The sequence below is a fragment of the Bacteroides sp. 90-K9/2 genome (assembly GCF_047310725.1).
GTDB classification, from domain to species: domain Bacteria; phylum Bacteroidota; class Bacteroidia; order Bacteroidales; family Bacteroidaceae; genus Bacteroides; species Bacteroides vicugnae.
On the sequence record NZ_JBCGVL010000001.1, the window covers coordinates 1 to 115343 of the forward strand.

General features: G+C 41.2%; 75 protein-coding genes and 1 tRNA gene (1 of these 76 running past the window's edge). 13 read left to right on the top strand and 63 right to left on the bottom strand.

Translation table 11 applies throughout. The features are described 5' to 3' along the window. From AAHJ11_RS00005 to tsaD, 9 genes are all read right to left on the bottom strand, one after another. A partial coding sequence (locus tag AAHJ11_RS00005; RefSeq protein WP_413578840.1) for an HU family DNA-binding protein occupies nucleotides 1–386 on the bottom strand: 386 nt, incomplete at its 3' end. 12 nt (nucleotides 387–398) lie between these two features. Next, nucleotides 399–671 carry an HU family DNA-binding protein gene (locus AAHJ11_RS00010; protein WP_004306073.1) on the bottom strand — a complete coding sequence of 91 codons (273 nt, stop codon included), beginning with the start codon at nucleotides 669–671 and terminating at the stop codon, nucleotides 399–401. Beyond that, nucleotides 664–1974, bottom strand: a complete 1311-nt coding sequence (gene rimO / locus AAHJ11_RS00015) for a 30S ribosomal protein S12 methylthiotransferase RimO (protein ID WP_148366695.1) — start codon at nucleotides 1972–1974, stop codon at nucleotides 664–666. Before rimO ends, AAHJ11_RS00010 begins: the two co-directional genes overlap by 8 nt. Then, nucleotides 1971–2930, bottom strand: coding sequence for a signal recognition particle-docking protein FtsY (gene ftsY / locus AAHJ11_RS00020; protein ID WP_148366696.1), 960 nt, complete (start codon nucleotides 2928–2930; stop codon nucleotides 1971–1973). Before ftsY ends, rimO begins: the two co-directional genes overlap by 4 nt. A gap of 138 nt (nucleotides 2931–3068) precedes the next feature. After that, nucleotides 3069–3227, bottom strand: coding sequence for a DUF4295 domain-containing protein (locus AAHJ11_RS00025; RefSeq protein WP_004295982.1), 159 nt, complete (start codon nucleotides 3225–3227; stop codon nucleotides 3069–3071). Between the two features lie 16 nt (nucleotides 3228–3243). Beyond that, nucleotides 3244–3432 (bottom strand): 50S ribosomal protein L33, encoded by a 189-nt coding sequence (gene rpmG / locus AAHJ11_RS00030; protein WP_002560155.1) that lies wholly within the window; start codon nucleotides 3430–3432, stop codon nucleotides 3244–3246. Nucleotides 3433–3453: 21 nt separating this feature from the next. Next, a complete protein-coding gene (gene rpmB / locus AAHJ11_RS00035; protein WP_004295983.1) occupies nucleotides 3454–3714 on the bottom strand; it encodes a 50S ribosomal protein L28 in 261 nt (86 codons plus the stop codon). 123 nt (nucleotides 3715–3837) lie between these two features. Next, nucleotides 3838–5070, bottom strand: a complete 1233-nt coding sequence (locus AAHJ11_RS00040) for a competence/damage-inducible protein A (RefSeq protein WP_320974836.1) — start codon at nucleotides 5068–5070, stop codon at nucleotides 3838–3840. Nucleotides 5071–5115: 45 nt separating this feature from the next. After that, nucleotides 5116–6135, bottom strand: coding sequence for a tRNA (adenosine(37)-N6)-threonylcarbamoyltransferase complex transferase subunit TsaD (tsaD, locus tag AAHJ11_RS00045; RefSeq protein ID WP_148366698.1), 1020 nt, complete (start codon nucleotides 6133–6135; stop codon nucleotides 5116–5118). A gap of 200 nt (nucleotides 6136–6335) precedes the next feature. Between tsaD and AAHJ11_RS00050 the strand changes: the two genes are divergently transcribed. Continuing rightward, on the top strand, nucleotides 6336–10790 hold the full coding sequence (locus AAHJ11_RS00050; RefSeq protein ID WP_413578843.1) for a translocation/assembly module TamB domain-containing protein: 4455 nt from the start codon (nucleotides 6336–6338) through the stop codon (nucleotides 10788–10790). A gap of 87 nt (nucleotides 10791–10877) precedes the next feature. Here AAHJ11_RS00050 and AAHJ11_RS00055 read toward each other — a convergent pair whose 3' ends face one another. Together AAHJ11_RS00055 and AAHJ11_RS00060 are read right to left on the bottom strand one after the other, a co-directional pair. Then, nucleotides 10878–11735, bottom strand: coding sequence for a PepSY-like domain-containing protein (locus AAHJ11_RS00055; RefSeq protein ID WP_413578845.1), 858 nt, complete (start codon nucleotides 11733–11735; stop codon nucleotides 10878–10880). A gap of 21 nt (nucleotides 11736–11756) precedes the next feature. Next, nucleotides 11757–12194, bottom strand: a complete 438-nt coding sequence (locus tag AAHJ11_RS00060) for a PepSY-like domain-containing protein (protein WP_148366701.1) — start codon at nucleotides 12192–12194, stop codon at nucleotides 11757–11759. 317 nt (nucleotides 12195–12511) lie between these two features. On the opposite strand from AAHJ11_RS00060, the gene AAHJ11_RS00065 reads away from it, so the two are divergent. From AAHJ11_RS00065 to AAHJ11_RS00075, 3 genes are read left to right on the top strand one after another with little or no spacing between them, the layout of a single operon-like run. Further along, the gene (locus AAHJ11_RS00065) at nucleotides 12512–13663 is read left to right on the top strand and encodes an NEW3 domain-containing protein (RefSeq protein WP_367743155.1); all 1152 of its coding nucleotides are present in this window, start codon (nucleotides 12512–12514) and stop codon (nucleotides 13661–13663) included. 3 nt (nucleotides 13664–13666) lie between these two features. After that, entirely contained in the window at nucleotides 13667–14410 is a 744-nt protein-coding gene (locus tag AAHJ11_RS00070; RefSeq protein WP_195650127.1) for an ABC transporter ATP-binding protein, read from the top strand. Next, nucleotides 14403–15359, top strand: a complete 957-nt coding sequence (locus AAHJ11_RS00075; RefSeq protein WP_004295992.1) for an ABC transporter permease — start codon at nucleotides 14403–14405, stop codon at nucleotides 15357–15359. Before AAHJ11_RS00070 ends, AAHJ11_RS00075 begins: the two co-directional genes overlap by 8 nt. Before the next feature lie 130 nt (nucleotides 15360–15489). Here AAHJ11_RS00075 and AAHJ11_RS00080 read toward each other — a convergent pair whose 3' ends face one another. The 5 genes from AAHJ11_RS00080 to AAHJ11_RS00100 form a co-directional block, all read right to left on the bottom strand. Then, nucleotides 15490–16761: a sensor histidine kinase gene (locus tag AAHJ11_RS00080; protein ID WP_148366704.1), complete on the bottom strand. Its 1272-nt coding sequence runs from the start codon at nucleotides 16759–16761 to the stop codon at nucleotides 15490–15492. 21 nt (nucleotides 16762–16782) lie between these two features. Next, nucleotides 16783–17460, bottom strand: coding sequence for a response regulator transcription factor (locus tag AAHJ11_RS00085; RefSeq protein ID WP_148366705.1), 678 nt, complete (start codon nucleotides 17458–17460; stop codon nucleotides 16783–16785). Between the two features lie 140 nt (nucleotides 17461–17600). Further along, complete coding sequence (gene proS, locus AAHJ11_RS00090; RefSeq protein ID WP_004306082.1) at nucleotides 17601–19094, bottom strand: proline--tRNA ligase; 1494 nt, start codon at nucleotides 19092–19094, stop codon at nucleotides 17601–17603. A 170-nt stretch (nucleotides 19095–19264) separates the two neighbouring features. After that, nucleotides 19265–19693: a DUF2867 domain-containing protein gene (locus AAHJ11_RS00095; RefSeq protein WP_148366706.1), complete on the bottom strand. Its 429-nt coding sequence runs from the start codon at nucleotides 19691–19693 to the stop codon at nucleotides 19265–19267. A gap of 140 nt (nucleotides 19694–19833) precedes the next feature. After that, a tRNA-Gly gene (locus tag AAHJ11_RS00100) sits at nucleotides 19834–19906 on the bottom strand. A 778-nt stretch (nucleotides 19907–20684) separates the two neighbouring features. Here AAHJ11_RS00100 and AAHJ11_RS00105 point away from each other — a divergent pair. The 5 genes from AAHJ11_RS00105 (at nucleotide 20685) to AAHJ11_RS00125 (ending at nucleotide 29687) form a co-directional block, all read left to right on the top strand. Beyond that, nucleotides 20685–22097 (top strand): TolC family protein, encoded by a 1413-nt coding sequence (locus AAHJ11_RS00105; protein ID WP_148366707.1) that lies wholly within the window; start codon nucleotides 20685–20687, stop codon nucleotides 22095–22097. A gap of 6 nt (nucleotides 22098–22103) precedes the next feature. Continuing rightward, nucleotides 22104–23090: an HlyD family secretion protein gene (locus AAHJ11_RS00110; protein ID WP_148366708.1), complete on the top strand. Its 987-nt coding sequence runs from the start codon at nucleotides 22104–22106 to the stop codon at nucleotides 23088–23090. Nucleotides 23091–23112: 22 nt separating this feature from the next. Further along, nucleotides 23113–24297, top strand: coding sequence for an ABC transporter permease (locus AAHJ11_RS00115; RefSeq protein WP_148366709.1), 1185 nt, complete (start codon nucleotides 23113–23115; stop codon nucleotides 24295–24297). Further along, nucleotides 24281–25465 carry an ABC transporter permease gene (locus AAHJ11_RS00120; RefSeq protein WP_148366710.1) on the top strand — a complete coding sequence of 395 codons (1185 nt, stop codon included), beginning with the start codon at nucleotides 24281–24283 and terminating at the stop codon, nucleotides 25463–25465. Before AAHJ11_RS00115 ends, AAHJ11_RS00120 begins: the two co-directional genes overlap by 17 nt. Nucleotides 25466–25694: 229 nt before the next feature. Then, nucleotides 25695–29687 carry a two-component regulator propeller domain-containing protein gene (locus tag AAHJ11_RS00125; protein WP_148366711.1) on the top strand — a complete coding sequence of 1331 codons (3993 nt, stop codon included), beginning with the start codon at nucleotides 25695–25697 and terminating at the stop codon, nucleotides 29685–29687. A gap of 131 nt (nucleotides 29688–29818) precedes the next feature. Here AAHJ11_RS00125 and AAHJ11_RS00130 read toward each other — a convergent pair whose 3' ends face one another. The 14 genes from AAHJ11_RS00130 to AAHJ11_RS00195 form a co-directional block, all read right to left on the bottom strand. After that, complete coding sequence (locus AAHJ11_RS00130; RefSeq protein WP_195650122.1) at nucleotides 29819–30331, bottom strand: ECF transporter S component; 513 nt, start codon at nucleotides 30329–30331, stop codon at nucleotides 29819–29821. Between the two features lie 13 nt (nucleotides 30332–30344). Next, complete coding sequence (locus AAHJ11_RS00135) at nucleotides 30345–32234, bottom strand: TonB-dependent receptor (protein WP_320974839.1); 1890 nt, start codon at nucleotides 32232–32234, stop codon at nucleotides 30345–30347. A 30-nt stretch (nucleotides 32235–32264) separates the two neighbouring features. Next, nucleotides 32265–32684: a DUF1893 domain-containing protein gene (locus tag AAHJ11_RS00140; protein ID WP_148366713.1), complete on the bottom strand. Its 420-nt coding sequence runs from the start codon at nucleotides 32682–32684 to the stop codon at nucleotides 32265–32267. Between the two features lie 8 nt (nucleotides 32685–32692). After that, nucleotides 32693–34096 (bottom strand): aldo/keto reductase, encoded by a 1404-nt coding sequence (locus tag AAHJ11_RS00145; RefSeq protein WP_195650121.1) that lies wholly within the window; start codon nucleotides 34094–34096, stop codon nucleotides 32693–32695. Nucleotides 34097–34115: 19 nt separating this feature from the next. After that, nucleotides 34116–35624 (bottom strand): 4Fe-4S binding protein, encoded by a 1509-nt coding sequence (locus tag AAHJ11_RS00150; protein ID WP_320974840.1) that lies wholly within the window; start codon nucleotides 35622–35624, stop codon nucleotides 34116–34118. Between the two features lie 259 nt (nucleotides 35625–35883). Beyond that, nucleotides 35884–36309 (bottom strand): hypothetical protein, encoded by a 426-nt coding sequence (locus AAHJ11_RS00155; protein ID WP_099147469.1) that lies wholly within the window; start codon nucleotides 36307–36309, stop codon nucleotides 35884–35886. Beyond that, nucleotides 36309–37043, bottom strand: coding sequence for a hypothetical protein (locus tag AAHJ11_RS00160; protein WP_148366715.1), 735 nt, complete (start codon nucleotides 37041–37043; stop codon nucleotides 36309–36311). The genes AAHJ11_RS00155 and AAHJ11_RS00160 overlap by 1 nt, the downstream gene beginning before the upstream one ends. A 120-nt stretch (nucleotides 37044–37163) precedes the next feature. After that, nucleotides 37164–38264, bottom strand: coding sequence for an MBL fold metallo-hydrolase (locus tag AAHJ11_RS00165; protein WP_320974841.1), 1101 nt, complete (start codon nucleotides 38262–38264; stop codon nucleotides 37164–37166). A gap of 147 nt (nucleotides 38265–38411) precedes the next feature. Next, the gene (locus AAHJ11_RS00170; protein WP_320974842.1) at nucleotides 38412–41033 is read right to left on the bottom strand and encodes a carboxypeptidase-like regulatory domain-containing protein; all 2622 of its coding nucleotides are present in this window, start codon (nucleotides 41031–41033) and stop codon (nucleotides 38412–38414) included. Nucleotides 41034–41156: 123 nt separating this feature from the next. Continuing rightward, nucleotides 41157–42131, bottom strand: coding sequence for a FecR family protein (locus tag AAHJ11_RS00175; protein ID WP_413578851.1), 975 nt, complete (start codon nucleotides 42129–42131; stop codon nucleotides 41157–41159). Between the two features lie 97 nt (nucleotides 42132–42228). Beyond that, nucleotides 42229–42780 (bottom strand): RNA polymerase sigma-70 factor, encoded by a 552-nt coding sequence (locus tag AAHJ11_RS00180; RefSeq protein WP_074559032.1) that lies wholly within the window; start codon nucleotides 42778–42780, stop codon nucleotides 42229–42231. 100 nt (nucleotides 42781–42880) lie between these two features. Further along, a complete protein-coding gene (locus AAHJ11_RS00185; RefSeq protein ID WP_074559031.1) occupies nucleotides 42881–43126 on the bottom strand; it encodes a DUF3098 domain-containing protein in 246 nt (81 codons plus the stop codon). 11 nt (nucleotides 43127–43137) lie between these two features. Next, nucleotides 43138–46275, bottom strand: a complete 3138-nt coding sequence (locus AAHJ11_RS00190) for a DUF2723 domain-containing protein (protein ID WP_413578852.1) — start codon at nucleotides 46273–46275, stop codon at nucleotides 43138–43140. 519 nt (nucleotides 46276–46794) lie between these two features. Further along, the gene (locus AAHJ11_RS00195; protein ID WP_234132134.1) at nucleotides 46795–47898 is read right to left on the bottom strand and encodes a tetratricopeptide repeat protein; all 1104 of its coding nucleotides are present in this window, start codon (nucleotides 47896–47898) and stop codon (nucleotides 46795–46797) included. A gap of 255 nt (nucleotides 47899–48153) precedes the next feature. Here AAHJ11_RS00195 and AAHJ11_RS00200 point away from each other — a divergent pair, with 255 nt between their 5' ends. After that, nucleotides 48154–48774, top strand: a complete 621-nt coding sequence (locus AAHJ11_RS00200; RefSeq protein ID WP_195650115.1) for an HAD family hydrolase — start codon at nucleotides 48154–48156, stop codon at nucleotides 48772–48774. 62 nt (nucleotides 48775–48836) lie between these two features. Continuing rightward, nucleotides 48837–49646 (top strand): SDR family oxidoreductase, encoded by an 810-nt coding sequence (locus AAHJ11_RS00205; RefSeq protein ID WP_413578853.1) that lies wholly within the window; start codon nucleotides 48837–48839, stop codon nucleotides 49644–49646. Between the two features lie 83 nt (nucleotides 49647–49729). Here the strand turns inward: AAHJ11_RS00205 and AAHJ11_RS00210 are convergent, their stop codons facing one another. The 3 genes from AAHJ11_RS00210 to AAHJ11_RS00220 are packed head-to-tail and all read right to left on the bottom strand — an operon-like array spanning nucleotide 49730 to nucleotide 51724. Next, complete coding sequence (locus AAHJ11_RS00210) at nucleotides 49730–50458, bottom strand: DUF6064 family protein (protein WP_148366723.1); 729 nt, start codon at nucleotides 50456–50458, stop codon at nucleotides 49730–49732. An 11-nt stretch (nucleotides 50459–50469) separates the two neighbouring features. Further along, nucleotides 50470–50955: a threonine/serine exporter family protein gene (locus tag AAHJ11_RS00215; RefSeq protein ID WP_004318282.1), complete on the bottom strand. Its 486-nt coding sequence runs from the start codon at nucleotides 50953–50955 to the stop codon at nucleotides 50470–50472. 1 nt (nucleotide 50956) lies between these two features. Beyond that, nucleotides 50957–51724: a threonine/serine exporter family protein gene (locus AAHJ11_RS00220; protein ID WP_217723518.1), complete on the bottom strand. Its 768-nt coding sequence runs from the start codon at nucleotides 51722–51724 to the stop codon at nucleotides 50957–50959. A gap of 77 nt (nucleotides 51725–51801) precedes the next feature. Between AAHJ11_RS00220 and AAHJ11_RS00225 the strand changes: the two genes are divergently transcribed. Further along, a complete protein-coding gene (locus AAHJ11_RS00225) occupies nucleotides 51802–53058 on the top strand; it encodes an MFS transporter (protein WP_122137857.1) in 1257 nt (418 codons plus the stop codon). A 106-nt stretch (nucleotides 53059–53164) separates the two neighbouring features. Here the strand turns inward: AAHJ11_RS00225 and AAHJ11_RS00230 are convergent, their stop codons facing one another. The 17 genes from AAHJ11_RS00230 to AAHJ11_RS00310 form a co-directional block, all read right to left on the bottom strand. Continuing rightward, nucleotides 53165–53416, bottom strand: a complete 252-nt coding sequence (locus tag AAHJ11_RS00230; RefSeq protein ID WP_148366726.1) for a hypothetical protein — start codon at nucleotides 53414–53416, stop codon at nucleotides 53165–53167. A gap of 82 nt (nucleotides 53417–53498) precedes the next feature. Then, nucleotides 53499–54050 carry an RNA polymerase sigma factor gene (locus AAHJ11_RS00235; protein WP_195650111.1) on the bottom strand — a complete coding sequence of 184 codons (552 nt, stop codon included), beginning with the start codon at nucleotides 54048–54050 and terminating at the stop codon, nucleotides 53499–53501. A 176-nt stretch (nucleotides 54051–54226) separates the two neighbouring features. Continuing rightward, complete coding sequence (locus tag AAHJ11_RS00240) at nucleotides 54227–57343, bottom strand: DUF6298 domain-containing protein (protein ID WP_413579262.1); 3117 nt, start codon at nucleotides 57341–57343, stop codon at nucleotides 54227–54229. 30 nt (nucleotides 57344–57373) lie between these two features. After that, entirely contained in the window at nucleotides 57374–59056 is a 1683-nt protein-coding gene (locus tag AAHJ11_RS00245; protein ID WP_413578854.1) for a polysaccharide lyase, read from the bottom strand. Nucleotides 59057–59113: 57 nt separating this feature from the next. Next, nucleotides 59114–63544, bottom strand: coding sequence for a two-component regulator propeller domain-containing protein (locus tag AAHJ11_RS00250; protein ID WP_413578856.1), 4431 nt, complete (start codon nucleotides 63542–63544; stop codon nucleotides 59114–59116). Between the two features lie 169 nt (nucleotides 63545–63713). Further along, complete coding sequence (locus AAHJ11_RS00255) at nucleotides 63714–66368, bottom strand: glycoside hydrolase family 2 protein (RefSeq protein WP_217723525.1); 2655 nt, start codon at nucleotides 66366–66368, stop codon at nucleotides 63714–63716. Between the two features lie 180 nt (nucleotides 66369–66548). Continuing rightward, nucleotides 66549–68909, bottom strand: a complete 2361-nt coding sequence (locus AAHJ11_RS00260) for a DUF5703 domain-containing protein (protein WP_413578857.1) — start codon at nucleotides 68907–68909, stop codon at nucleotides 66549–66551. Nucleotides 68910–68931: 22 nt separating this feature from the next. After that, nucleotides 68932–70368: a sialate O-acetylesterase gene (locus AAHJ11_RS00265; protein WP_217723527.1), complete on the bottom strand. Its 1437-nt coding sequence runs from the start codon at nucleotides 70366–70368 to the stop codon at nucleotides 68932–68934. A gap of 124 nt (nucleotides 70369–70492) precedes the next feature. Beyond that, nucleotides 70493–73804 (bottom strand): glycosyl hydrolase, encoded by a 3312-nt coding sequence (locus AAHJ11_RS00270; protein WP_413578859.1) that lies wholly within the window; start codon nucleotides 73802–73804, stop codon nucleotides 70493–70495. A 528-nt stretch (nucleotides 73805–74332) separates the two neighbouring features. Further along, a complete protein-coding gene (locus AAHJ11_RS00275; protein ID WP_413578860.1) occupies nucleotides 74333–75856 on the bottom strand; it encodes a TlpA family protein disulfide reductase in 1524 nt (507 codons plus the stop codon). Nucleotides 75857–75961: 105 nt separating this feature from the next. Further along, nucleotides 75962–78613, bottom strand: a complete 2652-nt coding sequence (mgtA, locus tag AAHJ11_RS00280; protein ID WP_413578861.1) for a magnesium-translocating P-type ATPase — start codon at nucleotides 78611–78613, stop codon at nucleotides 75962–75964. Between the two features lie 120 nt (nucleotides 78614–78733). Further along, complete coding sequence (locus AAHJ11_RS00285; protein ID WP_413578862.1) at nucleotides 78734–80101, bottom strand: ATP-binding protein; 1368 nt, start codon at nucleotides 80099–80101, stop codon at nucleotides 78734–78736. After that, nucleotides 80098–80784, bottom strand: a complete 687-nt coding sequence (locus AAHJ11_RS00290; RefSeq protein WP_148366739.1) for a response regulator transcription factor — start codon at nucleotides 80782–80784, stop codon at nucleotides 80098–80100. Before AAHJ11_RS00290 ends, AAHJ11_RS00285 begins: the two co-directional genes overlap by 4 nt. A gap of 94 nt (nucleotides 80785–80878) precedes the next feature. Continuing rightward, entirely contained in the window at nucleotides 80879–83728 is a 2850-nt protein-coding gene (locus tag AAHJ11_RS00295; RefSeq protein ID WP_148366740.1) for a glycoside hydrolase family 2 protein, read from the bottom strand. Between the two features lie 36 nt (nucleotides 83729–83764). Further along, nucleotides 83765–87043 carry a glycoside hydrolase family 2 TIM barrel-domain containing protein gene (locus AAHJ11_RS00300; protein ID WP_413578864.1) on the bottom strand — a complete coding sequence of 1093 codons (3279 nt, stop codon included), beginning with the start codon at nucleotides 87041–87043 and terminating at the stop codon, nucleotides 83765–83767. A gap of 10 nt (nucleotides 87044–87053) precedes the next feature. Continuing rightward, complete coding sequence (locus tag AAHJ11_RS00305; protein WP_148366742.1) at nucleotides 87054–91253, bottom strand: malectin domain-containing carbohydrate-binding protein; 4200 nt, start codon at nucleotides 91251–91253, stop codon at nucleotides 87054–87056. Between the two features lie 174 nt (nucleotides 91254–91427). Next, on the bottom strand, nucleotides 91428–94127 hold the full coding sequence (locus AAHJ11_RS00310; RefSeq protein WP_320978948.1) for a hypothetical protein: 2700 nt from the start codon (nucleotides 94125–94127) through the stop codon (nucleotides 91428–91430). 220 nt (nucleotides 94128–94347) lie between these two features. Between AAHJ11_RS00310 and AAHJ11_RS00315 the strand changes: the two genes are divergently transcribed. Then, nucleotides 94348–96780 (top strand): ATP-binding protein, encoded by a 2433-nt coding sequence (locus tag AAHJ11_RS00315; protein WP_320978949.1) that lies wholly within the window; start codon nucleotides 94348–94350, stop codon nucleotides 96778–96780. 400 nt (nucleotides 96781–97180) lie between these two features. Here AAHJ11_RS00315 and AAHJ11_RS00320 read toward each other — a convergent pair whose 3' ends face one another. The 13 genes from AAHJ11_RS00320 to AAHJ11_RS00380 form a co-directional block, all read right to left on the bottom strand. Then, entirely contained in the window at nucleotides 97181–98416 is a 1236-nt protein-coding gene (locus AAHJ11_RS00320) for an MFS transporter (protein WP_195650325.1), read from the bottom strand. 36 nt (nucleotides 98417–98452) lie between these two features. Next, complete coding sequence (locus AAHJ11_RS00325; RefSeq protein WP_007760210.1) at nucleotides 98453–98899, bottom strand: YhcH/YjgK/YiaL family protein; 447 nt, start codon at nucleotides 98897–98899, stop codon at nucleotides 98453–98455. Continuing rightward, nucleotides 98896–100098 carry an AGE family epimerase/isomerase gene (locus AAHJ11_RS00330; RefSeq protein ID WP_320978950.1) on the bottom strand — a complete coding sequence of 401 codons (1203 nt, stop codon included), beginning with the start codon at nucleotides 100096–100098 and terminating at the stop codon, nucleotides 98896–98898. Before AAHJ11_RS00330 ends, AAHJ11_RS00325 begins: the two co-directional genes overlap by 4 nt. A gap of 12 nt (nucleotides 100099–100110) precedes the next feature. Further along, nucleotides 100111–101028, bottom strand: a complete 918-nt coding sequence (locus tag AAHJ11_RS00335) for a dihydrodipicolinate synthase family protein (RefSeq protein ID WP_320978951.1) — start codon at nucleotides 101026–101028, stop codon at nucleotides 100111–100113. Between the two features lie 42 nt (nucleotides 101029–101070). Beyond that, nucleotides 101071–102609, bottom strand: coding sequence for a hypothetical protein (locus AAHJ11_RS00340; protein WP_258980607.1), 1539 nt, complete (start codon nucleotides 102607–102609; stop codon nucleotides 101071–101073). 22 nt (nucleotides 102610–102631) lie between these two features. Beyond that, nucleotides 102632–104194 (bottom strand): PQQ-binding-like beta-propeller repeat protein, encoded by a 1563-nt coding sequence (locus tag AAHJ11_RS00345; protein WP_320978952.1) that lies wholly within the window; start codon nucleotides 104192–104194, stop codon nucleotides 102632–102634. 12 nt (nucleotides 104195–104206) lie between these two features. Beyond that, nucleotides 104207–105919, bottom strand: coding sequence for a hypothetical protein (locus AAHJ11_RS00350; RefSeq protein ID WP_320978953.1), 1713 nt, complete (start codon nucleotides 105917–105919; stop codon nucleotides 104207–104209). A gap of 13 nt (nucleotides 105920–105932) precedes the next feature. Then, nucleotides 105933–107615: a hypothetical protein gene (locus AAHJ11_RS00355; RefSeq protein ID WP_320978954.1), complete on the bottom strand. Its 1683-nt coding sequence runs from the start codon at nucleotides 107613–107615 to the stop codon at nucleotides 105933–105935. 16 nt (nucleotides 107616–107631) lie between these two features. After that, entirely contained in the window at nucleotides 107632–109380 is a 1749-nt protein-coding gene (locus tag AAHJ11_RS00360; protein WP_320979206.1) for a RagB/SusD family nutrient uptake outer membrane protein, read from the bottom strand. A gap of 20 nt (nucleotides 109381–109400) precedes the next feature. Then, nucleotides 109401–112649: a TonB-dependent receptor gene (locus AAHJ11_RS00365; RefSeq protein WP_320978956.1), complete on the bottom strand. Its 3249-nt coding sequence runs from the start codon at nucleotides 112647–112649 to the stop codon at nucleotides 109401–109403. 356 nt (nucleotides 112650–113005) lie between these two features. Then, the gene (locus AAHJ11_RS00370) at nucleotides 113006–113761 is read right to left on the bottom strand and encodes a creatininase family protein (RefSeq protein ID WP_258980597.1); all 756 of its coding nucleotides are present in this window, start codon (nucleotides 113759–113761) and stop codon (nucleotides 113006–113008) included. 26 nt (nucleotides 113762–113787) lie between these two features. After that, entirely contained in the window at nucleotides 113788–114780 is a 993-nt protein-coding gene (locus AAHJ11_RS00375) for a FecR family protein (RefSeq protein WP_320978957.1), read from the bottom strand. Nucleotides 114781–114785: 5 nt separating this feature from the next. After that, nucleotides 114786–115343 carry the 3' portion of an RNA polymerase sigma factor gene (locus tag AAHJ11_RS00380; RefSeq protein ID WP_195650314.1) on the bottom strand. It continues 63 nt past the right edge of the window, so only the last 558 of its 621 coding nucleotides appear in the window; its start codon lies beyond the right edge, outside the window; its stop codon occupies nucleotides 114786–114788.

Below are 115343 nucleotides of genomic sequence, written 5' to 3' on the forward strand. Positions count from 1 at the left end.
GATGCTTCCTCTCCTGTTTCTTCTTCCTCAGTCTCTTCTATCGGAGTATCTTCCAGAATTGTATTTTCATTCAACACAACAGTCTCAAAGTGTGCAAAAGGTTTATTTATCGTATCCCTTAGATTTGCATCCGGAGAAAATGAGACTTTTGTATGTCCTTTTATCTGGAAACGCTCTCCTGTGTTGACATTGACACTTTCCCGGCTATCTACATCAATAAGTTTGAAAGTTCCCAATCCTTTGATTTTTACAGTCTTTTCGTTTTCCAAGGCTTGCTCTATCAAGAGAAAAAACTCTTTAACAAACGCTTCGGCGTCTTTCTTGGTCATGCTATGTTTGGCTGCCAATAAGTCAGTAAGGTCTTGAATTGTTAGTCTTTCATTCATAACGGGAAATATTTATTTAAACTTATCTTTCAATGTATTGCTAGGTCTATACGATAATACCAATTTAGGTGGAACCAGCATGCGTTGTTTGCTTGCCGGGTTGATTGAGATCCGTTCCGCTTTCTTTTTCACTTCAAAAGAACCGAATCCTTGAATTGCAATCACATTACCTTCTTCCAATTCTTGTGTCATACTGGACAACAAAGAATTCATCAATTCGGAAGTATCTTTGATTGTATATCCCAATCTTTCCGCTAGTTCGGATGTAAATTCCTTATTATTCATAGTCATTTATAATCTTTGCATATAAATCAAAATCGTCCGCATTCACCACTTCTACCTGATAAAACTGTCCGATCTTAAGCTCTCTCTCTGAACGATCAATCAATACTTCCGGATCTACTTCCGGTGAATCAAACTCTGTCCGTCCGATATAATAATCTCCTTCCAGACGATCGATTATAACTTTCATCTGTTTACCGATCTTTTCTGCACTTAACTCTGCCGAAATACCTTGTTGGATATCCATCAATTCATCAAGTCGGGCTTGTTTAACCTCTTGTGGGATAGAATCTTCGTATGTTTCTGCAGCATAAGTCCCTTCTTCTTCGGAATATGCGAAAGCTCCCATCCGATCAAAACGTACTTTACGTACAAATTCTTTGAGATCTTCGAAGTCCTCCTCTGTTTCTCCGGGATGTCCTACCATCAAAGTCGTCCTCAGGTGAATGCCCGGCACTTCTTTACGGAATTGTTCGATCAATTGGTAAGTATCCTCTTTGCTCACTTGTCGGCGCATTAACCTCAACATATTGTCACTGATGTGCTGAAGGGCAATGTCCATGTATTTGCATACATTGTCACGTTCGCGCATAACCCGGAATAAATCTGTTGGAAAATGTGCTGGATAGGCATAATGCAAGCGAATCCATTCCACCCCGGGTATATCAGAAATACGTTCAATCAATTCCGGAAGCATTTGTTTCTTATACCGGTCGATGCCATAATAAGTCAATTCCTGTGCGATCACTTGAAATTCTTTCACGCCTTGCGATACCAAGTATCGTACTTCGTCCAGAATTTCTTCCATTGGTTTGGAAATATGATGTCCTGTAATAATGGGGATAGCACAATAAGAACATTTACGGTCACATCCTTCTGAAATTTTCAGGTAAGCATAATGCTGGGGAGTTGTCAATGTCCGTTCAATATATAATTCATCGTGATAGACCTTTCCCAAGTCCTGTAAAAGCTCCTTCCAATTAAACTTCCCATAAAATTTATCTACCTGTGGTATCTCAACAGCTAGTTCCTTGAGATAGCGTTCGGAAAGACAACCCATCACGAAAAGTTTCTTTAAATCCCCTTCTTCCTTTCTTTCAGCGAACTCCAGAATCATATTTATGGATTCTTCTTTGGCATCACCAATGAACCCGCATGTATTGATTACCGCAATTTCCCCTTGCGGATTTTCAGTGTCATGAGTTACGCTGTATCCGACTTCCTCCAATTGACGCATCAGCTGCTCGGAGTCAACCAGATTTTTAGAACATCCTAAAGTAATAATATCTATCGTCTTTCTTTTCATGCATTTTCTCCAAACAAGGAATCAACGAATTCATTTTTACGGAATACCTGCAGGTCTTCCATGCCTTCGCCTAGTCCGATATACTTAACAGGAATCTTGAATTGATCGGAAATACCAATCACAACACCACCTTTGGCGGTTCCGTCAAGCTTAGTGATGGCCATAGCGGTAACTTCCGTCGCCAAAGTAAATTGTTTGGCTTGCTCAAATGCATTTTGTCCGGTGGAACCGTCCAATACCAATAAAACTTCATCCGGTGCATCAGGCACCACCTTTTTCATTACATTCTTAATTTTGGTCAGCTCGTTCATTAAGCCTACCTTATTATGCAGACGACCTGCTGTATCAATAATAACCACGTCTGCGTTATTGGCAACGGCCGAACTAAGAGTGTCATAAGCCACAGATGCGGGATCCGCTCCCATTTTCTGTTTGACTACGGGAACTCCTACCCGTTCTCCCCAAATCATTAGCTGTTCCACAGCTGCAGCGCGGAAAGTGTCGGCGGCTCCCAGATAAACGGATTTACCTGCTTTCTTGAATTGATAAGCTAGTTTGCCAATAGTCGTAGTTTTACCTACCCCATTTACTCCCACAACCATAATGACATAAGGCTTTCTTGCGATGGGTATGTCGAAATCAGCTACATCATCCGAATTATTTTCAGTAAGCAGAGCTGCTATTTCGTCACGTAATATAAGATTCAGTTCCTGAGTATTTACATACTTATCTGCAGCAGCACGTTTTTCGATGCGCTTGATAATATTTAAAGTTGTTTCTACACCGACGTCAGATGTAATCAGCACTTCTTCCAGATTATCTAATACTTCATCGTCTACTTTTGACTTGCCAGCCACAGCACGAGCTATTTTACTGAATACGCTCTCTTTGGTTTTAGATAATCCTTTATCTAAAGTTTCCTTCTTCTCCTTTGAAAAAAAACTAAAAAATCCCATATTTACACTTGTTTGTATAATACATTTGCTACAAAGATATAACAAAGGATTGGAAAAGTAAAAAAAGAAGCAATAAAAAATCCCCTCATTGTTTGCCAATGAGAGGATTTTGCAGTTATAGCGTATATGCTATTTCGATTATTTTTTGAAAAAGTCTTGTACTTTTTCGTTCGGAACCATTTGTTCATCAAAAACGTATGCTCCAGTTTTTGGAGATTTTACCATTTTGATAACCTTGGTATAAGCACGACCTTCTTTAGAACCTTCGTGCAAACTTGCTACTGTTTTCTTTGCCATGGGTTATACGACTTTATTATTTAATTTCCTTGTGTACTGTTACTCTCTTCAGAATCGGGTTGTATTTTTTCAACTCAAGTCTTTCTGTAGTATTCTTTCTGTTCTTAGTTGTGATATAACGAGATGTTCCCGGCATTCCACTGTCTTTGTGTTCTGTACATTCCAGAATCACTTGCACTCTGTTACCTTTTGCTTTCTTTGCCATTGTAAGTTTTCTCCTCTACGTTTAGCCGATTACTTTAATGCTTTTCCAATCACAATAACCTTTAGCCACTGCTTCAGTCAGCGCAGCATCCAGTCCTTTTTTGTTGATAATACGCAACCCGTTAGCACAAATGCTAAGGCTGATCCAACAATCTTGTTCTACATAATAGAACTTTTTGTTAAACAAGTTCAAATCAAAGGTTCTTTTAGTTCTTCTCTTTGAGTGTGAAACATTGTTGCCAATCATGGCTTTCTTTCCGGTAATTTGACAAATCTTCGACATTTCTATCTTATTTTTATAGTTTTATATCTATACTTCTTTCAAACAGGACGCAAAGTAAGCACTTTTATCCGTATAAAACAAGAATTTCCTAAAATAATTCACTTCCAGGCACCTATTTTTCTTTTATTTGAGTAAATCACGGAGCATTAATAGTGCATTATTGCCTGCTCTTTCGATATTCATGCTTCTTCCGCGGTTCGTTTCCTGTTTGTAAGTACAAATTTCGTTTTTATAACCAGCGGCTATCCAAACAGTTCCCACCGGCTTCTCGGGAGTACCACCTCCGGGGCCTGCTATCCCTGAGGTAGCAATGGCGCAATCGGTTTTTAGTGCTTTCATCGCACCTTTTACCATTTCAATCACAGTTTCTTCACTGACAGCCCCATGTTGCTCCAATGTTTCGGAGGAAACGTGTAAAAGTCTCATTTTTACTTCATTGGAATAGGCTACTACACTTCCGTTAAAATATTCAGAACTACCGGCAATGGAAGTCAAACGTGCGGCAATACTGCCTCCGGTACAACTTTCTGCGGTGGAAACGGTCAATTTCTTCTTTTTTAAAAGTTCACCGACTATAACTTCCAAAGGCGTATCTTCTTCACTGAAAATGTCTTCACCAAGTATTTCCTCTAATTTTACTTTTTCACGTTCAAGAAGAACTTTTACTTCCTCCCTGTTTTGTCCGCGTCCTGTCAGTCTAAGACGAATAATACCCAGCTTAGGCAAGTATGCCAATTTGATACATTCCGGCAGAGTGCTCTCCCACGGTTCCAGTTTTTCTGCCAATACGGATTCCGGATAGTTTTGTACGAGAAATGTTTGGTGCATAATCACATCCGTTTGAAACCTCTCGTGCAGCTTAGGCAATACACTTTCTGTCATTACGGCAGTCATCTCTTGCGGAACGCCCGGCATGGAAACAAGTATTTTTCCATCTCTTTCGAACCAGCTGACAGAGGCACTTCCTACAGGATTATTTATCACCGTACAATCTTTCGGAACCATTGCCTGGCTTTTGTTGAGTGCATTCATAGGTATTTTCCCTGCCAGTACCCGTTTTACGTTTTCGAATACTTCTTCGTTGAAAACCAGTTCCGTATGAAAGTATTTACATAAAGTTTGTTTGGTGATATCGTCTTTGGTAGGTCCGAGTCCTCCGGTTACTAAAACAATATTCACCCTTTCCATCGCATTATCAATCGCTTCCATGATTTCCTTTTCCCGGTCACGGATTGAAACAATACGAAGAACCTCAATGCCTATTTTATTTAATTCCTGCCCCATCCAGGCTGAATTAGTGTCGACAACCTGTCCTATCAACAGTTCATCGCCAATGGTTATTATTTCGGCAAACATACTTCTTAGTTTTTATCCTATTATATATAAATAAGGTATACCCAATTATAACGTCACACGAGAATAAGCCGGAAGATCAATAGAACAAAAGTCCTTATCCAGATATTTGAAATATCCGGTAATGGCGATCATGGCTGCATTATCAGTTGTATAACTGAATTTAGGGATAAAAATATTCCAGCCATATTTCTCGGCATGTTCCCGGAAAGCATTACGCAATCCATTATTTGCAGAAACTCCTCCGGCTACAGCTATTTCATTAATCTTATATTCTTTGGAGGCTTTTCGTAATTTATCCATCAGAATATCCACTACAGTAGCCTCCAATGATGCTGCAAGGTCTACTTTGTGATGTTCTATGAAATCGGGATCTTCCTTTAACCAGTCGCGTAATGAATATAAAAAGGAAGTTTTCAATCCGCTGAAACTGTAATCCAGACCAGGAATATGCGGTTTGCTGAATGTAAAAGCTTTCGGATTTCCCTGACGAGCCAGTTTGTCAATGATCGGTCCGCCGGGATAACCAAGTCCCATCACTTTAGAGCATTTATCAATAGCTTCACCTGCGGCATCGTCAATAGTCTGTCCGAGAATCTCCATATCATTATAGGCTTTGACCAGTATAATTTGTGAATTTCCTCCGGATACTAGTAAACAGAGAAATGGGAAAACAGGTTGTCTCTCCTCTTCTCCTTCTGCTTTAATAAAATGAGCTAAGACATGTCCTGTCAGATGATTAACGTCAATCATTGGAATATTTAAAGAACGAGCGAATCCTTTTGCAAAGGAGACCCCAACAAGCAAAGACCCCATCAATCCCGGTCCGCGAGTGAAAGCTACTGCGCTCAACTCTTCTTTGGTGACGCCGGCACGTTTTAATGCTTCATGTACTACCGGTACGATGTTTTGTTGGTGTGCCCGTGAAGCCAACTCGGGTACTACTCCGCCGTATGCTTCATGTACGGCTTGACTTGATACCACATTTGACAGCAAATAACCATCCTTGATTACGGCTGCCGACGTATCGTCACAGGAGGATTCAATTCCTAAAATTATTGCACTCATAAGTATTTAAACTATTAAACGGTGCAAAAGTAATCATAAAACTATGATTCGTAACGAACTATTTTATATTTTTGTTCGCAAAATAAAAGTAATCGCATATCAGAACGCTGAAAAAGACTGTACGCTGGGTAGTAGGTATTGTACTGGGAGTATATATCGGGACTATTGTTTTGCTGAATATACCAAACATTCAGCAAGCAATGAGTGTATTTGTAGCTGAAGAACTTTCCGAAGTTTTAAATACAAAGGTAGTGATTGGTAGAATTAATATCGGTCTATTGAACCGTATTATTATTGATGATGTATTGCTTGACGATCAGAGTGGTCAGGAAATGCTTAAAGTCACACGTTTGTCCGCCAAATTCGATATTATGCCCTTTTTTAAAGGAAAGATATCCATTAGCAGTGTTCAGCTTTTCGGATTTAATATCAATCTCCTGAAAGAGACTCCGGATTCACCTCCTAATTTTAAGTTTGTTTTGGATGCTTTTGCTTCTAAAGATACGGTGAAGAAAGAAAACTCCCTTGATTTACGTATTAATTCCATCCTGATTCGTCGTGGAAGGATGTCTTATCATGTGTTGTCGGAAGAAGCAACACCGGGAAAATTTAATGCTAAGCATATTCAGCTTCAAAATATCATCGCTAATATATCGTTGAAGGCATTAAGTAAGGACTCTTTGAATTTAGGGATCAAGCGATTGAGCCTTGATGAAAAAGCATCCGGCTTCTCTTTGAAGAAAATGAGTTTGAAACTGGTTGCCAATAACAAGCAGACAAACATTGATAATTTTACAATAGAATTGCCCGAAACCTTCCTCAAACTCGATACCATTCATTTGGAGTATGATAGTTTGAAAGCTTTTGACCGTTTTACAGAACAAGTACATTTCTCTTTCCGTACTTTGCCGTCGCAAGTTACTTTAAAAGATATTTCTCCTTTTGTTCCTATCCTTTCGCATTTCAAGGAACCGGTGACATTGGATATGGAGGTGAAGGGGACTGTGGATCAGTTGACTTGTTCGCATCTGGAGATTACAGCCGATGGCCGTCAGTTTCGTCTGCGAGGAGATGTATCGCTTCAGGACTTATCGCGTCCACAAGATGCGTATGTATATGGAACTCTTTCCGAACTTTCGGCCAATGCTCGCGGAGTCGGTTTTTTAGTGCGTAATTTAAGCCATAATTATAATGGAGTTCCTCCTCTTCTCGAACGTTTGGGAAACGTGAGTTTTCAGGGAGAAATTTCGGGATACTTCACAGACTTAGTTACTTATGGGCAATTACAAACGAGTCTTGGAAATGTAAAGACCGACTTGAAATTGAGCTCTGATAAGACAAAAGGATTGTTTGCGTATTCCGGAGCTGTCAAAACAGAGGATTTTCAACTAGGTAAATTATTGGATAATGAGGAGTTGGGAGAAATTACTTTCAATCTGGATGTACATGGCCGGCATATTGCTGACCACTTGCCTGCCGTAGAATTGAAAGGACTGATTGCTTCGATAGATTATAGCAGATATAGATATGAAAATATCACACTGGACGGAGAATACAAACAAGGCGGATTTAATGGAAAGATAGCGTTGGATGATCCTAATGGCTCTATTTATTTGAATGGAGACGTAAATGTTGCATCCAAAGTTCCTACTTTCAATTTTCTTGCAGTAGTCAATAAAGTACGTCCACATGATTTGAATCTTACCACCAAATATCCCGATGCAGAGTTCAGTTTAAAACTGAAAGCCAATTTTACAGGTGGATCAGTGGATGAGATGATTGGAGAAATCAATGTGGATAGCTTGGAATTTACAGCTCCGGATAAAGCATATTTCATGCAGAATTTGAATATCCGGGCAACCAAACAAAATGGAGAAAATCAGCTTAGATTGACTTCTGAATTCCTGAAAGCAAGCATAGAGGGAAAATTCCAATATCACACATTACCTGCCAGTATTCTGAATATTATGCGGAAATATGTGCCGTCTTTGATATTACCTCCCAAGAAGCCGATTGAAACCCATAATAACTTTTTGTTTGATATACATATATATAATACGGACATTTTATCTACGATATTTGATATACCGTTAACGGTGTATACTCATTCTACGTTGAAGGGGTATTTTAATGATGCTTTACAACGCTTGCGTGTAGAGGGATATTTCCCCCGTCTGCAATATAAGAACAACTTTATTGAGTCAGGCATGATTCTGTGCGAGAATCCGGCAGATCATATCCGCGCACGGGTTCGTCTGACTAATTTGAAAAAGAAAGGAGCGGTCAATCTATCTCTGGATGCACAAGCTAAAGATGACGATGTCAGTACGACTTTGGATTGGGGAAATAATGCTGCAGCAACATATAGCGGGAAATTAGCAGCTGTTGCCAAATTTCTACGTACAAGCGGAGAAAAGTCCTTATTGAAAGCGATGGTGGATGTGAAACCTACTGATGTTATTTTAAATGATACTCTTTGGAAGATACATCCTTCGCAGGTGGTAGTCGATTCCGGACGAGTGGATGTGAACAACTTCTACTTTAGTCATCAGGATAGATATGTACGTATTAACGGCCGGCTTTCCGAGAATCCTAAAGATACTGTAAAGGTTGATCTAAAGGATATAAATATGGGATATGTATTTGATATTGCAAGTATATCCGACGATGTCAATTTTGAGGGTGATGCAACAGGAACGGCTTATGCAAGCGGAGTGCTTAAAAAGCCTATCATGAATACTCGTTTATTTATAAAGAATTTCTCACTCAACAACGGTCGTTTGGGTGAACTGGATATATATGGTGAGTGGGATAATGAAAACAGAGGTATCCGTTTGGATGCATCCATTCAGGATATATCCCCTTCTCCATCGCGTGTCACGGGTATTATTTATCCATTAAAACCCGAGAGCGGACTTGATTTAAATATTGAAGCAAATGAATTGAATTTGAAATTCCTCGAACATTATATGAAGTCTATTGCCAATGATATTAAAGGGCGGGGAACAGGAAAAGTACATTTCTATGGAAAATTTAAAGGATTGAACCTGGATGGTGCTGTAATGACAGACGCATCCATGAATTTTGATATTTTAAACACGCATTTTGCAGTAAAAGACACCATCCATCTGGCTCCTACCGGATTGACATTCAATAATATACATATTTCTGATATGGAAGGACATTCGGGAAGAATGAATGGATATTTGCATTTCCAGCATTTTAAGAACCTAAACTATCGTTTTGAGATACAGGCAAATAATATGCTTGTGATGAACACAAAAGAATCGACAGATATGCCTTTTTATGGTACGGTGTATGGTACCGGAAATGTATTGCTCTCTGGAAATGCCATACAGGGGCTCGACGTAAATGTGGCCATGACTACAAATCGAAATACTACCTTTACCTATATTAATGGTAGTGTAGCATCGGCTACTAGCAATCAGTTTATCAAATTTGTAGATAAAACACCTCGTCGTACTATCCAGGATTCTGTTCAAGTAATCTCATATCACGAACAAATACAGCAAAAACGTCAGGAGGAGGAAGAACAGAAAACAGATATCCGTTTGAATATTCTGGTGGATGCAACTCCCGATGCCACCATGCGAATCATCATGGACCCTATTGCCGGAGATTATATCAGCGGAAAAGGTACGGGAAATATCCGGACGGAATTTTATAATAAGGGTGATGTGAAGATGTTCGGTAATTACCGGATCAATCAAGGAGTATATAAATTTAGTTTGCAGGAAGTGATCCGTAAAGACTTTATTATCAAGGATGGAAGTACAATAACATTCAATGGTGCACCTTTGGATGCTAACATGGATATACAAGCTTCATATACAGTGAACTCTGCTTCTTTGAATGATTTGATACCGGATGCTTCGGCTATTATACAACAACCCAATGTGCGTGTAAATTGTATCATGAATCTAAGTGGTATGCTGGTACGGCCGACTATCAAACTGGGTATTGAGCTTCCGAATGAAAGAGATGAAATACAAACATTGGTGCGTAATTATATCAGTACGGAAGAGCAGATGAATATGCAGATTCTTTATTTGTTGGGTATTGGCAAGTTCTATACGGAAGATGCCCGTAATAACAATCAGAATTCGAATGTGATGTCATCGGTGCTCTCATCGACTCTTTCCGGCCAGTTGAATAATGCACTTTCACAGATCTTTGAAACGAATAACTGGAATATCGGTACGAATTTGAGTACGGGTGATAAGGGTTGGACAGATATGGAAGTAGAAGGTATTTTGTCGGGACAATTATTGAATAACCGTTTATTGATAAACGGAAACTTCGGTTATCGGGATAATCCGATGGCTAATACTAACTTTGTAGGAGACTTTGAAGCAGAATGGCTGATTACCCGTTCGGGAGATATCCGTTTGAAGGCTTATAATGAGACAAATGACCGTTATTACACAAAAACAAATTTGACTACACAAGGTGTAGGTATCATGTATAAGAAGGACTTCAATAAATGGAGTGATTTATATTTCTGGAATAAATGGCGGTTACGCAATAAGCGGAAACGGGAAGAAGCTGAAAAGGTGAAACCACAACAAACGGACAGCATCACTGATAAAACTGCTAAATCGGCAGTGAAAAGAAAACGTGCACAGGAACAGTAAAAAACAATAAACGATGACATATCCACCAGGAATAATGTCATCGTTTGTTGTTTGTGAGAATTAGGTTTCAGAATTATACACTTTGACCTATGAAAGGACAGTACCGTTCTCGCCTATGTTTACTACTTTATCTACATTCCCCTTCTCAAGTTCAATTCGATAATATATGCTACCATCTGCTTTTTCAACATACTCCGCTTCGTCAAAACGATATTCTCCATATTGATTATTAAGAGTACTTTTTACCGCTTCAGGCAATTCATTCTGACGTACTTCCCATGAAGTAGAATACCAATTTCCAGTCTGGTTGAACAATACATCTTTTGAGATTCCATTATGAATGATATCTACCTCTGTATATCCGAAATCCCAATCATTTCTATCATCTTCTACGTCTATTTCCAAGATTCTTGCATTCGGATACTTTTCATTGATGAAGTTTTTCATAGCTTCAGTCAATTGTACAGGAAGATGTTCGGTGTTATCATCATCAGTGTCTACAATACTTTTAATCAGAGTTCCATCGGCAGAATAATACAAATCTACCTCCTGATTCTGCTTTTCGACTTCAATCACGAAAACAGTTTCAACGCCTGTCCGTTCCAGTTTGTCTATATCATCCCGTTTCCATGAGGCATATTCGCTGCTCTCAAAAGACGTTTTTACGGCTTGTGGTAATGCATTATAAGGAATGTCCGTTTCTGTCATTTGCCATTTTCCATCCTGGGTGAACCATGCAGATGCTTCATATCCGTCATAGAAATCGGCTACATAATATCCGGACTTAGTTTCCCACTTCACATTTGCAGCATTAGGGAATTTGGATGAGAATGCACTTTGAAGTTCGGCAGGAACAGTTATTGAACCATCGTCATCGTTGTCACAACTTTGCAGACTCCATGTGACGCTTAGTGCCAGTAAAAGTGTATAAATCTTTAGTTTCATCTTTGTTCAATTTAAACAGGTTTAGAAATCAATATCAATCAAATTAAATTTCAGGTCAAACTTCAGTTCCGTACGGTTGGATAGTTTTACTTCATAATCTTTCTTATCTCTCTCAATTTTCAGAATTTTAGCATCAGGGTAATTGGTCGTTACATATTTCTGAATAGCTGCCGGAATAATTGCTGTAGGTACAGAACTATATTTGCAGTTTACTTCTTCCCAGTTACCTTTGTTATCAAACTCCACTTTATCACCATTCGTGAAAATCACTTCATAACTTTTATAGAAGAAATCACTTTCCATTTTGGCTAATGCTATTTTGCTATCGGCAAAATGCTGTTTAATGAACTGCTGTGCCGGTTGTGGCATTTGAGTTACCTGGATTGGTTTGTCGTCATCTGCACGAGCTACTGTTTGCAAAGTGAAAAGACATACTAATAAGAATACTAACTTTTTCATAATCGTTGTTTTTTAAATATTGGTTTTTACTATTATTAATTTTATAATGCAAAGATGAGAGGAGAATCTGAAAAGATTTGGGAATTTTGAGAATTTCCCCCAAAAAAAATCGAAAAAATATAGTGACGCTATCCGATTAATATAGTGTCACTATATATAAAGGATACCGTCACCATCCTATAGGGATAGTGTCACTATAATTTCTTTCTGAAATTAGATTCTTTATGATTCTTTTAAAACTACTAATATACACATCATTTATTTTTGCACACACAGATTTGACAATATTCATATTAAACAACCATAAGAACTTTTTTATGACTATGAGAACAAATTATTTTTTATTATTAGCTATTCTATTGGGGATGTTCCCTATGAGTTACACGCACGCCAATGATTCAATACCTAAGAGCGTGATTCTGTACACACCTTACACAAAAATCTCCGTATCTCCCGGAGCGTCAATTGACTACAGTATTGATCTTATCAACAACACAGACCAGTTGACGAATGCGAATCTTTCTGTCAGCGGATTGTCCGCCAGTTGGAAACACGAAATGAAATCCGGTGGCTGGAGCCTTAGCCAACTATCAGTACTTCCCAAAGAGAAAAAGACTTTCAATTTAAAAGTCGAAGTCCCATTAAAGGTGAATAAAGGTAATTATCACTTTGTGGTATATGCCGGAAACGCCAAACTTCCGTTGGATGTGGTGGTTGCTCAAAAAGGAACATACCAGACTGAATTTACTACCGACCAACCCAACATGCAGGGAAATTCCAAATCAACCTTCACTTTCAGCGCCACTTTAAAGAATCAGACTGCCGACCAGCAGCTATATGCTTTGATGGCTAATGCACCCAGAGGTTGGAATGTAGTTTTTAAACCTAACTATAAGCAAGCCACTTCTGCACAAGTGGAAGCCAACAGCACTCAAAATGTAAGTATAGATATTACTCCTCCTGCCAATGTAGAAGCCGGCAGTTACAAAATTCCGGTACGTGCCGCTACAGGTACCACTTCTGCCGAATTGGAACTGGAAGTGGTTGTTACCGGCTCTTATCAAATGGAACTGACTACTCCCCGTGGGCTATTGAGTACAGATGTCACAGCAGGTGATATAAAGAAAATAGAACTGGAAGTCAGAAACACAGGCTCTTCATTATTGAAAGATATTCAGCTATCTGCCAATAAACCTGCTGACTGGGAAGTAACTTTCGAACCTTCAAAAATCGATGCACTAAAAGCTGGAGAGACATCAACGGTTATGGCTACTTTGAAAGCTTCTAAAAAAGCATTGCCAGGCGACTATGTGACTACCATCATGGCAAAAACTCCTGAAGTAAATGCCGATGCGCAGTTCAGAGTTGCAGTAAAAACTCCGATGATATGGGGATGGGTAGGCGTTCTTATCATTATTGCCACCATCGGCGTGGTTTACTACCTGTTCCGTAAATATGGAAGGAGGTAAATTATGGGCGAACAAGTGATCGTACTTACCGATTTGACCAAACAATACGGTAATTTCACTGCTGTAGATCATATTCGCCTGAATATCCGGAAAGGAGAAATCTTCGGATTGCTGGGACCGAATGGTGCTGGAAAATCAACTACTATCTTAATGATGTTGGGATTGACAGAGCCTACTTCGGGAACAGTTGAAATTTGTGGAATCAATTCTACTACACACCCCATTGAAGTAAAAAGGAAAATTGGGTATTTGCCAGAAGATGTAGGATTCTATGATGATATGACTGGACCGGAGAATTTGATCTATACAGCGCGATTAAATGGTATTGCTGATAAAGAGGCAAAAACTAAGGCTATGGAACTGATGAAGCGGGTAGGTCTTGAAGATCAGTTAGCCAAAAAGACCGGGAAATATTCTCGTGGTATGAGACAGCGGTTGGGATTGGCTGATGTACTTATTAAAAATCCGGAGATTATAATTCTCGATGAGCCGACTTCAGGGATTGACCCTGCAGGTGTTCAGGAATTTATCGAACTGATTCGCTGGTTGAGTAAAGAAGAAGGACTGACTGTGCTTTTCTCTTCCCATCATCTGGATCAGGTACAGAAAGTGTGCGACCGGGTAGGTTTGTTCAGTAATGGCCAATTACTTGCTTTGATCGATATGGCAGAATTGAAAGATAAGAAGCAGGAATTATCTGATATTTATAACCATTATTTTGAGGAAGGAGGAGAAAGGCATGAATAAAGTCAATCATCCTTTTTGGGTTATCGTCAACAAGGAAATTTCCGATCATGTCAAAAGTTGGCGTTTTATTATATTAATAGGTATTATAGCACTTACCTGTATGGGGTCGCTATATACGGCACTCACCAATATTAGTGAAGCCATCAAACCTAATGATCCGGACGGTTCGTTTCTTTTCTTGAAGTTGTTTACGGTTTCAGATGGGACTCTCCCCTCTTTTGTGCTGTTTATTAACTTCTTAGGGCCTCTATTGGGAATCGCTTTGGGATTTGATGCAGTCAATTCCGAACAAAATAAAGGAACATTGAGCCGTATGCTGTCCCAGCCTATTCATCGCGATTGCATTATCAATGCGAAGTTTGTGGCTGCTCTGATTGTGATAGGTATCATGTTGTTTGTATTGGGCTTTCTGGTGATGGGATGTGGACTGATTGCTATTGGCATTCCTCCCACGGCAGAAGAGTTTTGGAGAATTGTTTTCTTCATCATTACCAGTATCTTTTATGTAGCATTCTGGTTGAATCTGGCTATTCTGTTTTCACTCCGTTTCCGTCAGGCAGCGACTTCCGCATTAGCATCTGTGGCTGTTTGGTTGTTTTTTAGCGTATTCTATACCATGATTGTTAATTTGGTGGCTAAAGGGTTGAGTCCGTCACAGATGGCATCACCTTATCAGATTATCAGTTATCAGAAGTTTATTCTAGGGTTGATGCGTTTGGCGCCAAGTGAACTGTTTAATGAAGCTACCACCACATTACTGATGCCTTCTGTCAGAAGTTTGGGACCATTGACTATGGAACAGGTACAGGGAGCTATCCCTAGTCCGCTCCCATTGGGACAAAGTCTTTTAGTTGTATGGCCGCAGCTGACCGGATTGATTGCGGCAACGGTTATTTGCTTCGCTATTTCTTATATCATGTTTATGAGGAGAGAAATACGCTCCAGATAACTGATTCATCATAAAAAGACAAAGGACACGGAGAAACAGGTGAATGGATATACCTGACAAATTGGTTTATGATAACCGACAGGTCGTTCACTTTAAATCCGTGTCCTTTGTGTTTTCCGGGTGAATCTTATCATTGGGAAATCTCGAAGCAATGTTCATTCTGCTCGAAGTAATAATTTATATTCAGATGTTGCAAACGACAGATGGAATCGGCTATAGCTAATCCCAGCCCTGTAGATCCTTCCTTTTTGCTACCCTGATAGAAACGTTCGAAGATATGTTCCTTGTCCAGCGGATGCTCCACCCCCGAATTTCGGAAAGTAATACCGTTCTTAGTAACGGTGATTCGGATATGTCCCCCGTCAATATTATGTACAAATGCATTTTTCAGGAGGTTAGTGAGTAAAGCAACAGCCAGAGATTCGTTCATTGTCACCTTGAAAACACCTTGTTCATCTATCGTGACTTCTATGTTGCGATAATCATAAACTTCTTCGTAATCTTGCAGATATTGTTTGAGAAGTACATTGAATTCCAATTCTTTGGTATCGGTAAACTGGCCATTATCAATTTTGGAAAGCAATAATAGAGACTTGTTTAATTTAGTGATGTATTCTAAAGTCTGATGCGTTTTCATCAGTTCTTCCAGTTGTTTTTCTGATAGCGAATCATCTTCCATCAACATTTCCAATCGGTTACGGCAAATAGCAAGTGGAGTTTGTATCTCGTGTGAAGCATTTCCGATAAACTGTTTTTGTTGTTCGAACATTTGCTCCGTACGTTCTACATAACGGATGGCAGCCTCATTTAATTTCCGGAATTCCGTGATTTGAGTATTGTTACTCAAAGGTTTATTCCTTTTCCCTGTTTGATAACCGTCCAGCCAGTGCAGAAGTACATAGAGCGGTCGCATATTCCGGTAAAATACCCATACGGAAATAATAATAATGCAGAATAATAAAGCTACATATAGAAATATAATCCACACCTGGATAGCATCTCTCAAATCATCTTTTTCAATACTGGGGGTCGATACTGTCAGTTCGTGGTATCGTCCTTCATCGTCTTTAAAGATAGTAGTAAGAATACGTGCCGGCTCGGTTTCTCCTTTCTCTTCAATATATACCATAGAGTCTTTATACTGAATATCGTCCTGACTTTCCGCATATTCTTTGCTCACTTCCATCATATAATATTGATTGTTGGAACCGTTAGTTTTAGACGGTAGCTCCTCTCCTGCCAATGCCCGGATAATGATGGTTTCCGAATAATCTTCCAAAGCGTCATCCACTTCATCGTTGACTTCATCGATCATCGTAACGTAAAAAAAGATAGCCCAGACCGTCAGTATAAGGGTCAGAGCAAGTGTAATACGAAGAATGATGTAATATATTAATTTCATGGACAATAATCTCTTTCTTTTTTATTCTACCACCATTTTATATCCAAATCCATAGACCGCTTTAATTTCAATCGTTGCACCCGAATCTTTGAGCTTTTTGCGAAGATTCTTGATCTGTGCATATATGAAATCAAAATTATCAACCTGATCGATATGATCTCCCCATACAGATTCGGCTAAGGTATTTTTATTGATTAATCTTCCGGGGCGGTTGATGAAATATAATAGGATATCATACTCTTTTCTATTTAGTTCCACTTCCAGATCATTCACAAAGACACGATACTTATCCGGTTCTATCCGTACATTGCCTTGGCGGATATCAATCTCTCCATCATGCTGATGACGGCGGATCACGCTTTTAATACGTGCATTTAATTCAACCAGATGAAAGGGTTTCGGCAAATAATCATCTGCTCCGAGTTCTAATCCCAAGACTTTGTCTTCCAGGGAGTCTTTGGCGGAAATAATAATCACATTTTCCCGTTTATGGAGTGCTTTCAATCGTTCGAGAAGATCAAGTCCGCTTCCGTCCGGCAGCATGATGTCCAATAAGATACAATCATAGTTGTAATCTTCAATTTTGCGTAGAGCAGAATTGAAGTCACCGGCTGTTTCTACCACGTAACGTTCTTTTTCAAGTGAACATTGAATCAGTTCTCTCAAAGAGGGTTCGTCTTCTACAATCAATATCTTCATAATTTTGTTCTCCTTTCTTTTTTTACATACTGCAAAGAAAAGGGATATTTCTGAAATAAAACTGAAATGGAAGGAAAAAAGAAAAGGATGAAAACGATTCAATCGCTTTCATCCTTTTTATAATGATATACAATTTCTATTTAATAAGAACGTGCAAATATGACGCGGCAAGCAGATGGTTTACCTGTAACCATACATTTACCCGGTTCTTTGTCGCCCGGAACAAATGAATCGAACGGAATACAACGAATAGTTGCTTTGGTTTCTTCCTTAATCTTTTCTTCTGTTTCAGTGGTTCCGTCCCAATGAGCCAGAATAAATCCGCCTTCTTCGATTTTTTCTTTAAATTCGTCGTAGGTATCTACTGTTGTTATCTTGGAATTACGGTAATCCAATGCTTTTTTGTAGATATTAGCCTGCATTTCTTCAAGCAGGTTCTGAACGTATGTTTCAATGCCTTCACAGGTAACTGTTTCTTTTTCCAGTGTATCACGGCGCATCACTTCCATCGTGTTGTTTTCAAGATCGCGACCACCCATAACCAAACGAACAGGTACACCCTTCAATTCATAATCAGCGAATTTGAAGCCCGGGCGTTTGTTATCCGCATTATCATATTTCACAGAGATACCCAGTGCTTTCAACTTAGCTACAATGCCTTCTACTTTAGCATCGATTTGTTTCAGTTGTTCGTCATTCTTATAGATAGGAACGATTACTACCTGAATCGGAGCCAAATGTGGAGGTAATACCAATCCGTTGTCATCCGAGTGAGTCATAATCAATGCACCCATCAAACGAGTAGAAACACCCCATGAAGTAGCCCAAACATACTCCATCTTGTTTTCCTTGTTAACGAACTGAACATCGAATGCCTTTGCAAAGTTTTGTCCCAGGAAGTGGGAAGTACCACTTTGCAATGCTTTTCCGTCCTGCATCATGGCTTCTATTGTGTAAGTGTCAAGTGCACCTGCGAAACGTTCATTGGCTGATTTCACTCCCTTTACAACAGGAACAGCCATATATTTTTCTGCAAATTCACCATATACATTCAACATTCTGATTGCTTCTTCCTCTGCTTCTTCACGGGTAGCATGAGCGGTATGTCCCTCTTGCCACAGGAATTCGGCAGTACGCAGGAAAAGACGGGTACGCATTTCCCAACGGAAAACGTTCGCCCATTGGTTGCAGAGAATAGGTAGGTCACGGTATGACTGAATCCAGTTCTTATAAGTATTCCAGATGATTGTTTCTGATGTTGGACGGATAATTAATTCCTCTTCCAATTTAGCTGCAGGATCTACTACAACTCCTGAACCGTCTTCTGCATTCTTCAAGCGATAATGTGTTACTACGGCACACTCTTTCGCAAACCCTTCTACGTGTTCTGCTTCGCGGCTTAAGAATGATTTCGGGATTAATAGCGGGAAGTATGCATTTACGTGTCCTGTTTCCTTGAACATGTCGTCCAATTGACGTTGCATTTTCTCCCAGATAGCGTATCCGTAAGGCTTGATCACCATACATCCGCGCACAGCAGACTGTTCTGCCAAATCAGCTTTTACCACCAAATCGTTATACCACTGTGAGTAGTTTTCACTACGTTTGGTAAGGTCTTTCAGTTCTTTTGCCATTATATTTTTCTATTTAAAGTTTTCTTAAGTGTTAAAACAGGGTGCAAAAATACGAAAAATGCATGAACTGCCCTATTCTTCATGCATTAATTTTCTAAAGTCATGTGCTTCCATATTACATATCTCATTTTTCATATTCGTTATATGGTTGCATCCCCGACTATGTTTGTTCAGCATAGTGCCTTTTTGAGAACTAAAGGCACTATAACCCGATGAAAAGGTTTTATACAAAAGAAATAAGCTTTTCCTACCCAATTATGGTATTTTACTAATGTGGTAACCTCAATCATTTGTTTTCCTGTTTCCAATGGTGTAATGAGAATATCGACATAAAACAATAAATGTTTATCGTCTTTTCTCATAATTGCTTCTTGCTTGTCTTCCTCTATAATAAGTTCTTCACTTTCAATAGCTTTAGTTTCTATACCGAAAGGTTTGACTAAACAGGCCCTTATTGCATACAACATTCGGAGCCAAGCGGGGTTATGAGCAAAGACTTTTAAAATAATATCTTTAGGAGACAGATGGTTTTCTGTAACTTCTATGGAAAAACTGTCACTGTAATCTACGGGGAGATATTTCTCTATTTTCTTAGCCATATTGGTTATTCAATTAGGGTTATTTTACAATATGTTCAGTTTAGGTTTACTCCGATAATAGGTAAAACCATGGAAAAAGGAGGCTTGAAAAATAAAAAAATCAGGCAGTTTATTTAAGATAACCACCTGATTTTCAAAAGAGCGGTAAACGAGGCTCGAACTCGCGACCCCCAGCTTGGGAAGCTAGTGCTCTACCAACTGAGCTATTACCGCATGCTTACTGCATTTCTCGACTCAAAAGCCTTATGAAATGGTGATGCAAAGGTAAACATAATTTTTATATCTCAAATAAAATCGCAGAAATTTTAATGCAAGAAAAAAGTGAAATCAAAGTCTCTTCAACTCTTTTGTGTTGATGAAAAAACAACCGGATATGAAAAAACGCATATTAGTGACCCGCATAATTAAAAATATACAGACTGACGATAGTCCCTATAGGAAAAACTCCAGGATTTCTGGTTAATAAGATTCAGACACAAACTAATTTAGTGGATAATCTATCAATAGGTTCTAACTAGAGAACAAATATTGAATATGTGAGACTAAAGTTGCTTATATTGTTTCAAATAGATAGTTTTAGTCTCTAGTAAAATAAATAAGATTTAGAAACCAACGGGTGCTTTATGAGCTGTTTGGGAGCTTGCTTTTAAAGGGAGAACACGCTTCTTACCGACCAACGACTGGTTCCATTTAAAGGAACGGAGCTTTTCATTTAAAGAAACGACTCCAATATGCATTTATATTTTGTATATTCAAGTAGTTTATATCCATTAATAACACGTATATTGTATATACTTGCATTATTTTATGCATCATTTTTTTCTATCTGATCGAAATGACACAAGCGTGATTCAAAGAGAAGATGAAAAATAGAACATCTTATAAAAAAGCGTTGAAAACTCCTTTTGTTGTATCGCTATATTCTTTCTAATGAACAAACCTCTCTTTTCATCTGTTAGAATATCTCAAATTCAGATATAACCTAACCAGTATGAAAAAAAATAAGCGACTTTTTATACTATTGACTTTGTATTTTTCCATCGGTCAGATAGATGCACAGACACCATTGAGTTTCGAAGAATCACTGCATCTGTTGAATCAAGGAAATCAGAGTCTGAAAATAGCAGATAAGAGTATTGAGATTGCAAAGGCAGAACGTGATAAGCTGAATGCTTTCTGGTATCCCAGTCTTCAGTCTACAGGTGCGTTTGTACACATGTCGGAGAAGATCGAAGTCAAACAGCCTTTGTCGCAGTTTACCGATCCGGCTAAGGACTTTGTACATTCCATTATTCCGGATGACCAGATTATTTCATCTATATTGGATCAAATTGGGGCAAATACCCTTATATTTCCTTTGACTCCAAGAAATCTGACAACTGTCGATTTATCAGCCGAGTGGGTACTTTTTTCCGGCGGTAAGCGTTTTCGTGCCACCAACATCGGAAGAACGATGGTCGACTTGGCACGGGAAAGTCGGGCACAGGTATCGGCCAATCAGCAAAGTTTATTGGTTGAAAGTTATTATGGGCTTCGATTGGCACAACAAATTGTGACTGTCCGTGAAGAAACTTACAACGGATTGAAGAAACATTATGAAAATGCCTTGAAATTAGAGGCGGCAGGAATGATTGACAAGGCAGGCAGGCTTTTTGCCCAGGTAAATATGGATGAAGCCAAACGTGCCTTGGAAGCTGCGCGAAAAGAAGAAACAGTAGTGCAAAGTGCCTTAAAAGTCTTGCTGAATAAAAAGGATACAGATGCCAACATCACTCCTACCTCTCCCCTTTTTATGAATGATTCATTGCCACCTAAAATGCTATTCGATCTTTCTGTAAACAGCGGGAACTATACACTCAACCAATTACAGTTGCAGCAGCATATTGCCAAACAAGAAGTGCGGATTGCTCAGAGCGGCTATTTGCCGAATATAGCCCTTTTCGGAAAGCAGACCTTGTATTCGCATGGTATTCAGAGTAATTTATTACCGCGTACCATGGTAGGTATTGGTTTTACATGGAACCTCTTTGACGGGCTGGATCGTGAAAAAAGAGTGCGGCAATCGAAATTAACGGAACAAACTCTGGCTTTAGGACAGATGAAAGCCCGTGATGATCTGGCTGTTGGGGTAGATAAACTTTACACGCAGTTGGAAAAGGCACAGGATAATGTAAAAGCTTTAAATGCAACGATTGCTTTAAGTGAAGAATTGGTACGCATCCGAAAGAAATCATTTACAGAAGGAATGGCAACTTCTACCGAAGTTATTGATGCTGAAACCATGCTTGCCAGTGTAAAAGTGGCTCGTCTGGCAGCATATTATGAATATGATGTGGCACTTATGAATCTACTCTCGCTTTGTGGCACACCGGAACAATTTGCAAACTATCAACCTAAACCGTAACAAACAATGAAACCAACTAGTAGAACCCTATCATGGGCTTTTGTCATCATTCTTCTGGCTGTCGGTATTTTCACCGGCCTGGGAGTTATAATCATGCATAAACAGCCGCTGGTCTTGCAAGGACAAGCTGAAGCAACAGAAATCCGTATCAGTGGGAAACTTCCCGGCCGTATCGACACTTTCTTCGTTCAGGAGGGAGACTGGGTACATCAGGGAGATACTCTTGTTGTCATTAATAGCCCTGAAGTACATGCCAAGTATCAACAAGTGAATGCCTTGGAACAGGTAGCAGTGCAACAGAACAAGAAAATAGATGCCGGAACCCGTCGTCAGATTGTAGCTACTGCACTTCAATTATGGAACAAAACGAAGAGCGATCTTACTCTCGCCCAGACAACCTACAACCGTATTCTTACTTTATATAAGGACAGTGTCGTTACTTCTCAAAGAAAAGATGAAGTAGAAGCTATGTATAAAGCGGCTGTAGCAGCCGAACGCGCTGCCTATGAACAGTATCAGATGGCTGTAGATGGTGCACAAAAGGAAGATAAAGCGTCTGCTGCCAGCATGGTCGATGCTGCCCGAAGCACAGTGGATGAAGTCTCGGCTCTGCTGGTAGACGCCCGGTTGACCGCTCCGGAAAACGGACAGATAGCAACGATCTTCCCTAAACGTGGAGAGTTGGTTGCACCGGGAACTCCCATTATGAATTTGGTGGTGATGGATGATATACATGTTGTTCTTAACGTGCGGGAAGATCTGATGCCGCAATTTAAAATGGACGGAACATTCGTTGCGGACGTGCCTGCTATCGGTAAAGAAAATATTGAATTTAAAATCTATTATATTAGTCCGTTAGGCAGTTTTGCTACCTGGAAATCAACCAAGCAAACCGGAAGCTATGACTTACGTACCTTTGAGATTCATGCCCGTCCAACCCAAAAGGTGGATGACTTGCGTCCCGGTATGTCCGTGTTATTGACTTTAGATTAATAGACATCAAATAAACCAGAGAATGGATGAATCACAAACATATTCCCCTTTTCGTTCCGTACTGCTCAGAGAGTGGCGGCGAATGACTTCGCGGCGCCTTTATTTTGGTGTTTGCATTGTCTTGCCATTGTTCACCCTTTTCTTTATGGCTACGATCTTTGGCAACGGACAGATGGAAAACATTCCTATCGGTATTGTTGATCAGGACAATACTGCTACTTCCCGGACGATAGTCAGGAACATTTCTGCCGTACCAACTTTTAAAGTGACAAAGCATTTTGTAAATGAAGCAGCTGCCCGTGAATCTGTGCAAAAAAAAGAGATTTATGGATATCTTTCCATACCTCCCCAATTTGAACAGAATGCGATTACCGGAAAGAATGCAACACTCTCCTACTATTATCATTATGCATTAATGTCGGTAGGTGGTGAGTTGATGGCGGCATTCGAAACTTCCTTAGCTCCGGTGGCTCTTTCTCCTGTGGTGATGCAAGCGATGGCACTCGGAGTAGAGCAGGATCAGATTACCACCTTTTTATTACCCGTACAGGCTAATAATCATCCGATATATAATCCTAGTCTGGATTATTCGGTATATTTAAGTCAGCCCTTTTTCTTTGTTCTGTTTCAGGTTTTGATTCTGTTGATTACCGTGTATGCGGTTGGCATTGAAATCAAGTTCCGCACAGCAGACGATTGGCTGGCGACTGCCAAAGGCAACATAGTGACAGCTGTTTTAGGTAAATTATTACCTTATACCATTATATATATACTGATAGGATGGCTGGCTAATTACGTCATGTTCGGCATTTTGCATATTCCTTTTCAGGGGAGTTGGTGGCTAATGAATATCATGACTGTGCTTTTCATCATTGCAACACAGGCTTTAGGACTGTTTTTATTCTCGCTGTTTCCGGCAATATCGTTGGTTATAAGCGTAGTTTCTATGGTAGGTTCTCTGGGGGCTACTTTGTCCGGAGTGACCTTTCCGGTTCCCAATATGTATCCGTTGGTGAGGGATGCTTCCCATTTGTTCCCTGTCCGTCATTTTACGGAAATGATGCAAACCATGCTCTATGGAGGCGGTGGGTTTATCCATCTTTGGCCGTCGGCTGTGATACTCTGTATCTTCCCGTTGCTGGCCCTGTCGCTGCTTCCTCATTTAAAACGAGCTATAGAAAGTCATAAGTATGAAAACATTAAGTAAGTTACAACAGTTGTCATTCATCATTCGTCGTGAATTTCTAGCTATCAGTACCAGTTATGCGGTTTTGCTGGTGTTGATGGGAGGAATCTTCGTTTACGGGTTGCTCTACAATTATATGTATGCACCGAATATTGTAACCGATGTACCTGTTGCCGTAGTCGACAATTCGCACAGTGAATTGAGCCGTAATTTTATCCGTTGGCTGGATGCTACTCCCCAGGCAGAGATCTCCAGTCAGGCTATGGATTATCACGAAGCAAAAGAATGGATGAAAGAAGGCAAAGTACAGGGAATACTCTATCTGCCTCATGACTTTGAAGAGCGGGTGTTCCGGGGAGATGAAGCCGTATTTTCCCTTTATGCAACTACTGATGCCTTCCTGTATTTCGAAGCTTTGCAGGGTGCTTCTTCACGTGTCATGCTGGCTATTAATGATAAATACCGGCCAGATGAAGCGGTGTTTCTTCCGCCACAAGGATTGCTTGCCGTAGCTATGGCGAAACCGATCAATGTGGAAGGCACTGCACTCTATAATTATACCGAAGGATATGGTTCCTATCTTATTCCGGCAGTCATGATGATTATAATTTTCCAGACCTTGCTGATGGTTATTGGTATGGTGACCGGAGAAGAATACAGTAGTAAAGGAATCCGCGCATATACTCCTTTTGGGTATGGCTGGGGAGTTGCCATTCGTATAGTAGCAGGAAAAACGTCTGTGTACTGTGCTCTTTATGCCATCTTTGCCTTTTTTCTATTAGGCTTGCTCCCTCATTTTTTCAGCATACCTAATATTGGAAACGGATTATACATTGTGTTATTATTGATTCCATATTTGATGGCAACTTCTTTCCTGGGATTGGCTGCTTCCAGGTATTTTACGGATTCTGAAGCTCCCCTACTTATGATCGCCTTCTTCTCCGTAGGATTAATCTTTCTTTCCGGGGTTTCCTATCCAATGGAACTAATGCCCTGGTATTGGAAGGTGGCCCATTTCATTTTTCCAGCTGCACCAGGTACGCTTGCTTTTGTGAAACTGAATTCTATGGGAGCCAGTATGGCTGATATCAAACTGGAATATATAACTCTCTGGATACAGGCACTTATTTATTTTACAATAAGTATATGGGTCTATAAGAAGAAACTGGAATCACATTTGATTGGTTAAATTAACAAAAACAAAACATGCGCTAATTATAACATATAGCAAAAGAACACTTTCAGATAAATCAACTTCGCAAGGTGAATAATCAACTTTGGAAATAAAAATGTTTCTAAATAGATGTTTTCTAGTAGAATCTCTCTTATTTCTTTGTATTTGTCATTGCTTTTGTCTAGTTTCGTTAACTGTTATGTTTATATGATCGTTAGAAGTAGTTTAAAAAACAATTGTTTATATGAAATACATTGTATATATTCTTCTCTTTTTTCCTGTTTGGGTTACAGCACAGACATACAAATATATAGGAATAGAAGATGGCTTGAGCAATCGCCGGATATTCAATATTCAGAAAGATGCTCAGGGTTATATGTGGTTCCTTACAAATGAAGGGATGGACCGATACAACGGTAAAGATATAAAACACTATAAATTAAATAAGGAAGGTAATACTTTAGATGCTCCCATACGTCTGGGATGGTTGTATACAGAACCGCATATAGGTATCTGGGTGATTGGCAAGCAAGGGAGAATCTTTCAATATGACGCTAATAAAGATGATTTCCGAATGGTATATAGATTACCGGATACTTCTGAAACAATTAGCTGTGGTTATTTGGACCGGAATAATAATATTTGGTTATGTCGCAAGGATACTATATTGCTTTATAATATCAAAGATGCTCGCATATTCCAATTTTCCAATATATTCCATACTAGTATTACGGCAATAGAACAAGTAGATGAACATCATTTCTTTATAGCAACGGAAACAGGTGTACGGTATGTTAAATTGGAGAATGATATTTTAGAGATTATACCTGTTGAAACATTAGACTATTTCCATGCTCAGGTGAGTGAACTGTATTTTCACCAGCAATTAAAAAGACTGTTTATCGGTTCATTTGAAAGAGGAGTTTTTGTATATGATACGAATACGCAGGAAATTATACGGCCGGACGCTGACCTCAGTGACGTAAATATTGCTTGTATCAGTCCTTTGAATGAAATGGAACTGTTGATTGCAACCGAAGGGATGGGAGTATATAAAGTTGATGTGAACACTTGTAAACTGGAACATTACATTGTAGCCAACTATCAGAGTTATAATGAAATGAACGGAAATAACATTAATGATGTCTTTGTAGATGAAGAAAAGCGAATATGGCTCGCCAATTATCCCACCGGAATCACAATAATGGATAATCGCTATGAAAATTATCATTGGATGAAGCATTCCATAGGGAATGATCAGTCGCTAGTCAATGATCAGGTACATGCAGTCATTGAAGATGAGGATGGCGATTTATGGTTCGGAACCAGCAATGGCATTAGTCTTTATCATTCAAAAACAGGTAAATGGCATTCGTTCCTAAGTTCTTTTGACCAACAGATCAAAGATAAAAACCATATCTTTATTACTTTATGTGAAGTATCTCCCGGTATCATATGGGCAGGGGGATTCACTTCCGGCATTTATAAAATAAACAAGAATACATTGTCGGTTGAATACTTCTCTCCTTACCTGCTTTCCCACGTCAATATGCGCCCGGATAAGTATATTCGTGATATAGTTAAGGATTCGAGAGGATATATCTGGTCGGGAGGGTACTATAATCTAAAATGTTTTAATCTGGCAACCAACAGTGTCCGTTTATATCCGGGGTTGAATTCTATCACATCTATTGTTGAAAAAGACAAAGACAATATGTGGATCGGAACCGTTGGAGGATTGTATTTATTAAATCGAAATACCGGTGAATATCAGTTTATTGAAATGGAAATAGGAGCTGCTTATATCAATACGCTTTATCAGGCGGATGATGGATTGCTATATATCGGAACAAATGGTGTAGGAGTATTTGTGTACAATCATCAAAATAAAACATTCGAGCACTATTTTTCTGATAATTCCGCATTGGTTTCAAACAGGATATTTACAATACTGCCGGAAATGAACGGGCGTATAATGATGAGTACAGAGAATGGAATCACCAGTTTTCATACTAAAGAGAAGATATTTAATAATTGGACCAGAGGAGAAGGATTATTACCTGCCTATTTTAATGCATCTGCAGGAACAGTGCGTCAGAATAAAGGCTTTGTATTTGGAAGTACAGATGGAGTTATTGAACTTCCGGAGAATGTGACGTTTCCCAAATATGAATTCACGAGATTGATATTCAGTGACTTTTATCTTTCTTATCAACCTATTTACCCAGGTGACAAAGGTGCTCCCTTACAGAAAAATATTGATGAAACAGATGTACTGGAACTCGGATATGATGAGAATACTTTTTCGTTCGAGGTTTCTACAATCAATTATGATTCTCCCGAGAATGCATTATATTCTTGGAAGCTGGAAGGATTTTATGAGAAATGGACACTACCGGGAGCTAATAATTTGATTCGTTTCACCAATTTACCTCCGGGCAAATACACCCTTCATGTGCGTGCTGTATCCAAAGAAGAACATGATATTGTTTTTCAGGAACGTAGTATGAAAATTATCATCACACGACCTTTCTGGTCGAGTTGGTGGGCTATTTTATGTTATATCTTGTTTGTAATCGGAGGGTTTTATTTCATTCTACGTGTGATAAATCTAAGAAAACAAAAGAAGGTATCGGATGAAAAAACGCAATTCTTCATTAATACAGCTCATGATATACGTACTCCATTAACTTTGATAAAAGCACCTTTGGAGGAATTGCTGGAAGAAGAGAATCTTACCGACAACGGGATAACCCGTACGAACATTGCATTGAGGAATGTGGAAGTTCTTCTACGACTGGTCAGCAATCTGATTAATTTTGAACGAACGGATGTATATTCCTCTAAAATGAGTGTTTCCGAGTATGAGCTGAATACTTATATGAATGAAATATATGATACATTCTCTTCTTATGCAGCCATTAAGCGCATTGAGTATACATACGAGAGTACTTTCAGCTATATGAATGTATCGTTTGATAAGGAGAAGATGGATTCTATTTTGAAGAATATAATATCGAACTCGCTAAAATATACTCCGGAAAGTGGAAAGGTCAGTATTTCCGTATCTGATACGAATGATTCATGGAAAGTGATCATCAAGGATACAGGTATAGGTATTCCTACCAGTGAACAAAGTAAGTTGTTCAAGCTACATTTTCGCGCCAGCAATGCCATTAACTCCAAAGTGACAGGTAGTGGCATAGGATTAATGCTGGTAGGAAAACTGGTCAGCCTTCATGGTGGTAAGATTAGTGTGGAGAGTGTTGAACATCAAGGAACGACAATCAAAATTGTCTTTCCGAAAAGCAATAAAAACTTTCAAAATACCGGGGAGGAAACACACGCTAAGTTTGAAGCGTTGGCTCCTGTACTCCCCACTCCGAATGTACCTGCAAAGACAACTGTCGTTGTGGATAATCCTAATTCACGACGAATTCTGGTTGTAGAAGACAATGATGAGTTACGCTCTTATCTGGTCAGTTCATTATCTTCCATCTATAATGTGCAAGCTTGCGCCAATGGAAAGGAAGCATTGATTATTATAAAAGAATTTTGGCCGGAACTGGTACTTTCTGATATTATGATGCCGGAGATGAGAGGAGATGAATTGTGTGTCGCTATTAAAAGCGATATTGAGACTTCACATATTCCTGTATTGTTGCTCACAGCTTTAGGAGATGAAAACAATGTTCTTGACGGTCTGTCCATTGGTGCGGACGAATACCTCATCAAACCTTTCAGTGTGAAAATTTTGCGGGCGAATATTGCCAACTTACTGGCAAACCGGGAACTGTTGCGTATGAGATATGCCAATCTGGATATAGAAATGAAATCAATGGTTCCTTCAGCAAACGGTACTAACAGTCTTGATTGGAAGTTTATATCAAATGTAAAGAAAATCGTGGACGAGAATATAAATAACCCTGAATTTACTGTTGATGTGCTCTGTGAATCAAGTGGGATGAGCCGTACCAGTTTTTATTGTAAGTTGAAAGCTTTGACGGGACAGTCTCCGACAGAATTTATCCGGATGATGCGTTTGAAACGTGCTACCGAATTACTGAAAGAGGGTGTATATGCTATTAATGAGATTTCAGACATGGTTGGATTCTCTGAAACTAAGTATTTCCGGGAAGTATTCAAAAAACACTATAAGATGAGTCCGAGCAAATATGCTAAAGAAGGGGGTAATTCCACTACTGCTGATCCGGAAGATGACGATGAAGAAGATTGATAAATAAAAAGCAAATAGATACGTTGTATTTAAAAAAGTTCTCCTCTGTTATAGACACACATAACAGAGGAGAACTTTCTTTTTCAAAGCTTATAACTCTTTTCTGGGAAAAGCGGTTATTGATAAGGAAGTTATTTGCGAATCAAATATCTAATGAATAAATAACCTCCGAATACTTGCAGGCACATTCCGGGTATTGCAATACGGAAATCCTGAATGGCATTGTAGAAATTACCTATATACATCCACTCTCCCAATGTTCCTACAACTTGATAAGTAAGTACCACGCCAACCAATACCGGAATAGAAATACGTCCGAAGCGTTGTGCGGCCCAGCCGGCAGCAATGGCAAGTAACACGGACTTTAATAAAATAGCAGGTAGTACCGCCGGTATCGGCATGCCAAAAAGTAAGGAATTGATAATGGGGGAAAGAACAGCAGTCAGTAGACCGACTTTCCACCCGTACTTATAAGCTCCGATCAGTGTGAAGAAATAGATAGGCAGCCAGGTTATTCCTCCTTGCGGTATGAGATGAAAAAATTGGGGAAAAAGGATGTTTCCAACGATGAATAACGAGGCTGTCAGATAAGTTCTCACATTGCCGTAATTCAGCGAATAGAGTTTTACAGTAGTTGATTCCATATCATTTTATTATTTAAAAGTTCAAATTAATACCACCCATAAACGTAGCTTTGGGCATGGGATAACCTGCATTTATTTCATAACGCTGTGCCAGCAGGTTTTCTCCCTTTATGAATAGGTTAGCGAAACGGCAGATACGATAATTTCCACGAAAATTCCATAAAACAAAATGGTCTTGTTGCTCGTTACCCTTTACAACAGAAGTATAAAGTCCTTTCACATATTGTACTCCTGTCGATACACTCCAACGCCCGGAAGTATAATCCACCCCTGCATACAATTTATGTTCGGGGGCAGCAAGAACGGGATTCTCCATGTGCAACCAGCTATAATTGGCGTTCACATTCCAGTGTGAATTGATATGGTAGCCCATATTCGTTTCAATTCCCCAGTTCTCTATCTCTCCGGAATTGATATTCAATGGAGGCACGAGTCCGTTTGACATAATCAGATTGTCGCCATTAATATAGTAAAGGCTGACTCCGTAGGACAATGCCCCTTCCAGCAGACGTTGTGAGTAGGAAAGTTCATAGTTGATTAGTTTTTCCGGTTTCAATTCCGGGTTGGCAGGAGGAAACATATACATCTCACGAATGGTCGGATTACGGTATCCTTTGCTGACCATTGCTTTAAGTTCTGCATTCTTGGGTAAATGAAAAGCCAGTCCGCCTTGTGGAATCCATTCTGTACCTACGTGTGAATGGTGGTCTACACGAATACCTGCGTCCAGTGAGAACCAATTGCTGATATCCTGACGGAAATCAATGTATCCGGCAAACTCATCCATTTGCTTGTTTACTCCCGGAGTATGTTCACCCGTAGCCAGTACTTTGTTCCATGATTCACCTCCGAAGTGCTGATAATCAAATCCTACGGTTAAACGATTACCGGTAAAGAAAGTAGTACTCTGATACCATGAAACACCCAGCATTTTGTCTTTAGAATTGAAATGTGATTTTTGCGGTTCTTTTCCTATCTGATAGCCATCGTTGATTTTATGCCGTCCCCAGTTATAGAAAAAGCTCAAACCTCCTGAAGTCTTTTCATAACGATTTTCCAAAGCAAATGATGTCATTCCACGGGTGATACGGGAATCGTTGTCGATCAATGGTACTTGGATAGTTCCCGGATTGGAAGCATTAAAATGAGTCACGTTTACATCTCCCCATACTTTCCAAAAAGAGTTGAGCTCATAGCCTAGCTTTGCATATCCACCATATTGCTCAAATCCCATATCGGGACGATGTCCATCTGTACGATTATATGATCCGGTTACGACGCTGCTGAAACGTCCCTTCTTGACACGGTTGGAAAATTCAGTCTGCAACGTGTTATATGAACCGTACCCAACTTGCACATTTGTTTTCACACCTTCTTCCTGTTGCCGACGGGTAACAATATTAATCACACCACCCATGGCATTCGAACCATAAAGTACAGATGCGGGACCTCGCAAAACTTCCACTTTCTCTGCCATCATAGATTGATAAGCGTCTGCTATCGGATGTCCCATCAAGCCCATATACTGTGGATGACCATCAATCAACACCAATAATCCCGCTGTCGGACTACCACCGATACCACGCAAGCTCATGCCACCTGCAGCTCCGGTAGATACGCCATATCCCATGATACCACGACTGGTAGTAAATAATCCCGGTACCTGCTCCGTCAATAACGGCAACAGCGAAGACTCATATCTTTTCTCAATCTGTTGCCTGCCGACTACGGAAATCGTCATTGGAAGATGTCGTACATCTGTTTCATTACGTGTTCCGGTAACTACAACTTCATCAATCATATAATTTCTTCCGGCTTGTATGCTATCCTTTTTAGTCTGTGCCATTCCCGAGATGGAAAGCAAGCTACCGAACAGGAATAAACAAGCTGTATTTCTTCTCATACTTTATTGCGTGTTTCAAGTTTCTTCTTTTTACTTTTTATTTCTGATCTTTTCCAGGAAATCGCGGATCAGTGGTAATATTTCTTCTGCTGATTCCGCTTCGCTACACATTGTTTCTACAGGACATCCTCCTGTATGGTTACGGTTCCAGATAAAAGGTACTTTCTCTGTAAAATCAACTTTTATATCTGATTTCTGAAGTAACTCCAAAGCTTTGGTACTGATAATATCGGTATATAACTCTTTGATACCTCCCAGAATCATCAGGGCGGCAGCTCCCTTTCCGACTACCTTATCAGCAATCGAAGCTCCTTTAAGAAACTCCGGTTCCAGGGTCAGTAAATCATAGATATCGGCCACGCCACGTTGAGTGAAAGTGCGGATTTCTCCTTTGTTGGCAATAGTACAGGAATATCCTCCTGTATGTAGTAAATTGATTAATTCTTCCATCTTTTCTTTTATAAAGTACCCTGTTTCAATTGTTCTACGAACTGATCTATCCGATGCAGCTCTTTCGGAATATCAATGTTCTGCGGACAGTGTGCCACACACTGGTTACAACCGATGCAATGGCTTGCCTGACGAAGTTTGGGCACGCTACGGTCATATCCGACTAGAAAAGCACGCCGGGCTTTTGCATAATTCTCATCCTGCCCGTTCCTGGGGACATTCCCTTCATTGACACAACGGTTGTAATGTAACAACACAGCAGGTATATCCAATCCATACGGACATGGCATACAATATTTGCAGTCGTTGCAAGGGATGGTAGGATATTTCAGCATTAATTGTGCCGTTTCCTCAAGAAACTCTTTTTCTTCATCTGTCAACGGTTCCAAAGGAGAATAAGTGCGGAGATTATCTTGCAGATGCTCCATATAAGTCATGCCACTTAATACAGTCAGAATGTCCGGGAATGAACCGGCAAAACGGAAAGCCCAGGAAGCGACACTGTTTTCCGGACGGCGTTGTTTGAGCCGTGCCACCAGATTGTCGTTCAATTTAGACAAACGACCTCCTAAAAGCGGTTCCATGATGATAGATGGAATTCCTCGTTTATGCAATTCTCCATACAGATATTCAGCATCCGTATTCCGGGTATTGGTTTCTTTTGCATGTTTCCAGTCTACATAGTTCAACTGTATCTGCACAAAATCCCATTTGAATTCATCGTGCCGTGAAAGCAGGTAGTCATATACTTCGATATCCCCATGATAGGAGAATCCCAGATTGCGGATACGGCCTGCCTCCCGCTCCTTCACCAGAAAGTCAAGCATTCCGTTATCCAGGTAGCGTCCTTTAAGGGCTTCCATTCCTCCCATTCCGATGCCATGAAGCAGCATATAATCAATGTAATCTACCTGCAGGTCCGCAAATGATTTGTGGTACATCTTGAGCGATGCTTCACGAGACCATGTATCGGGAGAGAAATTGGATAACTTGGTGGCGATATAATATTTGTCACGGGGATGACGGCTCAATGCAATACCCGTTGCCTTTTCGGAAAAGCCCTGTACGTATGCCGGAGATGTATCGAAATAGTTTACTCCGTGAGCGATTGCATAATCAATCAGTCCATTCACGGCATCCTGGTCGATGACTTCACCATTACCGTTGGGAGCAGGTTTGAGAGGCCAACGCATACAACCATATCCCAAGAGTGAAACACGGTCACCGGTAGTCGGAGACGTGCGGTAAGTCATTTTATCGGTAGGCACCTCTCCTTCTCCTGTTGCGCTGCTTGAAGAGGAAGTACCTTTTGAAGAGCATCCGTATAATAGCCCTGTCGACGTGGCTGCACTAATACCTACAATCTTAATGAAATCTCTTCTATTTATATCTTTCTTATTTTTATCTTCCATACTCTTATACTGATTTAGATCAAATAATTCTATGCATCTGATGTCCGGTCACATAAATAGCGCTGAAAGGACGGGACGGACAAAGGTTCTCACACGCCCCACAACCGATACATTTTTCTACATTTACTACCGGAATCTTTGGGGAATCTGTTTTTTCAGGATCGGAAGCTACCATCTGTATGGCACCTGTCGGACAATGGCGGGCACAGTTGCCACATTCCATTCCATCTGTCAAAGGTACACAGTTCTCTTTAATCCATACGGCATGTCCGATCTGAATAGCTGATTTCTCGGCAAGACTGGTGAGATGAATAGCGCCGGCGGGACAAACTTCCGAACATTTAGTACATTCGGGACGGCAATACCCACGTTCGTATGACATTTCCGGTTGCATCAATGTCAATAGGTTGCCTGACGGACGCAATACCTGATTGGGACAAACAGAGACACATAATTGGCAGGCTGTGCAATGTTGAGTGAAATTGCGTGTGCTTAATGCACCGGGAGGATAGATAGGATTTTCTCTTTGGGGAATCTTTTTATCTTCGATAGTAGCCAATCCTCCGTCTACTTTCTTCTCTTGTGCTTTCAGGACAGAAGTTGTTGCAAAAATGGCCGATGCTGAAAGGAAGCTACGACGGGCGTTGTCTACCTGTTCAGTAGTGACAGACTTTGCTTTCGAATCTTCGCTCGTAGCTGTTTCGTTCTTAGGTTTCCGTCTTGTGTATGTAATGGCTCCATGCTTACACTTTCCGATACAATCCATACAAGTCACACAACGGCTATAATCTATTTCATGGGCTTTCGGATTAATACACGATGCTTTGCAATTGCGGGCACACAAACCGCAACTATTGCATTTGGAAGTATCAATTACCGATTTGAATATCGCATATTTGGATATAAACCCTAATACAGTACCTACGGGGCAGATCGTATTACAATAGGTTCGTCCGTTGCGCCACGCCAGAATGAAAAGAACAACAAGGGTGGCAATGGCAATCAACATCGTCGAAAGACTCTTCATCCATACATCTACCTCATAAAAAGCATAACTATCCATTCGTTCGGCGAAATACGCCAACAGGTTGTTTCCCCATTGCCAGACTGGTGCAAAAAGACTGGAAGCTATCCGGCCATAAGCACTATATGGTGCCAGCAAGATAGCCAAAGAGTTCAATCCTGCAACCATCATGATAATGAATACTCCTAAAACGCCATACCGCAACCATTTCATTGCTGGTGAATAACGGAACCGGTTTTTCTTTTGTTTGCCGGACACCCACGAAACAATGTCCTGAAACACTCCCAACGGACAAATAACAGAGCAGTAGATACGTCCGAACAGGAATGTAAGTACAACTAAAAACAATACGACACCTATGTTCAAGGCTAATAAAGCCGGCAGAAATTGAATTTTCGCCAACCATCCGAACCATGTGTGCAATGTACCCGTGAAGTCGAGGAACAGAAGGGTAATAAGCGTAAAGCACACAATGGCAGTTGTAAGTCTGATAGTACGTAGCATAAATTTATTAATTTTCAAATTATAGTAGTTATATCTCAATATCCGAAACGTTCCGTCCTAATATACGATATTCCATCAGAATTGATTTTTGTACTTTTTATCGCTGCAAATTTAATCAGATAGATTCGGTTATCAAGTATATATATTACCGAATGTTATACCAAAATTACAGATTCGTGATATTTGATTATAACGCTGCCTGTCAATACAGCGAATTGATATTGGCAGGCAGCGTTATAATGATTATCTTATTGTAGAACTATTTTAAAGGAGTAAGTTCCAAATATTCTCTCGACATATGTATCTGACCATATTCTCCCCATCGGTCATAAACGGCAAACTTTTTTGTAGTAAGTTCTTCTATATCCCAATAGTGGTCATCGCCGAAGTATATCGTTTTGGAACTCGGATCATAGAAACTCCATCGTCCGGTGATACTGTTTTCATTCACTTTCCCATCAGTGTCAATACTTATAAACTTTCTTATATACGTGCCGTTTTTCTCCAATTTATATACGGTATAGTGTGTATTGCCTTCATCATCGACTATTTTCTCACTCGCCCATGTATTATCACATATCAAGGATATGGTATCTTCTTCTCCATTAGAATAATATCCCGTTTTCTCAACGCAACTGGATGCAAGAATCAGAGTTACAAAAACGATAAAAATAGATTTCTTCATTAGTGTAGGAAATTAAGGTTCGCGATATGAGCATCTCCATTTGTGTTTATCACTTCAAAATTCCAGTCTACATCATTTCCTTGATTGGCAGACCACTCAAAACTGGGATTGATATGAAAACCTACACCACAAAATAATACACTGGCTAATTCTTTATTACCATTATATCCCACTCTACAAGTGACAAGAAATGCCCACGCGGCATTTTTATAAGATTGGGGATATAATTCTATTACTGTTTCTATGTAATCGCTCGAATTGATATAAAACTGTTCCTTATAATCCGTTATGTTGCATGTTGCTATTAAAGAACGGCTCATACGGTCATCGGATAGTTTTCTCTTCAAGTGGACAGGTGAGTTACCTTTTGTCTGACTGATATAAATTTCACTTTCAGTAATCATAACAATGTAATCTACTCCATGAGAAGATGACAATTGACCGGACAGACTGTTTATCTGACTAATGCTCTGCTTGAAACTGTTAAGATTAACAGGATTTACAGCGTTAAATTCTTCCGCATCTGTATTCGTTAAATAAGAAAGTGCAGTACTTTTTTTGTTTGGGTTGACATAATACTCATGAGTAGTCTTGTTAATATCCACAAAATCATTTAAAACTGCAATATCCTGTTGATAATTCCGGCTGGCTGGTACTGGAAGGGTCAGATTGTTTTGGCAACTCTGTAGGAACAAGGTTATTAACACTACTAATAAAGAATAGATTTGTTTCATAATAAAAGGATTTAGTAAATTTATGTTGAGAAATATTTCTTCACAAAGTTATCATTTTCCTCTGGAAACAAACCGTTTACAGTGTGAATAATACGTAATGAGTTTAGATTTAACTTCCTTTCATTGCAAGATCACTATTTCACCAATTACAGGCATCCATACATCCAAAGAATCTTTATTCTTCATCTCTTCTGCATTTTTGAGAGGTTCATCCCAACGATGTTTGGCCAACGCATATTTGGAATGATGTACGGTCAGGATTCTTTTTGCTTTTAAGTCTCTGGCCGTCTGCGTCATATACTGGGGCATCAAATGGATCAAGCTCCATTCTTTGTCGTATTGTCCGTTTTCGAGGATCGCAAGGTCGATGTCCGGAAATCGATTGCCTATTTCTGCATAATGTGTATCATATCCTCCGTCTCCGCCGATGTATATCTTTTGTGAAGGAGCTTCTAACAGGAAGGAAGCCCAAAGCGACTGGTTGGCAGTAACTCCGCGACCGGAGAAATGACGGGCAGGCAAACAATGTATCATAAAGCCCGGAGCGAGGTTTGCCTCTTCATTCCAGTCAAGTTCTATCAGAAGCTCTTTATCAAATCCCCAATATTCGAAATGTTCGCCGACACCCAACGGACAAATCACTGCTCCAATCCGATCTTTCAGTTTTTTGACCGTGTTGTAATCCAAATGATCCCAATGATCGTGACTAATCACCAGATAATCAATGTCCGGCACATCATCCGGTGTATAAAGTTCCGTACCTTTGAATGGCTTGTTAATAAAAGATACGGGAGAAGCCATACAGAATACCGGGTCAACCAATATTCGCTTTCCTCCCGTTTGAATCAGGTAAGATGAATGTCCGAACCATACCAATATTTCTTCATTACGGTCAATCTTCCGTAAATCCGTTTTGATTGCTTTGACAGCCTGTTCGGGGCGCAAACCGTCTATCTTTTTGAAAATGAACTCCCAGATTCCGATAAAACGTCCCCTGTCGGAAGTCATCAATAGGGTTTCATGCTGATTTTTAAATTCTCCGTTTCTGTAATTAGGAGATTTCATGACTCTTTCCAGCCGTTCCCCACGGGGAGTTCTGCCGAAACTGGCTTGATTGATAAAAACAATGACCGACACCGCCAGCAATGCTATTACAGCTAATATACATCCTACAATCATACGTGCTTTGAATTTCTTGAATATGATACGCATATAATTCATCACTAAATTATTTCACGCAGCAAATATACAGGTATTCAGAGAGCTTGTTAGTATATATATTACAGATTGTTATACCATAATTACTGAAAGCAGTTGTCTGTTGGGTGCCAGTCTATTGTGTGAACAAACCTTTTATTATTCAGTTCTTTAGAAATAAATTTTGTAGCTGATGTTCGGAATCAGACCCGCTCCGTCTTTTTCTTCTACTACGCTCGTTCTTTCATTGTATTGATAGAAATGCATTCCGGTACGCATACCCACATTCAGTATCTTCAGAGAAAACTCGTGGGATACTCTTTTCTTATTGATCCGGAAGCTGATGGAAACATCACCGTTTATAGATGGATTGAATCGTTTAGTATATGCTTTGCTCTCGTCAAAGACAATGTCTTTTTCTTCCTGACTTTTTTCTTCATCCACAGGTGTATAGCGTCCTCCTCCCTGAAAGAACAGGCGACCGTTTACACTTAATACATTCTGTTTGAGTCTGCCAACCATCCATTCTTTTCCGGCGAGCAGGTTCACTAAAAAACTTTTATCCAGTCTCGTATTTCGCCAGATACGGTCTCCTCCCCTATATTTCGATTTGAATAATGAAGCTGTAAGCATATAGTAGAAGCCATTCTTCATGTATTGTTCCAGTGTTATATCTATTCCATAGTTTTTGGCTATTCCGGTGTTTGTCAATATGCGGTCTAAATAGAATTCTTCGTAATTGATAATCGAAAAGGAGGAGTTTTCCTCAACCGGTATGTGGAACAAGTATTGATAATAGGGTTCTATTTTCAGATGTAGGCTCTGATTGATATTCCAGTCATAAGTGAATCCGAAATGATGTGCCTTTGAGAAGTCCAGGTACCGATTTGATTTCTTTTTACCATTGATTATCTGTTCAACAAAGTAATAGTCGAGCCTTTCCCGGCGGCTATGCAAGCCGTAAGCTGCTGCTAAAGAATGTGCAGGATTTATTTTCCATTTAAGGGCAACTCTCGGTTCTATCGACCAGTTCTTGTTTAAAGTAAAATATTGTCCGGTAACCCCTAAACTGGTTGTCAGATTGTTGCTCAAGTTTATTACGGAATTACTATATGCCGAGAGGACTGTACTTTCTCCACTGCCTTTCGATATTTGTTCCATAGGTTTGTTTAATCCCAAATAAGGGCTGACTTTGTAATCAAGATCATATTTAAGTTCCGTAATGGTAATCCCTGTTCTGTTGGTATGCCTCGGACTGAATTTCTTATTCAGATATGAATTGAATACTAAATTCCATCTGCTATTCTGAATATCTGCCACATTAATAATAGCGTCGTCGGTATGTAAGTCCGCCAATGAACGGTCTTTGGAATAGGTAGCGGATAGAGAAGAACGGATATAAGTATTTTCATCCAGTACATATTTGTGCGCTAAGCCACCTGCCAGTTTATCCAGTTTATTATATCCCGACGACCGGTCTCCCATCGTTTCCCATTCGGAACGTTCCAAAACATCTGCTTTATTCCTGTCTATCAATCCTAATCCCCAAATCGAAAAGGTTCCGGCTTTACGTGTGGGAAAATTTAGTTTGAAGGCTAAATCCTGATATTTCAGGTTGATGTCATTACCCGATGCCAGTGAAGTAGTAGAAAAGCGATAATTCACCAGATAGGAACTTTCCCGTTTTTTACTGATAGGACCTTCCGAAGCTAAATCTATGCCCATGAGTCCGACCTGAAAGGCATGTTCGTACTTCTGATTATTACCATTGCGCAAATGCATATCGAAAACACCGGATAAGGCATTAGTGTATTCCGCTGGGAAAGCTCCATTGTAGAAATCGGAGTTTCCGATAACTTGTGTACTTAAAGCGGACAAGAATCCTCCTCCCAGCCCTGCTAAATCGGCAAAATGAGTCGGGTTAGGTATTTCAATTCCCTCCAGTCTCCATTGGGTAAATTGCGGAGCGTTTCCCCGGATAGCAACTGCGTTGGTACCGACATCTCCTGCCACTCCAGCAAATGCAGAACTTAACCGTGCCGGATCATCAAACCCATTGGCAAATCGGGACGCTTCTTCAATACTAATCATACGTCCTCCCGTAATAGCCATCGGGTTGACTGTCCGGTCTTTTTTTATTTCCGGTTTGACAAGCACTTCGGCCAAATCCTGCACATTTTCATCCATAGGGATTTCTACAAATACTTCTTTGGATGATGTGACAGACACTTCGCTAATGATACTTGGGCGATACCCCATAAAAGATGCCTGAATATTATAACGTCCTATCGGGACGTTATTAATCCGGAAATTTCCCCGGTTGTCAGTTGAGCCTCCCAGTGAAGGTTTCTCTGCTATACAGACGGAGGCATATTCTATTGGCGTATTGGTTTTGGAATCAACAACGATTCCTCTTATCGTTTGAGTCAATTTTTGTGTATCGTCATTGGCAGGCTTTTGCCGGTTATCCTGCAAAGAAATAATAATATGATATCCTTTTATTTTATATACATATCCGGTTTCTTTTAATAGTTGAGTCATCGCTTTGTCGACAGCTACATTTTTAAGAGATAAAGACTGCTTCTTTTCTAAATCCAGATTCGATTGTTCGTAAGCGATGCTATATCCGGTTTGTGATTCAATTTGGGCAAAGGCCTCTTTTAATGATATCCTTTTATTTTGTATGGTAATCTTTTTTTCTTTATTCTGCGCGACTGTTGTAAGAGAGAGAAAAGCAAAAAATAAAAAAATGGCGAGCTTAGCTGCCCGTTTATTCGTATTAATTCGATTCATTATTCTATATTTGTATGTTGATACTTCATTTTACGTCACTTGTTGAATGAGGATAGACATTTCAGAACTGGGAAGAGGGTCTCAAGCTGCTTCCCGGTTCTTTTTGTTCATAGGCTGTTTCTTTTATGGTTGGGTTAATACTATTTTATTTTCATGTTGTTGATAATCAAAGCCGATGATATCTTTCAATATATTCAGTATTTCATCCAGATCTTCATCTTTCAGAAATTTGACAGTATATCGTTTGGACACAGGGATATTTGCCTCATTATCAATCGTGGTGTTATAGTGTCTTTCGAGGGTTCGGAATATTTCTCCGGCAGTAGCATTGGTAAAGATCAGTTTTCCCACCACCCAACTGTTGGTATCATTAGTATCTATCACTGATATATGGATGTCTGACGACTTCTTATCGTATGTAAGCTGTTCATTGGGTTTAAGTATCCGGGGAGGTTGGGACTGGACGCTCACTTCTACCTTGCCGCTCGTCAGTGTAGTCGTTATTTTTTCATCATTAGGATAGGCTTTCACGTTGAATTTGGTTCCAAGAACCTTCACGGAAAGTTGGGAAGTTTCCACGATGAAAGGACTTGCAGTATCTTTTTGGACAGAGAAATAAGCTTCACCGTTAAGAATGACCAAACGTTTATCTTTGGCAAAAGTTTCCGGATATAAAATGGTGCTTCCCGCATTCAACCATACTTCCGAACTGTCCGGCAAGATTAGACGCTTCTGTTCTCCGTAAGCAACGGATACTTCTATCATCTCGTTTTGGGGAGAAAGATAGCAGAACATTCCTCCTGCCAATAAAAGCAATGGAACAACAACAGCGGCAACATGGGCAAACCTCTGATAAGAAGCGATACTCGCCAGATGTTCCTTGTTGTATCCGGTTCTTAAATTTACCCGTTCCAGTGAGGCATAAGTGCTCGAATCGGCTTCTACGTCCAATTCATTCCAATAATCCAATGAAGCTTTTGCTTTCGCCTGTTGGTTTTTATCTTTAATGATCCATTTCTGCACTTTCTCTTCCGTTTCAGATGGAAAGCGGGCGGAAAGGAACATTCTGATGATTTTGGTGATATTACTTTTCTTCATTTTTGCTGCACTTTACTATATATACAGTTTGGTGGCAAAAAGCTCAATAAGAAAATGAATATTTTTTATGAAAAAATAAGTAAAGAAGAAAATAAAGTTACAATAATGATAACAGAAAACATGAAATGACCTTCCGTATCTCTTTCAAAGCGAGGCTTAGCTGGCTTTCAACATTTCTTTTGGTAGTGTTCAGTCGTTCGGCAATCTCGGCATTGGATAATCCTTCATTGCGACTTAATGTATAGATCATTCTCCGTTGTTCGGGCATTCCTCCGACAAGTTTGTCAATCAACATTTCCAATTCCTTGGCAATAAGGTCTTCTTCGGAAGTAGAGCTATATCCTGTTTCTTGATTATGGTTCAGGTAGGCATCGGACACATATTTATGTTTCAGAAAGTTGATTGCTGCATTTCTTGCAATGGTGTGCAAATAAGAATTGAATGATTTAGACATATCAATCGAATGACGGTTGATCCAAAGATTGACAAATAAATCCTCTGTCAGCTCTTCTGCATCAGGCTCCGATTTTATATATCCGTCAATAAATGCTTTGGTTTTGTTGTAGTATGCAATAAAAATAGTCTCAAAGGCCTTGTGATTCCCATCCTGAAAGGCCTCCAACGTTTTTATATCAATATTGTTATTCATACTATTTCCCAACTTTCATTTCATTGGGACAAAAGAAGCAATAATTTATTTTATAAAGATGGTCTTTTTTGAAATATTAATGATATTAGAAAGATTTATTCTATTTTAATGACCGATAGAGAATACCAAATACATTCAGCAGATACCCCAATAAACACAATAACGGGGCAATGCGTATACGTGTTCCACTAAATATATCGGGATTATAGGCGGCAGAGGTACTCCCCTCGCCGCTCATTAATATATATCCTATGATAATCAATATCGAGCCGATAATTAAGATGACGTAATTTCTTTTGCCCAATACAGTTTTTATTTCTTCTTCTCTTATTCTTTTCGATTTCATATTCTTTGAATTTAGTTGTGATCATTCATTAGTTGAGTAAAGCGCATATATTTCTTTTCAAATTGCTGATTACTTTGTTCATATCTCTTTTTATCCATATTCTTCAGTAATTCATTGCACTGATTCCATTGCCAGAACCTATACAAACAATCCCGTTGAACCATCTCTATCCGGTTATCTCCCAATGAGAAAGCCCAGTCGATATAATTTTCCGATTCTGCTATCAGATGATTCAATAAAGGAATCGCTTTCTCTGTTTCTCCTATGGAAGCATAAGCGGTGGCTATATCATACGAACCACTCTCGAATACTTCGGGAACATTATATGCCGGAATAGCTTGCCCAGCATATTCCAATACTTTTCTGGCACGGATGTCGTCTCCTTGTTTCACCAATTCTTTAGCCAGTTGCGCAAAAAGCCTTCGATGAGAATAACAGATGCGCAGGGTTGTTTCGTCCAGATAAAGTCCGGGAGTATCCAATCCTCCGTATTTATATCTGTTCATCACATTCTCGTAGAGCTTCTCCGTATCTATGGCATATCCGTTGCCTTCTTCTACGTCTCCCCATTCTTTATAGTTGAAAGGAGTAAACCGGAATGCTAACCCTTCCTGAACAAAGTAGTCATCAAACTTCAGTTTACCGGAGTTGCCTACCGAGATAGCCATGTACAGGGGACGTTCCCAGTTACAGTTAGCCAAAATCTCGAGCATGAGTAAGTCTACTTTAGTCAGCAGACGTATATCTTTTAGAGAAATAGACAGTTTATCCGGTATTGCATCTCTTAGTTCTTCCCCTTTTAAATGACGAATGGCTTCAGGCAACATCATTCCCGAACGGAGTACTGCATCCTTATCAATATGGATATTTATTGTATCGGTAGGTATCACATGGAATTCCTGTTTCTCCGCAAACACCCAATATTTCAGGATATTCTTTATTTCATACGGATCATCTCCAAAACTATCACGGGCTTCTTCGGGATGTTTCTGATACAATGCTTCTATCTGTTTCTTCAATTCCGGACGAACAGCCACATATTCGTTCTTCCCTTCCTGGTATTGATTTTGATCCCAACTGATCGGCAGTCCGGGAGCATCGTACAGAGGACATTGTTGCTGATAAATGTACCAGTCGGTCTGCGCATAACTTAAATTGCAGATACGTACATCTCTGCGTACTTCTTCCGTATCCTGATTATACCACAAGGGAAACGTATCATTATCCCCGTTACAGAATATAATCGGATTTCCTTTGTCGGGAAGTGTCATCAGATAGTTAGCTCCAAAGTCACGACAGGTATACCGGTTGCTTCGATCGTGGTCATTCCAAGTCTGACTTGCCATTTGTATGGGGACAAACAGGCAAAGCAGCATAAGTAAGCTGACCGGAAAGATTTTTGCCTGTTTTCTGCGAAACATGTCACAGCATCCGGCGGCTCCCATTCCAATCCAGATAGCGAACGCATAAAACGAACCTGCATACGCATAATCCCGTTCACGAGGTTGTCCGGGAGTCTGATTCAGATAGAGCACAATAGCCAATCCCGTCATGAAGAAAAGGAAAAATAAGACACTGAATTGCTGCTTGCCTTTTTTCCCGCGTGTCCATTGCCAATAGATACCGAGTAATCCTAATAATAATGGTAAGCCATAGAACACATTGTGACCTTTGTTCTCACGCAAAGATTCCGGCAAAAGTTTTTGATCCCCCAGCCGCAGATTATCGAGCCAGGAAATTCCTGTAATCCAGTTACCATGTTCCGGTTCACCGCTTCCTTGAATATCATTCTGTCGTCCGACAAAATTCCATAGAAAATAGCGCCAGTACATGTAGTTGAGTTGGTATGTGATAAAATAAGTCAGGTTCTCTTTTTGTGTGGGAGCCTCATTTGCACCTCCTCCGGACCATCCTTTGTAAGAAGCGGCCGAACGATCATTCCACATTCGTGGAAACAACATATTTTGAGTGTAGCACACGTCTTCTTTATAGCGGATAATTTTATACTTGCCTTCCTTCTTATCCGGCCGATAGATGGCAGTCCCTTTTTCGGTCTTTACCTTGTAATAGTCTCCTTCGGGCACATACTCCGGTTCGGATGCATAGGTTCTCCCATAAAGTAAAGGAGCACTTTCATACTGTTCGCGATTCAGGTAGCTTTTGAGCGTGAAAATATTATCCGGTGCATTCTCGTTGAGCGGCGTATTAGCATTGGCACGAATGAGTATGACCGCATAGGTGGTATATCCTATGGTGAGCATGAGTAAACACCACAAACCGGTATTCACAATGCGTTTTCTAAACCGATAAATGGCTCCTATCAGTAAAAACAGGACCAAACCCAGAAAGACGATCAATCCTGACTGGAAGGGTAATCCCATCACATTGACAAAGAATAATTCGAACCATCCTCCTACATCAGCCATTCCGGGTATATAAATAAAAAGAATCAATACAATAAGAATACCGGATAATGCAATGGCCCCAATAACTCCCTTGAGTGATAGAGTCTGATATTTTTGGTAATAGAACACTAATACAATGGCAGGAATACAAAGCAGATTAAGCAAATGCACTCCGATTGAAAGACCTATAATATAGGCTATCAGGATAATCCAGCGGTCACCGGACACAGAATCTGCTTCATCCTGCCAGCGAAGAATCATCCAAAATACCAAGGCTGTAAGGAAAGAAGAGAAAGCATATACCTCCCCCTCTACCGCACTAAACCAGAATGTATCACTGAAAGTATAAGCTAAAGCTCCCACAAAACCTGCTCCCAGAATGATAATAACATCCATGACAGATAATTTCCGTTCATCGCCCACAAGCAAGGCTCTCACTAATCGGGTAATACTCCAGAAAAGAAACAAGATACAACCGGCACTCAATAGTGCATTTAAAAAGTTAACCATTCCCGATACTTGCGAAGCATCGGAAGCAAACTGGGTAAACAGGTTTCCGACAAGCATATAGAAAGGTGCTCCCGGTGGATGCCCTATCTGTAATTTTTCAGCACAAGAAATAAATTCGGGACAATCCCAAAAACTTGCGGTTGGTTCGATGGTCATTCCATACACAAACGCTGCTATCAGAAAGACCAGCCACCCACCGAAATCATTCCATCTTTTAAATAATAAGTTGCTCATTGTTCTGTACTTTTTTGTTTGCAAAGTTACAGGACATACTGCTAAAACAGGTATTTTTTACCGGACGGTTACGGACGGGAGTTAACGATAAGATATTGATAATCAACAATAACAAAGATGAAAGAATAGACGAAAACAGACAGAAGATAAATCAGGTACAAATAAAGCAATGGCATAGGATAGTAAATGGCATGAGAATGCCAAGGTGTCACATATGGATTCATTAGGATATTAGGAAAAACAAGTGTCACTCTTGCTTTTTACTATTTAATTTCGTATCTTTAGTGATTTCAATCTTTTTGAAGACAGATAATCATATTACAGAATGACAAATATCACCTTATAAAGTGACATTTGTCACCCTATAGGATGACCATCGTCCCGTTATAACGGGACAACTACCCGACTGCATAAAAGATTACTAATTTCTGTACTAAAAACCATTAATCTCTGCAACGAGAATCCTTAAATGTAGTAAGGAGATAATGAATCATTACCAGATAATAATTAATTGCTGTACTAAAATGAAGGAGCCCCCAATGATTTCACAATATCTTCCAGTGACTCTTTAGAATTTGCCAACATCAGTTTCTCCGTTTTTATTCTGGAGATTCTCCGGGTCAGCGTTTCTGTAGTCAGTTTCATTAAATCAGAAAAGCAAGCAGGTTGGACTCCCTCCCGCAGAAAAGCACATACCCTTAAATCCTCTTCCGTGAGCTTCGGACCTATTTCTTTTAATTTAGATACAAGTCCATAAACATTTTCCTGAAGTCGCAATAACTCTGTCCAGTCTTTCTCGGAGAAAGAAGGGATCTTAGAAGACAAAACATTCCGTTCTTTAAACTGTCGTACTTTTGAGACAACGGGAGAACTTTCATAGATATGTAGTTGAAGAGACTGATACTTCTCTTCAAGGTGGTTACATTGCAACATCAGCTTATCCGATTCAACATCTTTCTTCAGTATTTCTTCTTTGAAAAGATCCAGTTGGGAAAGTACGTGCCGGTTTTTCTTCCAGAGTAGTCCAAGCAATAAAGACATCACACCAAACATTCCTAAAGCAGAAGAAAGAATCACTGAGGAATCGTTTTTACCGTCATTCAACATCAACTGACTGGCGTATGCCTTTCTTTCCATTTCCAGTGCTTCATCAAAGTTACCGTATTTCTGATAATAAAGACTACATCGTTTGCAGATTTTTGCCAGATGATCGTATTCCTCGGTTTCTTTGGCAAGTTGGATTGCCTCCTTAAAGTGGATTTCTGCTTCCTCTTTCTGTTCCAGATCACTTTCCACACAGGCAAGATAATAATATGCTTTTGATTTTTGATATTCATTGCCATTTTTCTCATAATAAGATGCCGCCTGCCTGATCTGCTTATCAGAAGAATGAGGAATGCTTTTGTCCTCGTTGAGCTGGGTACATAATAAATTATATTCTGCCAGTTGGGCTTCATTCATTTGACTTGTCTGAATAGTCTCAAGAATAATAGATGCCGTATCCGGGTCCTGCGCCATGAGCTGTGCGGCTTTGTCTAACCCTTGCTTCACACTCGTTCCTTCCGGATGGCATGCAGCCAATGAAAGGAGCATCATATACAATAAAATTCGAAGGTTATTCATAACTCTATTTCTGTCTTTACAAAGGATTGATTGGATTTGCAAATATAAAAAATAATCGGTATTTATCCTTCCCTAAGTCATACAAAAAGTATAGTGACGCTATCCGCTCCTTATAGCTACGCTATCCGGGTGTGATAGTGACACTATTTGGCAAGGATAGCGTCACTATGTTTTTTTGACAAATATCAAGCCATTGTGCACTGCTAATTAAGAAGATAAGCCGTATCTTTGTAGCAAACAAAAAAATTATATATCATGATTAAAAACATTGTATTTGATTTTGGAGGGGTGATTGTAGATATTGACCGCGACAAAGCTGTTCAGGCATTTATCAAACTGGGACTGGCAGATGCCGACACCCGTCTGGATAAATATCACCAGACCGGCATCTTTCAAGAACTGGAAGAAGGTAAGCTAAGTGCGGATGAGTTTCGGAAACAACTGGGGGATTTATGTGGTCGTCCATTGACGATGGAGGAAACCAAACAGGCATGGCTGGGCTTTTTCAATGAAGTGAATCTAAATAAACTCGATTATATATTGGAATTGAGAAAGTCATATCATGTGTATATTTTAAGTAATACCAATCCTTTCGTTATGTCATGGGCATGCAGCCCTGATTTCTCGTTAAGGAAAAAGCCGTTGAATGATTACTGTGACAAACTATATCTGTCTTATCAGGTCGGTCATACAAAACCTGCACCGGAAATATTCGATTATATGGTGAACGATTGCAATATCATTCCTTCTGAAACTTTATTTGTGGATGACGGCGCCTCGAATATCCAAATCGGCAAAGAACTGGGATTTGAAACTTTCCAGCCGAAGAATGGTGAAGATTGGCGGGAGAAAATGACTGCTATTTTAGAGAAATAACCTTATTGGTTAAAACAAAACATTCGGTTATTCTCTTTATATTTGTCGGAAATACAAGTTATATGCAACCACAAGTTATACTTATAACCGGAGCATCTTCTGGGTTTGGAAAGATTACCGCTCAAATGTTATCAGCACAAGGGCACATCGTTTATGGAACAAGTCGGAAACTTTCCGAAGACATGAATGAGGTGAAAATGCTGGTTGTCGATGTTACCAATTCACTTTCTATCCGCCAAGCTGTTGATAGGATTCTATCGGAACAGGGACGGATTGACGTACTGATTAATAATGCCGGGATGGGTATTGGCGGTGCATTAGAACTTGCTACGGAAGAGGAAGTAAACATACAGATGAATACCAATTTCTTTGGTGTAGTGAATATGTGCCGGGAGGTATTGCCTGTCATGCGTAAAAACCGAAAAGGGAAGATCATCAATATCAGCTCTATTGGTGGTGTTATGGGCATCCCTTATCAGGGATTTTATTCTGCTTCCAAATTTGCGGTGGAAGGATATAGCGAAGCATTGGCTTTAGAGGTTCATCCGTTCAATATAAAGGTTTGCGTGGTAGAACCGGGAGACTTCAACACCGGATTTACAGATAACCGGAATATTTCCGAACAGACAAGACTGGATGCCGATTATGGAGAAAGCTTCCGGAAATCATTGGAGATCATAGAAAAAGAGGAACGTAATGGATGCCATCCATGGAAGTTGGCTGCTGCAATCTGTAAAATAGTGGAGCGTACAAATCCTCCTTTCCGAACGAAAGTAGGTCCCTGGATACAGGTGTTGTTTGCAAAGAGTAAAAAGTGGTTGCCTGATGCGGTGATGCAGTATGCTCTGCGGATATTCTACGCAATTAAGTAAATGTGATATAATGCAAAAAGTCTTTCATAGCCATTAAAGCTAGAAAGACTTTTTTGATTTGAATATCTTCTATGTGTTCCGGATCAATTCTTCGGAACTAATTCTAAAAACATGGTAGTAGTCAGCAGCACAGCCAGTCCGACGCAAACGCTTATCAATAGCCAATTGATATATTTGGCTTTCGGCTTGGTGTCGGCATGCAGATTGTTCAGGAAATATTCTCTGAAGAAAAGATACAATCCGGGAATTGTGGCACTTGCCAACAGGAAATCTTCCGGAATCTGGAAGAAATAAGTTTTGGATAATCCGATCAATGACCAGTGGCAAAGGAACAATACCAGAAACATATTGACTTTTTGTGCAAACAGCAGTAATAATCCGATGGTAAACACAACTACCGAACAAGGCATTACCGGAGAAGTCATTTCCGGGAACGAGAGTCCGCGTGCCAGTGAAACCAGAGGATATATAAAAGGCATTGCCAACAGGACGTAAGACAATAGATCATATTTGTGGGTACGCTCGAAGGTCGTATATCCCGTGATTGCATCCCATACCCAAATGACAGCCATAACGCCCCAGAACATTGCCATCACCCCATTATAACTGCGCTCTTCACAATAGATATAATAGTAGACCACAGAAATCCATGTATAAAGACCTATCATATAGAACTTCATCGCCATTTTCACCCACGGGCGTGGTTTACCGATAAGCAATCCGGTCAATGCAATACCAATCAGGATAATAACTATCTGTAAAAGCCAGGTAGCTGAATTATAATATGCAATTGTTCTCCAAAAAATCTCCATAAAAGTAGTTTTTAATGTCTTGTTAATGAAAAGGCCCTATGTGGGAACAGGAACATCGGGAAAGTAGCTCCTACTGCCAACATGAAAATCACTGTACTTGCTATCAGAGTGTTAGAGAAGAACATTGACATGAACTTGTCCAGCTTATCCGGATCATTCACATTCTGCAGGCACATGATGAGTGAAAATACCATGTTGTAGGCAAACTTACCCGGAATCATGGGAAGCAATGCCGGAATGTAAAGTACTGTCATCGGGCAATATACTTTTTTCCCCAGCCACAAACTGCCGAAGCCGATAACTAATCCAGCAAACAAAGAACCTGTGGCAATATCCACACCTAAATAAGTCATTAAGCAAAAACGACAAGCGTGCCCCAATGCTGCCAGTATAGCAATCATCTTGAATGCACGCAAAGGAGGATCGGAAATCGCACCAAATCCTATACCTGCTACTGCTGCAAAAAATCCATCAGTAAGAATGTCAAGTGCTATCATATCAAATTAAACTGTTTTTTACCATTAATAATGTGAAGGAAAGTCCGATAGCGATGCTGACAATTAACAAAGAAGCTTCTGTCAGACGGGCAAATCCTGTTAACACGTATCCTTCTACTACATCAATCACGCCATTAATCAAAGGAACACCGGGCACAAGATAAAGTACGCTGGTTGCCATTGCGATCTCCGAGGTTGTATCGAAAATCAGCGCGGTGGAAGCACACAGGGAAGCAACAAAAGCCGAGACAATAAATACGACGTAATGGTTGATCTTCTTCATCTGCATTTGTTGTTTCAGGTAGAATCCTGTAATAGTAGCAGAAAATACAATTCCCATGGAAATTAAATCACCACCGAACAATTTACAGAAAGACGCATTGGCAAATCCTACTAATAATAAAACGAAAAGAGGGTGTATCCGCGGAGCAGAAATAATCTTTTTATATCTATCTTTCAATTCCTCCAATGACAAATGATGGTCTACTGCTTCCCAGCTCAAGGCACTTAACTCTGAATTATGCTCAAAACTGATCGGGTGTGCAGGAATGTCTATAACCTCATTACAAGCCTCGTTTGTGTCTTTGTCTATAATAGTCAGAATGATATTTCTATGAAATACGCTTAATTTTACATCTAACCCGAAAGCCTCTCCGATACGCTTTGTATTGCGTACTACCCGCGAGGTGTGTACTCCGGCTCCCATTAAATGGGCTGAATATTCTGCAATAAATTTACCTATGGATAATAAAGATTCGCCTGTCTTCATGAATATGATATTTTTTAATCGGGCGCAAAAGTACAAAAAAAATAGATACCTTTGCCGCGATTAAAAATAAAAAATGCATGAATAACCAATTTACGCATCCCAAAGAGAGAATACGTTTTGCCATATTGACTTTTTTCTTTGCTCAAGGACTTTGTATGGCAAGTTGGGCTAGCCGGATTCCTGATTTCAAAGATGTTTTTGCTGCAAATTATGCCTTTTATTGGGGATTGATCTTGTTTATGATTCCTGTAGGAAAATTTGTGGCGATACCTTTGGCGGGCTATCTTGTTTCGAAGTTGGGAAGCCGGAGTATGGTACAGGTCAGTATTCTGGGATATGCTTCTTCCTTGCTTTGCATCGGACTGGCTCATGAAGTCTATCTGCTGGGCTTTTTACTATTTTGCTTCGGTGTGTTTTGGAATTTGTGCGATATATCATTCAATACACAAGGGATTGAAGTGGAACGCCTGTATGGTAAAACCATTATGGCAACTTTTCATGGAGGATGGAGCTTAGGAGCATGTGCCGGGGCACTTATCGGTTTTGTGATGATTCTGGCAGGAGTCTCCCCTATCTGGCACTATACACTTATATTCATTGTCATCTTTATAATAGTGCTTTCCGGACGAAACTATTTGCAGGAGAGCGCACCGCAGCAAGTGGAGGTTTTTGAAACGAAGGAAAGAAGTATGGCCAAAGCCCCCAATGGCTTCCGGTTATTGTTTCAAAAACCGGAAATGTTGCTTTTGCAGCTAGGACTTGTCGGGCTGTTTGCACTGATTGTAGAAAGTGCGATGTTTGATTGGAGTGCCGTTTATTTCGAATCAGTAGTTCACGTACCTAAATCGTTGCAGATCGGTTTTCTTGTGTTCATGATTATGATGGCAACAGGGCGTTTTTTGACTAACTACGCTTATCAGCTTTGGGGAAAGAAGAAAGTCTTGCAACTGGCGGGTAGCTTTATTTGTATCGGCTTTTTTATCTCTGCCTTGTTAGGAGGTGTTTTTGAATCTATGGCTATGAAAGTCATCATCAATTCATTAGGTTTTATGTTGGTCGGTTTGGGAATATCTTGCATTGTACCTACTTTGTATAGCTTCGTAGGAGCCAAATCGAAAACACCGGTCAGCATTGCACTTACCATTCTGTCAAGTATCAGTTTTATAGGTTCGCTGATTGCTCCTCTTCTTATCGGTGCCATTTCACAAGCATTCGATATTCGTATTGCTTATATGATTATTGGCATATTGGGTGGATGCATTGTATTAATTGTCAGCTTCAGCAGCGCTTTCGATATTCAGGAATCCACAGGAAAGCCTGAACAGGATAAATAAAAAACACAGTCTTTCACAGTGTTTAAAATTAAACTTCCTGTGAAAGACTGCGTCAATCTTTTAATGCCTTAACTAACCTAACACTTTATCTAACTATCTAACCTATCTACAAAATACCCGAAAAATCTTTTATACTACTAATAATCCTATCTTTTAATTCGTTATTTTCAACTATTGAGAAGTCGCAGACTACATTTGCCGGAGCCAATAACACGGCTTTAGCTTCTTCTGCATCTGCCATCTCTTCCGGGTGCTCTCTGAAATAAGTTTCCCATTGGGAAGCTGATTGTGGAGTTACACCCAGCACATAGTTGATAAAATCATCATCCGTCAAAAAATCTTTTACCTTTGAGCACATATCGCATCCTTTTTAAGCGTTTACATAAATAGGACGACGTTATCCTGTATATGTACTCAACCAGTTTATCTTTTTACTAAAATTAACTTGCCAGAGTACGCAACTTTGTCAATCCGCGATGCATTAAGTTGCGTACAGACTGATAATTCATATTCATAATCTCACAAATATCCTCGTATTTCTTTTCTTCTATATAATATAAGGTAAGCGCTTCACGCTGGCGGGGAGATAATTGATCCAGCAGACGTCTAACCAATGAAAATTCATTCTTGCGCTGTTCTTCTTCCATATAATCATCTTCTACATCTGTAGGAGTAGCCACGCTAACTTCCTCTACTGCCGTATCAGACATATACATACGTTTGCGAAGTTCATCACAAAGTTTATTCTTTAATGAGATGAATAAGTATGATCTCAAATTATCAATGATGCCTAATTCATCTTTCTTTGTATAGAGTTTCACGAAAATGTCATGAATACAATCTTTCAGCAACTCTTTATCAGTGGTCAACTTCAATCCGTAATTAAAAAGGACATTGATGTGCAAATTATACAGCTGTGAAAAAGCTGCCATGTTTCCCGCTTGAAAAGAAGCGAGTAAAGTTTCGGTTGAATGATTAGTCTGTTCCATCATAGCATTAATTCGATTGATTTGATGTTGCAAAACTAAGCAGTATCGACCGCAACCTTAGGTAAAATCTGGTTTGTGGATTGAAAAAACAAGTATCATGTTTTATAACACTCTTTTACTAGAATTTACCTATAAAAACCAAAAATCCCGCTGAAGACTCTTCAACGGGATTTTCTGTTTTATAGCTTATGGAACCAATAAATACCTTCTTTTTTATCAGGTACCTTTAGATTGTATAATCCATTTGTTTTCAATGATTTATTTATTGTTTCAATCTTTCCGGAAGCAGGGTGTATGTACTTTAATGCATACTTTCCGGACGATAATTGAACAGGAATTTCTGTTCCGGACTTGGAATAAATGATACTTCCAATATCAGATTTTACCATTTTCTTGTACTCATCCGTATTCGTTTTTTCCACTTCCATGGCTGCTGCATCCTTCAGGAATGCCTTATCTGTGCATGGAATTACAGGACATGAACCACCAGCCATGAATACAGCCCATCCCATAGCCGGATAATTCTGTGCGTAGAATGTCACTGCCTTCTGAGGAAATTTCTGTCGATACTCATAGACAGCTTTATATGCTTCATTGAAAGTGACCTTTCCTACTTTCATCTTACGCATGTGCTGACGCGGTGCCATATTCTTTCCACCTTCCGGTGCAAAGATCCCATCCGTCTTATAATGCCAGTAACGGATATCAATGATATCTACTATGGCAGCGCGTTTGGGGTCTGCAAGGATAGCATCCTGCACATCTTTCGTGGTACTTAATGCCACTTTGGCTTTCTTTCCGGTTTCAGTCTCCCATTCGGCTATCACATCCAACCAGAACTGTACGAAGTGCAACGGTCCTGTAAATTCAGCACTTGTCAACTGAATTACATTCGAATTGTCTGCGAAGTTATTCAGGCATTGACGTATATATTGCCTGTGCAATTCACGACGAACAGGATGGCTGACGTCATAGAACATATCCGCTACAAAGATTCGTTTGTCACCGGCAAATGGAGCAGGTTCAGGAAATCCGGTCTGATTGATGTTATTGCTGCTTCTCCATGGAGAATCTACCCAATGTGCACCGGCTTCCAGAATGTTGTGCTGGAAATAGTTCTCATGAAACAAAAGCAGTCCGTCTTTATTTCCTTTTTCCGCAAACTCTTTTAAACGACTCCAGTACCATGTATTGGGACGTTTCAAATCATATTTGCTCAATCCTTCCCACGCTGTTTCCTGACCGCTGCGTCCGAATGGCTGCTCATAGAAAGGTCCCCATACATCACCATCCCGACGGCGAATCCGTTCGTGGTCATCGCGACGGCGGTCATACCAAAGACCATAGTTCTGATCGAAAACAAGTATGTTTTTCTGTTTCATAAAATTGATAACAGAATCAATGCGGTCTGTCAATCCCAGTCCCTCGCGTCCCGGAACAAAGCGGGTAATGGCCGGACTTGCCTTTTTTAGATAATTGATTTTGAGCTTTCCATTCCACCAAGGGGTGGTATGACTGTTTCCAACCAATAAAATACCATCCATTTGGATACGTCCGTTAGTTATAGTTACTTCCGGTTGAGTGTGTGATTGGATAGTAGAAGAATTTGCAACTAATGAGGCTCCCCTCTTCTCTTTAATGTCATCAACTGATTTTACTCCGGCTGACTCCACCGAAGGAGCAAACTTATGATCGTCTATCCAATGTTCCAACGTTAACCGTGGATGATAAGCCTCTTTAGCCAGTTCCATAGCCACTTCAACTGTAGGGCTACTGGTTGCACTTGTATTTCTAGGCAAGATACGTGCACGTTCTGCACATTCTTTATTCAATCGTTCTTCCAATTGGGCATAAAAGATACTGCGAGGTTGTACGTGATTGTTGGATTGTTCCCATTCACCGTCACCGGAGAACTGCGCCCAACAGCCGTATGCACGGTTCATCGCATCCTTTGCCGGAGCATAACATTCGATTTCTGCTGCGGTACATTGCCAGAACAAGCTGTTTGCCGTATTCCAACCGGCTCCATTTTTATCTTGTCCCAAATTCTTAAAAGTCAGGTTATGACCGTCGATATTTACTACATCGAACAACAGTCCACATGCCCATGCATCGATAGAGCCGCTGAATCCTAAAGATTCGTATGAATCACATTGTACAAAAGCGTTGGGGCCGGCTGCACAATATCCGGCAGCAAAGTCATGAATACCTCGTTCCGAGTAACAACGTTGAAATAAAGTTTGTTGTCCCAGTGTGTGGAAAGTGCAACGACGCATTCCTCCGATTTCTGAAACAGGTTCTCTTGAGATACAGTCTTCGACAGTGATTTTGGAACCTGTACGCTGAACAATCACGGCACTTCCTGCAAAATGTTTGAAATTGAGTTGTCTTACCCAACAGTTTTCCGCATTCTCAATGGAAATACCTGTCCAGCAATGATCTTCATCCTTAGGATAACGCTTGTCATAATCAGAGATCAGTGTCATATTCTCTACTCCACAATCGTAGATACGTCCGTTCCATTGATAAGTCAATAGAGAAGAAGCACCATATTTAGCATCCAGAGCTACAGTCAGCGGAGCATCCAATGTTATCCGGTTGCCATTTACTTCACAGACCCTTCTGTCCCAGGTCAGATCCATATCCCCTTCTTTCCATCCCAAAGCACTGATTCCTCCTCCAAAAATGTCACAACCCAAAGAGGCAATCCACTCCTTGCCGGAGGGACGGGCAACCATTACACGATCTCCTTTTTTCAAAGAAATACCTGAAGCCACTTCCAATGTTCGTGTGTTTACCGGAACATAGTTGGAAAGTATCTGCAAAGTGTCTTGTACATTCAGGTCATCTATTCCTTCCATATAAATAAGGGCACCTCTGTCTACGCCTTTCTTCAGCAGTCTTGTTTTTTCTTTATTCGTTCCCCGCAATACAATTCCGGAGGTGGAGATACGAATACTGCCGGACAGGGCAAACTCACCCTGATCGAGCAAAACAGCTCCACGAAAACCGGAAGCATCGGGAGACAGCGAGGCTACATAATCAATGGCACGTTGAATACGTGCAGTGTTATCTCCTGCTTTCCAGGGGACAAACACAACATTGCGGACAGAAGGAATATCCTGTTCGGAGGATTTATATCCGCATGTAGAGAAATCGAGAATACGGTTTCCCCGATCATCATTCAGGTAAGTGATTTGGTCATTCTTAACCTGTAAAGCAAAGGTTTGCGCATAACTTTGCACAAACCCAATGCTCAATAATCCCAGAAGGATCGTTCTTACTTGTATATTCAGTCCAATCATCTTTAATCTTTTTTCATCTGCTTATAACAGACTTTTCCGTTTAGACAATGTATCGTAATTGTTCTTCAAATCTGTCCAGTCCACTTTCTTTTTAGTGTCTATACCATTGATATATTTTTCAATATTGGTATATCCGTCACCATTGCAGTCCATAGTTGCGTCGGTCGGGTCATTCGGATTCAGACCGTTAGCTATTTCCCAGGCATCCGGCATGCCGTCACCGTCCGAGTCTACTACTGCTTCTCCTTTATATTCGGGAAGTCCGCCTACCTGACGAATGTCTGTAATGATACCCTGCTTATAAGAATCAGCCGGTAACCGTCTTTTCACATAAGGAGAGACAAACTCCGGTGCATCTTTCACATAAATGGCTTTTCCTGTTTGCACAGTCTTTATAACACGGGCATCCACAGCGTCCCGTTTGGGGAAAGTAGCTCCTACATTATCCAATACAAAGTTATAAGCTTTTTTGGTATCCATCACAGTAACCGGAGGCATTTTGAAAGCTTCGTCCGATTTAATTAAGGGCAGGAACTTTGTGGCATCCACATCTTCTTTCAGTTGTACGCCTCCGTCCCAGTTATCTTTTGTGACCTTGGCATTGCCATGAATAATATTCCCGTTTACATAAGCTTTTCCGAATGAGAGAGGTCTGCTTTTGTCACGTCCCGCTTCCGGTTTGAGAATACGATAAGAGATCGGTTTACCTAGCGGAGTGATGGGGCCGGGTTTAAAATAATTGTTTATCATGTTGTAGAAGCTGTTGTGGTCACCTCCGTCTACAGAACGATTCCACCAGTTGAATACAACATTATTGACGAAGTTAAAATCACCGTCCATACCCACCGAACTGTTCCGGCTGATGTTGGAAGCAAAGAGATTCCGGCAGAACATACTGTTATGACCACCGATGGTTGCACCAAAAGCATGGTTGTATGTATCCAGTGCTTCAGAGAAAATAGAATTTTGAATGGTAATGTTTACTGTCGGAAGTTTCAGACCGTGTCCGTCTGCCCCTCTGTTATATACATGACGGTAGATAGACATATTTTCATCCAATCCCCAACTGGCGGAGCAATGGTCTACCATGATATTTCCTACTGCATTCCCTCCTACCGCATCATCGCGGAAAGCCACGTCCTGCGCACCGCGACGGAAGCGCATATGACGAATCACGACATCGTGTGTATCGATCAGGAAAGATTGTCCGGTGATACAGATACCATCTCCGGGAGCTGTTTGTCCGGCAATGGTTACATAAGGGGCGCGTACACTGATCGGGCTTTTCAGACGGATCACTCCCGAAACATTAAATACAATGATACGTGCACCTCCTGTTTCACAGGCTTCGCGGAATGTTCCGGGACCGGAGTCTTCCAGAGAAGTGACAACAATCACTTTTCCTCCACGTCCACCGGGAGTATACATACCTCCGCCTTCCGCACCGGGGAAGGCCGGGATATTGCTCTTTATCAAATCTTCGGGTTTGGAGGCCCATGGCTTATAAGGGCGTCCTTTCTTTGCTTCTTCTAAAACTGTCGGCAAAACTTTTTTCCATGCCGCATCGGATTTCCGTTCGAACTCCGCTTCTTGTTTTGCTCCTCTTTCTTTTACCGAGTCCGGAATTACAGGATACTGGGCTGCCACAGGTAGTACACAGGCAACCAGCATCCACGCTGATAATACTTTCTTCATGTTATTCATTCTTTCGAATCTTAATAGGTTTCTAAAAGGACGATTAAGAAAGCATTTTGTAATCGGTTATCTCTCTCCTTTCCGCCATTCATTCATGTATTCACGAGGGGTTTGATTATATTTCTTCCGGAAACACTTGCTGTAGTATCCCGAATCCTTGAATCCGACAGCAAAAGCAATCTCGGAGACACTTAAATCCGTGTTCTTAATCAGCTCGACTGATTTATTCAAGCGAATCTCTTTTACCAGATCTACAGGGGCCAGACCGGTAAGACTCTTTAGTTTCTTGAAGAATGCCGAACGACTCAATCCGATACCGGATGCTATGGTGTCAATATTAAAATCACTGTCGTCCATATTTTCTTCAATGACCTGATGTATCTTTTCTAGGAACTGTACGTCTTTCTTTACCAAATATTGTTCGTAGCTGTCTTCTTCGGTCGTTGTCTGGTTTTCCATTTGCTGGCGGATTCGTTCACGGAACAATTTCCGTTCGGCAAGCAGCTGGTCGATACGTGCCAACAGGTATTCCTTGCTGAAAGGTTTGATGATATAGGCATTTGCTCCTAAAGTAATAGCTTTGGTCTTGGCGCCTTCATCATTTTTCGCGGTCAGGATAATAACAGGAATATGGCTGATCTGGAAATCTTTGCGGATAGATTGCAACATTTCAAGGCCGTCCATTTCAGGCATCATCTGATCGGTCACTACGATATCAGGATGATACAGGTGCACTTTCTTTAAACCTTCTACTCCGTTATTGGCAATATGGATATTGAACTTATCTTCCAACTGAAGTTTTATCAACTGGCAAAGGTCCTTATTATCCTCAACCAACAAAAGGGTCGGTAATGAAGCATCAATTTCCGGTTCTTCTTCTGTATCTTCTTCGGATATGGCATTGGCAACAGGTTCCTGTTCCACAGAAACGGGAACTGTTTCCGTACCTCCCACATAAAAGTCAACTTCCGACGGACGATAATGCTCCTTATCCATCAGGAGTTCCACAATAAACACTGCCCCCTGTCCTTCAGGACTTTCAGCACGAATCTGTCCGTGATGAAGATTAACGATTTCCCTTGAAAGTGCCAATCCGATACCTGTGCCCTGATAATAGGAGTTTTTCGCATTCTCTCCTTGTGAGAAGCGTTCAAAAATCTCGGTCAGTTTATTTTGTGGAATACCTACCCCGTTATCTTCCACCCGTACATAACAACATTTTCCGTCGTCTGTCAATCCGGTAGTTATATAAATGCTTCCACCGGAATGAGTGAATTTGAATGCATTGGATATGATATTACGGATCACAATGCTCAATTTCTCCTTGTCCGCCCATACCATAATCGGTTCATCCGGTAACTGGAAAGTGAAACTGATTTCATTTTCTTCGGAAAGCACGCGGAACTCTTTCTGGAAAGAGGCTATCATCTCATTAAAATCAATCAATGACACATGCAAACGCATTTTCCCGTTTTGAATCTTCCGGAAATCAAGTATCTGATTCACTAATTGCAGCATCTGATTGGTGTTCTTCTCCATCAAATCCACATATTGCAATCCTTTCGGAGACAGCTTTTCACGTTCCCTTAATTCTTGTATCGGACCTTTTATCAATGTCAAAGGAGTGCGCAATTCGTGGGATATATTGGTAAAGAACTTGATTTTCATCTCCGAAACTTTTTGTTCGATATAAATATCGTTCTTCATTTTAATCATGAAGAAAGCCAGACGCAAACTAAAATAGAGAGCTGCCAGACCCAAGATCACATAGATAAGAGTTGCCCACCAGCTTAACCACCAGGGGGGAAGAATGGTGACGGCCAGCGTGCAGTTGGAAACAAGTTCCGGATTGGCTTCATCCATTGTTTCTACACGGAATGTATAATCTCCGGGAGGCACATTGGTGTAGGAAGCGATGCGATTCTTCCCGTTATAATGCCACTCTTTTTCATAACCTTCAAGTATATAACGGTATGACACCCGGTTCTGATTATAGAAATTCAATGCCGCAAATTCAATCGTGAACATGGATTGATTATAGTTTAGCCGGATTGTTTTAGCGTATGTGATGGATTCTTTTAAGATCGGACATTCGCGGAAACTACGCAAATCGCGATTGGATACTTTAAAATCGACAATACGTGTGTCATAATTTGTATGCAGTGTTTCCAGTTTGTCAGGAGAGAATGTCAGGATTCCCTGACGAGTGCCAATCCACAAGTCTCCATTCAATGTCCGGAGTGCACTGCCCTCTTCCAACTCCACGTTCAGGAAACCGTCGTATTTGTCGTAATTGCGGAACTGCTCGGTAGCTTTGTTGAAGCAAGACAAACCTATTTCCGTTGTAAACCACAAGTTGCCGTTTTTATCTTCTACGATGGACTTGACTACGTCGTTATTCATTCCTTCACGGATACCATAAGATTTGAAAATAGGTTCCCTCTTTTCCTTGTCATAACGAACCAGTTTATTCAAACCGCCTCCGAACACACTCACCCAGATTTGAGAATCAGTATCTTTGTAGAGTACATAAATATCGTTATCCGCTACATTCGAGTTTTCACTGACTTGACGGTACGTTTCAAACTGAATCTGTTCGGGCGTGGAAAAATGCCCGTCGAAAGACATCAAACCATCCATAGTTCCTACCCAGATACGTCCGTCTTCATCTTCCGTCATGGTACGTACCTCCATATAAAGGCCGTATGCAGGATATTGTTTCAGTCCATTGTATTTATGGATGAAGGTGATGGCTCCATTTTCTTCGGAAATCAAATTCAGTCCTCCACCTAATAGTCCTACCCAGATGCGTCCCCGGCTGTCCTGATAAGTAAAGTATACATCGTTGTTACTGATAGAATTCGGGTTCTTGGGATCATTGATATAACGGGTAAAACGCAACCCGTGCGGAGAATTCATATCCGGTTCAGCTTTGACAAGCCCATTTCCTTTGGTAGAAAACCAAAGATTACCGTCTTTGTCTTCCATAATATGATATACAGTTCCCAATAGATAGTTCTTATCCGAGAAGATCTGTTTCACTTGTCCGTTACGATCCAGACGGTACAACGCCTGCCAACGGGTTCCTACCCAGATATCGCCATTTTGTGCCTGGAAGAGGGCACGTATCCCCTGATTCCAGGAGTTTGATCTCTCGGGTATTAGCGGAGAAGGAGAAACTTCCGTCAACAGTTGGAATTGCTTTTTGGGGAAATTAAGTCTGTATACTCCGCTGCTTGTAGATGCTAACCAGAGGATTCCATCTTTGTCCAACAGAAGATGGAAAAAAAGCTGGTTGGGAAGATCATCCGAGAAAGGTTTTAATTGGTTAATACGGGTCATTTCCAGTTTTTCTCTGTCGAATAGAAGAATTTCTCCTCCCGGGGTCATGAAGAACATACCTTGTTCACCGGCATCCTGCATTTCAAAATTGCCGATGGCATTCTGATTGGGGAATGTAAATCGGTGGTGGCTTCTATTCAGAGGATCATAATAGGTCAATGCCTGATTACCCTCCTGAAACCATACCTTATCATATTTATCATAAAATATGATTCCGCCGTCCTTTTCGGGGATGGTGAATGGAAGTTTGGTCAATTGTTTGTAACCGATATTATACTCGTACGTTCCTTCGTTAGTAGTGATGTACATCAGACCGGACTCTGTTATCAGCAGATTAGAAATCGGGCGTTTGATTTCCGGTATCTCATAACGGTTGACAACTCCATTTTGAGGATCAATACTATAAATGTGTCCTTTCTTATCTCCCAACCATAAGAATTTAGAATTATAGGAGGCACAAGTAAACTGGTCCGGATTGGCAGATACCTTTTTCTGTATAAAGTCAGCGGGCTTGTCTTTCAGAGCCGCCCCTTTCCGGAGGGACAGAATCTGATAATCCATACCAATCCAATTGATAAATTCTGCAGTTTCGCAGAATACGTTATGTTTCAGACGCATATCATACACATTCACGTTGGGACGCGAATCGTGCAACTGCTTCATCGTTATTTTACCTTCCTTGTCGGTATATGCACGCAAAAGACTTTTATCTTTTGTCAACAACAATACATCCCCGTCTTCGGTTGTCTGAATCTTAATAATCTGGATGTTCTCCGAATATTCTTTTACATCATCATAGACAGCATGGAAACTCTCGTGTCTTTTATCGAACAGGTAGAGTTTGCGGTCGATGGTCTTAATCCACAGAAAACCATTTTTATCTTCCACGATACGCTGAATCTTACGTGGTGGAATGTCGGTGGAATAAAAACCGTCATGATTATCATAGGAGCGGAATTTGCTTCCATCGAAACTACATAATCCATACCATGTGCCAAACCAGATAAACCCATCCTGTCCCTTTAAAGTGCAGTTGACGATATTATTGGGCAACCCGCGTTCGGCTGTGTAGTGTTCTACAATCATATTCGGATAGGCAAAAGCATAAATGCCTATCATGGATAGTAATAGTATTAGAATATTTCGTTTTCTCATTGGTGGCTATAATTGGAATTAAAACGTACCCCAAAGGTAATCTTTTTTTTGATATAAGCTTATCATCATCATTCGTTTATACCATAAAGTTAGGCACAGATTACACGGATCTCACAGTTTTGGGAAATATTAATGTATAAAGCAACCATGAAATCCGTGTAATCCGTGCCTAATTCTCTGTCCCAAATTCAGTTTGCTGGCGTTCCACCTCATCCAATACCCGTTGACGTTCTTCTTCTGTCAGTTGTATTTTTCCTTCTGATGATTCTTTAAAAGAATTTACTTCTGGAACGGACGATGCAGTTCTGCGTTCTTCGTAAGTGGATTCCTCATAACAGAAAGGCAGTTCTGCCGGAATGCTTTCCAGTTCTATTTCAGTCGCTGTTGGAGCTTGGGTTCCCTCAAACTGTACACGGGCTTTCACTTTCATCTTTCCGGCTTTCCGGGTGGAACGGATCAACACGGGAGCAGAACCAAATTCCACTGTACGGGGATTGGCGCCGATAGCAGCATCTCCGATGATTTCTCCTTCACCTTCTATGGTGAAAACAATGTTCTCTTTTGCCAGACGGCGTACATTTCCACTATCATCGGTTACTTCGGCAACAACAACGATAAAGTCGGAGCCGTCAGCTATCAGGTTCACTTTTTGAGTATCTACATAGAGGCGTAGTTTCGTGGAACGCCGGGAAGGCATTTTCTTTTGCGTGCATACTACTTTTCCGTTGATGATCCCTTCGGCCACCATATTTACTTTTTGCCAGTTTTTTTGAGTATAGCTATATCCGCGTGCTTCCCAAAAATCCCAGACATTTTCGAATACAACCGGTGCATTCGGCATATGTCCTTTGGCATGGACTACCGGTTTCGTCCAGGTTTTCGTTCCATCATAAATAGAAAGACGCACAGAATCACAGTTGGTAAATATAACCACGTCTTTATCGGAAAACTGAGACATTTCATGAGCAATGAATATCATCGGACCACATTCTGCCAATGGATGCTGAAGACCGGCAAGCGACTGGCTACGGAACATTTCGTATGCATATTTCTTCTGACGGAAAGCATCGTAGATGCCACCCCAGTAAGGGTCAGGATGATAACCGCGCTGATGATCGAACGGATGCCATTGCGCACCACCGATAAATAAACCGGTAGTACGATACATCTCGTCATAACTCTTTGCCAGTGAAAGTGCCTGTACCAATAACGGGCGTTCTCCCCAACTGCGGCTGGCACGGTTGTTATTATTGTGAGCATACCAATCATCCACATTCTCTCCAAATTCACGGGTGAAAATACATTGTTCCGGCCTGTCTTCTTTTTCGTCATCACCCGGCCAGCCATAAACAACATCGTAATGTTCTTTCACTCCTGCAGAATGAACATCGGCAGCGGCTACCGGACGTCCCGGATAAGGATATTCCTCTTTGGTGATTTCAAGAGCCTTTAATGCAAAATCAAGTGGATAGCGAGTCTCATTCAATATAGGTTCCCACATTAGTACGGAAGGATGGTTACGGTCGCGACGAATCATTTCACGGGTATTCTGATGAACCAACTCACCGAATTTCGGATCTTTGTTCCAGTACTGCCATCCCGGAGTAGCGACAATCACAAACAGACCGAGTTCATCACAAGCATCCATAAAGGCAGGATCTTGCGGATAATGCGCCACACGAATAATGGTGCATCCGGCATCACGCAGACGTTTGGCATCACGCCATTGCTGTGAGTTCGGTAAAGCATTGCCTACATAGGCAAAATCCTGATGGCGATTTGCTCCTACCAGTTGACCGAAAGGTTTTCCATTCAGCCAGAAACCGTCTTTTCCACGAAATTCTGCCAAGCGAATACCGACACGGGTAATGCCGCCATCCATAGATTTATTTCCTTTTTTAATACGGGATTGTACTCTATATAAATAAGGTGTATCCGGTGACCAGAGTTTTGGATTCTTCACTTCCATCTGTTGCTGGATGGATTTCTTCTCTCCCGGTTTTAAAGACAGCTTTCCGGAACAGTGTTTGATTACTTTTCCGTCAGCATCTGTCAAAGTCGTTTCTACAGTGACCGATTCAGTACGTACATCCTCATTCTGAATTTCCGTATTTACATATACTTGTGCACTCTTTTCACTGATCTTATCAAAATGCACGAATACACCTCCACCGCCAACGGCTTGTGAATCAATAGCATCGGTGATAGCTACCGGAGATTTGGCAATCATCCATACATCACGATAGATGCCGCCATGATAGGCGAAGTCTAGTGTATATTGGCGTTTTCCGGGGGGATAGGATTTGTCATCACTGTTGTCTGTGAAAACAGCAAGCAGGCAGGAGTCTCCGGCTTGTACGCCATTGGCTGTCAAATCCAGAGTGAAAGGTAGATAACCTCCCAAATGTTCCTGGATGCGTTTGCCATTCAGATAAAGAATCTGTTTACCCATGGCTGCTTCAAAATGAAGAACAACCCGTTGGCCTTTTGTTTCGGCAGGGAGAACAAAATGTTTACGATACCAGGCTGGTCCCTGATAATTACGGCATCCACTTCCTTCGGCAGGCATTAATTCTACCGTATGGGGAGTGGAAACTACTTTCCAGGAACGATCATCAAAGTTTACTGCTTCTGCTCCCCGGACATCGCCTTTGAAAAATAGCCATCCCGGATTGAAATTATAAACTTGTCGCCCACTACCGGGAAGCTGGATAAATCCGGCAACCGATGTTTCAGGACGGTAAGTTTCTGTCGCCTGTCCTTTTTCGATTCCTAAGAACAGTAACAGAAAAGATGATAAGATGATAAACGGTCTTTTATTCATAGTTCTTTATTTATATATTTCATTCGAGTTTTCACCACAGAGGACGCAGAGGACACAAAGTTTTTTTGTAATATATTATTGGTTCTGTCATTCTGCTTGTCTAAGAATCTCCTCTCTATATGTACACAAAGGGAGTAAATTCTTAGACTATACGTTCCCTTAGACAGATAGATTTACTGTTTAAAAAGCCTCTGTGTCCTCTGCGTCCTCTGTGGTGAAAAAAAACTCATTTTCAATCATTATAATGATATCTTTCTTTCTACTTTCAGGTAGAACTTTCAAGTTTGTTACTTTCCCGTCTTTCAGAGTAGCTTCTACTGTTGTTTCACCAGGAGCATGCAGTTTGAAATGTACATTCCATTCTTTCGGCCATGCGGGGAAAAGAAGTATTTGTTCTCCGTTTGTTTGCAATAGCATTTCCTGAAGTCCTATCATGCCGCTACCTCCCCAATTATGGTCGGGTGTCCAGTCATAGCCCGGTCCCCAAAAAGCAGGAAAGCGGTGCGGCCCGTTGGAGAGTTTGGCAAGGGATAACCTTTTCGCTTCTTGGGTCAGTCCCAGGCAAGCCGCCCAAATGTTGTCCTGTTTCCATCCGATATGCGAACGGAATTTGATGGCATCCGAATCATAAAAATAGGTATTGCGTGCTATGTCCAGATTCTCCTTTCCTACTCCATAAATACGCCATGGAAATACCGGATAAAGTTGTGGCGTTTCGACATTGTTAATTCGTTCCCAACTTACAGCAGGCGAAATTGTTCGCTTCAAAACCGGAGCAAGAGTAGGATTCAACGTATCTTTTATTTCTATGTACCGCAATGGAATCGGAGGAATTGTCTTTAGCATCTCTTCTTTCTTTCCATAAGTTTCCAATACTGTTTTTAGAGCTGCGATGGTGCTGCTGGCATTATTGGTCATTTTATATGTCTCACAGGCAGAACCCGGAAAAAGAATCAGATGTCCGTTGCCATCCAGCGCCTTCCGTCCCCGACGGGAAGCAAGTTGCCGATAATGTTCGTCGAAGAATGTCAGTGAACTTTCAATCAAAGGCAAATAAGGGGTGATATCAGCATTCGCATAGTTCTTTGTTTCCAGTATCATCTGGCAGAATTCGAGAATCGTATCCCATTCATATTCCAGCCAGGCATTATATTCCAGCCCTTTGTCGAACCAGTCCGGCCGTTTGAAACCATACTCTGCGGGATTGGGCAGACCGAAATTTTCTATTTGTTCGCAGAAGCAAGCTCCGTCATGTTGCCAATATACACGACTCCTCCATTCAGCATTCTTCAACATACGGTTATAGAAATCAAACTGGGAAGGCATCATATCGAAGTCCCCGCTTTTCAGCATCGGCCAATAAACCAGGCGTTGATTCTGTGCTGTCATTGTACCACCTCCCCATTTCCGGTAGTCGGGAGTAAAGGATTGTTTTTCGTCGATGTAACAAGGATCAAAAGTGAACAGTCCGCCATTGAATTTAGTTGGTACGCTACCGTAGGCATTACAACCCAGCATGTAACGGAAAAGAGTGTAGTTTCTGGTTATTTCTTTTGCTTCTCCCTCCGCTTCAATGAAGCTGCGTTGCCAGAAAGCATTCCACCACGAACGGGTTTGCTTTTTATCCTGTATGAGAATCTTCGATGAGACTTTGCCTTGCGGGGCTATTCTTTGCAAAGCAGTTTGCAGTCCCTGCTCCCACTGTTCTATTGTTTCTGTTTGGGCTGTATGCAATACAATACAGAAATGTTCTTTTCTGGACGCTTTGGAAGAACGGAATTTCCAGGCGCGGTAGTCTGTTCCGGCATACACGCCATCCGTGGTGCCTATAAATTCAAGGTTTTCTCCGAACAGGGTTCCTCCGAAAGTTTGATTTTTCAAGGGATTCATCATTTCGGATTTTACCTCGTCCATTCCCTGTTGAGCCACAACAGCATCAAAAACAGTCTGTTCCGGATTGCGATGGTAGAACAGGAGTTGATTGGCAGAATGATTGGTTTTGCCTAAAGAAATAAAGTCAGCCGCTGTCACAGAACCTTTCGGAGGAGCCCATTTGTAAGAACATTGTTGTCCCTCTCCTTTCCTGACAGGTCGTTCCTGATAGCGCCAATTCTCATAAAAAATTTCAGTTTGTAACGCTTGTGTATTGGTTACCTCCACGTGTATAACCGGATGAAAAACATCTACCCAGAATTGTATCTGCGTGTTTCCTGCTGCAACTTCTACATATCCGTCCTTCAGTTTCAATTCTTGACGAAAATCTTTCGTATCTTTAAAAGGATTGGGTGACAGACGGAGACGTATGCGTCCTTGTTTTAGCAGACAGTTGTTTTCGTCGAATGTGCCGCTACGGCTCACATAGAACATAATGTCACCCTCTTCTACCCATATATTCATCCCGATATCTCCGCCACCACAGGGCATGGATTCTGAAGAATTGCGGCTAGGAGTATTCCAAATGACATTGGCATGTTGGCTCCATAGAGCCGACACGCCAACAAATATGAATAAGAGAACAAAAACTCTACGCAAATGATTCATAATTTATAATTTCATTAGCAGTTTACCAATCATCCGAACGAAAAGAACCTAAAGGCAATCCGTCACCATATACATCTCCCTCCACATAGTTTTCAAAACAATATCGAACAGCTACCGGGTGCGGCACTTTATCGCTTTTCACCAGCATCTTGCTACGTTCTATCCATGCTTTAGCCGGATAAAATACTTTATCTTCGCCGGCTACCTGAAAGTTTTTTGACTCAAAACAGTTCTTGCCGCTAATCCACATATTTGCACGTTCAAAGCTAACGACTACTGTATCATTCTTTATTTCAATGCTTTTATAGTATGGACTTTCGCCATTCACGCCTTCCACTCCGTAAGTTTTAGTCAGGGCGAGAAGTGCCAAACGTTCTCCGGCAACTTGCTTTTTTGCCGGGTGGATTCCTTTTTCCATACCTGCATCCAGTAATACGGCCATGCCACTGTTGGGTACACGATGTTCTACTTTTGCCTGTGCCTCCCGAAGATAGGCGGAGTTTATCACTTCTTTACCTTTTTCTGTGATAATCCCATAATCATACGGAGCTATTTGGCAATAGTAAAAAGGAAAATCTCCCTGTTTCCATTCAGCGCGCCAGCCATTTATCAATGCAGTAAACATATCCGCATACGTGTGCGCCCGATTCCAATTATCTTCGCCCTGATACCAAATCACTCCTTTCATCGTCATGCCGATAAGGGGATGCAACATACCGTTGTACAGTACGGTCGGAGTACGGTTCTTTGATTTTATATCGGCTTCCGATTGAGGAATCTTTGCATCAGGAAAAGCTTTCAACCAGTCAGCGGTCATCCATGCTTCGCACGCCGATCCACCCCAGGCTGCAACTACCAATCCTACCGGAACCTCTACTATTTCATTGATTAACCTCCCGAAATAATAAGCCGTAGCACTGAAATCACGAACGTTGGCCGGAGTTGCTTCTTTCCATGAACCGATAACATCGGTCTGCGGAGTCAATGTAGAAGTACGTTTTACGGTAAACAAGCGAATTTTCGGATTCTTGCTGTGAAGAATATCCATATTGGCATTCTCTACTGGCTGATTCTTGAATCCTTTCATTGGCATTTCCATGTTACTCTGTCCAGAACATAGCCACAATTCACCTATCAATATGTTATTCAGTGTTTTTTTACTTCCATCATCAAAGGTGACAGTGTAAGGACCTCCTGCTTTGGGAGTAGAAACCGAAAGTTTCCATGCCCCGTTCTTATCGGCAGCTGCCACGTATTGCTTTCCATTCCAGCTGGTAGTTATGGTCACTTTCTTGTTGGGAGTGGCAGTTCCCCAAAGATTTGCATTTGTCTGTTGCTGCATCACCATGCCATCAGAAAAAATAGCCGGCAGTTTTACTTCTGCGTGTGTTGACAGGCAGGCGGCCGCAAGCAGAAAGCTAGCCAACATTGTACCTGTTTTAATAATTGAACTTTTCATTATAAGTATATCTTTATCATTTAAGTACTACATTATGATGAATTAGGCACGGATTACGCGGATTACACGGTTTATAAGAATCGTATTACATAAAGTAACAGCATAATCCGTGCCTAAAAAACTTTCACTCTATGGCAGAAAAACTCAAAGGGCCGAGTAATCCTGCCGGAAGTAGTTTATTTTCCTGTTTCCGGTATTTTGCATTGGTCCAAATGCCTTCAAATGGTGCTTTTCCTTCATCAGCTCCTTTCAAGGCATTCGCCCAAGTGTTCGTAACCTCTATTTCAAGTATATTGATTCCTTTTTTCAGAGTAGTTGTAATATCAGCACGATAAGGAGCTGTCCAAATGGTACCACAGTCTACGCCATTCACACGGACAGTTGCTAAATTACAAACCGTACCCAAATTCAGGTAAATCTGTTGGCCTTTTTTCGGTTTATTCTTCCAGCGGAAAGCCGTCTTATAAGTAGCTGTCCCCGAATAATAACGTATCTGTTCGTCCGGCTCTTTGCTCCAGTCGAAAAGTTCTTTCCGTGTGAGCGTTTTCTTGTTAGCTGCAAAAGTTATCATATATTCCTCTGCTTCCAGAGCTATATTTAAAGGCTCTTTGGCTACCTCCTTTTTCTCTTTCTGTAGTCTTGAGGAGTCCTCTCCATAACCTTCATGTGCTCCCTCCATAGGATATACGATGAATACGGACTCATAAGGAGCCAATGTGAGAGTAACTTCCGTCCGATTTCCATTGATACGGTAAGAAGGACGGCTGTTTATTTCACCCGTCACCGGATTCCAACATTCCGGTTTTCTATCGTTGATACGCATACTTGCGGTAAATGTGCGTGTTTCTTCTCTTTGATTGGCGATAAAGTAAAGTTCGCCAAGTTCACCACGACGATGTGTCCAGGCAATATCTTCCGGTACAATCATGTCACGTTCCAACCCATATACGGAGAAATCATCCGCTGTATAAGGCAAAGAAGGTATCAATACACCCGCTTCTTTTAATTCATTGATCTTCTTCTGCACTTCCGAAGATAATACAGGTTCGGGATTCATCGGACGTGCAAGAGGAATTACCAATGCTTTATAGCTGGCTCCACCCGGCAGTGTCATTCTGCCGTCTTCCACTTTGGCCAGACGTAGTAACGCATCTTTATTAAAACTATCATAAGCGTATCCGCGAAGTGGATTCACCCATTTTTCGGGATCAGCCATATTGGCTGAATGTGTGACACCTACCGGACGCACACGCAAAGGTTGTCCCTCATTCGCCAAACGAATGCGTTCGCTTTCCACACGTTCCGCACCGAAAATTCCCGGAAGGGACGGAACCAATCGTTCCGGCAATATCGAACGTCTTGGCATTTCTTCACCTGTAAATACTGCAATATCTGTCACCGGATGTCCATATTGCAATAATGCCTGACAACGGGTAGCATATTCGGAAAATGCTTTTGCACCTTTATCCCACCAAGTCTGATCGCGTTGGAAGAAAAGTCCGATGCCATCCAATGTCATGCCAGGTTTGCAATCCAGCCAGGGATTATGTACATATACGTGATAGAAAAGACGATTGATTCCTAATGCGTAATTACGATCCAGCAAGGCTTTCAACATAGCAGGATATTCGTCCCACGTGCCGCGTACTTCGGTGAATCCTTCAGCCTGAATGATGTTCTTTCCGTAGATATGTGCCCCGCTAATAGCATCCAGCATATCATTCGGTTTATCATGGGTAGGGCTGTTCAGCCAAAATTCTCCCATAGGAAGATCTACCTTTTGGTAATGCAGCAGGCCATCGCTTACCATGGTCGGTGCTACACACTCCGCTGAAAACTGACAATCATATTCTTTGGCACAATCTGCCAATACCTGATAGAATACATCCACCACCAATTCGGCAATCGTTGTACGGACATCTCGCAGAATCTTTTCACTTCGTTCTGCACTTTCCATAGGAATACCTGCCAATAGTGGTAAATAAGGCATCAGGTCATAACCACGACGTTTCTGAAATTCTGCAGCGAAATTTGGATTCCAGTTCTGGCTTCCACATTCCCAACTATCTACATGCATATATTTCAATACACGACGTGCTACTTCCGGATTCGTCTTTACAAATGCTTGTGCAAACCAGTTATCAAATTGTTTTCGCACCGTTTTCGGATCGAACTTATCACATTCCAAGCCCTTTCCGCCACCGGCTGTTGCATTGGTATGTCCGGTAGCTGTATGTCCCATGCGGAGCAATTTCCATTTACCTTTAGGGAGAACAGCTGTGATTGTTTTTTCTTTAGAATGACTATCCGGGGCATTCTTATATTGTTCCGTCAGATTAATAACCTGTGAAAGTGAATAGCAGTCCTCCTTTCCTATCTCCTCTTCTTTGGTAGATTCAGCAACACGCCATACCAGTCCGGTTTTTCCTTCCCACTGATTCAAACGGGCTTCCTGATGCAGGTGCAGTTGTTTGATCTTCAGATTAGGTTTCCATTTTGCGGCATCCATATCTTCACTTCCCGGTTCGCTCCCCTCGGGTGTCCAGTAGAAACGGAAATAACGGGCTGTAGTTGCAGGAATACTATGAGTAGAATTTTCATCTGTATTTTGCCATCCCTGACGGGCAGGGACTAGCTGTTTCACGAAACGATAATTTACGCCATCGTCACTTGCCATTACTTTCAAGCGATGTGCCTGATAATTATTGCCATTTAAAACGATTTCTATATTCCGGCAGGTAAAAGGCTGTTTATATTCATATTGAATATAGCATGGATACGAAGAACGGATAACGCCTGCCGCATCCATATTCACTGTTTGAGCAGATTTTACATTGTTCGCTGTTGCTAAGTTTACGCAAGTGATCTTTGCGGGCATTTCGTCTGCCGCATCCTCTACCGGCAAAGCAAATAGCGCAATATCTTCATAATAGTTTTCATAAGCTTCCGGCTGTGGCAGACGTAATGCATTGAGCTTTCCACCATCAATGATTGTATCGCTCCAAACAACTTTCTGCATTGATTCTTTCGGAGTAATCCAGGGACCTCCTGCCAATGCAAAACCATCACAAATATGCATTCCCAGTTTCAACCCTAAACGGTCGGCTTCCTCCATGCTGAAACGCACCATTTCCCACCATTCAGGAGTCAACTGCTGTGCCTTGCCGTTATATTGTGTACCTTCACTAACCCCTTTGATCGGCATCAGATAAGTACCTCCGAGTCCTGCATGTTTCATCGCTTCCAAATCGGCAGTTATTCCTTCTTTGGACACAGCACCATACATCCAGTACCAAAAGGTCCAAGGCTTCGCTTCGTCAGACGGATTCTGAAATTGGTCGCGAAGTGAGCGTGTTTGTTGTGCATCGACAGGACATACAGCTGTCCATGCCAATAAAGAGAATGCAAATATTTGTTGCTTCAGTCGGCTTTTCATTCCAATACTATATTTTTTCTATAATGAAGACGAAAAAAGGACTGTTTTGTACTCACTATTTGTAGTTGAGATTAGAAAAGATGTAGAAAATGAAAGATGTAGAAGAATGGTTGTTTGTTTTTACATATATCATTCAGCACATCAACCATCAATATTGAAAGATCAGAATATTACTACCAGTTTTGTCTCTGGATTTTAGGGAATCATCCGTTTCTTTAAAAGAAACATGTTGTTCCTCGGTGAGAAACGGGTCGTTCCTTTTAAAGGAACGACCCGTTGGTTTTAAACCAAAAATAGTAAATATAGAGTGTTGTATATCAACCTATTACAAAAAAGAATTCCGCATCGATAACCTGGAAATTTTTCTCAACATTCAAAATAGAATTTAAAACTTAAAAGGACGATTTATGCAGAATTTTTTATTACAAATATTAAAAAAACTATGGTTAAATTAAGCTGCATCTGGAGAAATACACGCATATCCGATATAGACGGCGTATTTAATTATACAAAAGGAATATTATCCTTCTACTGCTTAACAATTTCCTCAATTCTCAATAACAGGTTAGGATTACTTGGACGAGCAACAGTGCCATAATCAACTATTTGTCCTTTTCTGTTTATCAAGATATAATATGGCAACCTATTAATTTTGAACTGTTTGGTAATCTTCTGATAATTCTCCAGTCCAATATAATCAGCAGCATAGACACATTCTATATCATGATTCTTCATCGAGTATTTATCTAAACACAATTCCCATTGCTTTTTGGTATCATTACCGCCGGAACAAATGGAATAAATAATCAAATCCTTCGTAGAATATTGGCTGCGCAACTTCTTCAAGGGTTCCATCTCTGCCAAGCAAGGCGGACAAGTTGTAGCCCAAAAATCGAGATAAATCACTTTTCCCCGGTTTTCTTCAAGGATCTTATATATGCTCTCCATATACGACATTGGAGTTAACGTATTTGAACTTTCATTGTATTTGCCATACAACAAATTATCAGAAACAGACTGTGGATTCTCCAAGAACGCTTTAGTTTGCCTGTACACCTGTGCTATTTGTCCCTGCAAATGAGGTATTTTTACGATTGAGTCAAATTGCGAACGCTTCCTTGAGAGGGAAATTGTATCATTAGCTTCAAGGCTATTAGCTGTAACTTTAGTATATAGATATTGATTCAATTCATTTTCTCCTATTTCGGACATAATATCATCTATCGTTGGGTATTCTTTGTTTTTAAGAACCATTCCTGTAGGAATATAATTTTCTATCCAATCGACTATATCAAACAAGCGGGCTGATAATATTCCTTTTTTATATAATTTATTGATTTCGGGCAACAGCGTGTGATATCGTGCGAACTCTTTTCTTGTCCGATATTGACATTGGCTCGCATAAACTAGGATCGTATAATAATAATCCTGTTTCAGTAATTCCTCCGTAAACATGACGACATCTTGCATAGGATTGTATTTCTGCAAATATTCGGCCCTGCGTTCTAAACGTGTATCATATTCTTTCTTTAACTCTGCTTCAAAATCCTCGACACTCAAATCATGCCTGATACCATAGTCACGCATATAATAATATCCGCTTTCTGTAAAAGCCAATATCTCCTGATTCAATTTTTCCGTATCACCTGTTACTTTAGGATGAAACATATCCTTGAAATCAATCTCTAAATGGATACTGTCACCCGGATGCACATATAAATGCTCTGCATAATTACGAATAGAAACCTCCCGTATTTTAGCATAAACAGGAAAAGTAAAATAGAAAGAACCATCCTCTTGAATGGGAGTACGGTACTGATTTTCCATATCTCTGAAAAATGGAATAATAAGTGTCAGTTCTTTTTCTTGTGGATAAAATTCACGGTTCAAAACTTTACCTGTGATAAAAATCTCTTCAGCATATTCTTCCGGAAAATCATAAACGGTTTCTGTCTGACTGGAAATATCCGGCTGAAAGTTACTTTGTACTTTTTGCCGACAACTGATAAATAATATAAATATCGGCAAAAAAACGAATAGGCAATGCTTCATTCTCATAGGGCGTTATTTGTGTATCAATATAAATACTTACTTTGCGAATATAGTGATTAAATTCAGTATTTTATAGTGTTTCCTGTTAAAACTTCTTCCCCTATCTTATAGCCAACGCACAAACTTCCTGATATACCAGTTCTTTACTATTTGCGTCAAAATACAATAAGAAAGCAAAATTCCAATCAGCCAGGGGAAATAGCTCAAAGGAAGAGCTGTCAACCCGATGGAACGTCCGAAAGCGGTGAAAGGAATAAGAATACCTATTACCATGATTAAGAATGTCAGTCCCATTACAGGCCATGTGGCGCGGCTTTGTATGAACGGTATCTTACGGGTACGTATCATGTGGACAATCAATGTCTGTGATAACAAACCTTCTACAAACCATCCGGTCTGAAACAGTGTTTGATGTTCGGGACTGTTACAGCTGAATACATACCACATGACCAGATAAGTAATAATATCGAAGATGGAACTGATAGGTCCTATATAAATCATAAAACGACTTAGATCGGACGCATCCCATTTGCGGGGTTTCTTCAGGAACTCCGGGTCCATACGGTCAAATGGAATGGTTGTCTGCGATATGTCATACAGTAAGTTCTGAATCAACAGATGTATCGGCATCATAGGCAGAAACGGCAGGAATGCACTGGCGAACATCACACTGAACATATTACCAAAATTGGAACTGGCAGTCATCTTTATATACTTATTGATATTGCCAAATGTCTTTCTCCCTTCGAGCACTCCGTCTTCCAATACCATCAAATCTTTTTCCAACAGGATAATGTCTGCGCTTTCTTTCGCTATATCCACTGCAGAATCGACAGATATACCAATGTCTGACTGACGTAAGGCACCCGCATCATTGATTCCATCTCCTAAAAATCCTACTGTATTGCCCTGTTCCTGTAATAGAGAGATGATTTGTGTCTTCTGGAATGGAGTCAGTTTTGAAAATAAAGTGGTATTCTTTACCGCTTCCTTCAATACCGTTTCATTCATATTCTCTATTTCTATCCCGGTAAGAAAATGGCTGGTGTCAATTCCTACCTGCCGGGCGATGGCTTTTACTACGATATCATTATCTCCCGATAATATTTTAACTGCTACTCCATGTGCATACAATTGTTCGATGGCTTCAACTGCAGAAGGCTTCGGAGGATCAAGAAAGGCAAGATACCCGATCAGTACCATTTCTTTTTCATCTTCGATGGCAAAATTACAATCTTTCTCGATAAAACTTTTTTGGGAGACTGCCAACACTCTCATTCCCTGCTGATTCATTTCTTCACTAATCATCTTTGCTTTGATTTTCAAAGCATCAGTCAAGGGATGAATCTGCCCGTTGAACTCGGCATAGGAACAGACATCGAGAATCTCTTCTACCGCTCCTTTAGTAATGATCTGCCGTTTTCCTTGCTTGTTTTCTATCACAACAGACATTCTTCTGCGTGTAAAGTCGAAAGGTATTTCATCCACTTTAGTGTAGTCATCTTTCAAATGTTCCAGATTCAGCTCTCTTACATGAGAAAGAATCGCTTTATCCATCAGATTTCTTAAACCGGTCTGGAAATAACTGTTAAAGTAGGCATGACGAAGAATACGTTTACTGTTGTCGTCGCTACCATCTGCATTGATATATTTCTCCAGCACGATTTTATCGCAGGTCAATGTACCGGTTTTATCAGTACAGAGTATGTCCATTGCTCCAAAATTCTGAATAGCATTGAGATTCTTTACTATTGTTTTCTTTTTGGACATGGCTATCGCTCCTTTAGAAAGGTTGGCAGTCACAATCATTGGCAACATTTCCGGAGTAAGCCCCACTGCAACGGATATGGCAAAAATGAAAGCCTCGAACCAGTCTCCTTTTGTGAAACCATTCACGAAAAACACAAATGGAACCATTACCAGCATAAAGCGAATCAACAAGAAGCTGACTTTACTAATACCTTTATCAAAAGCTGTAGTGGCACGATGTCCAACCAGACTTTTTGCAATCGTACCCAGATATGTTTTATTCCCTGTTTCATAAACAATACCTTTTGCTGCACCACTTATCACATTGGAACCCATATAACAAATATTGTCCAACTCTATGACGCTTCCTTTCCGAAATTGCTGGCTCTGTATCTCCGGAAACTTCTCTATCGGTTCGGACTCTCCTGTCAATGAAGCCTGACTGATAAACAAGTCTTTTGAATCGATGATCCGAATATCAGCGGGAACCATATCCCCAGCTGCCAGATACACAATATCCCCCGGAACGAGTTCCGTGATATCAATCTCTTCTTCCTGTTCACCGGCACGTTTGGCAAGACAGGTGTTCTTTACCATCTTCATTAAAGAATCCGTAGCTTCACTTGCTCGCCATTCCTGCCAGAAACGCAGGATAGCGCTGAATATCACCATGGATGAGATAATGATTACTCCTGTCCATTCCTGTTCTCCGGGTTCGGCCATCAGTACATCCAGAAACAAGGATATAATGGCAAGTCCGGTCAGAACACCAATGAAAGGATTGATAAACGTTTTGATAAACAGTATAAACGGGTTCTTTTTTTGTTCATGGACCACTTCGTTTCTTCCATAGATGGACTGCCGCTCTTGCACTTCTCCCAATGTCAATCCGAGCTTTGTTGTCTGCAAGTATGAATAGATTGACTTACCGGGTTGTGTGGCAACCAAAAATACTTTCTCTGAATTGAATGTGTACTGTGATGAACGCAGTTTTTTCTTCCATACCATACTCTCTAATTTTTTTAAGTTACTAACTGCATTTATTAATTCGATGCAAAAGTAAGAAGGACTTCACAAGGAAGCTGTTAGAGAATGATTAGAGTGATATTAGAAAACGATTAGAATTTCTTAGATATGCGGGAGTTTTACCACAAAGGTAGTGCCCTCATCCTTATGGGAAGATACGGTAAGTTCGCCTTTGTGAAGGTGAATAATCTTTTGTGTCAGGTTCATGCCTATACCATTTCCGGGAGCAATATTCTTGTTTTCTCCACGATAAAACAGTTTAAACAGGTTTTCCTTATCTGCATCGGACATGCCTACACCATTATCGGATAAGCGGATGATTGCCCATTGCTCCCAATAGGCGATCAGGACTGATGAAGTCCGGTTGGAAGAATATTTGCAGTTATTCTCTACCAGATTTACAAAGGCGGTAGTCAGCAGATAGCTGTTTCCGATGACTGTCAGTACATTATCCTCTTCGGCTTCCTGTTCAAAGACTAATTCGATATGATAATCCGGATGCGCTTTCAATACCAGTTCTCTGGCATCCAGCAACAGTTCATCCAGACGGACTTCTTCCATTGTTATCTGTTCCGGCTGATAATCGGCTTTTGCCAAGTTCAATAGTCCGTCAATCAGGTTTACAATTCGGTGGGAGTCTTGAAGAGCATTGCCAATAGCCATCTGATATTGTTCGGAGGTACGTTCTTTCAATAAAGCTAAATCGAGTTCGGCTGTAAGGACCGCCATGGGAGTACGCAATTCATGAGATACATTACTGACAAACATCTTCTGTGAGTTGAAAGACTTCTCCAGGCGTTCCAGTAGAGCATTGAATGTCGTACTTAATTCTCCCAGTTCATCCTGTTCATTTTTTACGGGTAATCTTTTATCAATACGCGATGCGGTGATTTTCTCCGCTTCTTTGACAATGCTGCGTATTGGTTTTAAAGTGCTTCGAGACAGGATATAACCCACAATCACCAATACACTTAATCCTCCGATAAATGACAGGATGAGTATATTTCTTAACGCATCCCGATTGGCGTATCCGTAACCATCATAGGCGGCAGCGGTAACAACATAATCTTTGCCTTCAAATGGATACACCAATCCTACTGCCTGATATTCGTCCACATAGAAATTGATATCCTTCTGTTTCAGAATTCGCTTTATCATCTCTGGTGTTTCCTTGACAATATCGTTCTGCAGTGCATCGTGATATAATATTTTAAAATCGGTTGTATAGACAGCAACTTCTACTTCATCAATAAACTTCTGATTATTTAGATAAATAGACTGCATAGTTTGCGCATCTACTTGATTTTTAAGGAATAAATGTGCTTTGGTTATAGCTTCACTTTGCAGATTACGAAAGAAAGCATTACTACGCGAATGTTCACTCACATAGTAGACGGCTATGACAAATATGAAGAATACCGCAGCTGTCAGCCCTGCATATTGTAGGGTCAGTGTTGTTCTGATTTTCATAACTTATCAGTCAGTATAAAACCCATTCCGGCTTTGGTATGAATAAGTTTTGGTTCAAAATCCCTGTCTATCTTCTTACGGAGATAGTTGATATATACATCTATGAAATTCGTTCCTGTATCAAAATGGGTGTTCCATACTTTTTCTGCTATCTCAACCCTACTCAATACTCTTTCAGCATTTTCTACCATATATAGCAGCAAGTTATATTCCTTAGGAGAAAGTTTTATAGATATGCCGTTTCGTTCTACGTCCTTACGTTGAAGGTCAATACGTAAATCTGCATAAACAAGTTCCTGCGGCAATTCCTGTGTATTGCCTGCCATACGTTTCAATAGTACTTTGATTCTGGCATTCAACTCTCTGAAATCAAAGGGTTTCACCATGTAATCGTCTGCACCGGCATCGAAACCGTCCAGTTTATCATTCGTTGATCCTAATGCTGTCAACATTAATATAGGGATATGGGGATTGGTCTTGCGAATTTCTTTCGCCAGTTCAAATCCGTCCATCTTGGGCAGAACAATGTCGGATATGACCAAATCGAATGTATGGGTCTGGAAAAGCCGTAACCCCATCAATCCGTCATAAGCCACCATTGCCTGATAACCATTTTCTTCCAGCCCGTTCATCAGCAAACTTGCAACTCTGGGTTCATCTTCTATAATTAGTATTGTGTACATAGGAAAGAATTCATTCATCTGGATGTATAAAACGAAACAAAAATAAAATAAAAAAAGGTACTCATGTTATATTGAGTACCTTTTTATCATTTATTTACATAAACCGGAAAACGATCCGTCCGGTTTGTGGACCATTTACCCATTTCGGTTGTGAGGAAGGACCACACAAATCGGTGGAGTTTACTTTATTACGTACCGGAGGAATCACATTCAGAAGAGAAATTCCACTCTCGGGAAGAGTATAAAGCAAACGGTCGCGACCGTCACGAGGCTGATATACTCCGACATAGGTGTTGGGAGTTTCGTTTGTCAGGCTGATAATGCCCTCTTTCGTCCGGATATTCATCCAGGAAACATCGTCAAAATATCCTTTGAATTCGGGATAAGTGAAAGTTTCACCAGGAATAGGGTCGTTATAGTCGTTTTCCCATACATCGTATTGTGTACCATGAATACGATTCTGCCATACACGATAGGGTCCGGCTCCCAACCAGCGTTTACTGATTACCTGATCTTCCGGATAATCGAAACAAATACCCATTAAATCCACCACACCGGAGAAATTGTAGGTATAATCCAATACCAAATCCCCACTCGGGCTGATTGTCCATTGAGCTTTATCTAAATTACCCAGTTTATAATTGGCGGTAACAATCAGATCACCTCCCTCTTGTTTTACGTCCAGTTTCGTAAATACGGCAGCATCGGGGAATTCGCTATATGTACGGTCTTTTTCTTTTGCTTTCTCATCATCATGGTTATAGAATTGATCCAATGAGCGGTCTGCACGACGGGCTCCAATGAAACGGGGACCATTGGCGAAACTAATTTTACGATTATCTACAGATACTCCTTTTAATTGTCCGTCTTTCTTTGAGAAGATGAACGTACGCTTGTTCGCCTTCACTGTGAGATCATTTTCAGTTTCCGTATAGGTAGGGCGGATGGATAAGAAGGAGATCGGTTCAGTTTGCTGGTTCAGTTTATCAACCGGGAAAGTCCAGCGCCAAAGTTCATGACCGTATTTATCAATAGCTGTCAGGTAAAGAGCATCTGTATTGGCGAGGATATTTGTTTTTATATCCAAGACACCCGCCGAATGAGCAGCCACGTCACTACCCTGCACTTCTCCTTCTTTCAACACTTGAGCAGCGGCATTAGAAGCATCCGTTGCCTGTGGAAACTTCACTTGCTTCCAAAGGAAACGACAGGTATTCAGATTCAGATAATCATAACGGTTTTCTACGGAGAATTTACCGTCAAATTGCCTGTCGATAGAAGTATTCATAATCTGTATTGGGCTCCATAACTGCTTGATAGTGTAGTAGCTACCCTCCTTTTCGTGATGTGGTCCTACAATACCGTCGGCTCCAAAGTTTCCCTGATTATCAATGAAGCCATCCATATCCACACGCTTCACTCCTTCATCTGCCAATACCCAAAGGAAACCACCGATACAACGGGGATGCTTGCGCATCATTTCCCAATAATCATATAATCCGGCACCATGACCTCCATCGTACAAACCATGCAAGAATTCTGTAGGCATAAAGATTTCCGGCAAACGCATATAGTTCTGGCTTTCTCCGTAAGAGCGGTAATGCATTGTTTCAAAACCGGAGAAATTGCCTTGCGGGTGAATAACCGGACGTTTCTGCGGGTCGTATTTATGAAACTCTCCGTCCAATTCAGTATTCCATCCTTTTTCATTACCATTGCTCCACCAGATAATAGACGGATGATTCACGTCACGTTCTATCATGCCTTCAATCAGACGTACTCCGGTGGGCGTATCATATTTGCCATGCCAGCCTCCCAATTCATCCATCACATAAAGTCCGAGAGAATCACAAGCTTCCAGAAATTCCGGGTCAGCCGGATAGTGGCTCAAACGGACAGAATTCATATTCATGTCTTTCATTAAAAGAACATCTTCGATATTCTTCGCTTTACTCAATGTACGGCCACTTTCAGGACGGAAGCTATGACGATTGACACCACGTACATTGATACGCACTCCGTTTATATAAAGTCCGTCGCTTTCACGTACTTCAATGGTACGGAAACCAAAGTTTTCCGTTTCACTATGCAGCACTTTACCGTCCTTATCCAATAGGGAGAATTGGGCTTTATAAAGATTCGGAGTTTCCGCAGTCCATAGTGCAGGGTTAGAGACATTCAGTTGCAGGGAAGTCCAGTCGCCACCCGCTTTTACAGGTACAGTGGTTTCCGCTAACTTCTTTCCTTTTTTATCCAGAATCTGTGTACGAATACTCATGCCGTCATTGGAGATATTGGTGTAGCAGTTGGCACGGAAAGATCCATCCATCTTTGCATCAATAGCAATATGTCGCAGGTTTACAGCAGGTTTCACCTCCAGGAATACCGGACGGAAGATACCTCCAAAATTCCAATAATCAGCACGACGTTCAGCCAGATTCACACTGGCATTTTCACTCTCTTTGGCAACAGTGACTTCCAACAGGTTTTTCTTACCATATTTCAGGAAATCCGTGACGTTATATGAAAAGCGATAGAAAGCCCCCTGATGTTTGGAACCCACTTTGCGTCCATTCACTTTCACTTCCGTATCCGTCATTGAAGCCTCGAATACAAGATTCACCTGTTTGCCGCGGAATTTTTCCGGAACTTCAAACTCATACTTATACATACCTTTTTCATTGGCAACGCCTTCAGGGAATGGTTTACCATAGAAAGTGATTCCATACTGATAGGTGCCGAATCCTTGCAGCTCCCAGCAGGAAGGTACACCAATTTTCGTCCATTTCCCGGAATTGCGTCCGTCGGTACAAAAGAAGTCCCATTCAACCATGTCATCGCATCCGTGACCGGAGAGATATTGCCTTTCCGTTTGTGGAAGGTTTTGAGCAGCCAAGGTAGTTGCCAACGCTAAGGTTGATAATAAAGTGGTTACTTTTTTCATTGTTACTTTTATAATTGTGTTAGTTATTTATTTCTATCATTGCTTACTGATACGTAGATGCAGCGTGTGTTCCTTTTTCTCTATGGCATATTTCTTCAATACACCCGGTCCGCAACTACTGTTTCCTAATCCAAGCACGGCAGCATCCATACTTAGAATGACTTCCGCACGTGGTTTTAGATTACAATCATGAGTTTCTTGATAGATATCCTGCACAGTATAGTGCAAAGCAGATGCGGAAAACACATTTTCTACCGCATCAACACGAATACCTTTATTCTGTTTGTCAGTCAGGGTAAGATAGTGTACTTCTTCTTTATTTCCACTATCCTGCGGACGGGGATAATGCACATATTGTTCCGCCACACTTCCTTTCCAAAGCCCTATAGCAGCAGATGTTTTGCGGTCAGGATAATTGTCCTGTGGTCCTCTGCCATACCAGGTAAATGTATTGTAAGCAGGTGCCAGACAGAATGCGATTCCTAAACGGGGGATTTCGGGAAGAACTCCTTGTGGTAGGAAAGTCGTCTTTAAATCAATCGTTCCATCTGAAGAAACAGTGTAAACAGAAGTTGTAGTCACTTTTCCTTCTTTATATAAATTGCTTGTTTGGATCCGTACAATTACCGCCCCGTCTGCACGTACTTCATGGTTGAAAGATTCTAAATTTATCTGCGGACTATCCATTGCATGCAATTTCCAGTCTTTAGCCAGCCAATTCCCGAAACTCTTGTCATTGTCTGTTGGAGCACGGAAAACTTGAGTGACGGGTTGAACAGGAAAATCATCTAAATGAGCCAACATCTCTTTGCCATTATATATAAGGGAAGTCATGCTTCCGTTCATTTTCTTTTCCCACTGAACGGAAAAACCGCGTCCGCTAATCAATAAGGACTGATTATCCTCTTTCACTTGAAGTGTTCCTTTATTGACTAGATCAGTAGAGATCAAATCTCCTTTCTGCAAGCAGAATTGCTCCCAAGTCACTTCATGCCCCACTTTTGCCCAAAGGGCATCCGATTTCAAAACGATGCTTACTTTTAGCTGGCAATCAGACAGAGCTTTCCCTTGACCTCTCTTTGTTTGATTACTCAAAGAACCGGAGCCTTTCAATGAGCGGAAAGTCGGCAAATCTATCGTCTGACTCCCTCCGGGAGCTATTTCCGGTAAGGTAATTTCTCCCTCCTCTTTCTGCTTTCCATCGATTGACACAGTCCATAGGCAACGATATTGAGACAAGCCGGTGTGGTGATTTCGGTTCGTTACTTTCAGTTTCCCGTTTTCCATTTTTAGTTCGACGGGTGCATACACTTTCTTTACTTCCCAATATTTAGGCGTAGTTTCACGCTCGCTCATCAGCAATCCATTATAGCAGAACGCTTTTAAATTCGGTTTATCACCGAAATCACCCCCATAAGCCACCATGGTATGGCCATCGGGTAAAGTTTTGTAGATTCCCTGATCTACCCAATCCCATATAAAACCACCCAGCATACGGGGATTGCCATATATCTCATCCCAATATTCCTTGAAATTTCCCAATGCATTTCCCATGGAATGTGCATATTCACTTGTCATTACCGGACGGTCGTCATTGGTGCGTTCCGCAATCTCCAGCAACCGTTCCCAACGTGCATTTTCAGCGCGTTCTTTATCCTCTCCTTCGGCAATACCGGGATTCAAGTATTCTTGTTTCACCCGGGTATAAAAGCGGCTGATAACATCGACAGTTTTCGGGTCAGGATCGCCATCCACTCCTTGTGCTCCTTCATAATGTACAGGACGAGTCGGGTCAAAATCATGCAGCCATGCAGAGATAGCGGCGAAGTTCGGTCCATAACCACTCTCGTTTCCCATGCTCCACATGACGATGCTTGGATAATTCTTATCACGTTCTGCCATACGCATTGCACGGTCCATAAATGCTGCATGCCAGTCGGGAGTGCTTGCCAGTGTTCCGCGCAATCCGTGTTCTTCTATATCCGCTTCGTCCATCACATACAGTCCCAAGCTGTCGCATAACTCATACCAACGGCTGACGTTCGGATAATGACTGGTACGTACGGCATTTATATTCGCCTGTTTCATTAAGAGAATATCCTGAAGCATTCGTTCCTCGCTCATGACACGTGCCGTTCGGGGATCATGTTCATGGCGATTTACTCCACGAAAACGAACCGGACTGCCATTCACCAACAGTTGTCCTTTTTTGATTTCTACAGAACGGAAGCCCACAGTTTGTTCTATCTGTTCCACTACTTTTCCTTCCTCATTTTGCAAGGTTAAGTGCAGCTTATAAAGATAGGGCGTTTCTGCCGTCCATCTTTCCGGTGATTTTATAACGGCTGATAAACGTCCCATTTTACGAGGTCCCCGCTGCGGATACCATTCATTCATCCGGCTTGCTTTATGCTCCAAATCAAGTATATCTTCCACATCACCTTTCAATACAACGATTTCTTTGCCTGAAGCATCTTTTAATACTCCTTGCAGGATATAACCTTTACCGGTCATTCCTCTATACACACTGAATTGCGGATCAATCTGCAAAATAAAGTCTTTATAATTACCAGTAGATGCAGGCAGAGTGCGTACCGCATAATCACGGATACGAATGTCCGGAGTATGTATCAGGTGAATGCTGCGATGAATACCTCCAAAACGCCAGAAATCCTGATCTTCCAGGTAGGAACCGTCGCTATACCGGTAAACTTCCAATGAAATCTGATTTTCTCCGGATTTCAGATACTTCGTGACGTTGAATTCACTCGGTTCCATACTGCCTTGGCTATACCCTACCCGTTCGCCATTAACCCAAACATAGAAGGCACTCATTACGCCCTCAAACCGTAGAAAAGTCTGCCCGTTCGCTTCCCATCCGGCTGGCAAAATAAATGTACGGCGATATTGTCCGACTGGGTTCCGTTCTTTATACGTGGTATAGTCAGTTTTGGGTTCTCCCATCACTCGCGGGGGATCTATTTTGAACGGGTAACCTGCTGAAACATAAATAGGCGTACCATATCCGTTCACTTCCCAGTTTGCCGGAACAGGAAAATCCATCCAGCTTTTATCATCAAAGTTTATCTGATAGAAATTCAGGACTCTTTCATTGGGAACAGGAGTCCAACGGAATTTCCAAGTTCCATCCAAAGACATCAAACAGTCTCCTTTCTGGATAGAGAAAGGGATAAAAGCGGCTCTTGCCGGTTCACGATTAATCTGAAGAACATGATGATTCTCCCAATCATGTATTGTTTGTGCCTGTATTGGGCTAACAAACAAGGCACCAAGCAGTAAAGTATATATTTTCATTCGTTCTTTTTTATTGAATATCCAACGCATCAAAAGCAAGTCCTTCCATATTTTCTGCTGAAAGTTCAACTTTATAATGTCCGGCATTGATAAAGGTTCCGGTAGTGGTGCTCATCATCTTCCATTTATCCGGTGTCTCCGGGAAGGTCAATACATCCTCTTTCAATACCACCCCTTTCGAATCTATGAACTTCATTAGGACAGGCATTGGTTTTCCGGAAGTATTCATATACTTAAAGCGAAGAGCATACACTTGAGCCAATCCGGTAGAAACATTCCATTCAATGCTGTTCCCTTTTCCTTTGCCCAAGAACACTCCTGTCTGTTTACGATGTTCCTTCTTCTGATAGTTACCTTTCAATGTAGCAGCTTCCGCTTCATAGGCTACACTGACACGGGCGTTCTTGTCTTCAGGAAGCAACTCTTTCGGAGTCTTTTCCATCACTTCTTTATCTGCCTTTTCCCAACTCCAATCGGATGCAGGGAATACCGTCGGTTTCAGTTCCATATTTGTGGAAGCAATAGCAATGCCCGAAATTAAGGCTTGACCTGCTTTCACTTCCGGGAAATTAATTCTTAACATTCCCCCTTTAACTGTGGCATATACCACCTTCTTGCAAACTCCGTCATGACCGCTTTCTGCCCAGATATCCAAGTCGTCTAATACGACAGAATCATTCACGGCAACATCGAATATACGCAGTCCTTCACAGTCGGTGGAAGCACTTCCGCCTGTGCCATGCCAGGGTTCTGTGAAATACAGTTCAATACGATAGGTTCCATCTGCCACAGGAAAACGAACTTCCAACTGATGACGTCCGAAACGGAAATGTTGGAATAACTTCCAGTCACGAGTGCCATGAATCGGATCATTGGTGGTACGTTGGCTGGCAAGATATGGATTCAGATCCTTGAAGTTTTCCGCCCATGAATGGGAATAGTTCGTATTGTCCTGCAACCACAACTGTCCGAAACTATCCGTATAATCATCTCCTCCGCAATTAAGACGATATAGATAATTATATCCTGCCTCTCCTTTTAATATATTTTTATCATCCAGATAAAGAAGTTCGAAGTTGGGAGCCTGTTCCAAACCCTTGAACACAATTAAGTCTTCCGATACCGGTTTACCTTTATAATATCCCACAGCACGAAGTACGTTATAACGAATATCCCGGTTTTCCCACATAAAATGAGTACCCGTTCCGTTGTTCTTTTTACGTCCGAGGAAGGTTGCCTTTTCATTTGTCATATCATTGTAAAGCAACACTGAATCACAATTACTGTAAGCCTCTATAGTAGCACGGCGACGTCCTTTCTCAAAACGGTCGGTCCATGTATGGGATACGAGATAGACCATCGGATCTTTGGCTGCGGAAACATAGTTGGCACGATACATATAATACACATCCAACGGTTCTTCCCATGGAGTAACCAATCCTTTGTAATTGAACGGACCGACTTTATCTATTTTGCGATATGCTTCATCCGGTTGGCGGCGTCCGGGATTGTCATGGCTGCTGTATATCCACTGAAACTGTCCGCAAACACTGTCTTTAACCTGCTCCGCCAAGCGGATTTTGGTTTCCATCAACTGGCACATACGGTCTTCACTCCACACACCATTCACTTGGAAATCTCCCGGTTCTGTATGCAAACCGATGCTTCTCCATGCTCCATATTCCCCATTCAATAATTGGTTAACTTGAGAAAGTTCCCGACCATATTTAGTCACATCTCCCCCATACGTACCGCTCCAATTCTGAATCACATTCCAGTCTGTACCTTCACCGCCATTACAAGTTGTAATGACACGCATTGTCTTTGCAGTCGGATCCATTTCACGAATAATATCACTGCATTCCTGCGCAAATTCACGAGGTAAAGTACTTTCATTCTGTAATCCCCACATTACCACTGAAGGAGAATTGCGACGTTCTTTCACCCATTGACGAAGTAACTTCTTGAAGTTCTCGCGAAACTCCGGAGTATCATACCATACATGAGCAGATAATTGTGTCCAGAAGAGGACTCCCTCTTCATCCCAATACTTCTGATAGTCGAGATGATGGGGCTGGTGAGCATCCCGGAATGCATTGAACCCGGCCGCACGTATCTGTTTTACTCTTGCAGCCACCTGTTCATTGCTGAATGCATGGCTCTGTCCGAACTGATGTTCGTACTCGCATACCCCATTAATAAACACCGGTTTTCCGTTCAGGTAAAAACGTCCGTCTCCATCATTCCGTTTGACCGGCCAGCTAATGGTACGGATACCAAACGGTGTTGAGATTTCATCCGTAGTTTTTGTATCACGCTTAATCATACTGGCTAGTTTATAGAGATATGGATTTTCTGTATCCCACAAAACAGGTTTCTCGACAGGAGCTTGCTGGCGAACGACTTTCATTTCTCCCGGAGCCAAAGTTACTTTCTCCACCAAACGGAAAACTTGTTTTCCATCGGCATTGCTTAGTTTATTGACTAGCTCTATCGTTTCTGTTGCCTTACCATAATTCTTAACCTCCGTTTCAACAAATACGTTAGCAGCCTTTTCATCATTCCAGATGTGTACACCAAAAGGTTCTATACGAATTTCATCGGTCACCTCCAGCACCACAGGACGGAAAATACCGAAGGGCTGTGACCCCTCACTGAATCCCCATTCCGACGAACATCCACCACATACCCAAGGCATATCGGCAATCATTTCCGGATGCTCGGCTTTTACTTCCAGGCGATTTATTCCCTGCTTCATTGCATCTGTAACGTCCAAGGTTAATGTAGTACGTCCAACAGGGTGACGACCGAAGTCCGTTCCGTTTACTTTAATGGTAGCGTATGTACCTACTCCATCAAAACGAAGGAAATATCGTTTCCCGGATTTTATATCGGCGGTGAAGTCTTTCACATACATGGCAGTTCCATGCATATTTCCATGTGTCAACTGGCGATATCCATAATAATCATCCCAATTATGAGGGATATTCACCGTCTTTGCAGGCATTCTGAAATTACCTTTCAAATGAGTAGCCTCTGTAATCCAGGTTTTCCAACCCTCAGTCAATGTAGTGATTAACCGACGATTTTTAATTTCCGGTTTCGGAAAGCGAACCGCCGAACGTCCCATCGGCTTACTAGTAGCGATGGCAATGCCACGTTGCTCTGCGTTGTTTACTGCACAATAAAAATGATAAACCACTCCATCATGCTTTACCACATAACTCTTATGAGCAAACAATTCATCGTAGTTCTTGGAAGGGATGACCAGATCGACTCCCTTCCAGTCCGTCCAGTTCACCAAATCATAGCTGGCGGCAAACGTATTGAATGCCTTATATTTACGCGAAGGCTCAAAAGCAGAGAAATAGAACATCACATACACATCACCCATCTTCTGGATATGTGCATCTCCTGTAATTGTTCCATCCGCTTCATGCGCAAAGACTGGATTTCCCGGATAACGTTTCCAGGTCTTCATATCCTTGGAAAGAGCGATGCCGACACGTTCTCCTTTTAAATCCGTTTCCGGATGACGACCGCCTGCATTATAATACATCACAAACGGGGTGCCCAATGTTTTATCCTTATCCCAATAAACGGTACTCTTATATTGAGTCAGTTTCTCCCACCATTGGGCATCTTTATCATGGATGCTCAAGATCGGTTTGTCCAGAGATTCCCATTCGTGGGCAGTGGAAATATCTCCTTTTGTTGATGCCAGTCCGATGTAAAGCGGAGCTTTCACTGCTTCGTAGCCGGTGCCTTCGCCACCGATATACGTCATCCAATGGCGGCCTTTATAAGTTTGAAGTTCATAGCTTCCACCCCATTCCATATCCGGTAATGCAGGAAAGCCGCCACGCTGGTTACAGTCCCATTTTCCATCCCGGTAAGAAAGAATTCGTCCCAAAGTACGCCATTCAAGCAAATTGTCGCTTTCCGCTATCCATGTCTCGTATCCGCGTCCGTCCGTTCCACTTTTACCGTTATAGACGACGTAGGTCATCAACCACTTGTCTCCCTGACGGAAAACGGTAGGGCAATCGATCTTATGATGATTGTCTGCCGGTGCGATGGCAAGACCGTACTTATACGGTGTCTTCACTTCCTCATAAATCTGCTCCATCCGTTCCTGCGGAACTTCGCGTTGCGCATACAGAGAGAAAGTTGTGGTTATACTAAAAACAGCCAGCAATAACTTCTTCATGATATTTTTCATCTATAATCATTCATATAATGATGTTCATAATTAGTTTATATGATAATTTAGGCACGGATTACACGGAATTCACTGTCTTTAGTGTTGTCATTATTGCAAAACAACTGCGTTAATCCGTGTAATCCGTGCCTAAAAAGATAGCAATTGATTAGTGGTAAGGACTTAGTAAAATAACCAATCCATTGTTTCTTCATCCCCGGCAAGTCCGGCATTACGCACCTTCATATCCGCAGCAGTAAATCCTAGTACTTGCAGATAACCTTTGGGTAACATCAGCGTATGCTTTCCGGCCGGAAAACTATATGCATGTACATTTGCCAAAGGCATTCCGTTGATACGGACAGCATTCGTCAACACAGGTTCCGCCTGACCGTAATCATTGGCTGATGCATCGATTTCCAGTTTCGGAGCCTTTGCATACTTTTTCTGGTCATCTTTGAAATAGGCTACTAATAATTTCACCGGAGCATCTGTTTCAAAAGTGATACTCGTACCTTTCTCTCTCTGCTCGTTTCCATTGAAACGAAGCGCTTTCATTCCCTTCAATTCAGGGGCTACTGCTTCTATCTTACCCGGAAGATCGACAAATAAAGAAGTGCCCTCCTCCACTTTCACTGCCGGATAATTAGAAATCAGTTTTACGTTTGCAGGAGCCCAGGCAGCAATCTCTACAGTTTCAGCCACCGCATTTCCATTCTGTTTTTCTTTCAACAGGACGAGATTAGCTTTGAAGTTCTCCAATTCTTTTTCGTAGTGTACCAGCAATTCTTTCCAAGTCTTATTCTTTCCATCATCTCCACCGATAGGAATACGACGTTGAGCTGTCTGCATACTGTTGGCATATAAATAATGTTCGTCTGTCAATTCCACCAATTTACGATAATGCTCCAGACTTTGTTCCATCAAAGGAATGGCTTCTTCAAGGTTTTTGATGTCTTTGCCCCATTGATAATCCAGTACCAGCTTGGCAGCTTTCACTTTCAAGTTGAACGCATACGCAAATTCACGATAACAATGCATATCATTTTGTAAACGGGCAAATTCGTCCTTATTTGAAGATACGGAGGCGGCCGCCTTATCAATAGCCGCTACTGCCTTATCCCCGTGCTCTATTACTTGAGCAACAATATCCAAAGGCATTTCACCTACATGAGGTTGCTTTTTCCATTCTTTCTCTACATATTCTATCAGCTTCTCCCCTTCCGGTCCGCAACTTTCATAGAATCCCGGATAGATGGTATATTTATATGGATTGACAAGTTGACTCATAAACATACCCAGCAATAATGTCTGGCGATTTCCTTCTGTGATACCGAAACGACGCAATAGCTTCGGAGCAATCTCACCACTTTCTTCATAAGCTATGCGGATATTGCTTGCATTTTCGTCAGATGTTCCGTAGAATTTGCCTAACTGATGATTCCAGTACCCCATTTCATCTGTACGATCTCGGTGGCAGTTCCATGCATAACGTCCCCATGTCTGATACCAAATCCAGTCACGATCCAATTGGAACTCACGTTCGTTGTTCGGTAATTTATCAGCCGTATAGGGCCAATCCCAATAGGAAGCTTGCGGATAAAGATGTAGTGCATTGGCACCGTGTACATTGTGCATGGCAGTTACCGCTTTCTGTACGAAATCCGGAGAGCCCCAGCGGAACGGTTCCAGATTGGCCAGGATATGTACGTTACTGATATGGATGGAACCCAATGAACTCAAATCTGTATGTATTTTCGACCAGGGGCCACGAGGTTCGTAAGTTGTCAACGATTCACCATTATATTTATGCATCGTATAAAGATTCTTATAATGCGGCAATGCAGCATCCATCACCAGTTTACAGTCCGTGTCGTGTGCACGCAACAAAAGAGGCGGTTCATCCGTTCGTCCCAATGCCTGTAATCCGTCTTTCACTCCCGGAATAATTGTTTTTGTAAACCATTCCACATCATCTTCTACCGTACACATCGCTTCACCCAGACAAACAAGTAGTCCTACATTGGGATATTTTTCTATGAACGCGGCAATACTCTTGCGTGTATAATCGGCAATCAAAGGAGTAATAGGACGATTACGATCCTGTGTTTTCAGCCCGTAATGTTCAGCAAAAGGTTTGGAAAGAATAATATTATAAAACATCTGTATCACAAAGATACCGCGTTTGTCCGCTTCTTCTGTGAGGAAAGAGAACATTTCTTCATTCTTTTTGAATGTTTCTTCATCTACTTCCAGTGCAAACGGATAATCTTCCAGTTTCACCAATGAAGCAAACGGATGTCCATTCCAGAGATACAGTGAATTCATGCGATTGGCAACCAGCATATCCAAGTATTTAATCCACTGTTCTTTATCATAAAACCAAGGGAAACTTTCCGGAGTATACGGATATTCATATACACCATGTCCCGGCAGGTAGGTCATCTTCTGTAATCCTACACAAGCCCCACGCAATACCATTTCAGGAGCGTCTTTCAATTCCTCCGGGAAATTCAACCGACCATCCGAGTCATTCACACGGTCTATCAGTTCGCGACATCCGTAAATGACGCCACTCCCATCCCTGCCGGACACTCTGGTCAGATTACCGGTCGTCGAAATATGAAAACCTTCTTTCTTGAGTGTCGTGTCATTCACTTCCGTCAGCAAGATTGTTTTGATTTCGGGGTCGGAGAATGTTGTGTCTCCCTGTTGCATCATTACCTGATAACCGGCTTTATCCAAGGTAGCCTGTAACTGCTCCGCACCAAACAAAACACGATTTGACGCATCCGGCGGAGTCATAATCTTCACGGTTTGCCTGCCACACGCTGCTAAAAAAAGTGTGCATGCCGCAAACATGAATAATCTGGTATTTTTCATTCTTCTGATATATATTATAGATTATATAATTCACTTCCTAACTAAGAAGAAGACGAAATAATCCCCTGTTTGTACTCATTTGTCTCTTTTTCCACTTTTCGGCACCAGACTTCCATTTTCCTCCCGCGATGATACATAAACGCCTCATTATTTAAAAGTTATACTTATCTTTGCCAGCTAGTGTCTTAGAATATAAAAACAGAAAACAAGAGCAGACAATATGAAAGAACAAACAAATTATGACTATGAAAAATACGTTCAGATAGCACAAATGGCCAAAATGGGATGGTGGGAGTCAGATTTGAAGAATCAAGAATATATCTGCTCTGACTTTATTGTAGACTTACTCGGTCTTAAAAGTAACCGTATCAGTTTCACCGAATTCCATCAAAGAATACGTGAAGACCATCGGCTACGTCTTAAAAACGAATACCTGTCCTTATCCAATTTACAGACTTACGAACAAATGTTTCCTATCCGGGCAAAAGACGGGGAAATTTGGGTGTACTCCAAAATCAGTTTCCAGAAGCCTGATAAAGAGGGATACAGGAATATGACCGGCTTTCTACAATATATTGACAGACCTATCGATAATTCAAATGGAAACATTGATTTCCTTCAAGTCAGCAGTTTGCTCTATCAGCAGAATAATATTTCATATTCATTGCTTGCGTTTCTGCAATGTGATGATATGACTCAAGTGATTAACGAGACATTAGGAGATCTCCTCAAACAGTTTCAGGGTGATCGTATTTATATCTTCGAAATAAACAGAAAAAAACAACGCCAGGACTGTACTTATGAAGCCACAGCCGAAGGCATCTCCAAAGAACAGGATTTCTTAAGTAATATCCCTTGGGACCCGTCTACTTGGTGGAATCATCAGATAGCCGAAAGAAGGGCAATTATCCTGAACACTCTGGATGACATGCCAAAAGAAGCAGAAGAATATCGCCGTACATTAGAAATGCAGGATATTAAATCACTGATGGTAGTCCCTTTAATATCCAAAGAAGAAGTATGGGGCTACATGGGAATCGATATGGTAAGAACACAACGAAGCTGGAGCAATGTGGATTATCAATGCTTCTCCTCCCTCGCAAATATTATCAGTATTTGCATCGGATTACGGAAATCGGAGTTGCAGGCCAAAGAAGATCGTATTGCTTTGGACAACAGCGAAAAGATATTGAGAAACATCTACAAGAATCTTCCGGCAGGTGTCGAACTTTACGATAAAGACGGTTATCTGGTAGACATCAATGATAAAGAACTTGAAATATTTGGTTTATCTGACAAAAATGAGGCCTTAGGAGTCAACTTGTTCAACAATCCTAATATTCCTTCAGAGATAAAAGAAAAATTGAAAGCTAAAGAAGATGTAAATTTCTCCATCAATTATGATTTCTCAAAAATAAATCGATATGTAGACACTCATAGGGAAGGGATTATCAATCTTACCACTAAAGTTACCGCTCTCTATGATTCTCAAAACCGATTTATCAACTATCTGTTTATCAATATAGATACGACAGAGACAACCAATGCATACACCAAGATACAGGAATTTGAGAATCTGTTTCTTCTGATCGGTGATTATGCCAAGGTAGGGTTTGCCCATTTCAATGTACTGACAAGAGACGGGTATGCCCAGGATACATGGTACAGGAATTTGGGAGAAAAGGAAGGTATTCCCATGCCACAGGTTATCGGAGTATATGCTCATGTGGTTCCTGAAGATCAGGCGGTTCTGAAGAACTTTGTGCGCGAAGTGAAAGAAGGAAAAGCAACCAGTTTGCGCAAAGAAGTTCGTGTCTGCAGGGAAAATGGCAAATATACATGGACCAGCATTAATGTAATGGTTAGAGATTATCGTCCCCAAGACGGCGTTATTGAGATGCTATGTATCAATTACGACATCACGCCTTTGAAAGAGACTGAACAGAAATTGATTATTGCCCGCGATAAAGCAGAAGAACTGGATCGCCTGAAGTCGGCTTTTCTGGCCAATATGAGTCATGAGATTCGTACTCCTCTCAATGCTATTGTTGGCTTTTCCAGCCTTCTGGCAGAAACGGACAGCAGAAGCGAACGGCAGGAATATATCAAAATCGTGCAAGAGAATAATGAACTTCTTTTGCAACTGATATCGGACATTCTCGATCTTTCGAAAATTGAAGCTGGAACATTTAATTTTGTATATACCAATGTAGATGTAAACGAGACTTGTTCTGAAATCATCAAATCAATGGGTATGAAAGTGGGTAAAGGCGTTGAACTGATTTTTGAGGAGATACTGCCGGAATGTTATATCTACACAGATAAGAATAGATTCACCCAAGTAATCAGTAACTTTATAAATAATGCATTAAAGTTCACCCGGCAAGGCACTATCACCCTTGGCTACGAACAAATATCCCATCAGAAAATAAAATTCTATGTGCACGACACAGGAATGGGAATACCGGAAGAAAAGCAAAAGAGCGTATTTGAACGTTTTGTGAAACTGAATACTTTTGCCCAAGGTACAGGACTCGGACTTTCTATTTGTAAGAGCATTGTTTCCCAGATGGGAGGAGAAATTGGCGTGGATTCGACTGAAGGAGTAGGTTCCTGCTTCTGGTTTACACACCCGTACCACGCTGCTGACTAGACTGACTATATATGAAAGGGGGTATTCTATGAATGATGGTTAGTACTAATAATGAATGGCCTCCAACAAGAATCGGCTGCAGGATCCTGTAGCCGATTCTCTTTTACCACTTTCTTTTTGGGTATACCTAAAATTAAAACAAAAAGTGACAGGTGTGACAGAGGAATTGCAACTTATTACTTTTTTATTTTTCTATCTATATTTTCTAATAAAAAAAATCGCGAATGTTATAAATCCTCTGTCACACCTGTCACTTTTTCATCGGTTCTTTTCAAAAGACAGCGGGAAACTTGAAAAACACAATCGTCTTTTTCAAATTTCCCGCCACGTTTTAAAGAAACCTAAAATCAGTTTAGTTTCTTATTAATCTGCAATTTGCAAAAGTAATACCCATAAATCTTCATTCCATATTATCTGTTTTAGGTCTTAAAAGGTACAATTGTAACCCTAGTGCGAGCGCAACTACAATACTTAGCATGGCAAATCCTTCACCTAAACTTCCTCCATCTGTCCATTTTCCCAGTAATTGAGTTACGGCTGCTCCTGCAAAGACTCCTGTCATATTCATAATTCCATACGCTGTTCCTCTATATTTAGCAGAAACAAACTGGCATAGAATAGGCATATTATTAGCATCGAAAATACCAAAACCAACGCCAAACAGCAATCCCGCACCTATGACACTGACAAACCCATGTCCGAAACCTAGCAACAATAAGGCGGGAATTGTCATCCCCAGTCCGATGGCTCCCGTATACACACGTCCACGAATATTCTTCAGTACCCATCTATCTGACAAAAATCCACCAAGTATCACTCCGACAAATGAAGACAAAGCAATGGTAATCGTTGATATAGGTCCTGCCTGCGACATCGGAATATCCAGGTTCTCGGCAAATAGAGTCGGCAACCAGTTCTTTGTGGCCCAGCCGGGTAAACTCGGAGCCGCAAAATAAAACAATATCACCCAAAAAGAAATATTAGAAAATAGCAGTAATAACCCTTTCCCTATCGAATCGCCTTTGCTAACACCACTTACAACCACTTTTTCTATTTTCATCCGAATAGGATTCTCATGCAAGAAGAAGATAAGGACTACAGAATAAGCAATACCGACGATTCCAAACCAATGGAAAGTGCTCTGCCAGGAAAAAGCAGCCGCAGCTGTAGCACCAAACCCGCCAATAGCCTGACCGACATATAGTCCGGTCATATGTACTCCAATAGCTAACGAGCGTGATTTATCCTGATGCCAATCGGCAATCAGCGATAAAGCGGAAGGAATATACAATGCTTCACTAACCCCCATCACAGCACGCAAACCATATAATTGTTCGAATGACGTTGCATATCCCATCAGGAAAGTCACGGCAGACCAAACAAATAAACTCCCGACGATTAGCCATTTACGACTGATCCTGTCTGCTATGATACCGGCAACCGGACTCATAAAGCCATATATCCAAAGAAATACAGCCATCAACGCGCCGAAAGCTTCTGCTTTTGTCAGTTCTACAATATCTATTTTCATTGCTTCCTGCATTGTAGAAAGCATTTGTCTATCCATGTAGTTGAGCAACGCTACTACCCAAAGCAACGCAACTACTACCCATGGATAAATATTTTTATTTTTCATGGTAGTTGTATTTAAAAGATTTTTGAGACTGTTTTTTTAGACTCTTACTTTGGCTATCAGTTTGCGTATCCAGCCTTTACCGATAGCCGGAGCGTGGGGGTCTTCCGGGTATACAATGACGAATTGTCCGGGTAAGAGATTGATGAAAGTCGTGGGAACATCACCATAGAGAGCACAATCGCTCTTTTTATCATAAGCTTGCCTTTCCACTTTTAATTCTTCAAGGGCTTTCCAACCAATGGTTTCTGTACCTTCAAGTAAGATGTGCACGTCTATATAATCATGATGCAGTTCTAACAAACGTTTCCCTTCAGCAATACATTCAGGATAGATGTTATTGACAATCAGGTTATCACCATCCAGTCTGATAGTTCCCAGTTCTTCGTGTAGCAGGTCATGTGATTTCACATAATCGAAAAGTTGCTTGAACAACGGGTGAAGTTTCTCCACCCGTTGGCTATGTTGTAAATTGGATACAATCATTTTAATTCTTTTTTTGTTTCAGACATTATTTCCTCACAAAGCATATATCCTTTTGTCATCATGCGGGGAATATGGAAAGGACCTTTAAATAAATTTCCCTTTGCCGGTTGGGCTACCGTACCATCCCGGTGAAGATAACCATACCACTCTCCATATTCTTTATCCGGGAAATGGGTATAGGTCCATTCACTGATTTGCTGATGCATTTCCAAGTACTTATCTTCTTTCGTTATCAGATAGGCATAGAGAGTAGCGATAATTGCTTCTGTTTGCGGCCACCAAAATTTCATGTCTTGAGCATAATCTTGCGAGGGAAGATTTTTGCAATCTTTGAAATTAATAATGCCACCAAATTCCTTATCCCAGCCCCACTCCCATGACCAGTCTAAAATCTGCAATCCCAGTTTTTCTATCTCTTTATCTTCACCTCGCAATTTTGCTTCCTCCAATAGGAACCAGGCTGTTTCAATACAATGTCCGGGATTGATGGTACGCCCCATATTAGTATCTATAAACTCACCGTTCGGTCCTACTGTTTCCAATAAGGCTTTAAATTCGGGATGCAAGAAATCATTTTTTAATTGAGCGATAGATTCATCAATCTGCAGTGTCAGACATGCGTCCTGAATAGCTTCCCGAATCCGGGAAGCTACATTTATCAGTATCATGGTGATGGAATGTCCTTTCATGGGAAGTGTATCCAGATATTTAGGTGCTAACAATCCGGGAGTTTGCAGAAAATACTGCATACGTTTGAACAGTTCGAGCGCTTTTACTGCATAAATTCTATCTCCTGATGCAATGGAGTATTCGGACATCGCTATGGCTGCAAATGATTCGGAAAAGATGTAACGCCGCTTGCGTAAAGGTCGTCCGTCTGCTGTTACCTCAAAGTACATGTGCCCGTTCGTATCAAAGCAATGCTTCTCTATAAAGTCAAGCGTGCTTTTGGCTGCATGCAGCCATGCCGGGTTCTTTTCGATATGATTATAGGCATAAGAACAAGTAAAAGCAAAACGTCCCTGAAACCAAACGGATTTTGTGGAATCCATCAATGTGCCTTCACGGTCTACACAAGTATATAGGCCGCCATTCACTGCATCCAGTCCATGTTCCATCCAAAAGGGCATGATATTATTCTGCATATCATTCTTGTAGGTATCCGCCCAATGCTGTATATATTCACTTATATTCTTCATACTTTCTTCCTATTAGAATTTATTACAACGATCGAAGAAATGTATTTCTTCCAGTTCCGCTTTCATCTGTTTTTCTTCCTCAACAGTCATATTTTGGAAAGGAGTACGGTTACCGCCCAAATCAAGGCCAATCAACTTCATAATGCGTTTGCCGCCAACAATATTTCCACGGAAATGACAGATAACGTTAATCACTTCCTGCGAGAAGTTTTGCAGTTCACGGGCTTTCTCCAGTTCGCCAGCTTTCCAGACATCAATAATTCCTACCAGGTTTATGCCATTATAATTGGTTGTCCCCCCAATTCCCCCTTGTGCACCTCCCATTGCCAAGCAAGGAAGAATCGTTTCATCCTGTCCATGAAGCATATCAAACTTACCATCTTTATATAAGCGGCATTGATTGTATTCATACAGACTTTCGAAAGTATATTTAATGCCTGCAAAATTAGGAATACGGTTCTCAACAGCTTTCAGGAAAGCAAGCATCGGCAGAAATGCTCCGTTAAATGCAGGAATATGATAATAGTAGAATGGAAGTTCCGGTGCTCCGGCGGCAATTTCTTCGCAGTACTTTACCAATTCTTCTATCCGTCCGATTTTAGGGAAAGGAGGTGCCATAGCACCAATTCCCCAAGCTCCGATTTTCTGTGCGTGTTCCGCCAACATCCGACTCGACTTTACACAGCAACTACCCACGTGCACAATCACTTTAAAATCTTTCGGTGCGACTTCCATCCAGCGTTCCGCAAGTTTCATCCGTTCTTCATCGGTCAGCATATAGCCTTCTCCGGAGGAGCCGTTGATAAAAACACCTTTCAAACCATTTTTTACAAGCAATTTTGTATATGCCTCGATAGGTTCATAATTTACTTCTCCATTTTCATAAAACGGAGTAAAAGGGGCATTGATTAATCCTATAATCTTTTCCATCATACATTTTTTTAAGTTCAATATATTTAGTTATTTCTCTATTTAATTCACGGGGACATCTATCCCCTTGTCCGATAAGCCCGGTCCGCCACCGCTTGTGTAACCACAACTTTCACCTGTTCGCCATGCGGAAATCCAAAATGAGTATAAATCGGCTTTATTCAGATAAAACTTTAACCGAATCATTCTTTCCTTTAAAGATTCCAGCTCCGAATGCTTCTTCCATGAAATCATTAGTTTTGTCTTATCCGTATTTTTTATCTGTATGCAATCCTTTTTTGTGAATCCTTCCAGAGGTTGCCCGTTTTCTTCTAAGACTTCCACCGCTAAAGTTCCTTTCACATCTGCATTGACAAACAGGTATTTTCCATCTTTCGGAACCAGAGTTTTTACTATCACATAGCCTTCTTTCTTTTCCGACCTCATAGAAACAAAGCCATCCCGACGGAGTGTTGCCAATCCGGTGGCAAAGTTCGAATCATGCTTGGGTTTGCTATTATAGCGTCCACTGACATAGAAATAAAGAGAGTCTCCCACAATGAGAGGATTGCCCGCAGTGGATTGCACATTACCAGCATTCCATGCATGAAAATCTTCACTTACCGGAAGGAAAGTAGTTTTGTTCTCCCGGTTCCAATGGAAACCGTCTTTGCTCCAGCCTATCAATACTTCATTTCTTTTTTGAATATTCAAACTGTCGCAAATATTATTCTCCGGTCCTTGCCAAACTGTAAAATATCCCAGCATATATCCTTCATAGGGCATTGCTTCATGGTTATATATCTGTGGACGCAATTCCGGGAATTGAGGATGACGCGGGTCATCGTCGTCGGCATGAAACCAATACCGGATAAATTTGTCACTTTGGTTATCATATACCCTGTGTGCCAGACTAACCAACATTTCCGGGTCTTCGTGTTCCAAATAATTACGTGAACGACGGTAAATGCCATTTATTGTTTTCAACGATAAAATATACTTGCCGCGGAACGGATCATAATAAGCCGCACAGCGGTCGTACAGTTCACCTGAAAGTGCTTGGGGAGCACTCCAGTGAATCCCATCGGAAGAATATTTGAGTTTCATACTGACAGTGGAGCGATTATTAAATTCTACAACAAACATTTTATAACGTTTGGCAGAATCTTTCTCAAATTTGTCTAGCAATACCGAAACGCAATCATGTTCCAGCGTATCCACTATATTTGTGCCCGGAACAATCGTAAGTTCCGGCTTTATCCAGTTCTTTCCGTCCGAAGACTCTGCGTAGCAGGTGACAAGTCCTAATAACTTGCCACCACCGGCAGAATACCACATCTTAAACTTCCGACCCGTTTCATCATACCATACCCCGCCGCTGAAAGGAGCGGCATAGGGGTCTCCGTTTATATTCAGTTCCCATTTCTTATCGGCTTTCAGAACAGGATTACCTGAATAATAAAGAGGAAGATGATGTATTCGTTGGAGATCTGTTTTCTCAATTCCTATTGTATCTACAAAAAGTATGCGGCCGGGCTGCCCTTTTATCAAACCCGCATATACGAAGGATAAGAGAATGACCAATGATAAATATCTCTTCATAATTTTCCAGTTATCAGGATTGTCACTTTTGTAAACCGGTACGTTGGGGATTCTGTCCTTTCATTGGCCATGCAGAGTCAGCATAGGAAGTTGCTCCTGACGAGATACATACCATATCCGATGCACCTGCCACAGCTTCGATTCCCACATATAAATATCCTTTTGAGTCCATCACCGGGCTGGAGAAACATTTGACTCCCAATTCGGCGGAAGCTAGCAAGCTACCATCCTGCTTCACAATATAGTAAACGGCTTTATCCGAAATAATGTGGATATATCCTCTGTTATCAATCACCGGAACGCAGTTGTTTACATCATCTGTCGTAGCGTAATGCCATTTCAGAGAACCGTCTGTATTCAGAGCGACAACACCTGCCGAAACTTCACCGGCAACCGTTTTTCCGCCATTGGCATAAATTGTTCCGTCTGCACCGATTGCAATGCCACCGTTGATTATAGCTCCCGGAGTTTTATATACCCATTTTTCTGTTCCATCAGGATTCAAAGCTACTATGGCACCACCTGTAATCAGTTCGGCTACGGTATAAATTGTTCCGTCCGCTCCTACCGTATAGGAGTTTCCCTTTAATGCTGTACTGCCCAAATCTTTCTGGTACACAAACTGTTGAGCACCCGTAGCGAAGTCATAACCGAAATATCCGTTTTTACCGGAAGAACCGAAATAAATCGTTCCATTCTTAGATAAGGATACACCGGACAATACTTCCATATCCAAAGCTATTTCTTTGATAACATTACCTGCCGGGCTCAAGACAATCAATTTCTTACCTCTATGTCCGAAATAGATATTACCTGAAGCATCAATAGCCGGAGTCACTGCGTATAAGTTAGAATCTGCGGCTTTATATGCCCATTTCATACTACCATCACTTCCTACGGCAAACAGGAATAATGCGCGGGGATGTTCCGCACCCGCCGGTTTCAAGTCACGGACTGTTATGTATATATCTCCATTGGGTCCTACGGTCGGACTTGCATATACCATACTGGCTCCGCCGCCGGGATTCAGTTCGTTCATCTTGGCGGTCACATCGAATGCCCATCTTTGAGCCCCATTGGAAGTATCATAAGCGAACAGTTTCACATCAAAAGCTCCGGTAGAAGTCTGATCGGTTATCATGTAAACAGTCTTGCCATCTGCAGATAATGCAGGTGAAACGGTGTTTTCAATCGGGCCACCCATCCCCTTTTGCCACATCACATTAATTGCTTTTGCGGGGTCCAGAATAGTAAGATCTTTCTTTGCACTGGCACGTAATCCGTTATTGTCGGTAACGGTCAGTTTGATGGTAAATGTGCCATCCGACTGATAGATAAAGGTAGGATTCTGTTCCGTTGAAACAGACTTTGCCGCATCTCCGAATTCCCATAGCCAAGACACAATCTGATTTCCCTCATCGGGAATGGAAGCATCTTTAAAGACAGCAGTCTGTCCCAATTCGTACATATCTTCACCGATGGTGAAGTCTGCTTTTGCCGCAGTGTTATAATATACTTTATCTTCTTCACATGAAGAAAACAGAAGAATACAAATCAATGATACTAAATAAGTTACTTTATTCATAGCATTTACTTTTTAATTGTTTTTATCTATTCCGGAAATATTCAGTCCTGGACCTCCACCCGCAGTATAGCCCATACTTTCCCCATTCATGGAAGGAGAAATCCAAAAAGCGAAAATTTCACCATTGTCAATATAGAATCTCACTTTTATTTGTTTGTCTTTAAGAGAGGCTAACGAAGTATTGCCGGTCCATTCGATCCTAGCTTTTACATTATCACCTTTAAAGACTTTGCAGTCGTCTTTGGAGAAGCCTTCGATTACTTTATTATCGGAGTCTAAAAGTTCAACTTTCATTTCTCCTGCAACGTTGGCATTCACAAAGAAGTAAGAACCATCAAATTTCAGTAAGGAGGTTTGCAACTCCCCTGTTCCTTTCATAGATGTAAATCCATCCCGGCGAAGCATAGCCAGTCCGGTGGTGGTGATTTCTTGTGTTCCTCTCAAACGTCGGCCACTCAAGTAGAAATAGAGCTTATCGCCCACAATCAACGGAGTTCCGGCCACAGATTGTAAATTACCCTGATTCCAGGCATCCGATGAGGTCGTGTTCACTGCATGGAAAGGATTCATGTCTTCACGAAACCAACTATATCCATCCCGGCTATACCCTACCATTATCTGGTTTCTCTTAATCACATTATCAGATGCACAGACATCATTTTCCGGACCTTGCCAAACGGAGAAGAATCCCAGCATAATACTTTCATAAGGAATGGCATCCTGATTGTATATTGCAGGAGCGATGTCTGGATAGTCAGGATGACGTTGTTCATTGGCCCATGGACCGAACCAAAACGCACTCAATAGGGCTTCTGCTTTCTTTGTACCAGCCTGTGGATCGATATTTTCATTATAATCTCTGGCACGTACTAATTTGTTTGCATCTACCCGGACATTGTGCCGCATACTATATACCCATACGTTTCTGAACGGATTTTTATAGACTGTGGAACGGTCGGCAATCGGTTCCGATTGGGTTGCAGCACGCCACACTTTACCATCTGAAGAAGTTTTATAATTATATCTCCATTTTCCGGCTTCCCTCGCCACTAAAAACATTTTGTATCTTTTCGAAGCATTACTTTCCTGTTTGTCTACCCAAACAACAGATGCATCACGTTCGGAGTTATAATCAACAATATTGGTTCCGGGCACGACCGAAAGAACCGGTTTTGTCCAGTTAATACCATCCGTCGATTCGGCATAACAAGTCACTCCTGCTCCGCTGGTTGCATAAGAACCACCACCTGCCATATACCATATCTTGTATTTTCCCTCCTTTTCGTCATACCACACTCCATCGCTGAATGGAGCGGCAAAGGCGGCACCTTTTGTTCCGGTTTTCTCCCATTCCTGATCCGGTGTCAATATCGGATTGCCCGAATAATATTCAGGATAATAGAAAGTACGTTTCAGATTGGTGGATTCTATCAGGAAATTATCTACGAACAACTGGCGTCCTATCGAAATATGGATGACAGAAGGTTTGTCCGACAGATAAAAAGGAGACATCCCTTTTTCCAATTCGGACGAAGAGGAACGTACCGGAGGCCATTGCTCGGGTAAACGAATTCCATTGTATAGTAACCGTGGGTCGGCCGGCTCTTCGTCGGGCGGAACTACTACCGGTGGATTGTCACCTCCACCCGAAGTATCATCGCTATCACCACAGGCTATCAGCATACAGGGTAGCCAAAAGAGTAATGTATAAAATAAATATTTCATAGTCCTTTATCCTTTATTGATTCGCAGGGACATCTATACCACTGGCAGACAGTCCGGGTCCGCCACCGCTTGTATATCCACGACTTTCACCTGTTTGCCATGGAGAAATCCAAAATGCGTAAATATCAGCGTTATCCAAGTAGAACTTCAATCGGATGGGTTTCCCGATGAGCGATGCTATATCCTGGTGTTTCTTCCATGTAATCAGTTGTTTGGTTTTATCTGTCTTCTTCACGGGGACGCAGTCTTTCCGGGTAAATCCTTCCAATGGATTTCCATCTGCATCCAAGACTTCGACGAACATACTCCCTTTTACGTCTGCATTGACAAAGAGGTACTTGCCATCAAAACTAAGATTCTCGGTCAGCAGGTATCCGCCTTTGTCTCCATGCATGGAGACAAAACCATCCCTGCGCAAAGTTGCCAGTCCCGTAGAAGTATAGCTGTCCCACATAATCTCGTTTTTTTGTCGTCCACTGGAATAGAAATAGAGTGAATCCCCCACTACTAAAGGCACACCGTTGATAGACTGCATATTGCCCCAGTTCCACGCTCCATCCGTCTCATTCACTGCCATGAAAGGCTTGAAAGAGGGACGGTAGAAATGGAAACCGTCACGACTGTACCCCAGGAAGATTTCGTTCTTCTTCTGGATACCCAGTTTGGCACAAACTCCATTTTCCGGGCCTTGCCATACACTGTACAGTCCCAGCATAACGCTTTCATAAGCGATGGCATCGAAATTATAGATGCCCGGATCTACTTCCGGAAACTCCGGGTGGCGTGGCTCCTTATCACTTGGAGTAAACCAATAGACTATATTTTTATCGGGTACTCCTTTTCGGATACGATGTGCAAAACTTATTGCTTCTTCAGGGTCTTTGTTTTCCAGATAGCTACGCGAGCGGGAAGAGACATTGGTTCCATAACGCATACTTAATGCCCAGACATCACGGAAAGGATTGTAGAATACGGATGAACGGTCGTATAAATCACCGGATTGCGCCACTCCTTCTCCCCAATGAATTCCATCGGACGAATATTTCAGGACAAACTGCCACCGACGGTCAGTGGGACGGCGTTCTACATTGAACATTTTATATCGTTTAGACGGATCTCTTTCCCGTTTATCCAACCAAATAGTGGCTGCATCACGATTACAGGTGTCTACGATATTGGTTTGGTCCCAAATATCCAGTGTTGGTTTTGTCCAGTGTTTACCGTCTTTAGATTCGGCATATCCTGTATAGAATGTCTGATTGTCTCCTTTATGGAGAACACCCGCACCTGCCAGATACCACATTTTGAACTTCTGGTCTTTTTCATCATACCATATCCCGTCACTGAAGGGAGCTGCATAGAGTCCGCCTTCGGTTGTCTTCTCCCATTCTTTGTCTGGTCCGAGTACCGGGTTTCCTTCGTAGAACCGGGGAGTATGGATAATCCTTTCCAGATTGGCTTCTGCAATCAGAAATGAGTCAACAAATAACTGTCTACCTACATTTACAGAGATAACTTCAGGTTTCTGCTTTAGATAAGGCACTGGCATATCTTGTGCCTTTTGTGGCTCCCCATAACGGGGAGGCCACTGTTCAGGCAAGTGTATACCATTGTAAAGTACTTCTGTTTGGGCAATAGCCAGGCCCGGTACTAACAAACTGAAGAGTAGTACCGCCATATTTTTTATATTTATCATGCTATTTCTTTCTTATTTAATATCCCGGATTATTTTCTGTGATATAAGGGTTAGAATTCACTTCATTAATAGGAATCGGCAACCATTCATGTTTGTTGGTGACAAATCCTTTGAAATCATCTGCAGATACGAATTTCTTGAAGTTAGGATCGGATTCCTGCAACTCTGCAAAGCGGCGGGATAGTTTGCCCCAACGGAGTAAATCATAGAAGCGATGTCCTTCTAAGGCAAATTCAAGGATTCTTTCATTCTCAATATCAGTCATGGTTACAGAAGGCAAATCGCTAAGGTTGGCACGTCCGCGTACTTTATTCACTGCCTGCAAGGGAGTCATGTCCGACGCTTGTGCGCCACCGCTTACGACGGCTTCCGCATACATCATCAATACATCTGCATAACGGATATACCGCCAGTTCACACCGTGCGCGCGAGGCTGATTATAGACATATTCTTTGACACCCGCACCTACCCCTATCAGTTTGGGAGTACCATCCGCTTCTGTCTGTGTAGGCATGGAACAATCAATACCTTTCTTTATACCTGCTTTAAATGGATGTGCCAATGGATTGGATACGGTGGCAAACCCTTCTTTTCCGTTCTTTGCCGGGTAAAGTTCTTCCCATTTGTAGCCGCCGGGGCCTTCCAGACGTACCGGACGTCCACCGGCATCTTTCCTCAAATGTATATTCGCATCCAAGTCATTGAATATCATTGTAGAGAACATACGGATATCAGTGTTACCGTCCTTATCTATGGAATTCACAAATGCATTGTAAAGCCAATTATGCACTACTCCTTCATAACCTACTCCTGCTCCCGGCAGCATCAAACCACGTGAATCGAATGCCAGACCGGAAGTAGCAAGTCCTGGATTGAATCCCGCATTGTCCACATCGCCCAGGAACTGGAATTCAAGAATGGATTCTTCGTTATTCTCGTGGGCGACATCGAAATTATCCGCATAATTATTGGTCAGGTCATAAGCTCCATACTTTCGATCTATAATGTCGGCAAATTCTTTGGCGGCTTCACTGTAAAATGTAGTCTTATCTTCACCATAATATGATTCGATTCCACTACGATAGAGGTAGGCTTTTCCCAATAAAGCGGCTGCAGAAGCTTTTGTTACACGACCTGCATTTTTGCTGTCCCAGTATCCTTTTGCGGGTAACAATTCTTTGGCATGTGCCAAGTCTTCTTGAATAAAATTCCATACAGCAGCAGGTTTCTCCAACGGACGTACATAGTCATCACCATTTCGCGGCATCTGTCTGATCGGAGATATATTCCGGAAATTAATCAATAAGTAATAGTGCGCAAATGCTCTCCAAAAATAGGCTTCCCCCATGTATGCATTCCGTAGTTCCTCATTACCACTGAAGTCAACAGACGGAGCTGTTTCAATGATATATGACGCTTGAGATGCAGTAGTGTACATCAATGTATAAGGCTGTTCGATAGTGTAGTAACTGGCATTGAGGTCTGCCCCGAACATACCCGGTTTCCCATAATCCGAGTTGGATGATGCTTCATCAGAACGGATAATCGTTGTTTTGGAGCCGGAAGCTCCCAGGCAACGCTGCGTAGACATATACCCGTACATAGTCATCACTGCGTCATTTACAGCAGACGGACTGGTGAAATAAGCTCCCATACTCGGCTGATTCGGATTAATTGCCAGATCATCGAAGATACCGTTACATCCATGTAATATCAAGCCGCCTGCCAAGATTAATGCGGCATATACTTTCTTATAGTTTTTCATATGAATCATATTTTTAGTTATCAGAATGATGCGTTAAAACCAAAGGTAAATGTTCGGGCATTGGGATATGAACTGATGTCAATACCACGTGAAAACAATACGTTCGAACTAACTTCGGGGTCGTAACCTGAATATTTGGTAAGCGTAAACAGATTCTGTACGCCTGCATACACGCGCAGTTTGTTGAATCGAATCGCTTCCAACCACTTTTTAGGTAATGAATAACCCAACTGAAGGTTCTTCAAGCGTAAATAGGAACCGTCTTCCACATAAAATTCACTGGGCAATGAATTTCCGCCACTTGTATTTTGAGTTTTCATGATAGGTATACCTGTATTCTTATTTGTCTTTGTCCATCCATTCAAGGCATCCTTGACTACGTTGTTAGAGTAGTCGAAGTAATAGGTATACTTTTTCTGATTGAATATATCATTTCCTTGTACTCCCTGGAAAAAAACGGTCAAGTCAAAGTCTTTGTACTCCATATTGATATTCAGACCGTATGTGAAATCCGGGATAGGACTACCCAAAATCACTTTGTCATTGGCATTGACTACTCCATTCTTGTCCGTATCCGCAAAGATGAAGTTTCCTTCCGCATCAAAGCCTTCTATCTTGTAGCCATAAAATGAACCGATAGCTTCTCCCGGCATGGTAATGGAAGGTGCATCGCTGAAGTAACTGGACATTGCGCCGGAAGTAATCGGCTGTACGTTTTCTCCCAATGACAACACCTTATTTTTCAACGTTGCGATGTTGAATGTTGCCTCTATATGAAAGTCTTTCGTCAACTGTTTCCTGTAATTCATCATAAACTCCCAACCTGTATTCTTTACGGAAGCTGTGTTTACATACGGTTTCTCACGGGAACTGTTAATTTCAAAGATTTGTCCGGAAGACAGGTTCAAGTCGATTTGTGCCAGCAAATCCACATTTTTCTTCACGAAGTAGTCCAGAGATAAAGTCAGGTCATTATTGAAGAAACCCAGTTCGATACCAATATCCGTAGTCTTTGCAGTTTCCCATTTCAGATCTTTCGATTTCAGATAGGCAGCGCGTCCTGTCACATAGCGTTCTCCACCCACAGTGTAAGGAATAGGTCCATAAGCTATGGCATCGAAATTATAAGGGTTGAGAAAATTAGCTCCCAATTCACCATAACTGGCTCTAATCTTTAATTTACTCATTACGGGATTTTGGAACCACTTTTCCTGATGCACATTCCATCCGGCAGAAACAGAGGGGAAGTAACCTACTCTATTATCTTTGTGGAACTTAGAAGACTCATCGCGACGAACGCTTAGAGACAACAGATACTTATTGTCATAGTCATAGTTCACACGGGCGAAGAAAGAAAGCAATGCCGCATTACTGTCACCTGCCGAAATTTTACCATCCTCATTCTGGAATCCGGTAATATCCGTTCCTCCCAAATCGTTAATCGTGGAGTTAGTCATGTAGCGATAATATTCTCTCATCCAGCTTGTACCCAGTAAAGCGTCTATGGAATGAAGAGCGAATGTTTTATTGAAAGTCAGTAAGTTGTCAATCGTGTAAGTGAATTCTTCACCTCTTGTTTCGGATACGCTATTGCGTGTGTTTCCATAATCTTTATCAGGAGTTCCATCTGAATTCCATTTGGTGTAGTATTCAGGAGTATGCGTGTAATTATGCTTATTACTATAATTTCCACTTAATGATAATTTATATTTTAATCCTCCCCAAATATCCAGTTGGGCATTCAAAGAACCGATCAAATCCGTTACTTTATTAAATTGATCCGTATAATGCAATGGAGCTATTTTATTCTGCGCCTTGCCATCTTCAGGATTGATGTAATAATCGGGGCCACCGGAAGTAAATCGTCCCAGCTCGTCGTAAATAGGTAGCGTCGGCAATGCGATGTTGAAAGCCGTTGTAGGAGTCTTGTCCTTATGGGTTAATCCGAGAGTCTCGGTAAATGAGAACCGACCTTTTTTATAAGAGGTATTCAAGCGGAAGTTATAACGTTTGTAATCCGAATAGATTGTCATACCTGTTTGGTCAAGATATCCCAAGCTTGTGCTGAAAGTTGAATTATCACCACCGCCTGCAATACTGGCATTCAAGTTCCATACCGGAGCAAATTGAATCCATTCTTTTGACCAGTCAGTATTCAAGTTCGGATTCGTCGGATTGTCATTTTCCGGTGCATGGGGCAAACCGCTATTATCCGCTACCATATTCGCAAAATTTCTCCATTCTGCTGCATTCAGAAAATCCGGGATGTTGGTAGGCGTTTGGAATGCAAACGAGCCGTCTATCTGAATAACGGGTTTACCGGATTTTCCTTTCTTTGTAGTAATCAAAACTACACCATTGGCTGCACGTGAGCCGTAGATGGCAGCTGCCGCACCATCTTTCAGAACTTCGATGGATTCAATGTCATTGGGATTTAATGAGCTTAATCCGGCATTACTGAATGCACCGTCAATCACATACAACGGTTCGGTAGCACCAAAAGAAGCAGCACCACGAATCACTATATTTACATCTGCTCCTGCCACACCTGCCTGCTGTACGATGTCCACGCCCGGAGTACGTCCTTGCAAGGTCGAAGCAACATTGGAAGATACTTGTTTGCTAATATCTTGAGAAGAGATGGAAGCGACAGCGCCTGTCAGGCTCGATTTCTTCTGCACACCGTAACCAACTACCACCACTTCATCCAGCACTTCCGTATCGTCTTGCAACTGAATAGAATATGAATTCTTACTTCCTACCCTTACTTCCTGTGTTTTATAACCAATATAACTAACAGCTAAAAGTGCATCTGCCGGGGCATCCAGTGTAAAGTTACCGTCCACATCTGTCACAGTACCTGTCCCCATTCCTTTTATCAAAACACTGGCACCAATCACCGGTTCTCCTTTGGCGTCTGTCACTGTTCCTGTTATCTTCTTATTTTTCTGATTTCCCACTGATGCAATGGAAGCTTCTTTTGCTTTCAGGTATATCTTCTTTTCCCCAATTTCATAAGCCACATTTGTACCCGCAAATAACTCATCTAAGACTTTAGAAAGGTCTTTGTCTTTTGCCTGGACGGAGACAATTCGTTCGGGGTTGACAATCGTACGACTGTAAGCCACCGTAAGTCCTGTTTGTTTGGTAATGAGCGAAAATACTTTCTCCAACTTGACTTGCTGAAGATTCATTGTTATTTTTTGAGCTGATGCCGCAAGGCTTACAGCAAAGCTCAATAACAATACAAGCAATACTCTGTTCTTCATACTTAGTTTGTTTAAAGTTATAAATTGATTCTTAATCTCTTTGTATTTAGTGGACACACGAGATTAAGAAGCGGGTGAGGCAATATACGTTTTTTTTCGAAGTTTTTTTGTTTATCAAAAAGTTAATCCAGCTAGTTCCCTTATTTACAATGAGATACTATTCATTATTTATGGATAAGAAAAAAAGAAATAGAAACAAAAAAGTCCTTCCGGTTTTCATTCGGAAGGACTTTTTATAATTATTAATTATTATCACTTGGGATGATGTCACTATCCCGATGATATAGTGACGCTATCAGTCGGCAATACCGACACTATGACAACAGGATAGCGTCACTATGTTTTTTCTCGGAAATCTAATAAATTTCCTTATGTACCAACTCGTCAAAAAGCTTTGCATACTTTTCTGCAACCGCTTCAGCGAATATCTTTCCTCTCTCGGCAGAAGCTCCTCTCGGGTCGCCTACACCAGTATCTTCAGATATCTTTTTCCAGTTTCTGGGAATCCATGCAACTTTTTCGTTCAAAGACTCCACGGCAAATGTTTTATATTCACCTGGTCCGGCTTCTTCCAAATTGACCAGTTCGGGATGATAATACATCATTACCGAAGTTTCGAGTTCGTCCGCATGGTCGCCCGGATTTTCAAAATAATCTTTGGCTTTCAATACGGTATACCATTCGCTCGATGCTATCAGGAAATCGGGATAGTCTACGGACAGGTCACGAATCATACTCTTGAATGTATTTCCGCCGTGGCCGTTGATAATCACTAATTTCCGGATACCTTGGGCGTAGAGGGAAGATACAATATCGGTCAGTATGGCTTTCTGAGTTTCATAACGGGTATGGATGCAGAATGGCAGTTCCCGTTGTCCCGGATTTTGAGAACCCATACCCACAGGTGGCATCACCATACAATTTACATTATACTTATTTTGAGCTATCAAGGCAGCATCTACTGCTACATCGTGAGAAAGAATACAATCCGTCATGTAGGGCAGATGCAAGTTATGAGGTTCAGTAGCTCCCCAAGGCAATGCCACGATGTCATATCTCCTGTCTTTTACTTTTCCATAACAAGATACGGACAAATCAACTTCTTTATTCATATTATCTTTTTATTTGAGTGCTTATACTATTTCATTTTCACTATGACTTCTTTTTTATCTTCATTATAATCGAATTTCACCGGAGCAATCTTTTCCAGATCCATCAGTACTTTTTCCAGTAAAGTATTGTCGGATGTCAAAGTATACACATAGGTCAAGGCACGTTCATCTTCTATCTTAAAATCCACGTCATACCAGCGGTTCAACACTTTGATTACTTCCGGCAGCGGGGTGTCTTTAAATACGATCACATTCTGTTTCCACATTGACAAACGGCGCATATCATCCATTCTGGAAATAGTGCATTCATTGCTCTCCTTATTATAGATCAATCTTTCGCCGGGACGCACCGGATATTTCTTTTCAGTAGGAAGAGCCAGATTTATGTTTCCTTCATCCAGGCATACCACAATGTCTTTGTTTTCCGGATAATCCTGTACGTTGAAAGAGGTTCCCACTACCTGAATCGCAGGACCATTCAGATTGACAATGAAAGGACGTTTTTCATTCTTGGCTACCACAAAATAGGCTTCTCCTTCAAGAAAAACTTCGCGGGTGTTCAAAGCAAATTTCTTTGGATATTTCAGCTTCGAATCAGAATTGATATACACCCTTGTTCCATCCTGGAACATGATTTGTATCCGTTCTCCTTTGCCTACAACGACTTCTTCATATTCAGAAGTTCCGAACAGGTCAACTTTAGAGTTCAGTTGTATATAGAATCCGATAATAAATAGTACGGGTATCAACACTGCCGCCACTCTGAAGCAAATGCGTTTCAGTTTTTTCACCCGAATATTCTTTCGTATTTGTTCTAACATCTGCCTGGAAGGAATATCATGATTCACATACAAATCTGCTACTTCATTTTTTATCAATTCCGAATCCCGTGTCATTGCAGCTTCCAGATAGTCACTGCCTTCTTCGGTGGTAAACCATTCGGCTACTAACTTTGCATCTTCCGGGGTAGCAATTCCTGCCAGTACTTCTTCTATTTGTTTATCTGTAGGTCTATTCATCTTTATCACTTTATTAAATGGACACTCAAAACAGTCATCAGAGTGGTAAATACAACAATTATTAACATCTTACTTAAATGAATACGGAGAAGTTTCAAGGCTTCCGAATAATGCGTTTTGATGGTATTTATGGATAAGTTCATCCGTTCCGCTATCTCCTGATTCGTCAGTTCCTCCTGAACTTTCATTAAACAGATTTCCCGTTTCTGTGCAGGAAGCATATCTACTGCCTTATAAAAGCTGGACATCAATTCTTTCTTCTCTAAATTCTCTATCAGATTATCTTCGTAAGGTGAAGCAGCTTGTGCCATCTCATAGTTCTTTGCAATCGCACTGTTTTCATTACGAATCAAGTTTAAGACATAATTTTTTGTCATAGTGAATAGGTAATTCTTCAGGCTGATTCCAACACGCAGTTCTGAACGGAATTCCCACAAACGGGTGAAGACATGCTGTACTGCATCTTCTGCCATATCGGAACTCATTAAATAACGGTAAGCCAATACATACAATAGTTTATGGTATCTTTCATAAGCTTGGGTGAAAGCTCTTTTATCGCCTTG

Excerpts from the sequence above, each read along its gene's own strand:
- AAHJ11_RS00010 (WP_004306073.1), bottom strand. The coding sequence starts at position 671 with ATGAATAATAAGGAATTTACATCCGAACTAGCGGAAAGATTGGGATAT.
- rimO (WP_148366695.1), bottom strand. The coding sequence starts at position 1,974 with ATGAAAAGAAAGACGATAGATATTATTACTTTAGGATGTTCTAAAAAT.
- ftsY (WP_148366696.1), bottom strand. The coding sequence starts at position 2,930 with ATGGGATTTTTTAGTTTTTTTTCAAAGGAGAAGAAGGAAACTTTAGAT.
- AAHJ11_RS00025 (WP_004295982.1), bottom strand. The coding sequence starts at position 3,227 with ATGGCAAAGAAAACAGTAGCAAGTTTGCACGAAGGTTCTAAAGAAGGT.
- rpmG (WP_002560155.1), bottom strand. The coding sequence starts at position 3,432 with ATGGCAAAGAAAGCAAAAGGTAACAGAGTGCAAGTGATTCTGGAATGT.
- rpmB (WP_004295983.1), bottom strand. The coding sequence starts at position 3,714 with ATGTCGAAGATTTGTCAAATTACCGGAAAGAAAGCCATGATTGGCAAC.
- AAHJ11_RS00040 (WP_320974836.1), bottom strand. The coding sequence starts at position 5,070 with ATGTTTGCCGAAATAATAACCATTGGCGATGAACTGTTGATAGGACAG.
- tsaD (WP_148366698.1), bottom strand. The coding sequence starts at position 6,135 with ATGAGTGCAATAATTTTAGGAATTGAATCCTCCTGTGACGATACGTCG.
- AAHJ11_RS00050 (WP_413578843.1), top strand. The coding sequence starts at position 6,336 with ATGAGTGTATTTGTAGCTGAAGAACTTTCCGAAGTTTTAAATACAAAG.
- AAHJ11_RS00055 (WP_413578845.1), bottom strand. The coding sequence starts at position 11,735 with ATGAAACTAAAGATTTATACACTTTTACTGGCACTAAGCGTCACATGG.
- AAHJ11_RS00060 (WP_148366701.1), bottom strand. The coding sequence starts at position 12,194 with ATGAAAAAGTTAGTATTCTTATTAGTATGTCTTTTCACTTTGCAAACA.
- AAHJ11_RS00065 (WP_367743155.1), top strand. The coding sequence starts at position 12,512 with ATGACTATGAGAACAAATTATTTTTTATTATTAGCTATTCTATTGGGG.
- AAHJ11_RS00070 (WP_195650127.1), top strand. The coding sequence starts at position 13,667 with ATGGGCGAACAAGTGATCGTACTTACCGATTTGACCAAACAATACGGT.
- AAHJ11_RS00075 (WP_004295992.1), top strand. The coding sequence starts at position 14,403 with ATGAATAAAGTCAATCATCCTTTTTGGGTTATCGTCAACAAGGAAATT.
- AAHJ11_RS00080 (WP_148366704.1), bottom strand. The coding sequence starts at position 16,761 with ATGAAATTAATATATTACATCATTCTTCGTATTACACTTGCTCTGACC.
- AAHJ11_RS00085 (WP_148366705.1), bottom strand. The coding sequence starts at position 17,460 with ATGAAGATATTGATTGTAGAAGACGAACCCTCTTTGAGAGAACTGATT.
- proS (WP_004306082.1), bottom strand. The coding sequence starts at position 19,094 with ATGGCAAAAGAACTGAAAGACCTTACCAAACGTAGTGAAAACTACTCA.
- AAHJ11_RS00095 (WP_148366706.1), bottom strand. The coding sequence starts at position 19,693 with ATGGCTAAGAAAATAGAGAAATATCTCCCCGTAGATTACAGTGACAGT.
- AAHJ11_RS00105 (WP_148366707.1), top strand. The coding sequence starts at position 20,685 with ATGAAAAAAAATAAGCGACTTTTTATACTATTGACTTTGTATTTTTCC.
- AAHJ11_RS00110 (WP_148366708.1), top strand. The coding sequence starts at position 22,104 with ATGAAACCAACTAGTAGAACCCTATCATGGGCTTTTGTCATCATTCTT.
- AAHJ11_RS00115 (WP_148366709.1), top strand. The coding sequence starts at position 23,113 with ATGGATGAATCACAAACATATTCCCCTTTTCGTTCCGTACTGCTCAGA.
- AAHJ11_RS00120 (WP_148366710.1), top strand. The coding sequence starts at position 24,281 with ATGAAAACATTAAGTAAGTTACAACAGTTGTCATTCATCATTCGTCGT.
- AAHJ11_RS00125 (WP_148366711.1), top strand. The coding sequence starts at position 25,695 with ATGAAATACATTGTATATATTCTTCTCTTTTTTCCTGTTTGGGTTACA.
- AAHJ11_RS00130 (WP_195650122.1), bottom strand. The coding sequence starts at position 30,331 with ATGGAATCAACTACTGTAAAACTCTATTCGCTGAATTACGGCAATGTG.
- AAHJ11_RS00135 (WP_320974839.1), bottom strand. The coding sequence starts at position 32,234 with ATGAGAAGAAATACAGCTTGTTTATTCCTGTTCGGTAGCTTGCTTTCC.
- AAHJ11_RS00140 (WP_148366713.1), bottom strand. The coding sequence starts at position 32,684 with ATGGAAGAATTAATCAATTTACTACATACAGGAGGATATTCCTGTACT.
- AAHJ11_RS00145 (WP_195650121.1), bottom strand. The coding sequence starts at position 34,096 with ATGGAAGATAAAAATAAGAAAGATATAAATAGAAGAGATTTCATTAAG.
- AAHJ11_RS00150 (WP_320974840.1), bottom strand. The coding sequence starts at position 35,624 with ATGCTACGTACTATCAGACTTACAACTGCCATTGTGTGCTTTACGCTT.
- AAHJ11_RS00155 (WP_099147469.1), bottom strand. The coding sequence starts at position 36,309 with ATGAAGAAATCTATTTTTATCGTTTTTGTAACTCTGATTCTTGCATCC.
- AAHJ11_RS00160 (WP_148366715.1), bottom strand. The coding sequence starts at position 37,043 with ATGAAACAAATCTATTCTTTATTAGTAGTGTTAATAACCTTGTTCCTA.
- AAHJ11_RS00165 (WP_320974841.1), bottom strand. The coding sequence starts at position 38,264 with ATGAATTATATGCGTATCATATTCAAGAAATTCAAAGCACGTATGATT.
- AAHJ11_RS00170 (WP_320974842.1), bottom strand. The coding sequence starts at position 41,033 with ATGAATCGAATTAATACGAATAAACGGGCAGCTAAGCTCGCCATTTTT.
- AAHJ11_RS00175 (WP_413578851.1), bottom strand. The coding sequence starts at position 42,131 with ATGAAGAAAAGTAATATCACCAAAATCATCAGAATGTTCCTTTCCGCC.
- AAHJ11_RS00180 (WP_074559032.1), bottom strand. The coding sequence starts at position 42,780 with ATGAATAACAATATTGATATAAAAACGTTGGAGGCCTTTCAGGATGGG.
- AAHJ11_RS00185 (WP_074559031.1), bottom strand. The coding sequence starts at position 43,126 with ATGAAATCGAAAAGAATAAGAGAAGAAGAAATAAAAACTGTATTGGGC.
- AAHJ11_RS00190 (WP_413578852.1), bottom strand. The coding sequence starts at position 46,275 with ATGAGCAACTTATTATTTAAAAGATGGAATGATTTCGGTGGGTGGCTG.
- AAHJ11_RS00195 (WP_234132134.1), bottom strand. The coding sequence starts at position 47,898 with ATGAATAACCTTCGAATTTTATTGTATATGATGCTCCTTTCATTGGCT.
- AAHJ11_RS00200 (WP_195650115.1), top strand. The coding sequence starts at position 48,154 with ATGATTAAAAACATTGTATTTGATTTTGGAGGGGTGATTGTAGATATT.
- AAHJ11_RS00205 (WP_413578853.1), top strand. The coding sequence starts at position 48,837 with ATGCAACCACAAGTTATACTTATAACCGGAGCATCTTCTGGGTTTGGA.
- AAHJ11_RS00210 (WP_148366723.1), bottom strand. The coding sequence starts at position 50,458 with ATGGAGATTTTTTGGAGAACAATTGCATATTATAATTCAGCTACCTGG.
- AAHJ11_RS00215 (WP_004318282.1), bottom strand. The coding sequence starts at position 50,955 with ATGATAGCACTTGACATTCTTACTGATGGATTTTTTGCAGCAGTAGCA.
- AAHJ11_RS00220 (WP_217723518.1), bottom strand. The coding sequence starts at position 51,724 with ATGAAGACAGGCGAATCTTTATTATCCATAGGTAAATTTATTGCAGAA.
- AAHJ11_RS00225 (WP_122137857.1), top strand. The coding sequence starts at position 51,802 with ATGAATAACCAATTTACGCATCCCAAAGAGAGAATACGTTTTGCCATA.
- AAHJ11_RS00230 (WP_148366726.1), bottom strand. The coding sequence starts at position 53,416 with ATGTGCTCAAAGGTAAAAGATTTTTTGACGGATGATGATTTTATCAAC.
- AAHJ11_RS00235 (WP_195650111.1), bottom strand. The coding sequence starts at position 54,050 with ATGATGGAACAGACTAATCATTCAACCGAAACTTTACTCGCTTCTTTT.
- AAHJ11_RS00245 (WP_413578854.1), bottom strand. The coding sequence starts at position 59,056 with ATGAATAACATGAAGAAAGTATTATCAGCGTGGATGCTGGTTGCCTGT.
- AAHJ11_RS00250 (WP_413578856.1), bottom strand. The coding sequence starts at position 63,544 with ATGAGAAAACGAAATATTCTAATACTATTACTATCCATGATAGGCATT.
- AAHJ11_RS00255 (WP_217723525.1), bottom strand. The coding sequence starts at position 66,368 with ATGAATAAAAGACCGTTTATCATCTTATCATCTTTTCTGTTACTGTTC.
- AAHJ11_RS00260 (WP_413578857.1), bottom strand. The coding sequence starts at position 68,909 with ATGAATCATTTGCGTAGAGTTTTTGTTCTCTTATTCATATTTGTTGGC.
- AAHJ11_RS00265 (WP_217723527.1), bottom strand. The coding sequence starts at position 70,368 with ATGAAAAGTTCAATTATTAAAACAGGTACAATGTTGGCTAGCTTTCTG.
- AAHJ11_RS00270 (WP_413578859.1), bottom strand. The coding sequence starts at position 73,804 with ATGAAAAGCCGACTGAAGCAACAAATATTTGCATTCTCTTTATTGGCA.
- AAHJ11_RS00275 (WP_413578860.1), bottom strand. The coding sequence starts at position 75,856 with ATGAAGCATTGCCTATTCGTTTTTTTGCCGATATTTATATTATTTATC.
- mgtA (WP_413578861.1), bottom strand. The coding sequence starts at position 78,613 with ATGGTATGGAAGAAAAAACTGCGTTCATCACAGTACACATTCAATTCA.
- AAHJ11_RS00285 (WP_413578862.1), bottom strand. The coding sequence starts at position 80,101 with ATGAAAATCAGAACAACACTGACCCTACAATATGCAGGGCTGACAGCT.
- AAHJ11_RS00290 (WP_148366739.1), bottom strand. The coding sequence starts at position 80,784 with ATGTACACAATACTAATTATAGAAGATGAACCCAGAGTTGCAAGTTTG.
- AAHJ11_RS00295 (WP_148366740.1), bottom strand. The coding sequence starts at position 83,728 with ATGAAAAAAGTAACCACTTTATTATCAACCTTAGCGTTGGCAACTACC.
- AAHJ11_RS00300 (WP_413578864.1), bottom strand. The coding sequence starts at position 87,043 with ATGAAAATATATACTTTACTGCTTGGTGCCTTGTTTGTTAGCCCAATA.
- AAHJ11_RS00305 (WP_148366742.1), bottom strand. The coding sequence starts at position 91,253 with ATGAAGAAGTTATTGCTGGCTGTTTTTAGTATAACCACAACTTTCTCT.
- AAHJ11_RS00310 (WP_320978948.1), bottom strand. The coding sequence starts at position 94,127 with ATGAAAAATACCAGATTATTCATGTTTGCGGCATGCACACTTTTTTTA.
- AAHJ11_RS00315 (WP_320978949.1), top strand. The coding sequence starts at position 94,348 with ATGAAAGAACAAACAAATTATGACTATGAAAAATACGTTCAGATAGCA.
- AAHJ11_RS00320 (WP_195650325.1), bottom strand. The coding sequence starts at position 98,416 with ATGAAAAATAAAAATATTTATCCATGGGTAGTAGTTGCGTTGCTTTGG.
- AAHJ11_RS00325 (WP_007760210.1), bottom strand. The coding sequence starts at position 98,899 with ATGATTGTATCCAATTTACAACATAGCCAACGGGTGGAGAAACTTCAC.
- AAHJ11_RS00330 (WP_320978950.1), bottom strand. The coding sequence starts at position 100,098 with ATGAAGAATATAAGTGAATATATACAGCATTGGGCGGATACCTACAAG.
- AAHJ11_RS00335 (WP_320978951.1), bottom strand. The coding sequence starts at position 101,028 with ATGGAAAAGATTATAGGATTAATCAATGCCCCTTTTACTCCGTTTTAT.
- AAHJ11_RS00340 (WP_258980607.1), bottom strand. The coding sequence starts at position 102,609 with ATGAAGAGATATTTATCATTGGTCATTCTCTTATCCTTCGTATATGCG.
- AAHJ11_RS00345 (WP_320978952.1), bottom strand. The coding sequence starts at position 104,194 with ATGAATAAAGTAACTTATTTAGTATCATTGATTTGTATTCTTCTGTTT.
- AAHJ11_RS00350 (WP_320978953.1), bottom strand. The coding sequence starts at position 105,919 with ATGAAATATTTATTTTATACATTACTCTTTTGGCTACCCTGTATGCTG.
- AAHJ11_RS00355 (WP_320978954.1), bottom strand. The coding sequence starts at position 107,615 with ATGATAAATATAAAAAATATGGCGGTACTACTCTTCAGTTTGTTAGTA.
- AAHJ11_RS00360 (WP_320979206.1), bottom strand. The coding sequence starts at position 109,380 with ATGAAAAACTATAAGAAAGTATATGCCGCATTAATCTTGGCAGGCGGC.
- AAHJ11_RS00365 (WP_320978956.1), bottom strand. The coding sequence starts at position 112,649 with ATGAAGAACAGAGTATTGCTTGTATTGTTATTGAGCTTTGCTGTAAGC.
- AAHJ11_RS00370 (WP_258980597.1), bottom strand. The coding sequence starts at position 113,761 with ATGAATAAAGAAGTTGATTTGTCCGTATCTTGTTATGGAAAAGTAAAA.
- AAHJ11_RS00375 (WP_320978957.1), bottom strand. The coding sequence starts at position 114,780 with ATGAATAGACCTACAGATAAACAAATAGAAGAAGTACTGGCAGGAATT.